Genomic DNA, 113,667 nt, shown 5'->3' with positions numbered 1-113,667 from the left:
AAACGTATGAGCATAGAAGGATGATACAGGAATGCCCCGGCGGAGCACTGCTCCGCCGGGGCATTCGACTTGTTTGGGATAGGCCCGGTCCGGGGTGGAAAAAGGCTACTCTGTCTTGGGGGCCCGGCCGTAGACAGCCTCGGGGCGGCCCCGGCCGTAGACAGCCTCGGGGCGGCCCCGGCCGGCGGGCTTCCGTTCGCTGACGATCTGGAGCAGGCCGGCCTGCGTCATGGAGCGCAGGGCGTAGTTGGCGCTCCGCCGGGTGGTGGACAGGGCCTGAGACAGCTCCTGAGAGGTGATCCGTTGACTGGGAGCGGCCCGCAGGGCGGCGAACACCCGGTCGATCGTGCTCTGAGAGATCCCGGTGTGGCTGGGCACATAGGCATAGACGGAGTGGGAGGCCTTCCTCCAGCGGAGGTTGACATCAGGCGGAGGGGCCTGCCACAGCTCGATGAGCTGATCGTTCTCGTTGATCAGGAAGCTCCCGCCGGAGACCTCCGACTCACGGGTGGCGCTGATGGCGTTGAGCCGGGCCTGATAGACCCCTTTCCCGACCCCATAGCCCACGAAGATCTGGAAACTGAGCCGGGCGTTCAGGAAGGCGCTGATCTCACAGCAGGTGTAGTTACGGGTGCAGAGGGCCACTGTCTTGCGGTCGGTGAGGATATCGATGCCGAAGTGACTGCGGCGGAAGAGCAGGTCTTTCGCCTGGCCCCCGAAGTAGTCCATCAGGGTCTGCTGGAGCTGGAGGAGCTTCTGTTCATAGAGGGTCTCCGCCGTATAGGCGGGGTCCTGAGTCCACAGGTTCACATGGATCTCGGCGGCCTGGAAGTCTTGGAGCCGCCGCATCTCGATCTCCCGCAGGACATGGGTGCAGGCAGAGCGGATCCCATCTACGCTGTTGAAGGGGTAGTAGACGGTGACGCCCCGCTCCCGAAGCATGGGGATCAGGCCGCTGTACCGGGTGATGATCACCTGGAACTGGCCGGTCTCCCATACGGACAGGAGCTTTCGAAACTGCTCCTGTTCGCCCCGGAGGAAATCCTCCGGACCGCTCTCCCCCACCGCGTTCATGCTGACGGACAGAGGGATGCCGTGGTCCACGGTGAGGAAGCTGGGGATGTCCAGATGGAGCTCGTCCAAAAAATCGGCGTAGACCCGCTGGAAGTCCAGGTCCGGCCGGTCCCGCTTGAGCCGCCAGAAGAGCCGGTGGACCTCCGCGTCATTGATGCCCATGGGGAGCACGATTCGGGGATCGTCCGGATAGACGGCCTGGAAGGCGGAGCTGAACCGGCTGCCGCTGGTAATGATGCCGGCGGCGTCCGGAGGCACCTGCCGGAAGAAGGCGAAGATATCCTCGAAGGGGCGATAGGCCAGCACCTGGAACGACGCGTCCAGCCCAAGCCGGGGCAGGACACGCTCCAGATGGGGCTTGACGTATTCGGTAGAGAGGAACACCAGTTTTTCAGACACAGGATCCACATCCTTCCCGGAGACGTGATCGGGCCGGAGTCACATACCGGTCCAGCGGCGGACGTCATCGCCGGAGAGGCCGAACTGATCCAGGAGCCGGGCGGCGAAAAAGTCCGCCAGCTCGTCCAGAGAGTCGGGCGCATGATAGAACGAGGGGCAGGCGGGCATGATCGTGGCCCCGCACTGGGAGAGGGCGAGCATGTTTTGCAGATGGATCGTGCTCAGCGGGGTCTCCCGCACGGCCAGGACCAGACGGCGGCGCTCCTTGAGCACCACGTCGGCGGCCCGTTCCAGCAGGTTGTGGGAGGCGCCGTGGGCGATGGCGGACAGGGTGCCCATGGAGCAGGGCACCACCGCCATGCCGTCGGTGCGGAAGGAGCCGCTGGCGATGGAGGCACCCACAGCGTGGATGTCGTGGAACACCAGCTCTCCCCCACAGCCGAACCAGTCCCGCAGGGCGGCCTGGATCGCCTCCGGCGCGGCCCCATCGGGCCAGGACCAGGGCAGCTCCTCCCGGGTGACGAGCTGGCCGGCCTGGGTGATGCAGACGTGGACCTCGCATCCGGCGGTCAGGAGCCGCCGGATGACCTTCTCTCCGTACAGAGAGCCGCTGGCTCCTGTGATGCCGATGATATAGCGGCCGCCCATGGTGTCATCCCTCCCCTTCATTCGTTCCTGCCCAGTATATCACGCGGACGGCGGAGCGGGCAACGGCTCCGTCACTGATAGTCGTTCAGATCCACCTTGGGATAGCGGACGCGCTCCAGACAGCGGCTCTCGTCGCTGAGGGTGGCGTCGATGCCCATCTTGGTCTGGACGCCCCGCTCGTCGGAGCAGGGATCCAGCTCATGGCCCTGGGCGTTGGGCACATAGAAGATGTCCTTTTCGGGCACCACCCGGTTGGACAGGGCCCACATGACGTCGGCGGGGTCGTAGATGTCCACGTCCTCGTCCACCACGATCACGTTCTTGATGTTCACATAGGTCATCATGGCGGCCAGCGCCACGTTCTTGGGCTCACCGGGGTTTTTCTTGCGGATGCGGACCAGAGCCAGGAAGCCGGAGCCGTAGGGCGGGATGTGGACGTTGATGACGCCCGTGCTCACATAGGTGGTGAACTTCTTCAGCAGAGGCTCCCGGGGCAGGACATTGCCCAGATTGATATGCTCGAAGGAAGCGCCGTTGATGGTCTGATAGATCGCGCCGTTCCGGTGGGTGATGGCGGTCACATGAATCACAGGGCTGTTCCAGGGGGCGGAGTAGTGACCGGTGAACTCGCCCAGGGGACCCTCCAGCTCCCGCTGGCCCGGGAGGATCTCGCCCTCGATGATGAACTCGGCCTCAGCGGGGACGTGGATGTCGTTGGTGACGCACTTGACCACGTCCATGGGACGGCCCCGGATCGCGCCGGCGATCTCCATCTCGTCCCCGTCGTAGCGCAGGCCGCCGCCCACATAGACCACGGGGTCGGCGCCGATGGCCACGGCGATGGGCAGGGCCTTGCCCTGTGCCTCGGCGGCGTCATAGAATTCCTTCAGGTGCCGCCACTCGTTGATCATGATGCTCAGCTTGTTTTTGCCCTTCACATGCATCCGCTGGAAGGACAGGTTCTGCTTGGGGCCGTCCAGCTCCTTGGAGACGATCACGCCGCCGGTGATGATGGGGCCGCCGTCCTTGGGGGCGTGGATGGGCACAGGGAGCTTGGCCAGATCCACGTCGTCGCCCAGCAGGACGTTCTCCTGACAGGGGGCCTCCTCCCGGCGGACCAGACGGGGCTGGATGGGATGCTCCAGCCGGTCGGCCAGGAAGTCAGTGATCTCGCTCTTCTCACAGCCCAGAGCCACGGCGATGGAGTCCATGGACCCCAGCATATTGCCGCAGACGCCGAAGGGCTTGCCCTTCACCTGGGGGAACCAGCCGGCCCGGCCGCTGGGCTCCAGCGTGGCGATGAGCGAACCGATCTCGTGGTCCCAATCCACCTCTTTTTTGGCGGTGAACAGGAGGCCGCGTGCTTCCAGGGCGGCCATGAAGCTTCTCAGGTCGTGGATCTGATCCATATCAAAGGCTCCTTTCTTTCTTGGGGACGTGTCGTGTGTGGGGGATGAAGGGTCAGGGATGCATGGCGGCCATCAGGTCGGCAGCCATATCGGCGGCCCGCCGGAGGATGGCCTTCTCGTCTCCGCAGGTGAGGACGCCGCCTTCCAGCACGGCCCGTCCGGCGATGACTACGGTATCGACCGCACGGCAGTCGGAGGCGTATACCAGCGCGGCGGCGGCAGAGCCGCACACGGGGCAGGCCACGGCGCTGGCCATGGGATCGAAGAGGAAGAAGTCCGCCGCCTTGCCCGGCTCGATGGAGCCGATGGTGTCGGCCAGGCCCAAAGCCCGGGCGCCGTCGATGGTGGCCATGCGGAGCATCTCCTGGGCAGTCATGGCCTGAGGGTCCCGCGCGATGACTTTCTGGAGGAGCGCGCCGGACTTCATGGCCTCCAGCATATTGTTATTGTTGTTGGACCCGGCGCCATCGGTGCCGAGACCGACGGTGAGGCCCCGGTCCTTCAGCGCCCGGATGGGGGCCGCGCCGGAGGCTAGGTACATATTGGATACGGGATCGTAGGACACCATGACCTGGTTGGCCTCATAGCGCTCCAGCTCCTTCTCCCCCAAAGCCACCGAGTGGACGGCCAGCAGGTCGGGGCCCAGGAAGCGGTTCTCCTCCAGCCACTGGATGGCGGGCTTGCCGAAGCGCTTCTGGCTCCCGGACTCATCGGAGCCGGTCTCGAAGAGGTGCATCATGATGGGAGTGTGGGTGGCGTCTGCATAGCGGCGGGTCTCCCGCAGGAGGTCCTCGGTGACGCCCCAGCTGGCCGCCGGGGCCAGCCACACGGTCACCATACCGCCGGGGACTTCATAGCGGGACTTCAGGTCCTCCACATCGGCGAAGATCTGATCGGGGCCCTCGATGACCTCCCTGCGGCCGATGTCCCGGTAGCCGCGGCCATAGACCATGCGCACGCCCATCTGAGCGGCGATGTCCAGCTCCACCCGGCCCAGCCCGGGCACGGGCTGATGCTGCATATAGTCGGCCACGGTGGTGACGCCGCTGCGGATGGCTTCCACCAGGCCCAGAGCCACGCCGGCCTCCATGTGCCGGGGCCGGAGGGCAGCCCCCACAGGGGCCATGGCGGTGGGGAACCATTCCTCCAAGCTCAGGTCGCTGCCCAAGCCTTTGGTCAGCTCCTGATAGAGGTGGGTATGGGTGTTGACCAGTCCGGGGAAGAGGAATTTCCCCTGCCCGTCCCGGCAGTCCGCGCCCTGAGCCTGGGCCAGCGTCTCGATATCGGCGCTCTCTCCCACGGCCAGGATCCTACCGTCCTCATAGAGCAGGCCGCCGTCGGGGAATTCCCGGTCGTCGGCATCTACCGTGACGATGTGGACGTGGAGGTAGGCGGTCTTCATCGCGCCGGCTCCCGCTGGGCGAGGGCTTTTTTGCCAAGGTCATAGGTGAGGCAGACCTCGGCCAGCTTGCCGCCCAGATCCAGCGCGGTCTTCATACCGATCGTATCGGCGGCGGCGGCCTCCGGCCCTCCATCAGCGGTCCAGACTTTGGCACCGGTGTAGCCGCCGACTTCATTGCTGACCATGTTCATGGAACGGGTAGCGAAGAGATGACAGATGTCGTCGATCGTGACCTCCTGCCCGCCGTTGCGGGTGCCGCCCACAGCGATAGCGGCGAAGAACTTGTTGCGGAGCATCCCGGGATAGCAGTGCATGGCTGGACGCATCCGGGAGGCAATGGCGTGGATCTGGGGGGTGGCAGTCATCACATAGACCGGAGAGGCCACCAGAAGGCCGTCTGCGTGGGCGATCTTGTCGAAGATCTCCTGCATATCGTCCTTGATGCAGCACCAAGTCTTGTTCTTCTTGCAGTAGCCACAACCGACGCAGGGGGAGATCTTCTTGCCATGGACAGAGATCAGCTCGGTCTCGATCTCATCCGGGGCGAATGCCTTGGCGGCGGCGAGAGCCTGCTCCAGTACATATTCGGTAGAGCCCTTCAGAGGGCTGCCGCACAGTCCAACGATCTTGATCATATGCCGCTTGCTCCTTATCCTTTTTATTTATCGTAATACAATTTTTGGCGCGTATAGATGAAACCATCGTGCCAGCCGACGCTGAGCAGGGCTGCATGGGGATGCCGCTCTACGGTAAAGCCGCTGTGGACGCCGAGAGCAGTTGTCCCTCCGGCCATGACGCCGGAGTAGTTGAGCAGGTATTCGTCCAGCAGTCCGGCGCCGATCAGGTGCCAGATATAGCCGGGGGCCTCTACGGATACATAATCCAGCCCACAGGCTTTCAACAGGGCCATCAGGCCCGCCGTATCCGGCAGATCTGCCCCGGCCGCCAGGATCTGGAGCCGGTCCGTACCGGGACGCAGATCCCGGGGGGCCTCCACCAGCTCGGCAGGATGGGCCCATCGATCTATGATCCGGCGGGCCCCCGCCTTGGAGGTGAGGATCACGGGCAGTTCGTCCCGGGTGAACATGGGGTGCTCCAGAGGCACGTCCAAGCCGTCTGCCGAGACCACCAGCCCCAGAGGTCCACGGCCCTTCCGGCCCAGAGAGGGCCGGGCGGCGGCCAGATCCGGGTCGGATATCTCGGCGTACCACATCTTGTTCATGCGGGCTTTGAGCGTGCCGGCTCCCATGATGACGCCGTCGGCATAGGCCCGGCAGACGTTCATGATCCAAAAATCGGTCTTGCCCCCCACCGGGTCCAGCCGGTTCTCTTTGGAGATGAGGGTGCCCTCCGGATCGTCGGGGAAGCCCATCTTCCCATCGAAGGAGAGGACCATACAGCCATAAAGATAGGGGCGGTCCGCCGGAGGTGCTGGGAACACCAGCTCTCCCATGACGGCCCGGACTTTGTCCGGGGTAGTCATGGGGCTGTCAGCCGTCAGAGCGGCCAGCAGTTCCGGCTGGGGATAGACGACGGGGAAACGGAGGAACTCCGCATCGAAGGCCATATCAGCGTTCTCCCTTCACGAAGGGCTTGCCGATGGCCTTGGGGCCGACCGTCCTGCCGACTACGCCGGCCAGCACGACCATGGTCAGCACATAGGGCAGCATCTGGAAGAACTGCTGGGGGATCTCGATGCCCATGGCCTGGAGCCGGAGCTGGACGGCTTCGGCACCGCCGAAGAGGATCGAGGCACCCATGATGCCGATGGGGCTGTACTTGCCAACGGTGACAGCGGACCAAGCCACATAGCCGCGGCCGGAGGTCATGTTCTCGATGAAGCAGGAGACCTGCCCCAGAGAGAGGGCCGCGCCGCCCAGACCACCCAGCAGGCCGGCCAGGATGATGGCGATGTAGCGCATCCGGTCCACGTGGATGCCCAGGGAGTCAGCGGCGTGAGGCTGCTCGCCTACGGACCGGAGGCACAGGCCGAAGGTGGTCTTGTTCAGCAGGTACCAGATCACAGGGACCAGCAGGAAGGTGATATAGGTCAGCAGGTTCTGGCGGAAGAACACGCCGATCACGGGGATGGAAGACAGGCCGGGGACCACGACGCTCTGGAACGCGTTCACAGAGGAGGGCTGGCCGTTGGGATAGAGCACCGTGCAGAAATAGCTGGTCAAGCCAAGAAAGAGCACGTTGACGCCAGTGCCGGCCACCACCTGGTCCACCTTGACGGTGATGCTCATGATGCCAAGGATCAGAGAAGCGGCCAGGCCGCCTGCCATGCCAAGCAGAGCGCCGAGCCAGGGGCTTCCGGTGAGGTAAGAGCCGTATACGCCGAAGAAGGCGCCGGTGATCATGATGCCTTCCATGGCGAAGTTGATGATGCCGCTGCGGGCGGTGAAGAGCGCGCCCAAGCTGGCCAGCATGATGGGGCAGGCCATACGGAGCGTAGCCTCCAGAAAGCCGGTGATGATATCAAGCATGATGATCTTCCTCCTTCTTCCCGGCGTACCGCTGGATGACGCGGATAGTGAAGCGGCTGAGCAGAGCCTGGGTGAGCACGAAGAGGATCACCAGACCCTGGATCACGTTGACGAGCGATACAGGGACCTGCAGGGTACGCTGCATGGTGTTGGCTCCGGTGCGCAGAGCGCCGAAGAAAAGAGCCGCAATCGTCACGCCCACAGGATGCAGACCGCCCAGCAGGGCCACGGCCATGGAGTCGAAGCCATAGCTGGAGCTGAAGCCGTTCATGAGCCGGTGATGCAGGCCCATGATCTCGATGGAACCGGCCAGACCGGCGAATGCGCCGGAGAGGAACATGGCCAGCACCATGTTCTTGGCCACATTGATGCCGTTGGTCCGGGCGGCGATGGGATTGCTGCCCGCCGCCCGCATCTGATAGCCCAAGGGGAGCTTCCACAACAGGAACCAGACCAGGACCACGGAGACCGCCGCGATGATCACGCCGATGTGCATCCGGGTACCGGAGAGGATCGTGGGGAGCCAGGCGTTCTGGCCCAGCATATCGGATTGGGGATAGAAGCCAGCCGCCTCCTGGAGGGGGCCGTCGACCAGGTAGCCCACCAGATAGGTGGCCACATAGTTCAGCATGATGGTGTTGATGACCTCAGAGACGCCCAGCTTGGCCTTGAGCAGGCCGGCGATGCTGGCCCACAGGCCGCCGCCGATCGCGCCGACGATCATGCCCAGCGGGATCAGGGCGATACTGGGCAGGGCCGCCAGCTTCACGCCCACGATGGTGGCCATCAGACCGCCGATGATGATCTGTCCTTCAGAGCCGACGGAGGTCAGGCCAGTGCGGTAGCAGATGGTCAGACCCAGGGCGGAGAGGAGAAGGGGAACGGATTTGATCAGGGTCTCGGCTACGCTGTTCTTGGTGCCGAAGGCGCCTCGGATCATGCACTGCCCAGCCACCAGAGGGGACTTTCCGGACAGGGCGATGATGATCCCTGTCACCAGGATGACCAGGAGCAGGGCCAGTCCCAGGCCCAGGACCTTTTGGAACAGCGGGCTCTCGGTGCGCTTCTTGCGTGTCACCTGCACCTGTGCGCCGCCGATGTTCATTTGGATCACGCCAGCTCACCCTCCTTCTTGACTGTCCGCCGGGTACCGCCCATCATGAGACCGATCTCGGCGTAGTCGATCTCACCGGGCACGAACTCGCCCATGATCTCGCCCTCGTTGATGACGATCACCCGGTCCGAGACTGCCAGCACCTCGTCCAGGTCCGCGGAGATCAGCAGGACGCCGGCCCCCTTGGCTTTCTGGCCCAACAGCTTCTGATGGACGAAATCGCTGGCGCCGATGTCCAGACCGCGGGTGGGCTGGACCGCCACTACCAGCTGGGGATCCTGCGAGAACTCCCGGGCGATGATGACCTTCTGCTGATTGCCGCCGGAGAGAGACCGGGCCAGGGCCTCTGGGGTCCGGGGCCGCACATCATAATCCTCCACCAGTTTCTCACCATTGGCCTTCATCTTTTTGCTGTCGAAGAGATGGTGGACGGTAAAGGGAGGCTTGTCATAGCAGTTGAGGATCATGTTCTCGCTGAGTGTGAAGTTCATGACCAGGCCCTGCGTCATCCGCTCTTCGGGGATATGGGCGAAGCCGGACTCGATGCGCCTCCGGGTAGAGACCTGAGTGATGTCCTCCCCGCGGTAGCGGACGGAGCCGGACTGGATGGGCCGCAGACCCATGATGACCTCGGAGAGCTCCAGCTGCCCGTTGCCATCCACACCGGCCACGCCCAGCACTTCCCCTTCTCGGATATGGAGGGAGACGTTCTTGAGAGAGGAGGCGTTCTGCCCGCTCTTGGCAGAGACGTCCTTCAGCTCCAGGATGTCCTTCTGGCTGGTGACAGGGGCCTTATCGTATTCCAGTGTGACACGCTTGCCCACCATCATGGCGGCCAGGTCCTCCTGCTCCACGTCCTTAGTGAACACAGTGGATACCGCCTCGCCGCTGCGGAGGACGGTGACCCGGTCGGAGATCCGCTTGACCTCCCACAGCTTATGGGAGATGATGATGATCGACTTGCCCTGAGCCACGAACTGGTGAAGGATATCGAAAAGGCCTTCTACCTCCGGCGGGGTAAGGACGGCGGTGGGCTCGTCCAGGATCAGGATATCCGCGCCCCGGTACAGGGCTTTGATCAGCTCCACACGCTGCTGAGCGCCAACAGAAAGGTCGGCGACCTTCTCATCGAGGTCCAGCTGGAGGTGATAGCGCTCACAGAGGTCCTCCACCTTCGTCCGGGCCTTGCTCAGATCCATGGGCGTGATCTTGCACTCTTGCCCCAGAACGATGTTCTGGAGCACGGTCAGGGGCGGTACCAGCATGAAGTGCTGGTGGACCATGCCGATGTTGTGGGCGATGGCGTCCTTGGGGCCGGAGAGCTTCAAAGGCTCGCCGTTGAGGAGGATCTCCCCCTCCTCCGGGGCATAGATGCCATAGAGACAGTTCATCAGGGTGGTCTTGCCCGCTCCGTTCTCCCCCAGGAGCGCGTGGACCTCTCCCCGTTCCAGATCGAGATCGACGTTCCGGTTGGCTATCAGCTTGCCGAAACGCTTGGTGACGTGCCGCATTTCCAGGAGCTTCTCTCCCATGCTCATTTCCCTCCTGCTCATGTTCGCTGTTTACGCGACGCCCCCGACGGAATGTCCCGCCGGGGGCGAATATCTGCATGCGTCCTCTGGGAACTTACTGCTCGAAGGTGGACTTGGGCAGGATACCGGCCTCCCGCAGGGAACCGTCCTTGATGCCCTCGATGATCTCGTCGATCTTGGCTTTCTGCTCATCGGTGAGCTGGTCGTCATGGCCGTGATAGTCGCTCAGATACAGAGCGCCCTCGCTCATGCCGAACAGATGGAGCTCCGGGGTGAATTCGCCGTTGATGACGGACTCCACGATGGCACGGATCATGAACTGGTTGCTCTGGACCACGGAGACCATGACGGTGTCAGGCGCCACGTCATACTGATCGCTGATGTAGCCGATATGGCGGATGCCCTTCTCCTTAGCGGCGTCGATCACGCCCAGAGAGCAGGAGTTGGCGTTGGCGCAAAGGACGTCGGCGCCCTGCTCGATGAAGGCCATGCCCATCTCCTTGCCCTTGGCCACGTCGGTCATGGAGTCGGTGTAGCCGGTGAGAGCGGTGATGTCAGGATCGATGTACTTGGCGCCTTCCGCGAAGGCATCCACACAGTCCTTGATGTGAGGGGCGGTGGTGCCGCCGATCATGCCGACGGTGCCATCGGTAGAATACATGGCGGCGATGGCGCCGGCCAGGAAGCCGCTCTGGGGGGTGTTGAAGCGGTAAGCGCCCACATTGGGGGCCTGAGCGGAGTTGCCGTTCATGATGGCGAAGGTAGTGTCGGGGAAGGAGCCCGCCACGGCCAGGGTGGCATCGGAGAGCTCATTGCCAACGGCGATGATCAGGTCATAGCCCTGATCGGCATAATCCCGGAGGACGGTCTCGAAATCGGGCTGGGGGACAGCCTCGGTGTAGGCGCCCTCGATACCGAACTCCTCCTCAGCCATCTGAAGGCCCTCGTAAGCGGACTGGTTCCAGCCGGCGTCGTTGATATAGCCGGTCAGGAGCATGGCGACCTTGACGGGCTCACCATCGGAGCCGCCGGAAGAAGAGGGGGCAGGCGCGGAAGTCTGAGCGGAGCCGGAGCTGGAACCGCCGCAACCAGCGAGAAGAGACATGGACAGAACACCGGTGAGTGCCAGAGAAAGCATTTTCTTGGTTTTCATGATAAAGGATCCTCCTTCAATTTGAATCGATTGCCGGTCTTGCTCTGACGATCTGCCGATCTGCTCGGCAAAGGCAACTATCCCTCCTATCTTGGAAGTTCTTGATTTCCTTAATTTCCGATGGATGCGGCCCATTCCGCAACTTCGTTGTCAAAAGTATAGTGCCATGTCGGACATAAAGTCAATAACGGATGGATAAGTTTAGTGATTTTTGTAGCAAACATCAAAAACAGACTTGGGAGTATGTGGGCAGACAGCGGAAATGCGATTTTAGGAAAAATAAAAGAAGGATATTCTTTTAATCATAGAGAGACCTAAAGACTTCCTAAATAGCCTTATATCCTCGTTCGCCTCCCCCGCATGATCTCCACTCCCCTGACATATAGTCCCAGCGTAGACATGAGCGGGGAGTGTGGTCATATCGTGAAGGGAAACATGGAGGAGCGGGCCGTGGAGCTGGCCCTGTACATCATCGAGCACAAGGCCACGGTCCGGGCCGCCGCAGGGAAGTTCGGCGTCAGCAAGTCTACCGTCCACAAAGACCTGAGCGAGCGCCTGCCGCGGTTCGACCAGCCTTTGTACCGGCGGGTGAAACAGGTCCTGGAGGAGAACAAGGCTGAACGACATATCCGGGGCGGTATGGCCACCCGGGAGAAATACCGCCACCAGAAGCAAAAGGCGGGATGAACGAAACGGGAGCCGTCCTGCCATCAGGACGGCTCCCGCCAGTCTGTCAAAAAAGTGATCTCTCACGGGGAACGATGCAAGAGCCTCGCAGAGTTCCGTCACCCGCAGGTGACGGAATAAGATACAAGGCGTTTTTTCTGGGGACATGCGCCTCAGAAAAAACTCTTCTCAGGCCGCAAGTGTGCGAGCGCAGCGAGTGCGCGTGGCGGTCTGCATCTCCCTCGAAGAAATGCCAGTTCGTTCTTCACAAAGAACGAACTGGCATTTCTGAGAAGCGTGTCGAACTTTTTCGACACGCTGACGGGAGCCGTCCTGCCATCAGGACGGCTCCCGCTCTATCATCATCCAATATCATTTCATCCGATCCAGCCGAGGAAGCCGATCGCGGCCCCCGCGGTCATGCCGATGATCGCTGCCGTGGCCAGCAGGTCCAGGATCAGCCCCCAGCGCTCCCGCCTGGACAGGACAGGCCCCGCCTCACGGACGGCTTCCGGAGCGGCAGTCTCTTCTTCCGTGTCTGTCCGGTCCAGATAGGCGGTGAAGTCTACGATCTTCCCAGCCGGCGGGACGATTTGGGGGACCCGCGCCCGGGGCAGCCTGGTGAAGCAGACCCGGCTGCCGCCGCTGGCCTCCTCCCCCTCCATGGAGCGGAACACGGTCATATGATGCCCGGTGATGGTGAGATACGTGGTCTCCATAACAGACCCTCCCTTATGTCGAACTGGCAGGGACCTCTCTATTGCTTTAGACGTTGGAAAGGCCCGTTCCGTTTCATGATCGGAAGAAGAACTTTTGTTCGATTGAATGATACAACAAATGTTCGAGTTTTGCAAGAGGGAGCGGAGCAAAAATGGCCGGACGCGCTGTTGTGTCCGAAAAACAGGACATTGGCCCAGAGGGAGCTGTCCTGACTTGTCAGCTCCTTTGGTCTGGTCATATCATCTAGATTTGAACGAAAAAAATTTGATGATCCGTCATCTCCCACAAGCGGGGCTATAAGCCCACCCGCGCCAAGGGCGAGAAGCTCCCCGAGGGCGAGGCGGCCTCCATCATCAAGGCGGCCATCCTGCCCATGTGCCTGCCCATCATCATCGGCGGCGTGCGCGTCGGCGCGTTCACGGCCACCGAGGCTGGCGCGGTCGCCGTGGTCTATTCCGTGTTCCTGGGCCTGCTCTATCATGAGCTGGACGGGAAAAAGATCCTGGCCGGCCTCAAGGAGACGGCGCTCTCCACCGCCGGCATCATGCTGATCATCGGCGCGGCCTCCGCCCTGAGCTGGGTCCTGACCAAGGAGCGGATCCCCCAGACCCTGACGGACCTGATGCTCCAGATCAGCCCCAACAAGTACATCTTCCTCCTGCTGATGAACGTGTTCCTGCTGATCTGCGGCATGTTCCTGGAGGGCAACGCGATCATAATCATCCTGGTGCCCCTGCTCTTCCCCATCGCCATGCAGTACGGCATCAACGAGGTCCAGATCCTCATGGTCATCATCTTCAACGTCTCCATCGGCTGTATAACGCCGCCGATGGGCACCCTGATGTTCGTGGTGTGCAACGAGACGGGATGTAAGCTGAAGGACTTCATCAAGGAGAGCGTCCCGTTCTTCACGGTGCTGATCGTGGAGCTGCTCCTGCTCACCTTCGTGCCGCCGCTGACCACCGGACTCGTGACGCTTTTCGGCTGATACCTTCCCATATGCTGGCCTGACAGGACCAGACACGTCCGCCCCGGACGCAGAGTTCTCTCCTCTGTGTCCGGGGCGGACTATTTTGAGCGGGGACAGCCCTGCTTTGGGCCAGGATAGGCCTCGCGGTCGCGAAGATCGCATGTTCCGTGAACGAAGTTTAGATGTTCTGTGAACATTAGCACTCTCCTATTGACAGTGCTGATCGGGAGGACTATCCTATGGGCGTACCGAGGAGGGGGCCGAAAAGAGGTCCCCCCGGTGAGACTGTTTTTACCAGATACTGAATGGAGGAATGACTTATGGTGCCCAGTATCTTTGATCGTAACGTGTTCGGTGATCTGCTCGACGATTCCTTCGAGCGCAACTTTTTCGGTGGACTGAACCCCCTGTATGGCAAGCATGCCAAGGGCCTGATGCGGGCGGACGTGAAGGAGTTCTCCGATCGTTATGAGCTGTGCATCGACCTGCCCGGCTGTAAGAAGGACCAGATCGACCTGGAGCTGCAGGACGGCTACCTGACCGTCAGCGCCGCCAAGGGCCTGCACCGTCTGGACCAGTCCGGCGAGGGCCGCTACCTGCATCAGGAGTGCTACACCGGCGCCTGCTCCCGCACCTTCCACGTGGGCAGCGTGAAGGAGGAGGACGTGAAGGCCAAGTATGAGGACGGTGTCCTGACCGTCAGCATCCCCAAGTCCGACGGCGAAGCGGCCAAGAAGGAGAACAAGATCGCCATCGAGTGACCGGAACGTCCGAACGAAGCGGTAGCATGAGCCAGTCCCGCCCCTGTGGAGTTTTCCACAGGGGCGGGACTTAGTCTGTCATCCGGTCATTTTTTCGCCGGGAGATGCAAAAGCCTCGCAGAGTTCCGTCGCCCGCGGGCGATGGAACCAGATAAGAGACGTTTTTTCCGAGGACATGCGCCTCGGAAAAAACACTTCTCAGGCCGCAAGTGTGTGAGCACAGCGAGTGCGCGCGGCGGCCTGCATCCCCTCGAAGAAATGGCCCTGCCATTTCTGAGAAGCGTGTCGGACCCGTTCGACACGCTGAGTCCCGCCCCTGTGGAGTTTTCCACAGGGGCGGGACTTTTTGTGGAAGCTTCAAGCCCCGTTCCCCTTGAGCTGGAACTGGTTTTTATAAAAGTCCAGCAGGCCCTCCCGCTTCATGCGGCTCAGCTCCTGCGAGAGGGCGCTCCGGTCCACGGACAGGTAGTCCGCCATCCCCTGCCGGTCGAAGGGGATGGTGAAGCGGCTGTCCCCGACCTGCCGGGCCTGCCAGGACAGGTAGGAGAGGACCTTCCGCCGGATGCCACGCTGGGACAGGTGGTCGATCTTCCGGCTGAGCATCCGGTCCTTGGCGGCCAGCACGTCCACCAGATCCCGCACCAGCCGCAGGTGGAAGGGGCAGGCGGAGGAGCAGGTCCCCAGCACCCGCTCCGTGTCCAGAAAGAGGATCTGGCTGTCCTCCGCCGCCTGGACCGTCACCCCCAGAGGCTCGTCCCCGCAGGCATAGGCCTCCCCGAACAGGTCCCCCGGTCCGGCCTGGCCCTGGATGCTCCGGTCCCCCCAGAAGTCCTCCCGCAGGATCAGCACCCGGCCGGAGCAGATCACGCCCACCTGATGGACGGCCCGGCCCTCCTGCCAGATGGTCTGGCCCTTCCGATACCGGACGGACACCGCCCCGAGGCAGTCCAGCATGGTCCCCAGCTCCTCCGCCCGGATCCCCCGGAACAGGGGGCAGGACAGGAGCACCGGCTCCAGCGTTTTTTCCATGATCGTCTCCCCTTCCGTTGGTTTTCCAACTGACGTTCTCTCCCCAACATAGTATGATATCCCCGGAAAGTCAAGAGGAAACGGCTCCGGCCGTCTGGAGATACAAGGAGGACGACACCATGATCCGTAAGATCATCCACATCGACGAGGAGAAATGCAACGGCTGCGGGGCCTGCGCCCGGGCCTGCCACGAGGGGGCCATCGGCATGGTGGACGGCAAGGCCAGGCTCCTGCGGGACGACTACTGCGACGGTCTGGGCGACTGCCTGCCCGCCTGTCCCGCCGACGCGATCCATTTCGTGGAGCGGGAGGCCGCCGCCTATGATGCCGCCGCCGTGGAGGCCAACAAGGCCCTCATCGCGAAGCTCAGACCTCAGGGGAGCGCCGCGCCCAAGTTCGCCGGCTGTCCCGGGAGCGCCGCCCGGACCCTCCGGCGGGAGAATACCGCGCCCGCGGCCCCGGCGGCCCGGAGCGAGAGCCAGCTCATGCAGTGGCCCGTCCAGATCAAACTGGCGCCCACTCAGGCCCCCTATTTCGACGGGGCCGGACTGCTGGTGGCGGCGGACTGCACCGCCTACGCCTACGCGAGCTTCCATCAGGACTTGCTGCGGGGCAAGATCTGCCTGATCGGCTGTCCCAAGCTGGACAGCGTGGACTACGCGGAGAAGCTCACCGAGATCCTGGCCCGGAACGACATCCGGAGCGTCACCGTGGCGCGGATGGAGGTGCCCTGCTGTGGGGGCATCGAGATGGCGGTGAAGAACGCCCTCCGGGCCAGCGGCAAGCTCGTCCCCTGGCAGGTGGTCACGATCTCCACTCAGGGGGAGATCGTGGAGCAGTGAGGCCCAAGTCGAGCGGATGTGAGATGCCTCCGGCCATTCGGCCGGGGGCATCCTTCAGTTAAGCGAGATCGTATTTGCGAAAAAGGACCCACCTCGAAAAATAGAGGTGGGTCCTTTTTCGTTTCCGCTATGTAGTTTTATTCAGGCCGTTTCAATGAAAATACCTTTCTCGGCAGCCCAATCGACCTTGAAGCCCAGGGCAGATCCCAGGTCGCGGAGCTTGTAGTAGGTGTAGCCATTTCCGGAGTCATCCGTCAGGACAATGGCGGAGAGGTCAGCCGCCGTGCCGTTGATGCGGGTCTCTGCGGTGGCAGTCTCATAAGCCCGGTCGCCGGAGAAGGGCGTGGACATCTCAGAGCCGGTGGAGGTGTAGCTCTTGCCGGTTTCGATGTTCACCGCGCCGTCCCAGCCTACTTGGAACTGCACGGAAGTACCGTTGAGAACATTTGCCACATCACGCAGCTTGATGTAGTTGGTGTCGTTGCCGTTCTTGTCCTTCAGCGCATAGCACTGGAACTCCACACTCTTGCCGTTCACCAGAACATTTTGGGTAGAAGCATAGGCGGTGGGGGTGGTAGGCGCAGTGGGCTGCGGCTTTATAGCGGCGTTCTTCTCATCCAGCTTGAGCCAGCAGTTCGTCCAATAAGAATAATCCAATTCCGGATATACGATAGAGACATGCAACATAACCAGCTCATCACCATCATTCAAATCCGAATCGAAGGGAACGCTGAATGTAACCGACTGCCCGGCAGTCAGGTTTACAAGTCCGCCAAACTCCGGCACGTCAGGATCCAATGCGTGGTCAATAAAGTAGCCCGCGTTGACCAAATAAGCTCCGCCATCATAATAATAAAGATTCCTTGTGCCGTCCTCATCTACATAATTATCAAGGCTAACTTCGATAAAGGAGCCATCACCCGCCTTCCCGTTGTGACGAAGGGTGAATGTGCTGTTGCCACTCACGGCATGATAGCCATCCAAAGCATCGGCACCGCTTTCATCCATACCGACACGCATCGGTGACTCCACAAAAAAGGCATCTTTAGCGCCATAGGAAAAATCGTAAGAACCGCCGCCCTGATTCAGCGTGATCTGCACGGGAGCCAAGCCCTCGGCTACGGACGGAACCGCGCGTTCACTGGCAAAGGCCGGCACGGACAAGGCCACGCAGAGAAGCAGCGCAAGGGAAAGACTAATGATTCTTTTCATGTTTCGTACTCCATTTCGTAAGTTTTCTGTTGTGTCTCTTCTCCCTCTCCCTTTCCTTTGGGCGTTCTTTCGCGGCACAACACACAAAACGCGAAAGTCAGCCCATATATTTCCGACGAACGACCCGCCAGAAACATAAAAAGGCGGTGCTGAGCGTATAACTCAACACCGCCTGACTGCCATCGATCAAAGTGAAACACAATGCCCTCATTTCGACGGTCTGCTCTTAAAAAACGCGCAGTCTGCCGTTATAATGGAGATGCGGTGCGGAATAAACCGTGGTGTTGAGTGGCGCAATTGCTCGACATCGGCTTACAGGGTGTGCAAACACCCTGTAAGCTGCCGCTATTTATGTTTCTAAAATTATTCTACCTCTATTTTTCACAAAATACAAGACTGAAAGCGGGCGTTTGCCCGCTTTTTCCAACAGATTTTTGATACAGGCGCAGAACTTGCATATGGCATGGGTGCGGGTCGTATGTGGCAGATCAAAAAGTGATCATGACTATTCCACAAAAATTGTTTACAATAACTTCCTGCGGCCGATGCCTGCCGAAGTACAAAAGAAAGAGATCGAGCAGACCGCACAAGCTATTTTAGACGCTCGAAAACTCCACCCGGATCGCAGTCTGGCGGCCCACCAGCAGAACGATAGAGCCGTCATGCGGGCCTACGGGTTCGACATCAGGACCACCACCGAAAGCTCCTGTGTCGCGGAATCGATGAAGATGTATCAAAAGCGGACCGAACACAGATGAGAGGACCCTGCGGGGAGATCGGCCCCGCGGTCCCCTCTCATCCATGAAAAACGCCCCGGACCTCTGTATCCACAGAAGTCCGGGGCGTTCGTTCTGGCGGGGACAGGTAAGAATCGAACTCACCAAGGCGGGATCGCCGCCCTCTACGGTTTTGAAGACCGCGGGGCTCACCAGATACCCTTCTATCCCCATATCACAGCCGTGCTTTATCGGCAAATGTGATATTCACGGCTATGAGCATAGCATGATCCGATGATTTTGTCAATCGGCCGGAGCCGAAATGACGCATCGGTCAGACTTTTTTCAGCAGGGTGCGGACGTCGCCGGTCTTGCGGGTGATTCCCTCGCTGTCCCAGTGCTCCAGCAGGGCCAGAGCGTATTTCCGGGAGATGCCCAGAGCGTCCCGGAGCTCGGCCAGGATCACCTCCGGCTTCTGGGCGAAGAGGCCGTACAGGGCGTCCAGCGCCTTCTGGTAGAAGTCCTTCCGCAGGAGGATCTGTCCGTTCAGGGCCACCAGATCGCCGTCGTAGAGGAGCCGCTGGACCACCTGACGGGCGCCCTCCTCCTTCTTGCCGAAGGCGGCCAGGATGTCGTCGGCGTTCTCCGGGGCCAGACCGGCCTTGCCCCACTGGTCCAAGAGCCGGTCCTTGAGGCCGGTGTAGAAGGAGTTCCACACCACCTGGAAGTCGGGCAGGGCGATCGTGGGGCCCTCGATCCGCAGGCCCCGGTGCTGGGCGTAGTAGTCCACCAGAGCGTCGATCGCCGCCGGGGAGGCGGTGGGCAGGAGCTTGCCCCGGAACTCGCCCCGGTTCATGCCGGGCTGGAGGGGCTGGGCCTCATGATAGGCCCCCAGGAGCTTCACGGCCTTCTCCCACAGGGCCTCGATGGTGTCGTGGGAGACGTAGCGGCCGCCCAGCTCCACCACCTCGCCGTCGGCCATCAGGCGCTCCAGACACTCGTCCAGCTCGCTCTCGGTGAGCCCGGCGGCCTTGGCCAGATCCCGGTGCTTGGGCATGGCGGACCCCGCCTGCTTCAGGGCCTCTGTCACCTGCTTCTCGGAGGAGCCGGAGGCCCGGGCGGCCAGACCCTCCAGCACCTTGGGATCGCTGCGCTTGTGGCGGCCGGGCTCGGCGTTGAGGATCATGCCGCCGCCCACCGTCACCATGGGGGAGAAGAACCGGACCACGTAGTGGTCGCCGTTCTTCACGGCCACGTCCTCCTGGAACCGGAGCTGGGCGAAGCCGGTCTCCCCGGCCTCCAGCTTGTCCTTCCCCAGCAGGACGCACTTGCACACCAGCTCCCGGCTGCCGTGGTGGAAGTGGAGCTGGGAGTCGTTCTTGACGGGATAGGGGGCGTCCCGGAGCATGGTGAGCTGGACGTCCATCTGCCGGGAGAGGAGCATAGAGCCGGGCTTGGCCACGGTGTCGCCCCGCTTCACGTCGGCCTTGTCGATGCCGGACAGGTTCACGGCCACCCGCATGCCGGCGCTGGCGCGCTCCTCGGGGGTGTCGTGGTTCTGGAGGCCCCGGATCCGGGCCTTCTTCCCGTTGGGATAGAGGCAGACCTCCTCCCCCAGCTCCATGGAGCCCTCGATCAGGGTGCCGGTGACCACGGTGCCGAAGCCGTCCACCGAGAACACCCGGTCCACGGGCAGGCGGAAGGGCCGGTCCTGGTTCCGCTGTTCCGCGCCCTCCACCAGCTTGACGATGAGCTGCTTGAGCTCCTCGATGCCCTGGCCGGTGTAGGAGGACACGGCCACGATCGGGGCGTCCTGGAGGAAGGTGCCCTTCACGTCCTCCCGGGCCTCCTCCTCGATGGCCTCCAGCCACTCCTCGTCCACCATGTCGGCCTTGGTGATGACCAGGATGCCGTTCTGCACCCCAAGCAGGGAGAGGATGCCCAGATGCTCCCGGGTCTGGGGCATGAAGCCCTCGTCGGCGGCGATGACCATGAGGACCACGTCCATGCCGGCGGCGCCCACCAGCATATTGCGGATGAACTTCTCATGGCCGGGCACGTCGATGATGCTGGCGGTCTGTCCGTTGGGGAGGGTCAGCTGGGCGAAGCCGATCTCGATGGTGATGCCCCGCTTCTGCTCTTCCTTGAGCCGGTCGGTGTCCACGCCGGTGAGGGCGCGGGTGAGGCAGGTCTTTCCGTGGTCCACATGGCCCGCGGTGCCGATGATGATATGCTTCATGGGAAGCGCTCCTTCTTCATCATTATCATTGCGATATGGGTCCGCCCTCAGGGCAGGATGGCGTCCAGGGCGGCGGTGATGTCCGCCCAGTCGGCGGCGCTCAGGGTCCGGGGATCCAGGAGACAGCGGTCATGGCTGACCCGCCCCACGATGGGGACCTCCCAGCTCCGGAGGGCCTTCTCCAGAGCGGCCACGGACATCCGGGCGGGACGGAGCTCCACCACCCAGGTGGGAAGCTCCACGCCGGGGAGGCTCCCGCCACCCACCTCTCCCACGTCGGGGACGGCGGAGAGGACACAGCGGTCCCCCAGCCGGGCGGCGAGCTCCCCCGCCCGAAGGCGGGCCTGCCGCTCCAGCTCGGCGGGGCTGGCCCCCAGCATGGCCAGCACGGGGATGTGGGCGGCGGCGTAGGCGTGGTCCTGATAGGCCCGGAGCGTGGCCTCCAGAGCGGCCAGGCCCAGCTTGTCGATCCGGACCACCCGGGCGAACTGGTCCCGCTTCATGGCGCCGATCAGGTCCTTCCGGCCGATGGCGATGCCGGCCTGCGGCCCGCCCAGGAGCTTGTCTCCGGAAAAGCAGACCACGTCGGCCCCGGCCTTCACGCTGTCCTCCACGGTGGGGCCCTCGGGCACGCCCAGAGCGGGATCGGTGAAGAGGGCCCCGCTGCCCAGGTCGTGGAGCACGGGGACGCCCAGCTCCCGGCCCAGAGCGGTCAGGTCCGCCAGGGGGACCTCCTCAGTGAAGCCGATCAGCTTGAAGTTGCTGGTGTGGACCTTCAGCAGGATCTGGGCCCCCTGCTCCTCCACCGCCCGGCGGTAGTCGGAGAGGTGGGTCTTGTTGGTGGTGCCCACCTCCACCAGCTCGGCCCCGCTGCGGGCCATGATCTCCGGCACTCGGAAGGACCCGCCGATCTCCACCAGCTCCCCCCGGGAGATGGCCACCTTCTTCCCCGCGGCCAGGGCGGAGAGCATGAGGAACACGGCGGCGGCGTTGTTGTTCACCGCCAGAGCGGCCTCCGCCCCGGTGAGGGAGCGGAGCAGGGGCTCCACATGGTCGAAGCGGCTCCCCCGGCGTCCGGCGTCGATGTCGTACTCCAGATCGGAGTAGCCCAGGGCGGTCTCATACACGGCTTTGGCGGCGGCCTCGCCCATGGGGGCGCGGCCCAGATTGGTGTGGAGCACCACGCCGGTGCCGTTGATCACCCGGCGGAGATGGGGGCGGCAGGCGGTCCGGGCCCGGACCACGGCGGCGGCGGCCAGGGCGTCCGGCTCGGGCAGGGCCTCCACGGAGCCGTCCAGGATGCCCTGCCGCAGGGCGTCCAGCTCGGCCCGGGCGGCGTCCCTCAGGGCGAAGTAGGGCAGTTCCTCCCGGGCGGCGGTGAAGGCCGGACAGGCCAGGAGCGCGTCCATCTTGGGGAGCTGCCGGAGAAGCGGTCGATCCATCGAGGGTCCCTCCTGTTTCCATCTATTTCGATACGTGCCTATTATACATGACCGCCATGGAAGGCACAAGGCTTTTTCCGGGATGGATCCCGCCCTGTGTTCCACGCGCCACGAAAAAAGCGGACCGCCTCCAGGCGGTCCGCTCCGTCCATATGCCGTTATTTGCCCAGATAGGCCTTCTTGACGGCCTCGTCCTTCATCAGCTCCTGGCCGGGGCCGGAGAGGGTGATGTGGCCGGTCTCCATGACGTAGGCCAGGTCGGCCACCTTCAGGGCCATGTTGGCGTTCTGCTCGATCAGCAGGATCGTGACGCCCTGGCGGTTGACCTCCCGGATGATGTCGAAGATGCCCTTCACCACGATGGGGGCCAGGCCCAGAGAGGGCTCGTCCATCATCATGATCTTGGGGTGGGACATGAGGGCCCGGCCCACGGCCAGCATCTGCTGCTCGCCGCCGGACAGGGTGCCCGCCGCCTGCCAGGAGCGCTCCTTCAGGCGGGGGAACAGGTCGTAGATCCACTTCAGGTCCTCCTCCAGGCTGTCCTTGCGGAGGTAGGCACCGATCTTCAGGTTCTCCAGCACAGTCATGTCGGGGAACACATGGCGTCCCTCGGGCACCAGGGTGATGCCCTGGGTCACGATCTTGTCGGGGGCCAGGCCGGTGATGTCCTCCCCCTTGAGCTGGATGCGGCCCTCGGCGGGCTTCACCAGGCCGGCGATGGTCCGCAGAGTAGTAGACTTGCCCGCGCCGTTGGCGCCGATCAGGGTCACGATTTGGCCCTCAGGCACCTCCAGGCTGATGCCCTTGACGGCCTCGATGCCGCCGTAGCGGACTTTCAGGTCACTGATCTTCAGCATCGTCTGCCACCCCCAGATAAGCCTCGATGACACGAGGATCGTTTTGGATCTCCGCGGGAACGCCCTGGGCGATCAGCTTGCCGAAGTCCAGGACATAGATCCGGTCGGAGATCTGCATGACCAGATCCATATGGTGCTCGATCATGAAGATCGACAGGTGATACTCATCCCGGATCTGACGGATGAAGTCGGTGAGCTCCTGGGTCTCCTGAGGGTTCATACCGGCGGCCGGCTCGTCCAGGAGCAGGAGCTTGGGGCTGGTGGCCAGGGCCCGGGCGATCTCCAGACGGCGCTGGAGGCCGTAGGGCAGGCTCCCGGCGATCTCGTCCTTCAGATGGTCCAGGTGCTGTTCCTCCAGCAGGGCCATGGCCTCCTCCTGCATCCGCTTCTCCTCTCCGCGGCTCAGGCGGAAGGTGGCGGTGAAGAAATTGTGCTTGGCCCGCATATGCTTGGCGATCAGCACGTTCTCCAGCACGGTCAAATTGGAGAACAGCCGGATGTTCTGGAAGGTGCGGGCGATGCCCAGCTTGGTGATCTTGTCGGGGGTGGGGCTGATCTTATGGGTGAAGAGGCCCTTGTTCTCCCCCAGATAGTTCTTGTCCATCTTGCCCTGGGGGTAGTTCTCCAGCATGGTCTCCCCCAGGAAGGACACCCGGCCGTTGGTGGGCTCGTACACCCCGGTGATGCAGTTGAAGGCGGTGGTCTTTCCGGCGCCGTTGGGACCGATCAGAGCCACGATCTCGCCCTCGTCTACGGTGAGGCTCAGGTCGTTGACGGCGACCACGCCGCCGAACTGCATGGTCACGTGTTCTGCTTGCAGGACGTTCCGGCTCATTTCGCCGCCTCCTTCTGCTTCGACTTTTTTCTGGGCTTGAAGAGATTGGGGAGCTCCTTGTCTCCCATGATGCCCCGGCGGAAGAAGAGGACCACCACCATGATGATCACGGAGAACACCACCATCCGCAGGCCGGTGCGGAAGAATCCGGGGGCGCTGATGGCGATGTTGCCGATCACGAAGGGATCCTCATCCAGACCGCGGAGCCACCACTCGCTGGCGGCGATGTACAGGAAGGAGGCCAGACAGCTTCCGGTCACGGAGCCGATGCCGCCGATGACCACGATCAGCAGGAGCTCATAGCTCAGGGCGGAGGTGAAGAGCTTGGCCTGCACCTGATTGGAGTACATGGCCAGCAGAGCGCCGCCCACGCCGGAGAAGAAGGCGCTGATGCAGAAGGACAGCATCTTGTGCCGGGCCAGGTCGATGCCCATGGCCTCGGCGGCGATCTCGTCCTCCCGGATGGCCTTGAAGGCCCGGCCGTAGGAGGAGTGGATCAGCAGGACGATGATGCCGATGCAGATCACCGCCACCAGGAAGGGGAAGAAGGTGGACAGCCGCAGGACCACCTGGCCGCCGGCGTCCTTGATGTTGAAGTCGGTGAAGGTGGGGAAGCTCTTGATCATGTTGGCGCCGTTGGTGACGGGGCCCAGCTTGTCCCACTGGAACACGGCCCGGATGATCTCGGCGAAGCCCAGAGTGGCGATCGCCAGATAGTCGCTCTTGAGCCGCAGGACGGGCAGTCCGATCAGCCACGCGAAGAAGGCCGCCGCCAGGCCCGCCAGGATCAGGCCCAGCGTCACGCCGACGATCAGGCCCGCCGCGCCGCCGCCGAAGAGCTCCGGCAGAGAGAAGTTCACGGCGGAGCCGCCATAGAGGTAGTACACCGTGTCCCGGCTGGCGGTGGGCACAGTGAGGATCGCATAGGTGTACGCGCCCAGCAGCATGAAGCCGGCCTGACCCAGAGAGAAGAGGCCGGTGAAGCCGTTGAGCAGGTTCAGGGACACGGCCACCAGAGAGTACACCGCGCCCTTCTTCAGCACCGTGAAGAGCATGGAGGTGGGCTTGAGAGTGTTCTCCAGCACGATCACCACAGCCAGCAGGGCGGCGATGGCGATCAGGGCGATGACGAGGCCCTTCTTGCTTTTGTTCTGTTTCATGTCACGCCCTCCTTAGACCTTGTCGGTGGCCTTCTCACCGAAGAGGCCGGTGGGCTTGGCCACCAGCACCACGATGAGCAGAGCGAAGGTGAACGCGTCGGAAAAGACGGTCATCCCGGGTAGGCCCTTGATGATGTTCTCGCAGATGCCGATCAGGAAGGCGCCGATCACCGCGCCGGGGATGGAGCCGATGCCGCCGAACACCGCCGCCACGAAAGCCTTCAGGCCGGGCATGGCGCCGGACAGGGGCACGATGGAGGGGTAGTTGGTGAAGTACAGCATGGAGCCCACCGCCGCCAGGAAGGAGCCGATGATGAAGGTCATGGAGATGACCCGGTCGATCTTGATGCCCATGAGCTGGCTGGTCTCGAAGTCCTTGGCCACGGCCCGCATGGCCATGCCGATCTTGGTGTGGCCGATCAGCATGGTCAGACCGAACACCAGGACCGCCACCAGGAAGGGGGTCACCAGGACCACCACCTTGGGATTGCTGCCCAGCAGAGGCACGGAGTCGGACAGGATGGGGATCGTGGGGTACATCTGGGGCAGGCCGCCGGTCACATAGGTGGCCATGTTCTGGAGCAGATAGCTCACGCCGATGGCGGAGATCATGACGCTCATGCGGGGGGCGGAGCGCAGGGGCTTGTACGCCGCGCGCTCGATCACGAAGCCCAGCACCACCGTCAGCACCAGCACCGCCGGGATGGTCAGCAGCAGGGGCAGGCCGGCGGCGTTCAGGTACACCATCATCAGGCCCGCCACCATGAACACGTCGCCGTGGGCGAAGTTGATCAGGCGGAGGATGCCGTAGACCATGGTGTATCCGATGGCGATGAGGGCGTACTGCCCGCCCACGGCGATGCCGGAGAGCAGGATAGATACGATATATTCCATAGGGGTCCCTCTCTTTCTCAGTAAGGTCTCGGAGCGGTCGGGCCGTCTCCCGTGGGATCTCCTGTCCACGGGACGCGGCCCGGCGTCGGGTCATTATGGCAGGAATGGTCCGGCGGACTGTTTCAGCAGCCCGCCGGACCTTCCGGTCGAACATGGATTTCAGGGGTGCGGTCAGTCGGCCTTCTGGACGGTCTCCAGCACCCAGGCGTCGTTAGCGGTGTCGGCGGTCTTGATGAAGGCGGTGTCGCGGATGGCGTCGCCGTTCACATCGTCGAAGGCGATGTCGCCGGTCACGCCGGACCAGGTGACGTTGGGCAGAGCCTCGTACACGGCCTGGGGATCGGTGGATCCGGCGGCCTTCAGGGCTTCCAGAGCCATGTAGTAGGCGTCATAGCCCATGGCGGTCAGGCCGGAGATGGTGTCGTTGCCGCCGTTGTTGGTCTTGGCGGTGGAGTCGGAGTTGATCCAGGCCTTGATGCCGTCGTCGAACTCCTGAGAGCCGCCCTCCTGATAGAAGGTGGAGACGTAGACCTGCACGTCGGTGCCGGAGGCGGCCTCCAGGACCTTGTTGCTGTCCAGGGTGTCGGAGCCCAGCAGGGGGATGTCCAGGCCCATAGAAGCGGCCTGCTTGATGATCTGAGTGGAGTAGGCCAGAGACACGGGGCAGAAGATGACCTGAGCGCCCTCGTTCTTGGCCTTGTTCAGATAAGAGGTGAAGTCGGAGTTGTTGGTGGGGAAGGAGTCGGCCACCACGGTGCCGCCCTTGGCCTCGAAGCCCTTGGTGAAGTACTCGATCAGGCCCTGATCATACTCGTTGCCCAGCTCGCCCAGGCAGTAGGCCTTGGTGGCGGAGAACTTGTCAGCGGCGAAGTTGGCCAGCACGGTGCCCTGGAAGGAGTCCATGAAGCAGGCGCGGAAATAGTAGGGGTTGCCGGCGGTGACGTTGGGGTTGGTGCAGGTCACGCCGATGGCGGGGATGCCGGCATCGGCGAAGGTGGGGGCGGCGGCGATGGACACGCTGGAGCCATAGGAGCCCAGCACCAGAGAGACCTCCTCGTCCACCAGCTTGGAGGCGGCGGACACGGCCTTGTCGGTGGTGGAGCCGTTGTCGGCGTAGACCAGCTCGACCTGATAGGTCTCGCCGCCGATCTCCACGGTGGGGGTCTCGTAATTGCCGTACTGCATGCCCAGAGTCTCCTGCTTGCCGCCGGCGCCGGAGTCACCGGTGGAGGGCTCGAAGATGCCGATCTTCACGACCTTGTCGCCAGTGGAGCCGCCGCCGGTCTGCTGAGCATCCTGCTGGGCGCCGCCGGTGGAGCTGACGCTGCAGCCGGTGAGCATCCCGGCGGCCATGACGCCGGCCAGACCAAGAGAAAGTGCCTTGTTCCAATTCATTGTAGAGTCCTCCTCACGGTGGTTTTGATGTTCCTCTTTCGCGGACATCTGTATTCATGCGGTATATTATACCCGCACTCGGGAAGGTTTGCAAGGGGAGACGGCAGGACCGTCATATGGATCGGGCGACGTTTTGCGGGGATAACTGGGTTTTTTCGAGCGACAGGTTGGGATATCAGTGCTTTTTCGAAAGGATCGGACGAAGGGTAAAAAAAGCGGTGATATTTCGATGACTTTTTGTGGAATATTTTTGTCCGCGGGAGGCGATACAGAGCGAGGAAAGATGAAAAGCGGATCTTTTGGAAAATGAGCGGTACCAATCAAAAACAAGACGAAAAATGGGAGGGATGTGGGAAATATGAGATGAAATGAGTGTGAACGTCAAGACGGAGGAACGTCCACGGAAAACGGACGAATGGCCATATGAAGGGTGACGGACCAAAACTTGCAGGATCGCGGCATCCGCGGCGACGGAGCGGGCGTCCGTCCGGCATGGACGGGAGAAGGGCATGGACAGGACGGAGGGATCGTGCTATACTTCAACACATCAATATGCAAAAGTGTCCGGGCCGGAGGGGCCGGCACAGAAAGCGGTGACCGATTTGAAGGCATCTATGAACGAGGCCGTCGTGGGCATGGCCCCCTCGGCGATCCGGCGCTTCACGGCTCTGGCCCGGGCCACACCGGGGTGCATCTCCCTGGCGCTGGGGGAGCCGGAGCTCGACACTCCCGCCCCGATCAAAGCCGCGGCGGCCGCCGCTCTGGCCGCTGGACAGACGCACTACCCGCCCAATGTGGGCTTCGACTTCCTGCGGAAGGCCATCGTGAAAAAAGAGAGGGGCCGTGGGCTCCGCTATGACTATGACGAGACGATCGTGACGATCGGTGCCACCGAGGGCCTCTACGCCGCCATGATGGCGGTGCTGGAGCCGGGGGACGAGGTCCTCCTCCCCACTCCCGCCTTCGGACTCTATGCCTCCATCGCCGCGCTGTGCCGCGCCAAGGTGGTCACAGTGCCCACAGAGGGGGACGGCTTCCAGCTCCGCCGGGACAGGCTCCGGGCGGCGTGCGGTCCCCGGACCAAGCTGATGATCCTCACCTCCCCCAACAACCCCACCGGCTGTGTCTACACGCGGGAGAGCCTGGAGGCCGCCGCCGACGTGGCCCGGGAGACCGGGAGCTTCGTCCTCTGCGACGACGTGTATGCCGACATCGCCTTCGGGGACTGTCCCGGCTTCGCCGCCTCCTTCCCCCACCTGCGGGAGCAGGTCATCGTGGTGAACAGCTTCTCCAAGCCATACGCCATGACGGGCTGGCGCATGGGCTGGGTCATGGCCCAGCGGGAGGTCATGGCCCAGATCGCCAAGGTCCACCAGTTCACCGTGGTGTCCGCCCCCTCCTTCGCCCAGTGGGGCTGTGCCGAGGCGCTGGAGCAGGATGTGTCCGACGTCCGGGAGAGCTATCGCCGCCGCCGGGATCTGGTGTACCGCCGCCTCACCGAGGCCGGCCTGGAGGTCAAGCTGCCTCAGGGCGCCTTCTACGCGTTCCCCTCCATCGCCCGCTTCGGGATGAGCTCTGAGGAGTTCTGCCGCCGGCTGATCGAGGAGGGCGGCGTGGCGCTGGTGCCCGGCAGCTTCTTCTGGGCGGAGGGCTATGCCCGGCTCTCCTACTGCTGCTCCGAGGATCAGCTGGCCGAGGGCCTGGACCGGATCGGGCGGTTCGTGGAGCGGCTGTAAGGGGTCCCGCCCAACGAGCGAGGACAGCCCCCGTCCCGCCCCGTTGGGCGGCCAAAAACGCCCATCTGTGCCGCCGTGGACAAAAGGCCCCGCCTGCGGCGGGGGAAAATACCACGACTGGTTGAAACCCCGGTGAAACTATGATACGATAGCAACGGAAAACAAAATAAAGAGGAGGAATCTGACATGAAACTGCATCGGGCGCGCGATTTCGCGGCCGGAGCCCTCGTGATGGCTCTGACCATGGGCGTGGCCGTCCCCGCCGGGGCGGCGGTGCTGACCGGGAAGAAGATCGATGTTCTGCAAGGCATCGAGATCTTCGTGGACGGGGTCCGTCTGGACCCCAAGGACGCCAACGGCAAGAGCGTGGAGACCTTCGTCTACAACGGCACCACCTACATCCCCCTCCGGGCCGTGAGCCAGGCCCTGGGCAAGGCCGTCAGCTATGACGGCAATACCAAGCGGGCCTACATCGGTACCTCCCCCATGACCACCGGGAGCTACCGCATGGAGGATGTCTGCAAGCCGTATCGCACTTCATCCTATGTGAGAACCTATACGGGCACAGAGACCATGACGATGGGTGGCAAGGAGTACGGAAACGGAGTTGCTACGAGCTGGGGTGGTGAGCAGTATGCGCTATTCAATCTGAATGGTGCCTACAACAGCCTCACGTTGGACTTGGGTCCTATCGACAACTCTGGTACAGCTGATGCTGAAGTGACCTTCTATGTGGATGATGTGCGAGTGGCCAACTATACAGTGGGGGCGGGAGATCTTCCCCAGAAGGTCACGATCCCACTAAACCATGGCCTTCAGTTGAAGATCGCAACGGAGACGGACACTTTTGTATTTTCTAGTCTGTATGTCGGCCTCGGCAACATGATGTTCCAGTAGACGGAAAATGGCGGACCGTCCCGCCTGCCAGTGAGAAAAACACCGGGAGAGACTGCGGCGAAGCAGTCTCTCCCGGTGTTTTCATCGGTGTCAGTCCATGGACAGGAGCTTCTGCCCCGCCGCCACGCCGGCGGCCAGGATGGACTCGTCGAAATCGAAGGTGTCGGCGTGGAGGGGGATCCCGGTGCCGGTGCCCAGCAGGAGGAACAGTCCCGGCAGGATCTGTTGATAGAAGGCGAAGTCCTCCGCGATCAGCAGAGGCTCCGGCAGGATGCTCAGCCCCGGCAGGGCCGCCTCCGCCCGCCGGAGCAGATCCTCATCGTTCCGCACGGGGGGATATCCGGTGGAGAAGCCCACCCGGAAGGCGGTGCCCGTCTCCTCCCCCACGGTCCGGCCCAGACCTTCCAGCAGAGCCTTTGCCCGGTCGAAGGCGTCATCGGAGAACACCCGGAGACTGCCCAGGATCTGGCTGTGGGCGCTGATGGCGTTGCGGACGGTGCCGCTCTCCATGCGGCCGAACTTCAGGAGGCAGGGACCGGCCGTCCGGCGCAGGTCCTCCATAGCCCGGTCCGCTCCGCAGAGGAAGCGGGCGGCGGCCAGGAGGGCGTCGTCCCCCTCCCGCCATTTGGCGATGTGGGCGCTCTTGCCGGTGATGTCCACCGTCACCTCGCTGGCCCGGGCCAGGAGAGGGCCGGGACGACTGCTGATCTGTCCGGCAGGCAGGTCGGGCCACAGATGGAAGCCGAAGATCCGCTCCACCCGGTGTTCCGAAAAGACGCCGGACGCGCAGATGAGCCGCGCGCCGCCGGTGGTCTCCTCCGCCGGCTGGAACACGAAGAGCACGTTCCGGGGCAGCTCGGCCAGATGCTCGGCCGTCCAACCGGCCAGACCGAGCGCCATGGCCATGTGGCCGTCGTGGCCGCAGGCGTGCATCTTCCCCGGATGCCGGGAGGCATAGGGGGCTCCGGAGCGCTCCACGATGGGGAGGGCATCCATATCGGCCCGCCAGGCGGCGGTGCGCGCCTTTCCCCCGTCGAAGTAGGCGCACAGCCCGCGGTCGTCCGGAGAAAAGACCCGGCAGGGCAGGCCCTCCAGCACTCGGCGCAGGTAGGCGGTGGTCTCCGGCAGGTCCGTATCCAGCTCCGGGATCTGATGCAGGTCCCGGCGGTAGGTGGTCAGCAGTCCATCCATGGTATCGCCCTCTCTGTCATGGTGAAGTATCTGTTAGGGAGCATACATCATGGTGGGGACAGATGCAAGGAGAATCTATCAGGACCGGCGCTCCGCCGGGAGGACCTGGATTCCGCCGCCTCCGTCCCGCAGGAGATAGAGGGTGTAGTCCGTCCGCCGGGCCACGTCCAGACGGAGCGCGGCGAAGCTGTTGGTCAGCGGATCCGCCGCCCCCAGGAAGGCCGGGTCCATGGTCTCCACATCCATCCCCATCGGCATGGCCGGCAGGTCCGCGGCGGCGAACCAGAACTGATAGGAGCCCGGCCAGACCCGCCGGAAGCTGGTGACCTCTTTGAAGCGCACGTCGGCGAATACCACCCGGCCGTCCCCCAGCAGGACATCCAGAGGCGGGGCGTCATAGGCCAGGGCGCACACCCGCAGGCTGGACCAGCCGCCGCCGGACCGACAGCAGGCGTCGGAGATCTGCACCAGGTCCAGCCCCCGGGCCGTCGGGACCACCGCCACGGTGTAGACGCCGTCCGCCGGGAAGGGCAGGCCCCGCTGGAGCAGGACGGTGCCGTCCTGGGCCAGCACCGTGACGGTCCGGTAGCCGGGGATCGCCGGCCGCCAGGGCGTGAAGGCGGCGAAGCTCAGAGCCGACGCGATCCGGCTCCGGCCCAGCAGGATCCGCAGAGGCCGCCGTCCGGCGGCGGCGTTCAGGAACCGGATCTTAGCATAGCGCAGGGGCCGCTGGAGGCCGGGCCAGACAGGTCCGCCCTCTCCCGGCTCCGGCAGGGGGACCGACGGGATGCCGGCGTCGTCAGAGCCGCTGTCCCCCGGCCAGACGGGTCCCCCCTCACCGGGCCTGGGCAGAGGGATCTCAGGCGTATCGGCATCGTCGGGCCAGACGGGTCCCCCCTCGCCGGGTCTGGGCAGAGGGATCTCAGGCGTATCGGCATCGCCGGGCCAGACGGGTCCGCCCTCCCCCGGATCGGGCAGAGGGACCGCAGGGATATCATGGTCCATATGGGTCGGCGCGGGAGTCCGTCCCCCCGCGCGCCACCCCCTTTCCACAGGATGCTCCATCCTACGCCGGGACCGAGGGAGGAGTGCATGATCGGCCCGGCGGAAAAGTGCCCGAAACTAGGGAAGTTTTCCGCATCTTTTCCTTTACACACGGGAAAGATCATGGTATAGTAGGAAAGCACGTGAACTGTGCAGACCCGTGACCTAGTCCAGGGAGCATCCCTCGCTCATACGCAGGGGCCCACTGGCCCTCGACTCAGTCACCGGGGAATCATTTGAAAGGTGGAATTTCCCATGATCCGTAAGGACGAAAAGACGGCCGTCATCGAGGCCAACCGCACCCACGCGACCGATACTGGCTCCCCCGAGGTCCAGATCGCCATCCTGACCGCCCGCATCAAGGAGCTCACCGAGCATCTGAAGGTGCATATCCACGACAACCACAGCCGTCGCGGCCTGCTGAAGATGGTCGGCAAGCGCCGCAAGATGCTGGACTACCTGGCTGCCAAGGATATCGAGCGTTACCGCGCCATCATCGCCAAGCTGGGCATCCGTAAGTGATCTGTTGAAATGAGGGTGGTGTGGACTTCCGCACCACCCTTTTCTTCCAGCAGGACCAAAACAGCAGGACCAAAAACATCAAACGCCGCGCCTGTGGGCCGGAAGGCTTTTTTAGCAGTTGGATATGGAGAGGACGGGCCTCCCTTCCCCACCGTATCCAAGTGCTAAAGGGCTGACAGGCTCTGCGGGTGCCAAAAAAGGAGGATATCCAATGTCCACTATCATCAAGCACAGAGAGTTCCCCAACTTCAAGACCTGGACCATGGACGTGGCCGGCCGTCCCCTGACCATCGAGATCGGCAAGGTCGCCGAGCTGGCCAACGCCGCCTGCATGGTCAAGTACGGCGAGACCACCGTCATGGTGGCCGTCACCGCCTCCGCCCGTCCCCGGGACGGCGTGGACTTCTTCCCCCTGAGCGTGGACTTCGAGGAGAAGCTCTATGCCGTGGGCCGCATCCCCGGCTCCTTCATGCGCCGGGAAGGCCGCCCCTCCCTGCCCGCCGTGCTGGCCAGCCGCCTGATCGACCGGCCCATCCGTCCCCTGTTCCCCTATGACTTCCGCAACGACGTGTGCGTCACCTGCACCGTCATGAGCGTGGACTACGACTGCTCCCCCGAGGTGGCCGCCATGATCGGCACCTCCGTCTGCCTGTCCTACTCCGACATCCCCTGGGCCGGCCCCATCGGCTGCCTGGAGGTGGGCTACTGCGACGGCCAGATCGTCCTGAACCCCGATCAGGAGCAGCGCAAGACCTCCCAGATGGACGTGACCGTGGCCGCCACCGACGGCAAAGTCGTCATGATCGAGGCCGGCGCCAAGGAGATCCCCGACGAGATCATGTACGAGGGCATCGTGAAGGCCCATGAGGAGATCCGCAAGCAGGTGGCCTTCATCAACGGCATCGTGGCCGAGATCGGCAAGCCCAAGATGGAGTATGAGCACGCCGACTTCGATCAGGAGCTCTTCGACAAGATCGTGGCCGCCACCATGGACGAGGCCAAGGCCGCCATGGATACCGACGACAAGAACGTCCGCGAGACCCGCTGGAACGCCCTGATCGACCGCTGGCACGAGCTGTTCCTGGACGAGTATCCCGAGATGGACAAGTATCTGGATGAGATCACCTACAAATTCCAGAAGAAGATCGTCAAGGCCTGGCTGCTGGAGGGCCACCGCGTGGACGGCCGCGCCAAGAACGAGATCCGTCCCCTCTCCGCCGAGGTGGGCGTCCTGCCCCGTGTGCATGGCTCCGGCCTGTTCACCCGCGGCCAGACCCAGGTCCTGTCCGTGGCGACCCTGAACACCCTCTCCGCCGCCCAGAAGCTGGACACCATCTGGGAGGAGACCGAGAAGCGGTATATGCACCACTACAACTTCCCCTCCTACTCCGTGGGCGAGGCCCGGGGCGCCCGGTCCACCAACCGCCGCGAGTACGGCCACGGCGCGCTGGCCGAGCGGGCCCTGGAGCCCGTGATCCCCTCCGTGGAGGAGTTCCCCTACGCCATCCGCGTGGTCTCTGAGGTCCTGAGCTCCAACGGCTCCACCTCTCAGGGCTCCATCTGCGGCTCCACTCTGGCCCTCATGGACGCCGGCGTGCCCATCAAGGCCCCCGTGGCCGGCATCTCCTGCGGCCTGATCCAGGATGACGACGGCTCCTTCCAGACCTTCATCGACATCCAGGGCGTGGAGGACTTCCACGGCGAGATGGACTTCAAGGTCGCCGGTACCAAGAAGGGCATCACCGCCATCCAGATGGACCTGAAGAACGACGGCCTGTCCCATGAGATCATCAAGCAGGCGCTGGAGATCACCCGCGACGCCCGCTTCGCCATCCTGGACGAGATCATGCTGCCCTGCATCTCCGAGCCTCGTCCCGAGGTGGCTCCCACTGCGCCCAAGATGGTGAAGATGAAGATCGACGTGGATAAGATCCGCGAGGTCATCGGCTCCGGCGGCAAGGTCATCCAGAAGATCTGTGCCGACACCGGCGCCAAGATCGACATCGAGGACGACGGCACCATCTACATCGCCGGTGAGAACGCCGAGAGCTGTGACGCCGCCAAGAAGATCATCGAGACCATCGTGTTCGTGCCCGAGGTGGGCCAGCTGTACTACGGCAAGGTGGTCCGCATCCTGCAGTTCGGCGCCTTCGTGGAGCTGGCTCCCGGCAAGGACGGCATGGTCCACATCTCCAAGCTGGCGGACCGCCGCGTGGAGAAGGTGGAGGACGTGGTCAACATCGGCGACATGATCTGGGTCAAGGTCACCGACATCGACGAGAAGGGCCGCGTGAACCTGTCCTACAAGGATGCCCTCAAGGAGATCAAGGCCCGCAAGGCCGCTGGCGAGGCCGTGAAGTAAGCGCGCCCCCGGAACGATCGAATAGAACAGATGAGAGCCGCCGCCCGGCACCGGGCGGCGGCTCATGTTTCATCCGCCATAGCCTACGGGACGGCGGATGATATGATCCGGTCCCATCGAAGCTAGGGACTCAAATTTTATCGAGAGGTCTGCCCCGCCCTTGTCTTTTCCCGCGCCGTTCGGTATAATAGATAGGCTTATTTCGTATTTTCATGCCGAAAGGACGTTTTGATATGAAGCTCGGTATCGTGGGTCTCCCCAACGTGGGCAAATCGACCCTGTTCAACGCCATCACCAACGCCGGCGCGGAGAGCGCCAACTACCCCTTCTGCACCATCGACCCCAATGTGGGCGTGGTGGCCGTGCCCGACGCGCGGCTGGACTGGCTCAGCGAGTTCTACCAGCCCAAAAAGACCACCCCAGCCGTGATCGAGTTCGTGGACATCGCCGGTCTGGTCAAGGGCGCCAGCAAGGGCGCCGGTCTGGGCAACAAGTTCCTGGCCAACATCCGGGAGTGCTCCGCCATCGTCCATGTGGTCCGGTGCTTCGACGATGAGAACATCATGCACGTGGTGGAGAACACGAACCTGAACGTGCCCGTGGACCCCATGGGCGACATCGACGCCATCGACCTGGAGCTGATCATGGCCGACGTGGAGATGGTGGAGCGCCGCATCAAGAAGGCGGAGACCGCCGCCAAGGGCGACAAGAAGTTCCTCCAGGAGGTGGAGCTCTTCTCCCGCTTGCGGGATTGGCTGAACGATGGCAATTCCGCCCGTTCCTTCGAGTGTGACGAGGATGAGAAGGCAGTGATCGCCACCAGCGAGCTCCTGTCTCTGAAGCCCGTGATCTACGCCGCCAACCTGGACGAGGACGGCTTCGCCGCCCCCGACGGGGTGGAGTACTACCAGCAGGTGGCCCAGCGGGCCGCCAAGGAGGGGGCCCAAGTCATCCCTGTCTGCGCCAAGCTGGAGGCCGAGATCGCCGAGCTGGACGGCGACGAGAAGGCCATGTTCCTGGAGGATCTGGGCATCGCCGAGTCCGGTCTGGACCGGCTCATCAAGGCCAGCTACGCCCTGCTGGGTCTGATTTCCTTCCTCACCGCCGGTGAGGACGAGTGCCGGGCCTGGACCATCACCCGGGGCACCAAGGCCCCTCAGGCCGCCGGCAAGATCCACACCGACTTCGAGCGGGGCTTCATCCGCGCCGAGGTGGTGAACTTCGAGGACCTGAAGGCCACCGGCTCCATGAACGCCGCCAAGGAGAAGGGCCTGGTCCGCTCCGAGGGCAAGGACTACGTCATGAACGACGGCGACATCGTCCTCTTCCGGTTCAACGTGTAAGAACAGACGGCCGTGCGGCCGTCCCGCGGCGTGCCTGGAACACAAACACAAAAGACAAACGAGCCCGCCCGGCCCCCATCATGAGGCCGGGCGGGCTTCGCACTATTTTCTTATAGCTGGGCCAGCTTCCCGGCCACGGCGGTGAGGTAGTTGGGCTGGAAGGACTCGATCTCGCCCTTGTCGCAGGCCTCGGCCAGCTTGGGGTCGATCGGCAGACGGGCCAGGACCTCCAGACCGTGCTCGGCGGCCACGGAATCGATGTGGCTCTCACCGAAGATCGGATGCCGCTTGCCGCAGTCGGGGCACTGGAAATAGCTGTAGTTCTCCACCAGGCCCAGCACGGGGATGTGCATCAGCTCCGCCATCTTCACGGCCTTGGTCACGATCATGCTGACCAGATCCTGGGGGGCGGTGACCATCACGATCCCGTCCACGGGCAGGGACTGGAACACGGTCAGGGGCACGTCGCCCGTTCCCGGCGGCATATCCACGAACAGATAGTCCAGCTCGCCCCAGATCACGTCGGTCCAGAACTGCTTGACGGTGCCGGCGATCACGGGGCCGCGCCACACCACGGGGTCGGTCTCGTTCTCGGTCAGCAGGTTGAGGCTCATGACCTCGATGCCGCCCTTGGAGTCCACAGGGTAGATGCCCTGCTCACTGCCCAGGGCGTGGGTGTGGAGGCCGAAGGCCTTGGGGATGGAGGGGCCGGTGACGTCGGCGTCCAGGATGCCGACCTTCTTGCCCATCGCCGCCATGGCGCAGGCCAGAGAGGACGTGACGAGGCTCTTGCCGACGCCGCCCTTGCCGCTGACCACGGCGATGACCTTCTTGATGCTGGACAGGGGGTTGGCCGGAGCCTGGAAGCTCTGGGGACTGGTGCGCTCGCCGCAGCTCTCGCCGCAGGAGGAGCAGTCGTGGGTACATTCAGACATGGGTTCTCCTTCTTTCTTGTAGCATTCTCTTATCTTCTCCAGATGTCTGGGGGATCACTTATATTTGTATGTCCCGCCGCCGATGAACTCCCGGATCAGGGAGCTGGGCGGGACCAGGGCCGGGTCGATGGGCTGGAACCAGCGGAAGGAATCCGCCAGATCGTGGAGTTCCCGGAAGCGGGGATTGTCCTCCGGCAGGTCCTCCAGCGCCTTGGCCAGAGGAGCGGCGTAGTTAGCGAACACCGGCACCTCATAGGGCAGCGAGGAGTCCACGATGATCGTGGCCCGGCCCTTGAAGGGGGAGATGTACCGCTTCTCGCCCCGGCGGACGTTGTGCCACATGGCAAGGGTGGTGGTCAGGTCGGTGCCCCGGAAATTGTAGTCCCGGACGGCCCGGCGGGTGATGCGCATCCAGGTGCCCTTGAAGCGGACCTCCTTCCCGTCCAGAATGTTGGAGCGGGCGGAGACATAGAGGGTGGTGGCCTCCGGGTGCCGGCCGGCGATGTCGTCGTTCAGCGCGTGGATGCCCTCGAAGATCGCCACCTCGTTCTTAGCGAGCCGCAGGGGGCGGCCCCGGGCGTCGTTGCGCATCTGCCGGGCGAACTCGAACTTGGGGATGATGACCTCCTCGCCCTGAGAGAGCTTAGTGAAGGTCTCGTCCAGCAGGGGCATATCCAGCAGTTGTGGGGACTCGTAGTCGATGTCGCCCTCGGGGGTGCGGGGGGCCCGGCTCCGGTCCAGCGTGCGGAAGTAGTTGTCCATGGAGATGGTGTGGGTGTTCACGCCCCGGCGCTCCAGCTCCTCCTCCAGCTTGAGGGCGGTGGTGGTCTTGCCGGAGCCGGAGGGGCCGGAGAGGAGGACGATGGGGCTCTGGGCCATCCGGTCCAGGATGGTGTCCGCCGCCCGGCAGATCCGCTTCTGATATGCCTCGTCGCAGTGGGCCAGGAAGGCGGCGGGGTCCGCTTTGGTCTCGCGCAGGATGTCAGAGAGTTCGTAGGCCATGGTAGATCTCCTTTCCAGAAGCGGGGGTCAGCGCCCCTGCTGTATCGCGAGGAGGAAGTCCGCGGCCTGACGCTTGCCGGCCCGGAGCTTCTCCAGACTGTTCACATACTCGTGGGGATACTTGGGGTTGGAGATCCGGTCGATGTGACCGGTGCGGGGGTCGATCAGCTTGGTGATCCCGCCGCCGCCCAGAGACAGGATCGGATGGAGCTCCTCCATCATGCAGATGTTGTACAGGCTCTCCCAGCCGGGCAGGGACCAGCCCACGTTCTCGAAGGAGCCGGACATATACTTCTGGCGGTAGAGGTAGTAGGGCGTCTGCCCGTGGGCCCGCAGGGCGGACCAGGCGTAAGAGAGCATCTGGTCCACGTCCTCCGCCGTGGGGAGGACGGGCCCATGGCCGGCGCCGCCGCCCATGAGGCGGGAGCCCTTCTTCATGGCCAGAGTGTGGACGGTGATGTTCTCCGGCCCCAGGGCCAGCACCTGGTCCAGCGAGGACTGGAAGCCCTCCGGGTCGTCCTGGGGGAGCCCGGCGATCAGGTCCATGTTCACACAGGGGATGCCGGCGGCCCGGACCAGCTCATAGGAGCGGAGGATGTCCGCCGCCGTATGGGCCCGGCCCATGGCGGCGAGGACGCTGTCCCGCATGGTCTGGGGGTTGACAGAGACCCGCTGTGCCCCGTGGCGGCGCAGGACGGCGAGCTTCTCGGCGGTGATGGTGTCGGGCCGTCCGGCCTCCACCGTGTACTCCGTACAGCGGGACAGGTCGAACTTCTCGCCCACCCGGCCCAGCAGGCGGTCCAGCTGGGGGGCGCTGAGGGTGGTGGGAGTGCCGCCGCCTACATAGATGGAGCGGACGGAGCATCCGGCCCGGCGGAGCTCCTCCGCCGTCCAGTCCACTTCCTGCGTCAACACGTCCAGGAAGGCGGGCACCAGCTTCAGCGCCCGCCCCACATCGGCGGAGACGAAGGAGCAGTAGGCGCACCGGGTGGGACAGAAGGGGATGCCGATATAGAGGGACACCTCGTCCGGGGCCAGGCTCCGCTTGGCGGCCAGACTGGCTTTGGCGCAGTCCATGGCCAGCGCCGCCCGTCCGGGGGAGACCCGGTAGGTGCCGGTGAGCTCTGCCTCCGCCTGGGCGGGGCTCAGGCCCCGCTCCATGGCCTTGGTGGGGATCTTCACCGGGCGCACCCCGGTGAGGGCGCCCCAGGGGGGCTCCCTGCCCAGCAGAGCGGTGCCTGCCCGGTAGAAGGCCAGCTTCAGCACCCGCTGGCGCACCCGGTCCCGGACCAGCGGATCATCCTCCGGGGGGACGGGCGCGTCGGCCTCCCCCGCGGCAGAGCGGCCCTGCCAGCGGACCTGGGCCTCGGCGGTCAGCCTCTCCCCGTCCTGGGTCAGGCGGAGGAAAGCGTGGTCCGCCTCCGGCGGGACGGGACCGCCGGCGTATTGGGGGCGCTCCTCCGGGAAGAGAGTGAGGAGCATCTGCTCGGCGGCATACCGGCAGTCATGTCCTTGAAAGGTCAGGTACATAAGAGGGGGGACGGGCTGAGGGTCAGCCGTCCGCCATCGCCTCCTTCAGATAGTAGTTGTATTTCCGCTCATGGTCCAGCGTGGAGGGATCCATATGGCCGGGGAGGACGGTGTAGTCCCCCTCCAGCGTGCCCAGCCGGTGGAGAGAGGCGTGCATCTCCTCATAGCTCCCACCGGGCAGGTCGGTGCGGCCCATGGAGCCCTTGAAGAGCGTGTCGCCGGTGAAGAGGGTCCGGCCGGCCCGTAGGACCACGGAGCCCTTGGTGTGTCCGGGGGTGTGGAGCGCCTGGAAGGTCAGTCCGCCCACCGTCACCGTGTCCCCCTCCTCATAGGGGGTGATGGTCCCCATCTCATCGATGCGGAAGAAGGGCTTCGGCATCTCCAGGTCGCCGGGGTGGGCGTAGACCGGCACATCGGGCAGGGCCTCCCGCAGAGCGGGCACGCCCATGGTGTGGTCATAGTGGCAGTGGGTCAGCAGGATGCAGGCCACGGTCCAGCCGTTGTCCCGGACCGTCTGGAGGATCCGCTCGTCCGAATCGCCGGGGTCGATGACGGCGCACAGGCCGGTGCCCTCGTCCCCAACGATGTAGCAGTTGGTGGACACAGCGGGCAGGAGGACAGTCTCGATCTTCATATCAGTCACCTCAGAGCGCCTTTGCGCCTCACATATGGTCAGTATCCAGCAAAATGGTCACAGGTCCGTCGTTCTGGGAAAAGACCTGCATATCGGCGCCGAACTCGCCGTGCTCTACGTGGAAGCCCAGGGCCTCGCAGTCGGCCATGAAGGTCCGGTAGAGGGGCTCGGCCAGGTCAGGCTTGGCGGCCCCAGTGAAGCCGGGCCGGCGCTTTTTGGTGTCGGCGTACAGGGTGAACTGGGAGACCACCAGCAGGCTCCCGGCCACAGCCTCCAGGTTCCGGTTCATCTTGCCGGCCTCATCCTCGAAGACCCGCAGACCGCAGATCTTGTCGGCCAGCTTGGCCGCCTGCTCCTCTGTGTCCCCGGGACCGACGCCCAGCAGGACCAGGAAGCCCTGGCCGATGGAGCCGTTGACCTTCCCGCCGATCTCTACGGAGGCGTTCTTCACTCTCGTTACGACTGCGCGCATACCATCATCCTTCTCATCCTGCCCCGGCCGCCGGGCCGGGCACGTTCTTTGCCCCTGATTATACCTGTTTTTATGGCTATCGTCAACAAACTACGTCAGAGGATAGCGGGGCGGAACCTTGTGTTTTCGCGCGAAAAGTGGTATCATATCTCGATCACAAAAACAAGGAAACAGAGAGCGGAGGAACCGACTTGAAGCGAGAGACGACACAGATCGGACCGGCCCAGATCGCGGCCCAGATGGACTACTGCATGAAGGTCCACGCCATGAACGCCGGAATGGACCACACCCCCCTGGCCATGGTGGACACCTATGGCTGTCAGCAGAACGAGGCCGATTCAGAGCGTCTGCGGGGCTACCTGAGCGAGATGGGCTACGGCTTCACCGACGACGAGCATGAGGCGGACCTGGTGCTGGTGAACACCTGCGCCATCCGGGAGCACGCGGAACAGCGGGTGCTGGGCAACGTGGGCGCCCTGACCCACACCAAGAGGGCCAATCCAAACCAGATCGTCTGCCTCTGCGGCTGTATGGCCCAGGAGGAACACGTGGCCAAAAAGGTGAAGGAGTCCTATCGGCAGGTGGACCTGCTCTTCGGGCCCCACGCGCTCTGGCGCTTCCCGGAGCTGCTGTGGCGCTTCCGGGCCACTGGCAAGCGGGTGTTCGAGCGCACGGAGGAGCCCGGCTCCATCGCCGAGGGCATCCCCGTGGTGCGGCAGGACGGCGTGAAGGCCTGGGTCTCCATCATGTATGGATGCAACAATTTCTGCACCTACTGCATCGTGCCCTACGTCCGGGGCCGGGAGCGGAGCCGGAAGCCGGAGGACATCCTGGCTGAGATCCGGGGCCTGGCGGAGGAGGGCTATAAGGACATCACCCTGCTGGGCCAGAACGTGAACTCCTACGGCAAGGATCTGGATGAGCCCATGGACTTCGCCGACCTGCTGGCCCGGGCGGCCCAGATTCCCGGGGAGTTCCTCCTGCGCTTCATGACCAGCCACCCCAAGGACGCCTCCCAGAAGCTGTTCGACACGATGGCGGCTTGGCCGGAGAAGATCGCCCCCTGCTTCCACCTGCCCTTCCAGGCGGGCAGCGACCGGGTGCTCAAGGCCATGAACCGGGTCTATGACCGGGCGGGCTATCTGGACAAGGTCCGCCGTCTCCGGGCCGCGGTGCCCGATGCGGTCATCACCTCCGACGTGATCGTGGGCTTCCCCGGCGAGACTCCCGAGGAGTTCGAGGAGACCATGACGCTGATCGAGGAGGTGCGGTTCGACGCCCTCTTCACCTTCATCTACTCCCCCCGCGTGGGCACTCCGGCGGCCTCGCTCCCCGACCCGATGAGCCGGGAGGAGAAGCTCAAAGAGTTCCAGCGCCTGGTGGAGCGTCAGGACCAGATCTCGGAGGAGAAGCACGCGGCCTACATCGGACGGACCGTCCGCTGCCTGGTGGACGGGAAGGACGAGAAGGGCCTCACCGCCCGCACCCCCGGCAACCGCCTGGTCCGTTTGACCGGCGGCGAGAGCCTGATCGGCCGCTTCGTGCCCATCCACATCACCGGCGCCAACAAGTGGTCCCTCTTCGGCGAGCAGGCGTAAGGGCACACCTCTTCGACGGACCGATCGCATCCGATCCGGGGCGGGACTGGACCATCCTCCCCCACGACACCATATCGTATCCCGCAGGGGCTCCGACCTGCCCCTGCGGGGACCATCGACAGAAAAGGAGCCACCGCCATGCCAGCTGATACCACCCCTATGATGCGGCAGTACATCTCCATGAAGCAGGACCACCCGGACTGCATCCTCTTCTTCCGGCTGGGCGACTTCTATGAGATGTTCAATGAGGACGCGAAGCTGGTCTCCAAGGAGCTGGAGCTCACCCTCACCAGCCGGGACCGGGGCAAGCCGGAGGACCAGCGCACCCCCATGTGCGGCGTGCCCTACCACTCCGCCGACGCCTATATCTCCCGCCTCATCGCCAAGGGGTACAAGGTGGCCATCTGCGAGCAGATGGAGGACCCCGCCGCCGCCAAGGGGCTGGTGGACCGGGACATCATCCGCATCATCACCCCTGGTACGGTGATCTCCTCCTCCATGCTGGACGAGGGGAAGAACAACTTCATTTGCTCCGTCTATGAGGACTCTCTGGGCATGGGCCTGTGCTTCTGCGACATCTCCACCGGCGAGGTCTCCGCCACCTCCTTCCACGGGTCCGACGCCCGGACTCATCTGGAGAACGAGCTGGGCCGCTTCTCCCCCCGGGAGGCCATCCTCTCCGATGGGGCGTACAGCGACGCCGCCCTGCTGGAGTTCCTGACCGGACGGCTGGAGTGCCGCTGTGAGAACGGCGGCGAGGCCCGCTACCGCCCCGACGTGGCCGGCTCCGCCGTACAGAAGCAGTTCCGGGAGGACACGCTCCCGGAGGGGGACAGCCACGCAGTGCAGGCGGTGGGCGGGCTCCTCTCCTACCTGTATGAGACCCAAAAGACCGATCTCTCCCATCTGTCCACGCTGAACTGGTTCACCACCGGGCAGTATATGGAGCTGGATCTGACCGCCCGGCGGAACCTGGAGCTCACGGAGACCCTCCGGGCCAAGGAGAAGAAGGGCTCCCTCCTGTGGGTGCTGGACAAGACCCGCACCGCCATGGGCCGCCGCCTGATCCGGACCTGGATGGAGCGTCCCCTCCTCTCCCCTGCGGCGATCGGCCGCCGGCTGGGGGCGGTGGAGGCTCTGGTGAAGGACCCCATCGCCCGGCAGGAGCTGGCCCTCTGCCTTCGGGAGATCGGCGATCTGGAGCGGCTGATCGGCCGCATCGTCTACGGCACCGCCGGCGGCCGGGACCTGGCCGCGCTGGCGGCGGGCCTGGGGAAGCTCCCCGCTCTGCGGGAGCTGATCGCCCCTCTGTCCTCACCCCTGCTCCAGAGCCTGAGGGAGGAGCTGGACGATCTGCCGGAGCTCCGGGACCTGATCGGCCGGGGGATCCAGGACGATCCCCCGTTCTCCGTCCGGGAGGGCGGCTTCATCCGGGACGGCTATGACGCGGAGGTGGACCGCCTCCGGGACATCATGGTCAACGGCAAGGACATGGTGGCCGCCATCGAGGCCCGGGAGAAGGAAAAGACTGGGATCAAGGGCCTGAAGGTGGGCTACAACAAGGTGTTCGGCTACTACATCGAGGTCTCCAAGTCCTACTACGATCAGGTGCCGGACACCTACATCCGCAAGCAGACTCTGGTGAACTGCGAGCGCTACATCACCCAGGAGCTCAAGGACATGGAGCACACCATCCTGACGGCGCAGGACCGGATCTGCGCCCTGGAATACGAGCTCTTCTGCCAGATCCGGGAAAAGACCGCCGCTCAGGTGGGGGCCATCCAGCGCTCCGCCGCCGCCGCGGCCCAGGTGGACGTGCTGGTCTCCTTCGCCGCCGTGGCCGAGGAGGGGAACTACTGCCGCCCGGAGGTGGACCTGTCCGATACGATCGAGATCCGGGACGGCCGCCACCCGGTGGTGGAGAAGATGCTCACCGGGAGCCTCTTCGTCCCCAACGACACCCATATGGACGGCTCCGGCGAGGTGGCCGCGATCATCACCGGCCCCAACATGGCGGGCAAATCTACCTATATGCGGCAGGTGGCCCTGATCGTCCTCATGGCCCAGATGGGCTCCTTCGTCCCCGCTAAATACGCCCGGATCGGCGTGGTGGACCGGGTGTTCACCCGGATCGGCGCCAGCGACGACCTGTCCGCCGGACAGTCCACCTTCATGGTGGAGATGATGGAAGTGGCTGAGCTGTTGAAGAACGCCACCCGCCGGAGCCTGCTGATCCTGGACGAGATCGGACGGGGCACCAGCACCTATGACGGCATGGCCATCGCCCGGGCGGTGCTGGAGCACTGCGCCGACAAAAAGCGCCTGGGGGCCAAGACCCTCTTCGCCACCCACTACCACGAGCTGACCGTGCTGGAGGGGGAGCTCCCCGGCGTGAAGAATTACAGCATCGCCGCCAAAAAGAAAAAGGACGACATCCTCTTCCTGCGGAAGATCGTCCGGGGCGGCGCCGACCAGAGCTACGGCATCGAGGTGGCCAAGCTGGCCGGGGTCCCCGACCGGGTGATCCGCCGGGCCCGGACCATCCTGGCGGAGCTGGAGGCCGGCGGCGGCCCCGCCGCCCCTGCCCCGGTCGCCCCGCCGGCGGAGGATCAGGTCTCCCTCATGGACATGGGGGCGGCCCAGGTCCTGGACCGTCTGAGGCAGGTGGACGTGAACACCATGACCCCCATCGAGGCCATGGACCTGCTGTATGAGCTCAAGCAGAAGCTGTGAGTGACCGAAGGAGGCACGCATCGTGTATCCACGCCATGACTGGCAGGAGGAGCTGACCGGCCCGGAACGGATCCGGGGCGGGATCCTGCTGGTCCTCTACTTCATCCTGTTCCCTCTGCTCATGGCCCGGGTCCAGCGCTCCATCGGGGGCGAGGCCCCGGTGGCGGAGCTGAACGTGATCTACTATCTCCTGCTGGGCCTGACGGCCCTCCTCCTGCTCCGGGCTCCGCTCTTCCGGGACTTCAACGTCCTGCTGGACGGACTGCCCCGGAGCCTGGGGACCCTGGCGGCGGGCCTGTGCGTCTGGGAGGCGCTCGGCTTCCTCCTGGACCGGATCCCTCTGCCGGTGGAGGACCCCACTCCCTGGGGCTGGGCGGCGGAGTTCACCATGTCCCCCGCCGCCACGCTGATGCTCCTGCTGGTGCTGATCCCGCTGGTGGAGGAGACCGTGTTCCGGGGATTCCTGTTCCGCCTCGTCCGGCCTTGGAGCCCGGTCCTGGCCTATGTGGTCTCCGGCGGCGGCTTCGCCCTATACTGCGTGTGGCAGCTAGTGTTCTCCTACGGCCGGGTCGATCTGCGGTATCTCCTGCTGGCGATGCGCTGGCTCCCGGCGGGCCTGGCCCTCACCTGGTGCTGTGACCGGAGCCGCTCCGTATGGGCGGCGGTCCTGCTCCACGGGACGATCGACGGCGTGGTCCTGCTCCGGACCCTCTCCGCCGCCTGAGCGGCCCCTCTCTATCTATGTATCGAAAGTCTGGTGAAGCACGATGCCCCATATCCAAACGCTGGACGCCCATGTGGCGGATCTGATCGCCGCCGGCGAGGTGGTGGAACGCCCGGCCTCCGTGGTGAAGGAGCTGGTGGAGAACGCGATCGACGCGGGCGCCTCCAGCGTGACGGTGGAGATCCAGCACGGCGGCATGACCCTGATCCGGGTCACCGATGACGGCTGCGGCATCGCCGCCGACGAGGCTGAGACCGCCTTCCTCCGCCATGCCACCAGTAAGATCCGAAGCGAGTACGACCTGGAGGCCATCGGTACGCTGGGGTTCCGGGGCGAGGCCCTGGCGGCCATCTCGGCGGTGTCCAGAGTGGATCTGCTCACCCGCACGGCGGAGGAGACCACCGGCGTCTCTCTGGAACTGGCGGGAGGTGTGCCGATCTCACGGGAAGAGGCCGGCTGTCCCCAGGGCACCACGATGGTGGTCCGGGACCTGTTCTACAACACCCCCGCCCGGCTGAAGTTCATGAAGAAGGACTCTGCCGAGGGGGCGGCGGTGTTCGCCGCCGTCCAGCGGCAGGCCCTCTCCCACCCGGAAGTGAGCGTCCGCTTCCTGCGGGACGGGAAGCAGGAGCTCCTCACCCCAGGTGACGGTCAGCTCAAGAGCGCCGTCTACGCCGTACTGGGCCGGGATATGGCTCTGGGCCTCCTGCCCGTGAAGGGCTCCGGCGAGGAGATGTCGGTGAGCGGCTTCGCCTCCCTCCCCACCTGCTGCCGGGGCACCAGAGGCTATCAGCACTTCTTCGTCAACGGCCGGTATGTGAAGTCCCGGACCATGATGGCGGCGCTGGAGGAGGCCTATGCCAATCAGAAGATGGTGGGCAAGTTCCCCGGCTGCGTCCTCCACCTGACCACCCGGCTCAATGCTGTGGATGTGAACGTCCACCCCACCAAGCAGGAGGTCAAGTTCGGCAGTGAGCGCAAGGTGTTCGACGCGGTGTACTACGCCGTCAAGTCCGCCCTGGAGGGGGACCGGACCCGCCCGGCCGCGGTGTTGGAGAAGCCCCGCCCCCACGACTCCGTGACGCCGGACCAGACCAGATCCCAGACCATGACGGCGGAGCAGTACCGGACCATGGGGGCCCAGTCCGCCGCCTCCGCCGCGCCGAAGAAACAGCCGGTCCGGCCGGGGCTGTCGGCGCTGGATCGGATCCGCTCCGCCCCGGAGCGGATGGACCGTCTGCCCCTCCACGACTATACCGCTCCGCGGATGACTCCTGCCCCGGCGGCGCCGGAGCGGCCGTCCAAAGCGCGTTCCGGGCCAGGGCCGGAGCATGGGGAGGCCCATCCGCCGGAGCTGCTCCGCACCCCGTCTGCCCGTCCGACGCCGGAGGAGACGGCTGTCCCGGCCGTCCGGGAGCCCGCGCCGGCCCAGGAGTCGCCCAAAGCGGCGGAGACCCCGGCAGGACGGCCGCCCGTGCCCGCCCCGTCCCCCCAAGCCCCGGCGGAGCCGGAGCCGTCTGTGCCGGACTGGCGGATCGCGGGAGAGCTCTTCGACACCTACATCGTCGTAGAGCAGGAGGACCGGGTCCTGCTGATCGACAAGCACGCCGCCCACGAGCGGATGAACTTCGACCGGCTCAAGGCCACAGGCTATACGCCCATGCGGCAGGTCCTGCTGGCACCGGTGGTGTTCACGCCCCCTGCCGAGGAGGGGGCCGTCCTCCTTCAGAGCCTGGATGTGCTGGACCGCTTCGGCTTCGAGGCGGAGGACTTCGGCGGAGGGGCCCTGATCGTCCGGCAGTGCCCGGACTATTTGGACACCGGAGACATCGAGTCCACCCTGTCCGAGCTGGCGGGGAGGCTCCTCACTACCGGCCGGGCCGACCCGGAGGCCGCCCGGGACGAGCTGATGCACACCATGGCCTGCAAGGCCGCCATCAAGGGCGGCCAGAAGAACGACCAAAATGAGCTCCTCCGGGTGGCCGAGGCCGTCATGCGGGGCCAGGTCAAGTACTGCCCCCACGGCCGTCCGGTGGCCATCGAGCTGACCCGAGGCCAGCTGGAGAAGCAGTTCAAGCGGGCCTGACCGCCTCATTCGACCGATCTCACGGGGAAATTTGGGAAACATGGGATATCATAGTGCCATCCCGGGCCTGTCCCGCAGGCCCCTAGACAGAAAAGGAGCGCACTATGAAAAAGACCAACGACCTCCAGGAGCTCTTCCTCCTCCGTGCCCGGGCCAGCCGGGCCAACGTGACCCTGTTCCTCATGAACGGCTACCAGATCCGGGGGCAGATCGTGGGATACGACGCCTTCGTGGTGGTGGTGTCCAGTGAGGGACGCCAGCAGGTCATCTACAAACACGCGATCTCGACTATCATGCCGGAGCGGCCGGTGGACCTCCGCCCGGCGGCGGGCCAGGAGAGCTGACCCCGCCGCCCCCGCTCCGCCCGCATGGAAAGGAAGCCTATGAAACAGGGACCCGTCCTCAACCGGATCTTGATGCTGGTGCTCGCCGGAGCGCTGCTCATCTATCTGGGAGCGTACATCTGGGACAGCTTGAACGACCCGTTCGTCACCACCACGGCCTACGCCTGTACCGTGGATGACTCCATGAGCGCCACCGGACTGCTGGTCCGGCAGGAACAGGTCATCCAGGGCACCGGCGCAGTGGTGGACCAGCGTTACAGCGAGGGGGAGAAGGTGGCCAGAGGGGCCACGGTAGCGGTGCTGTACAGCAGTTCTGCCGCCGCCGACCGCCGGAGCCAGCTCCAGAGCCTCCAGACGGAGCGGGACCAGCTCCAGTACGCCCTGAGCCAGAGCGCGGACCTCAGCGACAACGCCCGCCTCAGCGGCGAGATCGTGGACGCCATCACCAGCCTGCGGGCTTCGGCCGCGTCGGAGGACCTGACCCGGCTGGAGGACCAGACGCTGAAGCTCAAGAGCCTCATCTATCAGCGGGCCGACGCCTTCGGACAGACGGACAGGTCGGGGACCTCCACCGAGGCCGAGATGCAGGCCCGGATCCAGGACCTGACGAGCCAGATCTCCGCCCTCCAGGCACAGGCGGGGGCGGACACCGCTTCCATCACCGTGGACCGGCCGGGGATCTTCTCCGGCGTCACCGACGGCTTCGAGTCCCTGGTGACGCCCGATATGCTGGAGAGCCTGACGCCCGCGGCTCTGGACCAGCTGCTCAGCCGGCCGCCCCAGAGCGATGGGACCGCCGTTGGCAAGCTCATCACCAACTCTACCTGGGAATTCGTCTGCGCCCTCTCGGAAGAGGAGGCCGGAGAGCTGACGGAGGGGAAAAAGGTCTCCGTCCAGTTCTCCCGGGACTGGTCCGGGACGGTGGAGATGCGGGTGGAGCGGATCGGCGCCCCCCAGGACGGCCGGGTGGTGGCGATCCTATCCTCCGACCGGTTCCTGTCCGACACGACCCTCCTGCGGAAGCAGACGGTGGACCTGGTGTTCAGCAGCACCAGCGGCATCCGGGTGCCGGTGGAGGCCATCCGTACGGAGCAGCGCGCCGAGACGGATCAGGAGACCGGCCGGAGCAGAGAGGTCCAGATCACCGGCGTCTATGCCGTGGTGGGCATCCAGGCTGAGTTCAAGCAGGTCGAGGTGCTGGACCAGCGGGACGGCTACTGCGTGGTGCGGGCCGTCACCACCGGCAGTGCCCGAAACGACAAGAAGGCTCTGCGCTCCGGCGATCAGGTGATCGTGAAGGGCAGAGACCTGTTCGATGGAAAAGTGATCCAGTGAAGGGGACGACCGGTCCCAGACAGATAGAGAAACAGAGGTGCTTCATCATGTCATTGGCAGAAAACATCCAGAAGGTGGAGGAGAACATCGCGGCGGCGGCCCGGGAAGCGGGCCGGGACCCCGGTGAGATCACGCTTGTGGCCGCCACCAAGGTCCAGACCTCGGACACCATCCGGGCGGCCATCGCCGCCGGTGTGTCCATCTGCGGCGAGAACCGGGTGCAGGAGATGACCGCCCATCTGGCCGACGACGCCTATGCCGGAGCCAAGCTCCATTTCATCGGCCACCTCCAGACCAACAAGCTCAAGTTCGTGGTTGGCAAGGTGGACCTGATCGAGTCTGTGGGCTCGGAGCATCTGCTGGACGCCATCGAGGCCCAGGCCGCTAAGACCGGCGTGGTCCAGGACATCCTGATCGAGGTCAACGTGGGCGGCGAGGAGAGCAAGAGCGGCATCGCCCCGGCGGAGGTCCCCACGCTGGCGGAGAAGGCCGTCTCCCTGCCCCATGTGCGTCTGCGCGGCCTGATGGCGATCCCTCCTGTTGCGGAGACAGAAGGCGCGAATCGCCCGTTTTTTGCCGAAATGCGTCAGCTTTTTGTTGACATAAAGGCAAAATTGGACGATAATAAGACCGACATCGACTGTCTCTCCATGGGCATGAGCCGTGACTATGAGGACGCGGTCCGGGAGGGCGCCACCCTGGTGCGGGTGGGCACCGCCCTGTTCGGCCCCCGGCCCCCTATGGGACAGCCCAAGGCATGAGCGGCAGCGGAGGCGATCTGCCTCCTGAGGGCCGGCCGGATCGACGGCGGGCCGTATACTGATACATCAAAGAGATCCAGGAGGTAGGATATCATGGGATTCATCGACGATCTCAAGCGTCTGGCCCGTCCCTATGAAGACGAAGAGGAGCTGGACGACGGTTATGACGACGGCTTCGGCGACGGCCAGAACGACGCCCCCAGTGACCGGGAGCGCGCCAGCAAGCCTGCCCGGAAGGAGAGCGGCTCGTTCAGTCTGGAGCCCGAGCGCCGGAGCAACAAGGTGGTCAACATCCATACCACCACCCAGCTCCAGGTGGTGCTGGTGAAGCCCGACCGCTTCGAGAACGCCGCCGAGATCGCGGACCACCTGCGGGAGAAGCGCACCGTGGTCCTCAATCTGGAGCAGACCAATAAGGATATCGCCCGCCGCCTGCTGGACTTCCTGTCCGGCGTGGCCTATGCCAACGAGGGCAAGATCAAGAAGGTGGCCCTGTCTACTTATATCATCACGCCCTACAACGTGGATATCCTGGGCGATCTGATCGACGAGCTGGAGAACAACGGGCTCTATTTCTGATCGTCGTCCCATCAATAACGAGAGAAATGGGGTTTTAGTATGCTGACTCCTCAGGAAGTCTCTGAGCACGCATTCGCCAAGGCATCCTTCGGCGGTTACAATATGGCCATGGTGGACGAGTTCCTGGACCAGCTCACCGAGGATTACACGGCCCTTTACAAGGAGAACGCCGTGCTCAAGAGCAAGATGAAGGTCCTGGTGGACAAGGTGGAGGAATACCGCTCTACTGAGGACGCCATGCGCAAGGCCCTTCTCACCGCCCAGCGGATGGCGGACGAGATCGTGGCCGAGGCGGAGGAGAAGAAGAAGTCGCTCCTCCAGGACGTTGAGAGCGGCCTCCAGACCCGCCGGAGCCAGATCCAGCAGGAGCTGGCCAATGAGGAGGCCCGCCTGAACGCCGCCCGCCAGTCTACTGCCGCCTATGTGGCCAAGCTCCAGGAGCTCTACCGCCATGAGATGGAATATCTCAGCGGCCTGAGCAGTCTGACGGCCGCCGCTCCCGCTCCGGACAAGGTGGAGGCCACCGCCGACGCTGTGGAGCACGGGGTGGAGGAGGCCGTCCAGAAGGAGAGCCTGGGGGCCGCCGCCGACGAGGGCGACACTGCCCGTCTGCCCGACACCAAGGGCGGGCTGTATGCCGAGCTGGTGGGCCCCGCCGGCCAGACGGCCGCTCCGGCCCAGACGCCGGCGCCGGCGCCCGCCGCCGAGGACGAGGACGACACCGCCCCCACCCGGCGGATCGACTTCTCCAACCTGCAATTCGGCAAGGATTACGAGCTGCGCTGACCGCGCCGCGGATCGGATACACACCTCTCGAAACGGATCGTTCGAGAGCGGGGGACGTTCTGCTTCAGAGCGTCCCCCCTTTTGCGCTCAAGATAGTACGAATAATAAATTTTATAAACTCTGCTCCCTATGCGGATCGGCGCTGGGAAGAAGGCCGCGGCCAGTTCCTGGACCGCCGATATCCCTCCCCTGCGGCCGCTTTTTCGATCGGCCTCTTGACAATGGAGGCGAAAGCGGATAAAATGCTTTCACATACAGGAAAACGCGCGGAAAAGGAAAAGTACCCTCTCCACACCTGCACAGAGAGCCGCCGGTCTGGTGCGAGGCGGTGGGAACGGAGTCGGGAAGATCACCTTGGAGCGGCCCGCTGAACCAACAGTAAGCGGGGACGGCTGGCGGCCGTTATCCGCCCTCCCATGGCATCGCCGTGGGGACGAGTGGCCGCGCCGCGCGGCAAGAAGAGTGGTACCGCAGAGGTCAGCGCCTTTGTCTCTTGTGTTTCACAGGAGACGGAGGCGCTGTTTTTATCGTGCGGAACGAACGACCCCCATATCACAAAAGGAGAAAATGACCCATGGACTATAACAAGACCGTGCATCTGCCCCAGACCGATTTCCCTATGCGGGCGGCCCTGCCCAAGCGGGAGCCCGATATGCTGAAGGCTTTCTATGACAAGGACCTGTACCACAAGATGGTGGACCGCAACGACGGAAAGCCCCGCTTCGTCCTCCATGACGGCCCTCCGTACGCCAATGGCAACATCCACATCGGCACCGCCCTCAACAAGATCCTGAAGGACATCATCGTCAAGTCCAAGAACATGACCGGCTTCCAGGCTCCCTATGTCCCTGGCTGGGACACCCACGGCCTGCCCATCGAGTCCGCCGTGCTGAAGGACAAGAAGGTCCATCGTGAGGAGATGACCACCGCCGAGTTCCGAAACAAGTGCCGGGAGTACGCCGAGGGCTATATCCAGAAGATGACGGGCCAGTTCCAGCGCCTGGGCGTGCTGGGCGAGTGGGAGGACCCCTATATCACCCTGAAGCCTGAGTTCGAGGCCCATCAGATCGAGGTGTTCGGCAAGATGGCCGAGAAGGGCCTCATCTACAAGGGCATGAAGCCCGTGTACTGGTGCCCCCATGACCAGACCGCTCTGGCTGAGGCCGAGATCGAGTATGCGGACGACCCCTGTACCACCATCTTCGTCAAGTTCCCCGTGAAGGACGACAAGGGCAAACTGGGTCAGTTCGCCAACCTGTCCCGGACCTACTTCGTGATCTGGACCACCACCCCCTGGACCATCCCCGGCAACTACGCCATCTGCCTGAACGCCGACTTCGACTATGTGCTCCTCCAGGAGCCCTGCGGCGATGTGTATATCCTGGCCAAGGACCTGGCGGAGGCCGTGTGCAAGGCCGCCCATATCGACTACGCTTCCTGCAAGGTGCTGGCCACCATGAAGGGCAGTGAGTTCGAGCTGATGACCGCCAAGCACCCCCTCTTTGACCGGGAGAGCGTCATCCTCAACGGCGAGCATGTCACTTTGGACGCCGGCTCCGGCTGCGTCCACACCGCCCCCGGCTTCGGCGCCGAGGACTTCCAGATCTGCCGCCAGTATGACAAGGCCGGCCTGACCAACATCGGCGTGCCCGTGCCCGTCAACGCCAAGGGCGTCATGACCGACGAGCGTTACAACGGTCAGTTCTACGCCAAGGGCAACGACATGGTGGTAGAGGATCTGGAGAAGGAGGGCTTCCTCCTGGCCAAGGAGCAGATCACCCACTCCTATCCCCACTGCTGGCGCTGTAAGCACCCCATCATCTTCCGGGCCACGGAGCAGTGGTTCTGCTCCGTGGACGCCATCAAGAAGGCCGCCGTGGACTCCTGCGACGGCATCCAGTGGCACCCCGCCTGGGGCAAGGAGCGCATGATCTCCATGATCAGCGAGCGCAGCGACTGGTGCATCAGCCGCCAGCGCGTCTGGGGCGTGCCCATCCCCATCTTCTACTGCGACGACTGCGGCGCGGACATCGTGACTCCTGAGACCATCGCCCATATCGCGGCGCTCTTCCGGGAGCACGGCTCCAACGTGTGGTTCGACCGGGAGCCCAAGGACCTCCTGCCGGAGGGCTTCGTGTGCCCCAAGTGCGGCCATGCGCACTTCTCCAAGGAGACCGACATCATGGACGTGTGGTTCGACTCCGGCTCCACCTGGGCGGCCGTGGCGGCCCAGCGCCCCTATCTGCACTATCCCGCCGACCTGTATCTGGAGGGCGGCGATCAGTACCGGGGCTGGTTCCAGTCCTCCATGCTGACCTCCATCGCCACCAACGGCGTGGCCCCCTACAAGCAGATCGTCACCCACGGCTGGACCGTGGACGGCGAGGGCAAGGCCATGCATAAGTCTCTGGGCAACGCCGTTTCCCCCGATGAGGTCATCAAGGACTACGGCGCCGATATGCTCCGCCTGTGGGTGTCCTCCGCCGACTACACTCAGGATATGCGCATCTCCCCTGAGATCCTGAAGCAGCTGAGCCAGGCCTATCTGAAGATCCGCAACACCGCCCGCTATATGCTGGGCAACCTGGCGGGCTTCGATCCCGACCGCCCCGTTGCGCGGGAGGACATGGCCGAGCTGGACCGCTGGGCCGTGGCCCAGCTCAACGAGCTGGCCAAGAACGTCCGGGCCGCCTATGACCGGTATGAGTTCCACGCCGCCTACCGGGCCATCTACAACTTCTGCGTGGTGGAGATGTCCAACTTCTATCTGGACGTGATCAAGGACCGGCTGTACTGCGGCACCGACCTCCAGCGCCGCTCCGCCCAGACCGCCCTGTATACGATCCTGGACGGCATGACCCGTCTGGTGGCCCCCATCCTGGCCTTCACCAGCGATGAGATCTGGGCCGCTATGCCCCACACTGCCGCGGATGACGCCGAGAGCGTGGTCCTGAACGATATGCCCGACTGGCAGGCCGACCGGGCCCTCTCCGACGAGGAGACCGCCAAGTGGGCCAAGGTCATGGCCCTGCGGGACGACGTGAACAAGGCGCTGGAGCTGGCCCGCGGCGAGCAGGGCATCAAGAAGAGCACCGACGCCGCCCTGACCCTGACCTTCTCCGCCGACGCCTGGAAGACCTTCCAGGGCATGGGTCTGGACGAGGCGGATCTGGCCGCCGTCTGCATCGTGTCCGCCGTGACCGTCCGTCAGGGCGAGGCTCAGGGCCATGCCGGCGAGGAGTTCGAGGGCCTGTCCGTGCAGGTCGCTCCTGCCGAGGGCCCCAAGTGCCCCCGCTGCTGGAACCATGACACCCATATCGGCACCGAGGGCCACCACGCGGAGCTGTGCGACCGCTGTGCCGCCGTGGTGGAGGACTGATCCTCCCTCTGCGCCCGCTCTGCCTCGTGCACAGACGTCCTCCGGCCTTCCGCCGAAGGGCGCCTGCCGATGACAGGTATATTTTTCTGATACCGTACACTAAGAAAATCTTTACACCCGGGCGGATGGATGTTAAAATATCCAGTGTCTAGAATCAGAAGTTTACTTTTGGTTCCGCGTCCCGGAAAAATATGATGAATCCTGCCGGGATGTCGTGATAGGGAGAATTGGAGGTCTACTTATGCAACTGAGTCAGGTCAAGGAAGTTCTCGACGCAGTCGTCCTGTGCGGCGAGGACCGGCTGGATGAAGAAGTCAGCTCCGCCTGCGGCAGCGACTTCCTGAGCGATGTTCTGGCCTATGTCCACAGCCAGAACCTGCTCTTGACCGGTATGGTCAATGTACAGGTAATCCGCACTGCGGAGATGACAGACATCAAGTGCATCGTCTTCGTGCGGGGCAAGCGCCCGGATGAGGACATCATCCAGCTGGCTTCCCAGTGCGGCATCGTCGTCATGACATCCAACGAACGGCTGTATACCGCCTGCGGCAAGCTCTATGCCAACGGCTTGAGGGGGTATTGATACATGGAGCCGATAAAACTCGTTTACCCGGTGGACGGGGGCGACTTCATCGAGGCCGGCGAGGCCTCCAGCAAGATGAAGATGACCCTGAAGAAGCTGGGCCTGCCTTCGGATGTGATCCGCAAGGCCGCGATCTGTATGTACGAGGGCGAGATCAACATGGTCATCCACGCTGACGGCGGTCAGGCCGAGGTGGAGGTCACTATGGACCAGATCACCCTGAAGATGGTGGACCATGGTCCCGGCATCCCCGACGTGGCCAAGGCCATGGAGGAGGGCTTCTCCACCGCTGGTCCTGACGTGCGGAGCCTGGGCTTCGGCGCGGGCATGGGTCTGCCCAACATGAAGCGCTATTCCGATGAGCTGGACATCCAGACTGAGCTGGGCAAGGGCACTACGGTCACGATGAAGCTCAAGATCGGATGATGGACCCAAGACCAACGTGGAGCTGATCAGATGAAGCACTCTGTCGTCCTGAGCCACGATCGCTGCCGGGGCTGTACGACCTGCATCAAGACCTGTCCGACCGAGGCCATCCGGGTCCGGCGGGGCAAAGCGACCATCCTGGATGACCGGTGTATCGACTGCGGACGCTGTATCCAGGTCTGTCCCCACCGGGCTATCCGGGCGGTGACGGATCCGATGGACCGGCTCCGGGACTTCCGCTACTGTGTGGCGATTCCAGAACCGGCCCTTTATGGGCAGTTCCACCACCTGTGGAACGTGGACCTAGTCCTGAACGGCCTGCTCAAGATCGGATTCGACCAGGTCTACGAATCGGCCCGGGCCTCCGAGCTCCTGGCCGCCTATATCAACAAGCGCGGGGCGCAGGCAGACCGGCCTGCGCCTATCATCGCGTCCAACTGTCCTGCCGTCCTACGGCTGATCCGGATCCGGTTCCCCCGGCTGATCGGCAACATCGATCCTCTGGTCCTGCCCATGGAGCTGGGGGCCTCGGTGGCCCGGCGGGAGGCGGCAGAGCGCACCGGCCTGAGGCCGGAGGAGATCGGCGTGTTCGCCATCGTCCCCTGCGCGGCCAAGGCCACCTCCTGCCAGCAGTCGGAGGGCCTGGAGGAGCCGGTGCTGGATGGAGCGTTCTCCATCCGGGACGTGTATATGCGCCTCCTCCCCGTCTTGAAGGAGCTGGGCGACGACCTCCTGCCCCTGAACCGGTCCGGCGCGGCCGGGCTCGGCACGGCGGTGGCCAGCGGAGAATGCCATGCCCGGGGGAGCAAGCGCTTCCTGGCGGTGGACGGCATCGACAACGTGATCCAGATGTTGGAGGAGATCGAGGACGGCCGCCAGAGCGATGTGGACCTCATCGAGCTCTCCTCTTGCACCCAGGGGTGCGTGGGGGGCTGTCTCAACGTGGAGAACCCCTACACCGCCCGGATGCGCATCCGGCGGATGATGCGGGATATGCTGGAGGCGGTACCCAGACGGGCGGCCTGCGCTGGCGCCAAGGACCTGAGCGCCGATGACGAGCGGGATCTGCGGTTCGACCGGACACTGGAGGTCTCTCCGGCCCTCCTGCTGGATGAGGACCGGGCAGTGGCCATGCAGAAGCACCTGAAGATCGAAGCGCTGGAGGGCCGCTTGCCGGGCCTCCACTGCGGGTCCTGCGGCGCGCCCAACTGCCACGCCTTTGCGGAGGATGTGATCCAGGGCCGGGCCTCGCTGGACGACTGCATCTTCCGGGTGCGGGAGCGGATGCGGGGCGTGGCCGGCCCGAACGGACCGGACGATTACCTCCCCCCTCCCTTCCGCCAGCAGGAGAAGCCCGACAAGGGACCCGGCGAATGACGAAAACGAACGCGGACTGCTCGGTTAGAGTGGTCCGCGTTTTGTTTTGCCTTTGCGGGCACGGTCCGGTATAATAAGAGAGGACTAGGGGCATGACAGGCCCCATCGGAGGAGGATATGACATGATCTTGCATATACTGGCCGTGGGCGATGTGGTGGGCGACGCCGGCCTGGACTACCTGAGCCGCCATCTGCGGTCCATCAAAAAGGAACACGACATCCAGTTCACCGTGGTCAACGGAGAGAACGCCTCCGGTGTGGGGATCCTCCCCCGGCAGGCGGACGCGATCTTCGATGCCGGGGCCGATGTGATCACGCTGGGCAACCACACCTGGAACCGGCTCCAGATCGCCGATTATCTGGAGGACAATGACTACATCCTCCGTCCCGCCAACTATACCGACCGGGTGCCTGGCCGGGGCTGGGGGGTCTATGAGGGGCCACGGGGCCTGCGGATCGGGGTGCTGAGTCTGATCGGCCGGTGCGAGATGGACTGCAATTTCGACAACCCCTTCACCGTGGCGGACCGGACGCTGAAGCAGAGCGACGCCGACGTGGTGCTGGTGGACTTCCACGCCGAGGCTACCAGCGAGAAGGGATGCATGGGCTGGCATCTGGACGGCCGGGTCCAGGCCCTGTGGGGCACCCATACCCACGTCCCTACGGCGGATGGGCAGATCCTGCCCAAGGGCACGGGCTTCATCACCGACCTGGGCATGACCGGTCCCGCCCAGAGCGTGCTGGGCATCAAGCCCAGTCAGGCCCTGAACCGCTTCCTGGGGGGCCTCCCCCAGCGCTTCGAGCCGGCGGACGGTCCCTGTAAGCTGGACGCCGTGTGTTTCTCCATCGATACGGGCACGAAGCAGTGCGTGGCCGTGGAACGGGTGACACGGATGGGATGAAAAAAACACGTCGGGCCGGCGCTCCCAAACGGGGAGGCGCCGGCCCGACGTGTTTCACATAGCGATCAGGCCCAGAGCGTTGGCCACGGAGCTGATCAGGATGATGACGGCGAAGATGGGGCACAGCCAGCGGATCATGAAGTTGAACACCGGCTTGCGGCGGAACTTCTGTCCGTTCAGCGTCACCTCCGCCTCGATCGACTCCACGCCCAATATCCGGGACACCAGCAGACAGGTGGTGATGGCCGCGATGGGCATCATGACGGAGTTGGTCAGGAAGTCGAACAGGTCCAGGAACTGCATCCCGAACACGGTGAAGCCGGACAGAGGACCGTAGCCCAGAGCGGACAGGCTGCCCAGGGCCAGCATGATGCCGCCGATGAGCAGAGTCGCCTTTTCCCGCGTCCAGCCAAGCTCGTCCTCGAAGGTGGACACCGCGCTCTCGGTCAGAGCGATGGAGCTGGTCACCGCCGCGAACAGCACCAGCAGGAAGAACAGGATGCCCACCAGCGTGCCCATGCCCATGCTGTCGAACACCTTGGGGATCGTGATGAACATCAGGGCCGGACCGGCCTGGAGCGTTTCCGGATCGCCGCCGGAGAAGGAGAACACCGCGGGGATGATCATCAGGCCGGCCATGATGGCGATGGCGGTATCGAAGATCTCCACGTTCTCGGTGGAGCCCTCGATGGAGACATCCTTCTTCATGTAGGAGCCGAAGGTGATCAGAATGCCCATGGCGATGGACAGGGAGTAGAACATCTGCCCCATGGCAGTGACCACGGTCATCCAGGAGAAATGCTCCAAATTTGGGATCAGGAAGTATTTGACGCCGGCCAGGGCCCCGGGCCGTGTCACGGAGTAGACTGCGATGATGACGGACAGCACCGCCAGCACGGGCATCATGAGCTTGGAGACACGCTCCACGCCGTTCTGCACCCCGGCGAAGATGATCGACAGAGTGAACACCGCGAATACGGCGAAGGACAGCTCAGCGGAGAGCCCGCTGGAGATGAAGGAGTTGAAATATCCGTCCGCCGCCAGATCGCTGCCGTGGCCCAGAAGATATTCGATCAGATATCGGATCACCCAGCCGCCGATGACGGAATAGTACGGGACGATCAGGATGGGGATCACCGCGTTGATCCAGCCGCCGAAGGCCAGCCACTTCCGGCCGCCATAGGCGCGGAACGCGCCCACAGGGCTTTTCCGGGTCATGCGGCCCAGAGCAGTTTCAGCCATGATCATGGTGTAGCCGAAGGTGAAGGCCAACAGGATGTAGATGAGCAGGAAGATGCCGCCGCCGTATTTCGCGGCCAGATAGGGGAAGCGCCAGATGTTGCCAAGACCGACAGAAGCGCCGGCCGCAGCCAGCACGAAGCCGATCTTGCCGGAAAACGCGCTGCGCTTGGGATGATCGTGTGTATCCATCAGCAGAGGACCTCCGAATATGAGTCGTTGTCAGGATATCCTTCCGTCCACTGCTTCGGTCGAAAAAGTGGAGGAAACAAGGAAAATAAATATTTTGTGGCTGAAAAAAGGAGAGAAAGACACAAGATCGGGAGAACCCGCGTTTGGATGCGGGCTCTCCCGATGTTCGTCACGTTCCGTTGTACGAAGACGTTACTTATGGTCCACGCTGTACATATGCTCGATCAGCTCCAGCACCTTGTTGGAGTAGCCGATCTCGTTGTCATACCAGGAGACCACCTTCACGAAGGTGTCGGTCAGAGCGATGCCGGCGGTGGCGTCGAAGATGGAGGTGTGGGTGTCGCCCAGGAAGTCGGAGGACACGACCGCCTCTTCGGTGTAGCCCAAGATGCCCTTCAGCTCACCCTCGGAGGCCTTCTTCATGGCGGCGCAGATCTCCTCATACTTGGCGGGCTTCTCCAGATTGACGGTCAGGTCCACCACGGACACGTCCAGAGTGGGGACGCGCATGGACATGCCGGTCAGCTTGCCGTTCAGGGAGGGGATGACCTTGCCCACGGCCTTGGCGGCGCCGGTGGAGGAGGGGATGATGTTGCCGGTGGCGGCACGGCCGCCGCGCCAATCCTTCAGAGAGGGACCGTCCACGGTCTTCTGGGTGGCGGTGACGGAGTGGACGGTGGTCATGAGGCCGTCCTTGATGCCCCAGTTGTCATGCAGGACCTTGGCGATGGGGGCCAGGCAGTTGGTGGTGCAGGAGGCGTTGGACACGAAGTCCATGCTGGAGTCGTACTTGTCCAGGTTCACGCCGCAGACGAACATGGGAGTGTCGTCCTTGGAGGGGGCGGACATGACGACCTTCTTGGCACCGGCGGCCAGATGGCCCTGGGCCTTCTCCTTGGTCAGGAACAGGCCGGTGGACTCGACCACATACTCGGCGCCCAGCTTGTCCCAGGGCAGGTCGGCGGGATCGCGCTCGGCGGAGACAGGGATCTCTCTGCCGTTGACGACGATCGCCTTGTCGGTGGAGCTGATCTCCGCCGCGCACTTGCCATGCATAGTATCATACTTCAGCATGTAGGCCAGATATTCGGCGGGACACAGGTCATTGATGCCTACGATCTCGATCTCAGGGTGGTCCAGACTGGCGCGGAAGACCATGCGGCCGATGCGGCCGAAACCATTGATGCCAACTTTGATGCTCATTGGGGATCTCTCCTTCACAATGTTTGTTGTGAGAATCTTCTTCGCACGTCTCTATTATAGACCAAAGCGTCCATATTGAAAAGAGCCAGATCGCAAAAACTGTCCGACAGGGACCGCCCGCTTCCGCTGAGGAAGGGAAAATAGCCAAGATGGACGTTCTGTCTTGTTGACGGGGCGGATATTTGATATACTATCAGGGAGGTGGGACCGGCGGATGAGAGGACGCCGGTCCGGACCACCGGACGATCGAATGGAATGGAGGAGGATCTCGATGCAGATCGATGATGTGGAGCTGGAGCTGGCCGTCACGGAACAGCTCCGCGGCCGGCTGGGAGACCTGATGGGGGCCGCCCAGATGCTGTCTCCGCTGGTCCTGGACCAGGAGAGCCGGGAATATGACCGCTATATGGCGATGATGGACCAGAGCATCTGCCGGATGCTCCGCCTGACGGAGCACCTGGAGCTGGCGGCTCAGCTTCGACGGGGGATCCTGCGGGAGCAGAAGGAAGTGATCGATGCGGCGGAGCTCTGCCGGGAGCTCTGCCTCCAGGTGGAGGGCGCAGCCCGGCCTCTGGGCACGGCATTCGGCTATGAGCAGGAGGGTCCCGACACCTTCCTGTACGGGGACCGGAGCATGATGAGCCGGATGCTCCTGTCTCTGGTGGGCAATGCCCTGCGTGCGGCGGGCCCGGAGGGGCACGCCGGAGTGCGGCTGTCCATGGACCGGAAGCAGGCAAAGATCACCGTCTGGGACGATGGCCCGGGGATGCCGGGCGGCGAGCCGGCGCCTAAGCGGGACCTGAAGGATCTGCTGACCGACGATGGCCGCGGCCTGGGCCTGAGCCTGGAGCTGGTCCGGCGGATGGCGGCCAACTGGGGCGGCCGCCTGATGATCGAGCAGGGCGAGGGCGTGCGCGGTCTGCGTGCGGTGCTGTCCCTGCCGGCGGGCGAGCCGGAGAGCGGTGTCCTGCGGACGCCAAAGAGCCGGTTCGACGCCAGCGCGGGCCTGTCCCCGGTGCTGGTGGAGCTGTCCGACATCCTGCCCAGCGAGAGCTATCTCCCTCAGGATCTGGAGGGCTGAGGCGGGCCCGGCGGCGCGTGTTGGGATATCGTTCTGTGTAAAAAACGACCGCAGTCCGAGCGTACGCTCCGGACTGCGGTATCTTTTTTGCCTCAGGGCGTCTGCCCCTGTCGGGCGAACCAGGCGCGGGTCTGGTCGGCGTTGCGCAGGACTTCGTCCCGCAGGGCCTCCAGCGAGGGGAAGCGCTGTTCCCCCCGGAGCCGCTTGTAGAACTCCATGCGCACGGTCTGGCCGTACAGATCCCCGTGGAAATCCAGGATGAAGCCCTCTACGTTCACCCGGTCCCCATCGTCTACGGTGGGGCGGGTGCCTACGTTGGTCACGGCCATGCGCTCCGTGCCGTCGGAGAAGCAGACCTTGCAGGCATAGACCCCGTGGGCGGGGATCAGCACTCCGGAGGGGATCTGGAGGTTCACCGTGGGGAAGCCAAGGGTGGTGCCCAGATGCTTCCCGTGGGCCACGGTGTTGCTCAGGGTATGGGGATGGCCCAGGAACTCGTTGGCCCGCTCCATCTCCCCCTGCGCCACCAGCGTGCGGATATAGGTAGACGAGATGGTGATCCCATCCTGCTCCACCTTGGGGATGATGTCACAACCCAGTCCGAGCTGGGCGCAGGCCGTCTGGAGCTTCTGGGGATCCCCCTCCCCCCGGTAGCCGAAGTGGAAGTCGTGGCCTGCCACCAGATAGACGGCCCCCAGCTCACCGATCAGATAGTCGGTGAGGAACTCCTGCCAGGGCATATGCATCATCCGGTCATCGAAGTGGGCGATGATCACATCCCGGATGCCGTAGTACCGCCGCATCAGGTCGGCCCGGTCGAAGGGGGAACTGAGGAGGGGCGTGGGCGTGTGCAGGATCAGATCGGAGGGATGGGTATCATAGGTCACGGCGGAGGGCACGGCCCCAAGCTCCCGCGCCTTCTCTCCCACCCGGCGCAGGAGCGCCCCGTGGCCCCGGTGGACCCCGTCGAAGAAGCCCAGGGCGATGACCCGTTTCGTCGTCATATCTTCCACTGTCTCACACCTCGTAAAAGCTCTTGATAGCCGTCATACGGCCCTCTTTCCGCTCCCCCAGCAGGAGGAACTCTCCGTCAGGACTATAGACCCGGTAGACGCCGTCCGCCCCATCCAGAGGGAAGGAGGCGCCGTTCTTGGCGGAGCGGGTCCGGCGTTCGTCCACCGTCAGGGCTGGATAGGTGGAAAAGTAGCGGTCCACCGGCCGCAGGAGGGACGCGGCTTCTCCCACCTCCGCGGCGGCGGCCAGGACCTCCATGGACACGGAGTCGGCCAGAGAGAAGCCGCAGGCCATGCTCCGCCGCAGGGAATACATGGTCCCGCCGCACCCCAGAGCCGCGCCGATGTCGTGGCAGAGGGTGCGCACATAGGTCCCCTTGGAACACCGGACCCGGAGGATGAAGTCGGCGGGCCCCTCCTGATGTTCCACCGTCAGGCGGTGGATGGTGACCGGACGGGGCTTCCGCTCCACCTCCACCCCCTTCCGGGCCAGCTCATAGAGCTTCTGGCCCTTGACCTTCAGGGCGGAGTACATGGGCGGCACCTGGAGGATATCTCCACGGAAGTCCTCCAGAGCGGCCTCCAGAGCGGCCCGGTCCACCTCCACGGGACGTTCCTCCAGCACACTGCCGGTGATGTCCTGGGTGTTGGTGACGACCCCCAGCCGCAGGCCGGCGATATACTCTTTCTCAGACTCGGAGGCGAACTCCACCGCCCGGGTGGCCCGGCCCACGAACACGGGCAGGACGCCGGTGGCCATGGGGTCCAGGGTCCCGGCATGGCCGATCCGCCGCTCGTGGAAGAAGCGGCGGCACTTGGCCACTACGTCGTGGCTGGTCCAGTCCTGGGGCTTGTCGATGATGATGATGCCGTTAGCCATGGGTCCGCACCTGCCGGATGGCGTCCAGGACGGCCTGCTCGGCCTGCTCCAGGCTGGCCCCGGCTAGGAAGCCGCCGGCGGCGGCGGCGTGTCCGCCGCCGCCCAGCAGGGCGCAGACGCGGCTGGCGTCCAGGCCGGGCGCGGTGCGGACGGAGAGCTTGCAGCCGTCCGGCTTCTCCCGGATGGTCACAGAGGTCTCTACCCCTTCGATCTGGCCCAGGAATGCGGCGATGTCCTCCATGTCCCGCTCCTGTGCGCCGGCCTCGGTCAGCAGGTCCTGGGAGATCGGGGCGACGGCGGTCTTGCCGTCGTCATACCGGTGCATCCGCTCCACGATGAGGCGCTCCACCTGGAGGCGGGGCCAGGTCTTGGTGCGGAAGTGGCGCTTGTTCAGGGCCGTGGCGTCGATGCCGGTCTCGAAGAGCTCAGCAGCGGCCCGGTGGGTGGCGGCGGTGGTGTTGCCGTACTGGAAGCACCCGCAGTCGGTGGAGATGGCCACATACAGAGGGACGGCTATCTCCTTCGTCACGGGCCCCAGCTCCTTGAGGATGTCCAGGACCAGCTCGCCGCAGGCGGCCCGTCCGGCATCCAGACAGGTCTCGGCGGCGAAGAACTCCTGAGATGGATGGTGGTCGATGGCCAGATCGATGCCCCGCTCCAGCCACTTCTTCCCATCAGGGGTGAAGAGGGACCGGGCGGCGATATCCACGGACACTACGGTCTCGGGGACATAGCCCTCCGGAGCCACACAGCCCTCCAGATAGGGCGTGAAGAGGGGCGTCTCCCCCGCCCCGGAGCAGATCCAGGCGGTCTTGCCCAGGGCCCGCAGACCCAGACACAGGGCGGCGGCGCAGCCGATGGTATCCCCGTCCGGGCTCTTATGGGTGAGGATGAGATACTGATCGTGCCCGCACAGCCAGCGGGCGGCTTCCTGATAGGTCATAGCGCTCACTCCTCATCGTCCTCTTCGTCCAGATGGATGTGGGCGTTGGCGGGGTTGGCGGGCTTGACCACAGAGGGGTCCCGGAGCATGGACAGGATGTGGGCGCCCTGGCCGATGGAGTCGTCCTCCACGAACTGGAGCTCCGGGGTATAGCGGAGCTTCAGGGCGGAGCCCAGCTCCCGACGCAGATAGCCGGCGGCAGACTTGAGGCCCTTGACGACCTCTTTCACATCGCTCCGGTCCAGCACGCTGACGTAGACCTTGGAAAAGCGCAGGTCCGGGGTGGTCTCCACCGCGGTGATGGACACCAGACCGTGGACCCGGGGGTCCTTGACGGTGCGGATCAGGGAGGCCAGCTCCCGCTGGATCTCCTCATTGATGCGACCGATCCGATTGCTTGCCATATCGTTCCTCCTTGAAAGGGATGGTGAAAGTTGGAATATGAGGGGAGTCCCCGTCCCCCGACGGCAAAGCAGGGCGGGCGAAAACGCCCGCCCTGCTCTTTGGGGTCTCAGGATATTCGGGATGCCGGAGGAGATCAGGCCTCGATCTGCTCCATGAGGAAGCACTCGATGATGTCGCCCTGCTTGATGTCCTGATACTTCTCGATGGTGATGCCGCACTCGTAGCCCTGGGGCACTTCTTTGGCGTCGTCCTTGAAGCGCTTCAGGGATGCGATCGCGCCCTCGTGGACCACGATGCCGTCGCGGACCAGACGGATCTGGGCCTTGCGCTCCACCTTGCCCTCGGTGACGTAGCAGCCGGCCACGATGCCCGCGCCGGTGATCTTGTAGACCTCGCGGACCTCGGCCTGGCCCAAGGACACTTCCTTGAACTTGGGGGCCAGCATGCCCTTCATGGCCGCCTCGATCTCGTCGATGGCGTCGTAGATCACGCGGTACATCCGCATATCCACACCGCTCCGGGCGGCGTTCTCCTTGGCGTTGGCGTCGGGACGCACGTTGAAGCCAACGATGATGGCGCCGGAGGTGGCGGCCAGCATGACGTCGCTCTCATTGATGGCGCCCACGGCGCAGTGGATGACCCGGACCCGGACCTCATCATTGGAGATCTTCTCCAGGCTGGCCTTCACGGCCTCGGCAGAGCCCTGGACGTCGGCCTTGACGATGATGGGCAGCTCCTTCATCTCGCCCTGCTTGATCTGGCTGAACAGATCCTCCAGGGAGACCTTATGGCCCACGGGGCCGGAAGCCGCCATCTTCTGCTCGTGCTTGCGCTGCTCCACCAGCTCGCGGGCCATGCGCTCGTCCGCCACGGCGTGGAAGTCGTCGCCGGCGCCGGGCACCTCGCCCATGCCGATGATCTCCACAGGCACGGAGGGACCGGCCTCGGTGAGCTTGCGGCCGCGGGCGTCGGTCATGGCGCGGACACGGCCCACGGCCGTGCCGGCGATGATCACGTCGCCCTGATGCAGGGTGCCGTTCTGGACCAGCAGGGTGGCCACGGGGCCGCGGCCCTTGTCCAGCCGGGCCTCGATGACGGCGCCGTGCGCAGAGCGGTTGGGGTTGGCCTTGAGCTCCTGCATCTCGGCGGTCAGGTTGACCATCTCCAGCAGGTTGTCGATGCCCTCGCCGGTCTTGGCGGAGATGGGGCAGATGATGGTCTCGCCGCCCCACTCCTCGGGCACCAGCTCATACTCGGTGAGCTGCTGCTTGATCCGGTCAGGGTTGGCCTCGGGCTTATCCATCTTGTTGATGGCCACGATGATGGGGATCTTGGCGGCCTTGGCGTGGTTGATGGACTCCACGGTCTGGGGCATGATGCCGTCGTCGGCGGCCACCACCAGGATGGCGATGTCGGTGATCATGGCGCCGCGGGCACGCATGGCGGTGAAGGCCTCATGGCCCGGAGTGTCCAGGAAGGTGATGGGCTTGCCGTTCACCTGGACCTGATAGGCGCCGATGTGCTGAGTGATGCCGCCGGCCTCGCCCGCCGCCACGTCGGAGTGGCGGATGTAGTCCAGCAGAGAGGTCTTGCCGTGATCGACGTGGCCCATGACCACCACCACAGGGGCGCGGGGGAGCAGATCCTCCTCCTTGTCCTCGGCGGTGTCGATCAGCTTCTCCTCGATGGTGACGATGACCTCCTTCTCCACCTTGCAACCCATCTCTTCCGCGATGATGGCGGCGGTGTCGAAGTCGATCACGTCGCTGAGGGAGGCCATGACGCCGTTCTTCATCAAAGTCTTGACCACCTCGGCGCCGGTCTTCTTCATGCGGGAGGCCAGCTCGCCCACGCCGATCTCATCGGGGATCTTGACGGTGAGGGGGGTCTTTTTGGCGATCTCCAGCTGGAGGCGGCGCATCTTCTCCTGCTCCTCCTGGCGGCGCTTGCTGCCGCCCTGGAAGCCGCCCTTGCGCTGGTTCCGGCCCTGGAACTTCTGCTTGCCGGCCTGCATCTGCTTGGCCTTGCCGGCGGCCAGGTCCTCCAGCCGCTCGTCATATTTCTCCAGGTTCACATCGCCGCCCTTGCGGGTGTCCACGATCTTCTTCTCGGGGACGCGGCTGGCGGGCTTGCTGGCGCCGGCATTGCCGCTGCCGCCGGCGGGGGCGCGGCCCTGCTCGGGACGGCGCTGGCCCTGCGGCTGGGAGTTGTTCCGGCCGCCCTGCTGCGGGCCCTTCTGGGCCTGGGGAGCGTTCTTCTGGCCGCCCTGAGGCGCGGCGGCCTTGGGCTCATGATAGACGTCCGCGTAGATGGACTCCACGCTCTCCACCTGATTGTGCTGGGTCAGGTAGTCGAAAATGACAGACAGCTCACCGTCTCCCAGAGGCTGCATATGGTTCTTGGGAGCGGAAGCATAATTGGTGAGGATGTCGGCGATCTCCTTGGAGTTCTTCCCGAAGTCCTTGGCCACCTCATGGACACGATACTTGTTGTTCAGCAAATAAGCCACCTCCACTATGGGACTTGAACCAACGAGAAAACACAGCGGCGCGGTGGAGTCTCCCGCTATGCTTTCTGATTGGAACAAGTCCGTCGTTGTCGTTGCGATATATCCTTCCGCCGCCTCTATGCTTCATGGCGGCGGGACGGCTTCCGGGAGCCGTTCTTCTTCCGGGACTTCCCGGGGACCGGAGGGCCGTTCTTGGGCGCGGCCAGAGGCCGGCGATGGGCGGCACGGCGCTTCTTCTCCTGAGTGCGCTCCGCCTTTTGACGGGCCAGAGCGGTGCGGGCCCGCTCCTTCAAGGCCTCAGCCACAGAGCCGTACCGCTCCGGGTCCTGCCCGGAGAGCTTCTCCGCCGCGGCGGAGGCCAGCCCCACGTCGGTGAAGGCCAGCATGGCGCAGGTCGGACGGCCCACAGCCCCGCCCAGCTCTGCCTTCGTGAAGGGGACGGGCAGGATGGGCGCGTCCCCGTTGGCGGCGAAGCGCTGGGCCCGGCGGAGGGTGTTCTCCGCCGCGTCAGCGGCCACCAGGATCAGTTTGGCGGTGCGGGAGCGGGCGGCCTCGCCCACCGGCTCCTCGCCCACCGCCAGGCGGCCGGCCTTCCGGGCCAGCCCGGTGAGACGCAGGACGTTATCCATGTTCCTTCGGCGCCTCCTGCATCTGCGCCTCCAGTCCGGCCCAGACCTCATCGGGGATCTGGGCGGAGAAGGCCCGCTCCAGGGCCCGGGACTTCCGGGCCCTGGCCAGACAGGCCGGATCGGGGCAGAGATAGGCGCCCCGGCCCGGCTTCTTTCCCTTGAAATCCAGCGAGATCTCCCCTTCCGGAGAGCGGACTGCCCGGATGAGCTCACGCTTGGGCTTCATCTCACGGCAGCCGAGGCACTGGCGCATGGGGATCTTCTTCGGCATGATGATGTCCCTCCCCTTCCGAATGATGGGACGGTCACTGGGCGTCGCTGTCGGCGGCCGCGGGGGCCTCCTCAGCGGCAGTCTCCTCCGCCTCTTCCGCGGGAGCGCACTCCGCCTCGGCGGCAGGGACCTCGGAGACCTCCTCCGTCTCGGCGGCGGGGGCCTCGGGCTCCTCCTCCACGGGGGCGCTCTCGGGCTTGATGTCGATCTTGCAGCCGGTGAGCTTGGCGGCAAGGCGAGCGTTCTGGCCTTCCTTGCCGATGGCCAGAGAGAGCTGGTCGTCGGGCACCACCACGCGGCAGCTCTTGCCGTCGTCCAGCGTAGTGACGCTGATCACGGTGGCGGGAGAGAGAGCCGCGGCGATGTACTCGGCGGTGTCGTCGCTGTACTTGACGATGTCCACCTTCTCGCCGCCCAGCTCCTCCACGATGTTGCCCACGCGCTGGCCGCGGGGACCCACGCAGGCGCCGATGGCGTCCACCTCGGGGTCGCCGGACCAGACCGCCAGCTTGGTGCGGGAGCCGGCCTCGCGGGCGATGGAGCGGATCTCCACGGTGCCGTCGTAGATCTCGGGGACCTCCATCTCGAACAGGCGCTTGACCAGACCGGGATGGGTGCGGGAGACCAGGACCTGGGGGCCCTTGGTGGAGCGGCGGACCTCCACCACATACACCCGCAGACGCATGCCCTCGGCGATCTCCTCGCCCTTGACCTGCTCGCTGGCGGCCAGATAGGCCTCGGTGCTCTCGTTGCCGGAGCCGATCCGCAGGGAAGCGGCTCCGGAGCGGGGGTCGATCCGGGTGACGAGACCGGTGAGGATCTCATGCTCCTTGGAGTTGAACTCGTCGTAGATCATGCCGCGCTCGGCTTCGCGCATGCCCTGGATGATCACCTGACGGGCGGTCTGGGCGGCGATGCGGCCAAAGTTTCGGGGCTTGATCTCGATGCGGAGCACGTCGCCCAGCTGGGCGCGGGGCAGGGCCGCCCGGGCCTCCTCGAGGCTCATCTCAGTGGAGGGATCGTCCACGACCTCCACGACATCCTTCTTGATGAACATCCGGACGGTGCCAAGCTCCTCATTGGCCTCCACCGTGATGTTGTCACCGGCACCCTCGTGGTCCCGCTTGTAGGCGGTGACCAGCGCCTGGCCGATCTTGTCGATCATATAGGAGCTGGGGATCCCCTTCTCCTCTTCGATCATATGGATCGCGGTGAAGAACTCCGCGGTATCCAGCTCGTTGCTCTTCTGGGCTTTGCCCTTTGCATTCTTTCTAGCGGCCATCCTCTTCGACTCCTTTAAAAACGCACATACAGGCGGACCTGCGCGATGTCTTTCTTTCCGAAGGTGACGGGGCCGGCGGGGCCCTCGATGGTCACGCCGCCGTCCTCATAGCGGACCAGGACGCCCACGTGCTCCTTGCGGCCGTCCTGCGGCCGGTAGAGCTTCACCTCGACCTCGCTGCCCACATAGGCGGCGAAGTGCTCCGGCTTGCGGAGTGCCCGGTCGATCCCGGCGGAGCCCACCTCCAGGGTGTAGCTACCCTCGATGGGGTCGGCCTCGTCCAGCGCGTCGGACAGGGGACGGGAGACCGCCTCGCAGTCATCGATGGAGACGCCGCCCTCCTTGTCGATATAGACCCGGAGATACCAGCTCCCGGCCTCCTTCACGTACTCCACGTCCCAAAGGGAGCACCCGTGCTCCGCCGCGATCGGGGCGGCCAGAGCGGCCGCCACTTCTGCTGCTTTTGCCATGCTTACGCCTCCTGTCCAGTCCCCTGGTCTGGGGATCTCCAGAAATTTACATACCTGATTTTTTTCAAAAAGAAGAGCGGGGCGGACCCCACTCTGACCATAACTTACTACTATCATGGCGATTATACCACACAAGGGGAGACGGCGCAAGGGCTTCTCCTTATCTTTTGCCCGCTTTTCCCCGCCTCATTCCAACTTTTTTCCCAGGATGAGGGAGGACCGAGCGAAAAAGCCCGGCCGCCCAAACAGGCGACCGGGCTGAGGCTGACCGTCCGAGGTTCAGCACATCTTCGCGCCGGCGGGGATCGCGTCGTCGATCATCAGCAGATGGAGCACTTCCTCGCCCTTCTCGGTGTGGACGGCGGAGATCAGCATGCCGCAGCTCTCCTGGCCCATCATCTTGCGGGGCGGCAGGTTCACGATGGCCACCAGAGTCTTGCCGATCAGGTCCTCGGGCTTGTACCACTTGGCGATGCCGGAGAGGATCTGACGGTCGGTGCCGGTGCCGTCGTCCAGCGTGAAGCGCAGGAGTTTGTTGGACTTCTTCACGGGCTGGCAGTCCTTGACCTTCACGGCGCGAAAGTCACTCTTGCAGAAGGTGTCGAAGTCCACCTCGTCCTCGGTGAAGGGCTCGAACTCCACGGCGGGGAGGGCGGCCTTCCGGGCCTCGGCCTCCGCAGCCTCCAGCTTCTCCAGCGCGGCCTGAGCGTCCACGCGGGGGAACAGGTTCTCGCCCTTGATGACGGCGGCGGTGTCGGACAGGACGCCCCACACGCCGGCGCTCTCCCAGGTCTGAGCGGCCTTGTCCACGCCGGCCTGGACGAAGAGCTTCTCCATGCTGCCGGGCATGAAGGGGGTCAGCAGGATGCCGCAGATCCGGGTGGCCTCCAGCAAGTCATAGAGGACGTGGGCCAGACGGGCGCCGTTGGCCTCCATGTCCTTGGCCAGCGCCCAGGGGGCGTTCTCGTCGATGTACTTGTTGGCCCGCTGGATGACCTTGAACACCTCGTCCAGCGCCTTGTGGGGGGCGAAGGCCTCCATGGCCTCCTCATACTTGCCCCGCAGGGCGGCGGCCGCGCCGATCAGCTCGCAGTCGTACTTGGTGGGATCCCCCTCGGGGAAGTCCATGGTCAGGCCCACCACATTGCCCTGAGCGATCATGCCGGCCAGGTCCTTCTCGTCGGCGGTGGCGCCGCAGCCGGCGGGCAGGCCGCCGCCGAAGTACTTGCCCACCATGGCGGTGGTGCGGGAGAGCAGGTTGCCCAGGTCGTTGGCCAGGTCGGTGTTGATGGTCTGGATCAGCAGCTCGTTGGAGAAGTTGCCGTCAGAGCCGAAGGGGAAGGTGCGCATCAGGAAGAAGCGCAGGGCGTCCACGCCGAACTGCTCGGCCAGGATGTAGGGGTCTACCACGTTGCCCTTGGACTTGGACATCTTGCCGCCGTCCAGCAGGAGCCAGCCGTGGCCGAACACATGCTTGGGCAGGGGCATGCCCAGGCTCATACAGAAGGCGGGCCAGATGATGGAGTGGAAGCGGACGATCTCCTTGCCTACGATGTTGATGCCGGGCCACCAGGCCTCATAGTCATCGTACCGGTCGTTCTCGAAGCCCAGGGCAGTGACGTAGTTGAACAGGGCGTCCAGCCACACATAGACCACGTGCTTGGGGTCGAAGTCCACAGGGATGCCCCAGGAGAAGCTGGTCCGGGAGACGCACAGGTCCTCCAGGCCGGGCTCGATGAAGTTCTTCACCATCTCGTTGACGCGGCTGCGGGGCTGGAGGAAGTCGGTGTTCTCCAGCAGGTCCTTCACCTTGTCCGCGTACTTGGACAGGCGGAAGAAGTAGGCCTCCTCCTCCGCGTCTACCACCGGGCGGCCGCAGTCGGGACAGCAGCCGTCCTTCAGCTGGCTCTCCGTCCAGAAGGACTCGCAGGGCGTGCAGTACTTGCCCTTGTAGGTGCCCTTGTAGATGTCGCCGTTGTCGTACATCCGGCGGAAGATCTTCTGGATGGCCTTCACATGGTAGTCGTCAGTGGTGCGGATGAAGCGGTCGTTGGAGATGTCCATCAGCTTCCACAGGTCCTTGACGCCCCGGGGGCCCTCCACGATCCGGTCCACGAACTCCTTGGGGGTGATGCCGGCCTCCTGGGCCTTGAGCTCGATCTTCTGGCCATGCTCGTCGGTGCCGGTCAGGAACATGACGTCATAGCCCTGGAGGCGCTTGTACCGGGCCAGGGTGTCGGTGGCCACGGTGCAGTAGGTGTGGCCGATGTGGAGCTTGTCCGAGGGGTAGTAGATGGGGGTGGTGATGTAATATTTCTGCTTATCGTTCATTGGGATCTCCCTCCGTTTTTTGTTCTTCCTCAGCAGGGGATGTATGGGCGGTCCGGGGCGATCCCTCCCGGGAGAGGAGCAGGACCGATACCGTCAGGGGATAGAGGATGCCGAAGCCGTAGAGGGCCATGGAGGCCCAGTCGTGGCCGTCGGCCAGAGTAGTGATGGAGAAGTACACCGCCAGCAGGGAAAAGCACAGGCACCGCCCGGCCTTCCCGTCCTCATAGGAGAAGCTGGCCAGATAGTAGCTGGAGAGCAGGACGCACATGATGGCCAGCAGTTCATAGAGATAGTCCTGGACCACCGGGTCTCCGGCCCGGCTCTGATAGGCGGCGATCAGCCACAGACATCCCAGGAAGCCGGGAGCCAGGAGCAGGCCGCTGTACGGCCCCACGCTCTGGCCTCTGGCCCGCTTCCGGGCAGCCAGCAGGATACCGATGCCGGACAGGAGGCTCAGGAGCGCCAGCACCGCCGGCAGGAAGGCGGCCAGGATGGGGCTGCCGGTGCCGTTGGCCATGAGGACGTCCACCGCGGTCCGGTAGGACACCGGGATCTGTGCCAGCTCCAGCGCGGCGCCCGCCAGCAGGAGGAAGGCGGACAGCACCAGCCCGCTCAGGAGCGCCGGACGACCCTCCAGCGCGAAGAGAGCGTCGAAGCGGCCCAGATCCTGCTTCCGCAGGGCGGAGCCGGCGGCGGCGCACAGGACGGCTGCCAGGACGGACAGGACGGTCAGCGCCATCGTGGCGGGCATCCCGGGGGTGACGAGGCCACTGGGCTCGAAGGCGGTGGAGAGCTCCCACCGGCGCAGGAGGAAGCCCGCGCCGCCCAGGACCACCGCGGCCGCCGGGAGGAAACGTCGTTTTTGCATATGGGACTCCTTTCTGAGGAGATATCGGTTTAGAGTATAGCATATCTTTCGGAAAAAAACACCCATCCGGACGGATCTTTTCACAGGAACGCACCGGGGATCATCCGGGATACGGCTCTACCTGGATGCCGGTGTAGTACCACTTCAGAATCTCGTCATAGGTCCGGCCATCTCTGGCCAGAGCGTTGGCGCCGTATTGGCTCATGCCCACCCCGTGGCCGTAGCCGGTGACGGAGAAAACGATGCGCTCTCCTTCCACGGACACCGTGAAGCTGGCGGAGCGCAGGCCGAACAGGCTCCGCAGTTCGGTGCCCCGGACGGTCACGCCGCCCACGGTCATGGAGGATACCGTGCCGGAGCTGCTCCGCTGAGGCGCGCTGAACCACCCGGAGGGAGCTCCGGTCAGGTCCGCCTGGGGATATGCCTCCAAGAATTTGGCTCTGAAGTCGTCGGCGGAGAGCTCCACCGTGGACCGATAGTTGGGGACTTCATCTCCCTCCGGGGAGTCCACGCCGGTGAGATAGGGCACGGAGCTGCCCCAGACTTCCACCGCGTCCACCGTTTTCCCGGCGGCGGAGGAGAAGAACACCGCGTCGATCAGCTGGCCGTCATAGAGGGCGGCCATGCCGTCGGTCTGAGCCACCGCCGCTTCGATCTTATTGGTATAGCCCGCGGCGTCGCCGCCCCAGTTGGCGGCGGCCTGTTCCGGGGCGATGTACGCCTGACAGCAGGTGTGGTCGGTGCAGACGTCGGCCTCCGGATGGGCCTGGGTGGTGTGGGACATCTTCCGCAGAGCATAGGTCCGGGCGGCCACGGCCTGGGCCTTCAGAGCCTCCGGCTGGAAGGAGGCGGGCATCTCCGCCGCCACGACGCCCCAGAGATAGTCCCCCATGGACATGGTCTCCACCGTGCCGTCCTCCATCCGGACCCGGATCTGGCGCTCCGAGTCCAGCGGGCCGGAGGGCACCGGGGTGGGCTCCGGCGTGGCCGTGGGGGACGCTCCGCCGCTCAGGGAGACGAGCGGGTCCCCACGCAGGAACAGGAAGGGGATCAGAAAAAAGAGAAGGAGCAGGATCAGGGCCGTGGCCGCCGTACGTTTCATCAGTAGGACCTCCAAACGGATGTTCCGCGGCGGGATACGGGCATCCCGCCGCCGGATATGCAGGAAAAAAGTCTTTGACCGTCTCGCTTTAGTGTGGTAAAATATCCGTTATACGATATCCACGGGAAAAGGAGTGGTCGAAGATGGACGAGAAGAAGGGACAGAGCTCTGCCCTTATCGAGAGTCTATGTGAAGAGTACCGCGCCCATAACTACATCGACCCCGAGTATTACGAGCGCTGGGGCGTGAAGCGCGGCCTCCGCAATGCCGACGGCACCGGCGTGCTGGCCGGCGTGACCCAGATCGGCAACGTGCTGGGCTACTATGTGCGGGACGGCGAGCGCTTCCCCGCCGAGGGCGAGCTGATCTACCGCGGCATCAATGTGGAGGAGCTGATCGACGGCTTCACCCGGGAGGACCGCTTCGGTTTCGAGGAGACCGCCTATCTCCTGCTGTTCGGCGCCCTGCCCGACCGGGCCCGGCTGGAGGAGTTCCATCAGGCCATCTCCACCCATCAGGACCTGCCCCGGATGTTCACCGAGGACATGATCCTCAAGGCCCCCAGTCCCGACGTGATGAACAAGCTGGCCCGCTCCGTGCTGGCCCTGTACTCCTACGATTCGGACCCCGATAACTTGGCATTGGGCAACCAGCTCCGGCAGGCGGTCCAGCTCATCGCCCAGGTGCCTGTGATCGTGGCCCACGCCTTTGCCGTGAAGCGGCACTACTATGACAACGAGAGCCTGTATATCCACCGGCCTCAGCCCGGCCTGAGCCTGGCAGAGAACTTCCTCTATTCGGTGCGCCACGACAATAAGTACACCGATCAGGAGGCCAAGCTCCTGGATCTGTGCATGGTCCTCCACGCGGAGCACGGCGGCGGCAACAACTCCGCCTTCGCCTGCCGCGTGCTGTCCTCCTCCGGCACCGACATCTACTCCGCTATCGCGGCGGCCGTGGGTTCTCTGAAGGGCCCCCGCCACGGCGGCGCCAACAAGAAGGTCATGCAGATGTTCGGCTACATCGAGGACGGCGTCAAGGACTGGAAGGACGACGACGAGGTCAAGAGCTTCCTGGGCAAGATCCTCAAGAAGGAGGCGGGCGACCGCTCCGGTCTGATCTACGGCATGGGCCACGCGATCTACACCCTGTCCGACCCCCGCGCGGTCCTGCTGAAGCGGTTCGCCCGGAAGCTGGCGGAGACCAAAGGCATGCTGGACGAGTTCCAGCTCTTCGAATCGGTGGAGCGCCTGACACCCTCCGCTCTGGTGGACGTGAAGCATGAGAAAAAGGTGGTCTGCGCCAACGTGGACCTGTACTCCGGCTTCGTCTACAAGATGATGGGCATCCCCGAGGAGCTGTACACCCCCCTCTTCGCCATGGCCCGTATGGTGGGCTGGTGTGCCCACCGGCTGGAGGAGGTCAGCGGCACCGCCAACCGGATCATCCGCCCGGCCTACAAGGCCGTGGCCCCCAAGCGCACGTTCGTGCCGCTGGACCAGCGCTGACATATCGATATGAGGACGATGGAACGCCCGGACCGATCGGTCCGGGCGTTTTTCTGCCTATGCGGGGTGGCCTGAAGATGATGATAGCATATTTTCCCCCTGAGGACAAGGCTGGCCTCTGGTGATATATCAAAGATGCAAATATAGAAAATAGGAATTTGAATTATTTTATTCGGTAGTGTATGATGATATGGCCAAAAAGTCATAAGATGACTATGACATCGAACAACGATATGCGATACGCCATAGGAAGGAACGTGGAACATGATGAAGAACGCGGCCCCCGTCCCCTCCGGACAGGATGGGATGACCCGCCAGCAGCTCCTGGAGCTGGAGAGCGCCCCCAAGACCCGCCGGCAGATCCTGCTGGGCCGGCTGATCCTGGTGCTCCCCCTCGTCACCGGCGGAGCCGCCCTGGCGGAGTACTGGTATCTCCCCAACTACAAGAGCTTCACCGCCACGCTGTGCTGGCCGGTCTTTTTAGGCGTCCTGCTGGCCCTGTATGGGATCGGGCTGATCGTCTCCCTCTCCCGGCGGGAGGCGCGGGACAAGCTTCGATCCCACGCCCCCTTCTACGCGTTCCTGTTCGTCCTGCTGATGGTCTATGATATCCTGACGCTCAAGACGAACACCCTGCTCAGCCCCTATTTCGCCTACCCCAATCTGATCCTCAACGCCTTCCTCAGCGACGCGGGCTATCTGGCGGTGAGCACGAAAAGCTCGATGATCCTGCTGATGACGGGCTATCTGTGGGGCGTGGGCCTGGGCCTCGTCACCGGCATCGCCTGCGGATACAGCAGACATGTGGACTACTGGATCGCCCCCTTCCTGAAGCTGTTGGGCGCGATCCCCTCTGTCACCTGGATCCCCATCAGCATGATCCTCATGAAGAGCCTGTTCCATGCCTCCGTGTTCGTGATCGCGCTGGGCGTGTGGTTCTCCGTGACCATCGCCTGCATCACCGGCATCCAGGGCATCGACAAGGCTGATTTCGAGGCCGCCCGTACGCTGGGCGCCAGTGAGCGCCAGCTGATCTTCCACATCGCGATCCCCTCTGCGGTGCCCAACATCTTCCAGGGCATGACCCAGGGCATGAGCACCGCCTGCATGGCGCTGATCACGGCGGAGATGATCGGCTCTGACGCCGGTCTGGGCTGGTACATCACCTGGCAGCGGAGTTGGGCCCAGTACGCCAAGATGTACGCCGCCATCATCCTGCTGTGCGTCATCTTCATAGGCATCAACTTCCTCATGGACACGATCCGGCGGCACGTCCTCCGGTGGAAGGAAACGGAGGTGGACGCATGAGCGGAAAGGTCTGTCTCAAGCTGGAGGGCGTCTCCAAGAGCTTCCTGGCCGCCGACCACAGCGGCCTCACCCATGCCCTGTCCAACATCGACCTGGAGGTCAACGACGGCGAGTACATCAGCATCGTGGGCCCCTCCGGGTGCGGTAAGTCTACGATCCTCCGGCTGGTGGCCGGACTGATCGTCCCCACCACCGGGACCCTGTCTCTGAACGGAGCGACCATCCGCGGCACCGACCCGGACCGGGGCATGGTGTTCCAGAAGCCCACCCTCTTCCCCTGGCTGACGGTGGAGCAGAACGTGGCCTTCAGCCTGCGGATGCAGAAGAAGCTCCGGGGCCGGGAGGGCGATGTGGCCCGGCTGATCGACATGGCGGGGCTCCGCGAGTTCCGCACGGCGTATCCCTATCAGCTCTCCGGCGGCATGGCCCAGCGGGTGGCCCTGATCCGGACCATGATCAACGAACCCCGGGTGTTCCTGCTGGATGAGCCTCTGGGCGCGCTGGACGCTTTCACCCGCATGAATATGCAGGACGAGCTCCTGAAGCTCTGGGGGCAAAACAGACACATCATGATGATGGTCACCCACGATGTGGACGAGGCCCTTTATATGGGCACCCGCGTGCTGGTCATGGCCCCCCGCCCCGGGCGGGTGCGGGCCGACCTGAAGGTGGACATGGAATACCCCCGCAGCCGCACCAGCCGCCGCTTCCTGGACTACCGGGCCCATGTGATGGAACTGCTGGATCTGGGACGGTCGGACGACGAATGCTGATCTGCCCCCGCTCCGGCGGGTACAGATAGACCGGACACGAACCGAGAAGAAGAGGGCTATCGACATCAGGAGGTAACGAAGAACATGAAGAAACTGCTCTGCGGCGCGCTCTGTGCCGCCATGCTCACCGGCCTGGCCGCCTGCGGCGCGCCGGCCGCCGTCCAGCCCAGCTCCGCCCCCATGCCCTCCGCCACCGTGGACCCTGAGGCCCAGAAGAAGGCCGACGAGATGCTGGCCGAGGCCTCCAGCTACTATACTCCGATCGAGAACATCCCCGAGATCACGCCGGAGGAGGAAGAGGCCTGGAAGAACGAGCCCGCCTACGGGCAGACCATCCGCATCGGCTACAATGGCGGCCTGTGCCTGGGCGCCTTCGGCATCGCCCAGATAAAGGGCTTCTATGAGGCGGAGGGCCTCCAGACCGAGATCACCAAGATGACCAACCAGACCGACGCCCTGGGCACCAAGGCGGTGGACGTGGCCGGCGACCACATCGCCACCCTGCTGGTCCCGACGGTCAACGGCGTGGAGATGACCTTCGTCACCGGCATCCACACCGGCTGTAAGACGCTGTACGCGCTGACGGACAGCGATATCAGCGCCACCTCCGACCTGGTGGGCCAGACCATCGGCCTGCCCGACGGCATCGGCGCCTCCGACCAGAACATCGCGTTCCGGTTCCTGAACCACGATGACATCGACCCCAACGCCGTGAAGTACAAGGTGGTGGAGAGCAGTGCCTGCGTCCTGGCCATGCAGAACGGCGAGATCCAGGCCGCGGTCCTGTCCGACCAGTTCGCCAAGCCCTTCCTGGACGAGGGCACCCTGAAGCCCATCCGCTCCCTCACCTTCGACGAGGACTTCCGGCAGGAGGCCTGCTGCGTCCACGCTGTGACCAACGATTTCCTGAAGAAGAACCCCATCACTGTGAAGAAGCTGGTCATCGCCTTCGAGAAGGCCAGCGAGTGGATGCTGGAGGGCCGTCCAGGTCCTGCTGGACAACGAGTGGGCCTCCGGCGATTTCGACAAGGTGCTGGAGATCTTCAAGACCTATAACTTCGGCATCAGCGATGAGAACACCGAGAACACCCTGCGCAGCATCATCGATGACTACAAGCAGTTCGGCATCATCACCGATGCCCGCGACACCGAGGAGATCCTGGATTAGGTCTGGGACCACGTCCTGGCGGAGTGATCCACCGAACGAGAGCGGAAAAAGAGGAACGGAACGCCCGGACCAGTCGGTCCGGGCGTTCGCTGCATCGATGCTGCGCTGGATGAGCCATGAAGAGGCCCGCCGCGGGATATCCGATCCCTGCGGCGGGCTTCGTCGTCCACATATCGTCTCAGTTCCCCATGAACCGGGAGAGGAACTCCCGGGTGCGCTCCTGCTGGGGGCGCTCGAAGAGCGCCTTGGGCTCGCCCTCCTCGCAGATCACGCCGTCGGCCATGAACACCACATGGTTGCTCACGTCCCGGGCGAAGGCCATCTCATGGGTCACCACCAGCATGGTCATGCCCTCGGCGGCCAGATCCCGCATGACGGCCAGGACCTCGCCCACCATCTCCGGGTCCAGGGCGGAGGTGGGCTCGTCGAAGAGCAGGACCTCCGGCTGCATGGCCAGCGCCCGGGCGATGGCCACCCGCTGTTTCTGACCGCCGGAGAGCTGCCGGGGCCGGGCGTTGATGTAGGGGTCCATGCCCACCTTCTTCAGGTACTTCATGGCGTTCTCGTGGGCCTCGGCCTTGGAGCGCTTGAGGACCTTGGTCTGGCCCACCACACAGTTCTGGAGCACGGTCATGTTGTTGAACAGGTTGAAGGACTGGAACACCATGCCCACCTTGGTCCGGTAGGCGGCGGCCTTCACGCCGCCGATGTCCTGTCCGTGGAACACGATCTCGCCGGCGCTGGGAGTCTCCAGCAGGTTGATGCACCGCAGGAGGGTGGATTTGCCGGAGCCGGAGGCGCCGATGATGCTGGTCACATCGCCGGGACGGACGGTGAAGTCGATGTCCCGCAGGACCTGATGGTCGCCGAAGGATTTGGAGAGGTGCCGGACCTCCAGGATCGTATCTGCCATGTCAACGCTCTCCTCTCGTACTGCCGTTTCGATTCTTCAGGGACTCCCGCGCCTGGTCCCGGTACTCCTTGCTCTGCTCGTCGAAGGGGGTGCCGTGGCCGGGGTGGCTGTAAGTGCCGGCGGCCATCACCAGCTGATCCTCCTGGGCCAGCTCGTAGCTGTCGTCGCCGTCCATGTACTTCTCCAGTAGGCGCAGGAGGAAGGAGGCCACCAGCGTCATGCACAGATAGCCGATCATCTCGATGGCGGCGGAGGGGAAGTACATATTGTTCACGCCCACGATGTACCGGTGGGCGGCGAAGAATTCGGTGAAGCTGACGATGAACATGACCGAGGTGTCCTTCACGTTGATGATGAAGTTGTTGCCGATCTGGGGGATGATATTGCGGATGGCCTGGGGCAGGATCACGTTGGTCATGGTCTGTACATGGGTCATGCCGATGGCCTTGGCGCCCTCGGTCTGACCGGGGTCGATGGAGATGATGCCGCCCCGGACGGATTCCGCCATATACGCGCCGGTGTTGATCGACACGATCAGGATCGCGGCGGCCCAGATGTTGTCGAACCGCAGGGCGTTGTCAGTGAAGTAGGGCAGTCCGTAGACGATGAACACCGCCTGGAGCACCATGGGGGTGCCGCGGAAGACCTCCACATAGATCCGGACCAGCACCCGGATCAGCTTCAGCACGAAGCGCTTGGGCAGTGGGTCCTGCTTGGAGTAGGGGATGGTGTTCAGGATGCCGCAGATCAGGCCGATGACACAGCCGATGACGGTAGCCACCAGCGCCAGGATCAGAGTGTTCTTGATGCCGTTGAGATACATGGGATGGTACTTGGACCAGAGCAGGACGACATCCTGACACAGCTTGGCCAGCTTATCCATGGGGCACGCTCCTTTTCATGTAGGATAGAGTTGGGACGGATATGCGGAAACTCCCCCCGACGCAGGGACGGGGGGAGTCATGGGACGATGGGATCTTACACCTCGGGCTGGATCTGGATGGCCTCGTCCATGAGGGCGTTGAAGTCATCCTCGCTCATAGTGGAGAGGACGGAGTCGATGGCGTCCTTCAGCTCGGTGTTGCCCTTCTTCACGGCGATGCCGATGTTCACGTTCTCGGCCCGCTCCTCCTCGGAAGCGAACTGGAAGTCGCCGTCAGTGCCGGAGAAGTTCAGGATCACCAGGTCGTCGTTCTTGGCCACGGCGCCCATGGCGGTGGGCATATCGGTGCAGACATAGTCCACGGTGCCAGTCTCCAGCTGCATGAGCATGGCAGGGGCGGTGTCGGCGGGGGCCAGGACATCGGCGTCGGGGATCTGGGGCAGGCAGGAGTCATACCAGATGGTACCGGACTGCGCGGTACACTTGCCGCCGGCCAGATCCTGGATGGAGGAGGCGGTGGCGTACGGACTCTCCTTGGTGGTGACGCAGACGATGGTGGCGTAGTAGTAAGGGCCGGCCATATCCACTTCTTGCATACGCTCGGCGGTCATGGACTGGCCGGCGATGTTGGCGTCCATGGTGCCGGCTTGGACGGCGGGGGTCAGGGAGTCCCAGGCGCTGGAGACGATCTGCAGCTCCCAGCCATTGGCCTCGGCGATCTTCTTGGCGATCATCACGTCATAGCCATTGGCGTAGCCGGAGCCGTCCGCCAGAGGAACGGCACCGTTGGAGTCGTCCATCTGGAGCCAGTTATAGGGGGCGTAGGCGCACTCCATGCCGACGGTGAAGACGCCGTCCTCCCCCGCGCCGCCGGAGACGGCGCCGGAGTTGGTCGCAGCGGGGGCGGAGGTGTCCGCGGGCGCGCTGGCAGAGGGCTGGGCGGCGGAGCCGCCGCAGGCGGTGAGGGACAGGGCCATGGCGGCGGTGAGGCCCAGAGCAGAGAGAGTCTTGTTCATTGTTGTTTCCTCCAGTCAGTTTTATCGCGCTCCTCCCGGAAAAAGAGAAACGCCATGAACCTTCCTGGTGGAAGCGGTTCATGGCGACAAAGTGCATCACAGTGGACCTATACGGCCCATGCTCTCATGTCTCGATGATAGCGCTCCACACAGACGATGTGGCAGTCCGTGAGATGTTCTCCCACGCCCCAGGCACCGGTCCCTCAGGCGAAAGTCCGGCCCTTCGGCGGGATGCCCTTTCTCCGACGGGCCGCTCTGCCCCATACTGCCGGATACTCATGCGCTCCCGCGCCTCTATCATTGCCGCAGACCTGAGGACCGCGGCGATCGGTTCTTGAAGGGTATTCTACACCCCATATGGAGGCCTGTCAAGCGGTTTCCTGAACTTTTCGTTTCCGATTTTGGAATGACGGAAAAGGAGGGCATCCGAAAGGTCGGATGCCCTCCGATGGGAGCGTTCGGGATCAGTTGAAGTACTGAGTGATGCCGGTCTTGCCGATGTCGTACTCGTTAGGGATGTCGATATTGCCGGCCTTGATATCCTCGATGGTCTGCTCCACCTGAGCGACCACGTCCTCGGGCAGGGTGTCCTTGACCTGGTCGTTCCACTGGAAGGAGATGATGCCTTCCTTCATGCCGAGATACTGGATCTCGCCCTTGGCCTCGCCGTTGACGATGGACTCGAAAGCGGCCACATAGGCGCCCGGAGCGTCCACCATCATGTTGCCGGCCACCTGCTCGGGAGCGCCGGAGATGTAGTCGCCGAACACGCCGAACGCATGGACGCTGGGATTCTCGCTGACGGCCTTGATGGCGCCGGAGTTGCCCTCGTCGGCATTGGGGAAGATCACATCAGCGCCGGACTGGATCTGGCTCTGGATGGTCTCGTAGGCCTCATTGGAGTTGGCGGCGCTGAGGACGGAGAACTTTACGACGTTGCTCTCGTCCACGCTCTTGGCGCCCAGAGCGAAGCCGACGCCAGGCTTGGTGAAGGAGGGATAGTCACCGCTGACGATGGTGCCCATGGTATGGGTCTCGGTCAACAGACCGGCCAGGACACCGCAGACATAACCGCCCTCCTCCGTGCTCATGCACATGGGAAACTGGTTGTCACCGGTGACCGCGCCGCCGTTGGTGATGAACCAGGTGTCGGGATAGTCCGGAGCCACCTGAGAGAAGTACTCGGCGAACTGGCCGCCCTGGCCGAAGATGACCTTATAGCCGTCATCTGCCATGTTCTCGGCCTCGGCACGGGCGTCATCAGCGGTGGTGACAGAGTCGATGATCGAGATCTGACAGCCGTACTTCTCTTCGATGGCGCGGATGCCGTCGGCACCCTGCTGGCAATAACCGCCGTCGGTGGGAGAGCCGGAGAGCATGACGCCGATCTTCCAGCTGGAAAGGTCCTCGGCACCGGAGCTGCTGGGCTGTCCGGCAGGCTCATCCCCGCCGGAAGCGGAGCCGGAGCCGCCGCAGGCGGCAAGGCCGAACACCATCGTGCCGGCAAGGATCATGGGGAGCAGCTTTTTCATTTCCATATCCTCCTGATTCGGTCATCATATCATTAGATGACTGCTTTGTTTCGTATATTTTAACAAATGAAAGCGCCATAGTCAAGAGAAAAGTAAGACAAAGTGCTGTGATGTACGACATATGACAAAAAAGCACTGCCGCAGAGCATATGCTCCGCGGCGGTGCTGGATGCTGCTGTTATTTTTGGCTCATCGATCAGTCGAAGTACATTTCGAAACTGTTCTCACCGATCTCATACTCATTGGGGAAAAATGAGAAAGAAAACGAAACGATATAGGATATTCGAAGAAATGATCCGGCAGCATGATCATTTCTGCTCGGCCTTGCTGGATGCATTTGCGGCACAGGCTTAGTAGAACGTAGTACTATATATTCAACAAAGAAGAAATATTCGCAAAATAATAATATATGGGCAGTACGGTCGAACGTTCGACGCATACGGCCCACATATCCTATTTTCCCTTCCAAACGCTCATCCAAGCTTCCCCTGCTCCATCCCCTTCCACCGCCGCATGACCCGCAGGTAGAGGACCAGGCCGATGCCTCCAGCTACGGTCTCGGAGAAGGGGAAGGCGCACCAGGCGAGGTCCAGCCCCAGCCGGGAGAACAGCCAGAAGGAGGGCATCAGGCAGAAGATCTGCCGGGTCGTGGACAGGAGCAGACTGGTCCGGCCGTCACCGATGGACTGGAAGAACACAGGGAGCATCAGCGAGAACACCGCTGAGAGGAAGCTGGTGCCGATGATCGGGAAGGCCACATCGCCGATGGCATGGACCTCCGCCTCTTGAGAGAAGAGCCCGATGATCGGGTCCGGGAAAAAGAGGAAGCACACGATGCCAAGGGCCATGAAGGCCAGCGAGATCCCGATACAGGCCCGCATGACCGCCCGGCACCGGTCATAGCTCTGACGGGCATAGTTATAGCTGATCACCGGGACGATACAGGTCTCGAGGCCCAGCAGAGGGATGAAGAAGAAGCTCTGCATCTTGTAGTACAGCCCCAGCACCGTCACCGCCGCGTCGGAGAACGTGCCCAGGATGATGTTGAGCACGATGATATAGACGGTACACAGCATCTGCATCAGGATGGCGGAATAGCCGTAGAAGTAGATCCGTCCCGCATAATAGCGGAGTTCTCGAAAGGCTGGGGGATGCCGCCAGCCGGCGGGGCCCACGATCAGCGCGGACAGCCACTGCCCCGCCACCGTGGCCAGAGCGGCCCCGGCCACGCCCAGAGATGGGAAGGGGCCCAGACCGAAGATCAGCAGGGGGTCCAGCACGATGTTGGCCACAGCGCCCGCCACCTGCGCGGCCATGGGGAGGCGCATATTGCCCTGAGCCTGATGGACCTTGCTCCAGCACCCCTCCAGGAAGGCGCCGACGCTGCCCACGCAGACGATGGCGCCATAGATCGTGCCATCCCGCAGAGTCTCCGGCGAGTGGGTGGAGATGGCCACATAGGGCCGCAGGGCCCAAAGGGACAGCAAAGCGAAGACTGCCCAGGTCAGCAGGGCCAGCACCATACCGGCGCCGCCGGCCTTGTCGGCCTTGTCCGGACGCTCCAGAGCGTATTCCCGGGCCATGAAGGTGTTGACGCCTACGCCGGTGCCCACTGCCAGAGCGGTGATCACGAACTGGATCGGGAAGACGATCGACAGGGCGGCCAGACCGCTGGAGGAATACTGCCCCACGAAAAAGCTGTCCACGATATTGTACAGAGCCTGGATCAGCTGGGCCAGCATCACCGGCGGAGCGGTCTTCCACAGGATCCGGCCGATCGGTCCCGTCCCGAAAAAGCTGCCCGTGTCACGCGCCTCTGCCATCCTGTCCACGCTCCCCGCTCATCGATCGTCTAAGCGCATTATAGGGGGGACGGTGGGGAAACGTCAAGAGGGGCGTGAGCATGACCTCACGCCCGCAGTACGCGCTCCAGATAGGCCGCGATCTCCTGCGCGGCGGAGCGTTCCAGCGCCTCCCGCGCCACTTGGCGGGCCTCCTCCATGGTCCAGACGGCCAGTCGGCGGCGGAGGGGCAGGATGCTTGGCGGGCTGACGCTGAACTCCTCCAGTCCAAAGGCCAGCAGGAGCGGTGTCAGACGGGGGTCCGCCGCCGCCTCGCCGCACAGGCAGACCGGGATCCCCGCCGCCCGTCCGGCGGACAGGATGTCCCGGAGGAGCCGAAGGACTGCCGGGTGGCAGGGGGTATAGAGCTTCGCCACCCGGGCGTTGCCGCGGTCCACGGCCAGCGTGTACTGGATCAGGTCGTTGGTGCCGATGGAGAAGAAATCGGCCTCCCGGGCCAGCTGGTCTGCGGTGAGGGCCGCCGCCGGAGTCTCCACCATGATCCCCACCGGCAGGTCCCGGGGGACGGGGATGCCCTCCGTCTCCAGCTCCGTCCGGCACTCCGCCAACAGGTCCTTCGCGGCCCGGAGCTCCTCCAGACCGTCCACCAGCGGGAACATGAGCCGCAGGCCGGGGCGCTCGGCCGCCGCCCGGAGGACGGCCCGGAGCTGGGTCCGGAACACGTCCGGGTGGTCCAGACACCAGCGGATCCCCCGATGGCCCAGGAAGGAGTCGGCCTCCGGCTCCAGTCCCAGACAGGAAGCCGATTTGTCCCCGCCGATGTCCAGAGTCCGCAGGACCAGCTTCCGGCCGGGGAGTTGGTCCGCCGCCTGGCAGAAGGCCCGGTACTGCTCCTCCTCCGCAGGCGGGACGGCCCGGTCCAAAAAGAGGAACTCGGTGCGGAAGAGCCCCGCGCCCTGAGCACAGGCACGGGCGGCGGCCTCCGCGTCCGCCGGACGGCTGAGATTGGCCAGGACCGCGATCGGCCGGCCGTCGGCGGTATGAGACTCCTCCCGGCGGTAGGCCTCCAGGCCAGCCCGGTCGGCCATCCAGTGTTCCCGGCGGGCCTGGAAGTCCGCCTGCTGTCTCCCGTCCGGATCCAGCAGGACGGTCCCGCTCCCGCCATCCACGGCCAGAGGCGTCCCGTCCGGGATATGATCCAGAGCGCCCGGGATGCCAAGGACCGCTGGGACCTCCAGCGCCCGGGCCAGGATCGCGGCATGTCCCGCCGCCCCGCCGGTCTCGGCCACCAGAGCGGCGATGTGGTCCCGGTCCAGCCCCGCCGTCATGGAGGGCGTCAGCTCATGGAGGACCAGCACCGTGTCCGGCGGGAGGGCGGTCAGGTCGGTCTCCTCCTGCCCCAGCAGGAGGGCCAGCATCCGGCGGCGCAGGTCCTCGATGTCCGCGGCCCGCTGGCGGAGGTAGGGGTCCTCCAGTCCGGCGAAGCGGTCCCGGAAGAGCCCGCAGGCCCGGTCCACGGCCGCTTCGGCGCAGGCCCCCTCTTGGATGGCCCTCCGGAGCGCGTCCCGGAGGGCCGGGTCCTCCAGCATCATCCGCTGGGCGGTGAGGATCCCGACGGCCTCCCCGCCCAGCTCCTCCCCCAGTGCCTGTGCCATATCCTCCGTCCGAAGGAGGAAGAGCCGGACGGCCTCCTCCAGCCGCGTCTGCTCTGCCGTCTCCCCCCGGAAGGGGACGGCGCTGAAGTCCAGGTCCGGCATTCGGACCGTCCGGGCCGTCCCAAGACCGATCCCGGGAGAGGCGGCTGTGCCCCGCAGTTCTATGCCCATCCGGCGCTCCTCCCTACTATCGATCCATGCCGGACTCGACCAGAGCCACGGCGGCCTGGAGGCATTCCGCCTCCCGGCGGCCCTCACAGCGGATCTCGATCTCCATCCCCTGCTTCAGACAGGCCGACATCAGGTCCATGATGCTCCGGCCATCGACCTCCCGGCCGTTGGCCAAGACGGTCACATCACAGGCGAAGGGCATGACCGTCTGGACGAAGCGCTGGGCCGGACGCATATGCATCCCCATGGGGTCGACGATCCGAGTTTTTGCGGATACCATAAGCATTCCTCCTCATCATGTGTGCGTGGTCTGGGGGCGGCTCCGCTTCAGCAGGGCCAGCAGGAGCGCCCCCGCCGCCGTACCGGCGGCCACCGCGCCGAAAAAGGCCAGCCGCCGCGCCATGACCGGCAGGACGAAGATCCCGCCATGGGGCGCGGGAGAGGCACAGCCGAACAGCATGGACAGAGCCCCCGCCGCTCCGGCGCCCACGGCGCAGGCGGGGATCGTCCGGAGAGGATCGGCGGCGGCGAAGGGGATCGCCCCCTCGGTGATGAAGCACAGGCCCATCAGGTAGTTCACCGGTCCGGAGCGGCGCTCCGCCGGGGAGAAGCGGTCCGGGAACAGGGACACGGCCAGGGCGATGGCCAGCGGCGGCACCATGCCGCCCGCCATGACCGCCGCCATGACGCCGGAGCCTCCGGCGGAGAGGTCCGCCATCGCCAGCGTAGAGGTCCCGAAGAGATAGGCGGCCTTGTTGAAGGGCCCGCCCATGTCGATAGCCATCATGGCCGCCGCGGTGAAGCCCAGCAGGATCCGGCTCCCCCGGCCCATGGCCGACAGGGCCGCGTAGAGCCCGTCGTTCAGCATCCCCATCACCGGGTCGACGGCGCAGAGGACCAGACCGGTCAGCAGGAGGCCCGCCACCGGATAGATGAGCACCGGCTTGATCCCCTCCAGCGCCTTGGGGAGCCGGCCACAGAGTCGCTGGAGGAGCCGGACCAGCCACCCGGCGGCGAAGCCGGCGATCAGCGCCCCCAGGAACCCGGCGGAGACGCCGCTCCCGTCCGGCTGGGCGAAGGTGGCTCCGGACATGGCCAGCGCCCCACCCACGAAGCCGGGCATCAGGGCGGGCCGGTCCCCGATGGCCAGAGCGATATAGCCCGCCAGCACCGGGAGCATGAAGGCGAAGGCGGTCCCGCCGACCGCCTTGCACCAGGCGGCGATGGGACGGTTGGTGCCGAAGGTCTCATACCCTAGTGCCGGGTCGTCCAGCAGGAAGGCCAGCGCGATCAGGATCCCGCCGCCGATCACGAAGGGGAGCATATGGCTGACGCCGTTCATGAGCTGCTGGTAGAAGCGCCGTCCCGCCGTTTCATCCGGGGGCGGCGCGGCGGGGCCGCCCCCCTGCCATACCGGGGCGGAAGGGGCCTGCCGGAGCAGATCCTCCGGGCGGCGGATGCCCTCCCCCACCGGCACACGCAGGAGGGGCTTGCCCCGGAAGCGGGACAGGTCCACCTCCCGGTCGGCGGCGATGAGGACGGCCTCTGCCCCGGCGATTTCCTCCGGCGTCAGGACGTGCTTGGCGCCGCCGGAGCCCTGAGTCTCCACCTTCACCGAGATGGACAGGGCCTGCCCCGCCCGCTCCAGGGCCTCAGCGGCCAGATAGGTGTGGGCGATGCCGGTGGGGCAGGCCGTCACCGCCACGATCCGGGGGGCTCCATCGGAACGGCCGGACCCGGGGGCCGGGGCGGCGCGGCCGTCCTCCTCTTTCCCGTCGATGACGGACCGGAAGGCGGCGGGGCGCTCAGCGTCCCGGAGCCGTTGGGTGAAGGCCGGATCCAGGAGCATCCCCATGAGCTGGGCCAACAGCTCCAGATGGGTCTCTCCCCCATCCGCCGGGGCGGCGATCAGGAAGATCAGGTCCGTCGGGGCCCCGTCCGGGGCGCCCCACCCCACCCCGCCGGGGACGGTCAGGGCGGCCAGCGCGGGGGCATCCACGGCGGCGCTCTTCACATGAGGCACGGCGATGCCGCCCCCGATGGCGGTGGAGCCCTGCTCCTCCCGGGCCAGGATCCCGGCCCTGAGGGCCGCGCGGTCCTTCGTCCCACCGGTCTGAGCCAGCAGGTCCGTGAGCAGGTCGATGGCCGCGTCCCGGTCCCGGACCGGGACGCGGAGCCGGATGCGCTCCTCCGGCAGGAGTTCGGTGATATGCATACGGTTCATCCTTTCCACAGGTCTGTGAGCACGGTCTCCGCCAGCAGGGCCTCCACCTGTGCCTTGGCGGGGGGCGCACCGGCATAGGCGGCGGCGCTCCCGGCGGCCACGCCCCAGCGGAGGGCATGGGGATAGTCTCCGGTGCGGAGCCAGCCGGCCAGGAAGCCCGCCACCATGGCGTCCCCCGCTCCCACGGAGCTTTGTAGGGCCCCCGGAGGCACCTGGGCCCGCCGCCGGCCCCCGTCCTCATCCAGCAGGAGGGCCCCCTCCCGCCCCAGAGAGACCAGCACGTTCCGGGCCCCGGCGGTCTGGAGGGCGGCGGCCCGGGCGCACAGGTCGGCCTCGTCCCGGACCGGTCCGCCGGTGAGGGCCTCCAGCTCCGGCTGGTTGGGCTTGATCAGGAAGGGATGGCGGCACAGGGCCAGCCGCAGGGCCTCTCCGGAGGTGTCCACCACGGCGCGGATGCCCCGGTCCTCCAGCCGCTCCAGGATCCGCTGGTAGATGTCCGGCGGGAGCGAGGGCGGGACCGAGCCGGACAGGACCAGCACGTCCCCCTCCCCCAGCCGGTCCAGCTCCGCCAGCAGGACCGCCAGCGCCTCCGGCGGGATCGGGGGGCCGGCGGCGTCCAGCGCGGTCTCCTCCCTGCCCCGGATCTTCACGTTGATCCGGGTCGCTCCGCTGTCCAGAGGCAGGAGCCGGGTCCGGAGCCCGGCGGCGGTCAGAGCTTCGTCCAGCATCCGCCCGGATGCGCCTGCCCGAAAGCCCAGGGCGGTGTTTGCTATGCCCAGAGCTGTCAGGACGGCGGAGACGTTGATCCCCTTCCCGCCGGGGCGGAGCTTGGCCTCCCGGACCCGCCGGACGGTGCCGGGGATCAGGGCATCCACCTGGATCAGATAGTCCAGGGCGGGGTCGAGGGTGACGGTGCAGACCATGACATCCACTCCTTCCGATGCGCGGATCGGCGCTTCTCCGTCCTATCATCCCCGGATGGACGGCAGATCATCCGGGACGTTTCGGCCGATGAAAACGAAACGGATAAGCATGCCCGTGAGGGCCGCTTATCCGTTCCATCCATTTTTCCTGATTTCTTTTTCTATCTCTATCTCTATCACGATCGGACTCATAGGCAGACCCAAAGCATGGCGGATCCGATACAGCGTTTCCAAAGTCGGTTTGCGTTCCCCACGCTCGATGGCGCTCAGATGCGTCCTCCCTATGTCGGAAAGGCCGCTCACCGCAGGATCAGCCACCCGGCCGCCGCGATCTGGGCGGCCAGGATCGCCGGGAGGCCCCACTGGAAATACCAGTGCTTCGTCTTGTGCCGGAAGGTCCGCATCCCCAGGATCGCGCCGGGAGCGCCGCCGGCCAGAGCCCAGAGGAAGAACGTGCGCTCCCGCACCCGCCAGCCGCCCCGTTTGGCCTGCCGCTTGTCCCAGCCCATCAGGGCGAAGTCGACCGCGTTCACCGCCGCCAGCCAGACCGCCAGCGCCTTCCAAAGAAGCTCGTGCTCCATCGTCCCTCTGCCTCCATCCTTCTATAAGCTATAAGCGTGAAAAAACGAGCGGGACGGCCGTCGATAAGGCTGTCCCGCTCGTGTGGGGTCATCACCGGGCCTTGGCGGCCAGCGCCACCCAGCCCTTTTTCTCCCAACGGTCGGTGATGGTCAGGCCGTTCTTCTCCAGCGCGGCGGCCACCTCGTCCGCCCGGCTGTCGATGACGCCGGAGCAGAGGAACCGTCCGCCGGGGACCAGGAACCGGTCCACCTTGGCAGAGAGCGGGATGATCACGTCGGCCACGATGTTGGCCAGCACCACCTCATACCGCTGGGCGGCCAGCTCGTCCACCAGGCCCTCGTCGCTGAGCACGTCGCCGGCCAGGACCCGATAGCGGCCCCTCCCGATGTCGTTCATGGCGGCGTTCTCGTAGGCCACGTCCACCGCCTTGGGGTCGATGTCCACGCCCACGGCGGAAGAGGCTCCCAGCCGCATGGCGGCGATGGAGAGGATGCCGCTGCCGCAGCCCAGGTCCAGGACCTTGTCCCCCGGAGCCACATACTGCTCCACGCCTCCCAGGCAGAGCTGGGTGGAGGCGTGGGAGCCGGTGCCGAAGGTGAGGCCGGGGTTCAGATACAGGGCGGTGCGGCCGGCGGGGACGGGCTCCTCCCGCATCCACTCGGGGACCACATAGAGCCGCTGTCCGACCTCCATGGGCTTATAATACTTCTGCCAGCTGTGGGCCCAGTCGTTCTCGCCCAGCGCCGCGGTGGTATAGGGCGCGTCGATGCCGGAGAGCCATTTCTCCAGCTGGGCCTTCCCGTCGGCGTCGTCAGAGACGTAGAACTTCACCCGGCAGACGCCCTTCATCTTCTGCTGGAGCTCCTCGTCCACGTAGTCCCAGTATTGGCGGTTATTCTCCAGGAACCGCTGGAAATCCGTCTCGTCCTCGATGACGAGGCCGGTGACGCCGTTCATGGTCAGCTGGGCGGTCAGGTCGTCCAGCGCGTCATGGGAGGTGTCGACCGCCACCTCCAGCCATTTGATATCTTCCATCTGTCGTTATCGCTCCGTTCCAAGGAAAAAGAGTGCCACCGTGCCAGGACCGGTATGGGCGCCGATCACGGGGCCGATGTAGCCGTAGACCACGTCCTTCACGCCGAAGCGGGCCTTGGCGCCCTCGCCCACCACCTTGGCGTCCTCCAGACAGTCGCTGTGGCTGATGAAGATCGTCTGGTCCTCCGGGTGCTCGATCCGCTTCCCCAGCTCGTCCACCAGACGCTCCAGCGAGGCCCGGCGGCCCCGGACTTTGCCCACGTTGATGAGATGGCCCTCGTCATCCACATGGATGATGGGCTTGATGCTCAGCATCCCGCCCACGAAGGCGGTGGTGGCGGAGATCCGTCCACCCCGCTTCAGATGCGCCAGATCGTCCACCGCCACCCAATGGCAGAGCTGGAGCTTGTTGGCCTCAGCCCAGTCCCGGACCTCCTCGATGGTCTTCCCCTCCCGCTGGAGCCGGACCGCGTGCCAGACCAGCAGAGCCTGCCCCATGGAGGCGCAGAGGGTGTCCACCGTGAACACCTTCCGCTCCGGATATCTCTCCCGCAGCTCCTCCACGGCGATGGCGGAGGAGTTGTAGGTGGTGGAGAGGCCGGAGGAGAAGGCCAGCACCAGCACGTCCTTCCCCGCCTGGAGCAGAGGCTCGATGGCGTCGGTGAACTGGGCCACGTTCACAGCGGAGGTGGTGGCCATCTTCCCGGCCCTCAGCTTCGCGTAGAACGTCTCGATTGGCATATCCCGGCGGTCGGGGTGGTCCTCATAGGTGTGGTCCTCGATCGTAAAGGACAGGGGCAGGACCGTGACGCCCAGCTCCTGGGCCATCGCCGCGTCCATATCCGCGGCGGAATCTGTGACGATAGCGTATTCGCTCATGGGAGACCCTCCTGTTTCGGTCCGGTCTGCCCGCCGGGGCTTACTTCCCGCCGCGTTCCCGCTTCCGGCCAGAGCGCTCCGGTTCCGGGGAACGCTGGGCCAGGATGTCCAGCACCCGCTGACAGGCCAGCCGGTCGGCATAGCTCCGCAGGGCCAGGTCCAGGGCCAGACGGGGGAGGTCCGTGTCCTCCCCCTCGGTGGGGATGTGCTCCGCCGTCTCCGTGAGGGCGGCGTCCAGCTTGCGGCAGAAATAGGCGTAGAGCTCTTCGTCGGAGCTCTTCCGCTTCCGGCCGGCCGTGAGGAGGCGGCTGATCTCCTTTACCGACAGGACCTGCTTGAGCACGCAGATCGCCGTCAGATAGCCCAGATGGGGCTTGGAGTACCGCTTCCCCTCCGCCCGGGGGAGCAGACCGTCCTTGATATAGTTGTTCACCATGGCGGAGGTGAGCAGGTCGCCCTCGCCGTAGTGGACCAGCTGCCGGGGCAGGTAGGAGATGACCTGATCCATGTAGAGCCCGATGTCGGGGAAGCTCTCCCACGCCACAGGACGCTGGCGCTCCATCCGGTCCCTGAGTTCTTCGAGTTCTTCCATGCCGATCCCTCCAAAACGGCGCGCCCGGCGGCCGTCGGTCTCATTCTATCACATATCACCGGGAGAAGCAAACCCCATAAAGGCCCTTCTCCCGGCTGGTCTGGTCACATAACGATGTTATGCGGTCACGCGTCGGCGTTCTGGCTGGCCAGATAGTCGTCGTAGGAGCACTTCCGGTCGATCAGTCTGCCGTCGTTGGTGAAGTCGAAGATGCGGTTGGCCACGGTCTGGACCATCTGGTGGTCATGGGAGGAGAAGAGCACATTGCACTTCACCGCCTCCAGGCCGTTGTTCACCGCGGTGATGGACTCCAGGTCCAGATGGTTGGTGGGCTGGTCCAGCAGGAGCACGTTGGCGCCGGAGAGCATCATCCGGGAGAGCATACAGCGGACCTTCTCGCCGCCGGAGAGGACCTTCACGCTCTTATACACGTCGTCACCGGAGAAGAGCATCCGGCCCAGGAAGCCCCGGAGATAGCTCTCGTGGGGGTCGGGGGAGAACTCGCGGAGCCACTCCACCAGGTTCTCGTCGTGGCCCTCGAAATAGGCGGTGTTGTCCTTGGGGAAATAGGAGAAGGAGGCGGTCTGGCCCCACTTCACGGTGCCCTCGTCGGGCTCCAGCTCGCCGGTGAGGATCTTGAAGAGGGCGGTGTGGGCGTTCTCATTGTCGCCCACGAAGGCGATCTTGTCGTCCCGGCCCACGATGAAGGACACCTTGTCCAGCACCTTCACGCCGTCGACGGTCTTGCTCACGTCGGTGACGAAGAGGATGTCCTTGCCCACCTCCCGCTCGGGAGAGAAGGACACCCAGGGATAGCGGCGGGAGGAGGCGGGCATCTCCTCCACGGTCAGCTTGTCCAGCAGCTTCCGGCGGGCGGTGGCCTGCTTGGACTTGGACTTGTTGGCGGAGAACCGGGCGATGAAGTCCTGGAGCTCCTTGATCTTCTCCTCGTTGCGCTTGTTCTGGTTCTTGATCAGGGACTGCATGAGCTGAGAGGACTCGTACCAGAAGTCATAGTTGCCCACATAGAGCTTGATCTTGTTGTAGTCGATGTCCACGATATGGGTGCAGATGGTGTTGAGGAAGTGGCGGTCATGGGATACCACGATCACGGTGCCCTCGAAATCCAGCAGGAAGTCCTCCAGCCAGTTCACGGCGTTGATGTCCAGGTTGTTGGTGGGCTCGTCCAGCAGGAGGATGTCAGGGTTGCCGAACAGAGCCTGGGCCAGCAGGACCTTCACCTTCAGGCGGGAGTCCAGGGTGGCCATGTCGTTGTAGTGGAACTCGGTGCCGATGCCCAGGCCCTGGAGGATCCGGGAGGCGTCGCTCTCGGCCTCCCAGCCGCCCAGCTCAGCGTACTCCTCCTCCAGCTCGCAGGCCTTGATGCCGTCCTCCTCGGTCATCTCCTCCTTGGCGTAGAGGGCCTCCTTCTCCTTGCCGATGTCGTAGAGACGCTGGTTGCCCATGATGACCGTGTCCATCACGTTGAAGGCGTCATAGGCGTTCTGGTCCTGCTTCAGGATGGACATCCGCACGTTGGGCAGGATGGAGACCTCGCCCTTGGTGGGCTCCAGCTGCCCGGAGAGGATCTTCAGGAAGGTGGACTTGCCGGCGCCGTTGGCGCCGATGATGCCATAGCAGTTCCCGCGGGTGAACTGCAGGTCCACGTGAGAGAACAGGGGCTGCCCGCTGTACTGGAGGGTCAGGTCGGAAACGGTTATCATCGTCGATCTCCTTTATCTGTTAAAAAAGTGTTCAAAATCTTTTCTATGATACCATATCCACCGGGGAAATGATAGAGAAAAATGGACGAAAAGAAGCGGGGAGACGTTCCGGGACGGAACGCCTCCCCGCGGAGGGCGGACATGGCTCAGCCCGGCCCCTGGAATAGCCCCTGGAAGAGGCGGCAGTCCTGCTCCAGCTTCTCGGACAGAGAGTAGCTCCCCTGGTGGAGGATCCAGTCGATCACGGCCCCCCGGAAATGGCGGAACAGGAAGTCCGCCGCCCATTCCGGCGTGATGCCGCCGGCCAGCATCCCGGCCGCGTCGGCCTCACGCAGACAGGCCAGCATAGCTCGGAGGGCGAAGCGGCTCTCATCCATCGAGCGGCTGTCCGGGGCGGAGAGCCGCTGCTGGTAGTACTGGGCCAACAGCTCCCAGCCCATGTGCTCCATGAATGCGGTGTAGCTGGTCAGCAGGACCTGGAGCCGCCGGACCGGCGGCTCCCCCTCATGGGGGACCAGGGCCTCCTCCATATAGGAATCCAGAGGGGAGAATCCCCGGCGGAGCAGCTCATCCTTGGATCTGAAGTGGTGATAGAACGCGCCAGTGGTGATCCCGGCCGCCCGGCAGATGTCCCGCACGGACACCCGGTCGAAGCGCTCCTGCCGGAGCAGATCCACTGCCGCCCGCAGGATGGCCTCCTCGGTATGGCGGGCCTGCTCCTTCCGCCGCTGACTGTACTCCATCATACCGCTCCTTTTTGCTTGACACCGACCCTTCCTGGCCGTATAATCGTTACAGAACGATCACATAACGATGTTATGTGACTTTATGACGCTATTATAGGGTAGGATGATGAACTTGTCAATGGAGCACACCTGTTTTGAGCATGATCCCCAGAAGATCGCTCTCCTGACCGATTCCTGCGCCGACCTGTCGGCGGCACAGCGGGCGGGCACGCCTATCTTCGTGGTGCCCCTGAAGATCCGCTGTCAGGACGGCGCGGAGTATGGGGACGGCGTGGATATCTTCGCCCAGGACATCTATGCCCGCCAGAGGGCGGGAGAGCTGCCTCAGACCTCCCTTCCCGACGGAGGCGAGGTGAAGGAGACCCTGGATCAGATCGCCGCGCTGGGATATGAGCGGGTCATCGCGATCCATCTGTCCTCCGGCCTGTCGGGCACCTACAATATGGTGCGCCTCCACTGCGCGGAGCGGGAGGACTTGACCACCGCCGTGTTCGACTCCCTGAGCGGCAGTCTCGGCATCGGCATCACCCTCCTCCAGCTGTGGGAGGATATCCAGTCCGGCATGGATTGGGACACGCTGGTAGGCGAGCGGGTGCCCTTCCTGCTGAAGAACACCTTCCCCTACTTCACGGTGGACACACTGGAATACCTCCAGAAAGGCGGCCGCATCGGCAAGATGACGGCCTTTGCCGGCACGATGCTGAACATCAAGCCGATCGTGGGCTTCGCCGCTGACGGCCAGCTCACCAGCGTGGCCAAGGTCCGGGGACGGAAGGCGGTCCAGGGCAAGCTGCTGGAGATGCTCCAGGCCCGGATGGCCGAGCATGGCCCGGGACATCGGTACAATCTGGCGGTGGCCAACGGCGGCGCTCCGGAGGAGATGGCGGAGCTCAAGGGCAAGGTGGATGCGGCATTCCCGGCGTCCGCCCACTTCTGGGACGGTGAGATCGACGCCACCCTCAGCGTCTACATCGGCGCGGGCGTGCTGGGCGCGGCCATCCAGTTCCTGGACTGACCGGCCGGATCCGACAGGATCCGATGGAATTCGGGTCCGGGATCATCGGATAATAAAAATACAGAATGGCCGCGGGTCTGCAGAACGATCTCCTGCGGACATCTCCGCGGCCATATGCATGGGATGGGCGGTCACACGCCCAGAGTATCCATGATCACATCCATCAAGTGGACCGGAGAGAGCTGGAGCGCATTGATCTGCTCGACAAAGGCATCAGCCTGTTCCTCCTGAAGAAAGATATCTGGTATGTACTGGCTTGGGTGCCCGGAGTCCTGGACAAGGATCCCGAAGGCAGAGTAATGCCCCACTGCCTCAGAATACAACTCTTCTTTGATCGTGTGATACCGGACCATGACGGTCTCCTCCTCGTTCCAAATTCTCGCTTCCCCTCATCCAGTCCAGAAATGAGGAGGAAGCCAATGTGGAGAGGATAGCATGAGCGAAGAGGATGGGGTCCGATTTGATGAAAATGGAAAAAGAACCGGTGAAAATGACACCGCATTTTGCATAATGCAGAGTTCGAGAACGAAACGGAAAGGAATGCGATACCTGTGCTGCGGATCGCGATATGTGATGATTCGGAGATCGAAAGGGAGTTCCTGTCGGACTATCTAAAAGAATACTGCGGCCTGCGGGCGATCTCCTACCAGTGCGTCCCTTTCGAGAGTGGAGAGGCCCTCTGGTATGAGGTCTGCGACGGCGAGTGGTACGATATCGTCGTGCTGGACATCTATATGGAGTTCTCGCTGGGGATCGATGTGGCCCGGAGACTGCGGGACCGGGCCTATCCGGGCACGATCCTGTTCTGCACCGGGACGCTGGACTTCGCGCCCAAGAGCTTCGAGGTGGGGGCGGCGGGCTACCTGCTCAAGCCTTACAGCTGGGCCACCTTCGTCCGCACGATGGACCGGGTGACGGCGGCCATCCTGGATGGGACCTATCCGGTCAAGTGCCGGACCCGGGTGATCCGGGTGCCGTATCGGGAGATCCTCTATGTGGAGAGCCGGAATTCCCAGTGCATCCTCCACCGGACCGGAGGCGAGATCCATACGATCTACAAGAAGCTTGGGGAGATCGAGCGGGAGCTGGACGCCCCCTGCTTCCTGCGGTGCCACCGGAGCTATCTGGTGAACATGAACTACATCCGGTCCGTCGGGACGGACTTCACCCTCTCCAACGGAGATACGGTGCTGATCCGCAAGCGGGACCTGCGGGCCATCCGCCAAGCCTATCACGATTACATCAGCGGCATCGCCAGCCGCTCCCGCCGCCCGCCGGAGCCGGAGAAAGACGCGGATGGATGAGCGGCTGAACAAACAAAACTGCCCAGGCCGACCAACGGCCTGGGCAGTTTTTATGCCATCCTTGTTTGGGGACCCTCCTCCTTGGACAGGATAGAGGCACACGACTGACATAGGGGGGCAACGGGATGGAAGGAGAACGACTGACATATGGAAGGAAACGGGACCGGCTCCGCCGGTGGGAGCTGGCGCTCCTGCTGGCGGCGGCGGTGAGCGCCCTCTGGGGAACCCGGCTGGATGCGGAGCAGGCCGCTCTGGCAGATCGAGTGGTGCGGCTCCATGTGCTGGCCAACTCGGACGATCCGGCGGACCAGGCCCTGAAGCGGGAGGTCCGGGACGCGGTCCTCTCCGCCGCCGACGGGCTGGTGCCGCCGGAGGCCGACCGGGAGCAGGCGGAGGCGCTCATGGGCGCCGCCCTCCCGGAGTTGGCCGCCGCCGGGGCGGAGGTGGTGGCCCGGGAGGGCTTCTCCTATCCGGTGACGGCCTCGCTGGAGCACGATGTCTGGTTCCCCACAAAGACCTATCAGGATTTCGCCCTGCCCGCCGGGACCTACACCGCCCTGCGGATCGAGATCGGCGAGGGGGACGGCCAGAACTGGTGGTGTGTGGTCTTCCCGCCCCTGTGTCTGGGCTCCGTCACGGAGTGCTCCGGTTCCGCCGGCCTGTCAGATGTGCTGAGCGAGCGGGAGGTGGCACTGGTCACCGGGGAGAGCGAGGGCTATGTGGTGAAGTTCAAAGCCATGGAACTGCTGGAAGAGGCTCGCCGCTGGTGGGAGGCCCGCGCCTAACGGCTCCGGCCCAGCCTGGCCAGTTCGGAAAGGGCCTCCAGGGTCCGGCCGATCTCATCGGCGGTGTTGAAGGGGCCAAGGCTCAGCCGGACGGCCCCCGCCGGACCAGAGCCCACGGTCTGATGGGCCAGCGGGGCGCAGTGGAGCCCGGAGCGGACGCAGATGCCGTAGTCCCGGTCCAGCCGGAAGGCGGCCTCGGAGCAGTCCATGCCGGGGACGTCCAGCAGGACCACCGCCGCCCGCTGGGCGGCGTCCCGGGGGCCGTAGACCCGGATGCCCCCGATATCCGCCAGGCCGTCCAGGAGCTGGGCGCAGAGGGCCTCCTCCCGCCGGCGGACGTGCTCAGGGCCCTGCGCGGTGAGCCACGCCAGTCCCGCGCCTAGGGAAGCGATGCCCACGGTGTTCAGAGTGCCGCTCTCGTAGCGGTCGGGCAGGGCGGCGGGCTGGTCCAGCTCCATGGAGAAGCTCCCGGTGCCGCCCTGCTTCAGCGGCGCGGGGGCGGTCCCAGGTCCCAGACAGAGGAGCCCGGTGCCGGGCAGGCCCAGCAGGCCCTTGTGTCCGGGGCAGGCCAGCAGGTCGATGCCCCACTCCTCCATGGGGATGGCATAGGTCCCTGCGCTCTGGGAGGCATCCACCAGGAAGGGGATGCCCCGGCGGCGGCAGACCTGGGCAATGGCCCGAATGGGCATGAGGGTGCCCGTGGTGTTGGCGGCGTGGGTGCAGACCACAAGGACGGTCTCCGACCGGAGGGCCGCTTCGATCTGTCCGGCGGTCACGGCCCCGGTGACGGGATCGCCCCACACCACGGTGTGGGACACGCCCCGGGCCTCCAGCGCCTCCACCGGCCGCAGGACCGAGTTGTGCTCCATGGAGGTCACGACTATATGCCCGCCGGGGCGGGCCATGCCCTGGACCGCCAGATTCAGTCCGTCGGTGGCGTTGGAGGTGAACACCACCCGGTCCGGGTCGGAGACCCCGAAGAAAGCCGCCGCCTGCTCCCGGACGGCATAGACCGCACGGCCGGCCTCCAGAGCGGGCCGGTGGCCGGAGCGGCCCGGATTGGCGCAGAGGGAGGCCATGGCCGCCCCGGCCCGGGCGTAGACCTCCGGCGGCTTCTGATAGCTGGTGGCGGCGGCATCCAGATAGATCATGGCCGCTCCTCCAGAAGGGTCAGGTCCCCGCCATCCTCCTGCCGGTAGAGGGCGCAGGGGGCGCCGACGCTCCGGCAGAAGGCCCGGCCGTCCCCTTCCGGGTCGGCCCCATCGAAGCGGAGGGACAGGGAACAGCTTCCCGCCACGCCCCGGGGCGTGGGGATCATGGTCACAGAGAGGCCCTGTTTCCTGGCCTCGGACTCGCCGCGCATGGAATGGGTGGTGGTGAAAAAGACCAGGAAGATCATCGGCGTCCCTTCTTTCCCCCGCGGGCGATCAGGGCGGCGCCCAGAGCGCCGGCGTATCGTCCCATGGGATGGGTGTGGACCTCCGCCCCCAGCTTGTCGGACAGGCGGGCGGCCAGATAGGCGCTGTCGCACAGGCCGCCGGTCAGGAGCAGGTCCCCTTTCATGGTGTGGCGGGAGCAGAGGCCCGCCACCTTGGTGACCACCGACTCCACCACACCGGCGGCGATGTCCTCCCGGCGCTCCCCGGCGCCGATGTGGCTGATGACCTCGCTCTCGGCGAAGACGGTACACATGGAGCTGATGGCCAGAGGGGTCCCCCGCTCCGCCAGTTGGAAGAGCTCGGTCAGCCCCACGCCCAGACGGTTGGCCATGATCTCCAGGAACTTGCCGGTGCCGGCGGAGCACTTGTCGTTCATGAGGAAGCTGGAGGGGAGCCCGCCCTCCACCGTGATGACCTTGGTGTCCTGGCCCCCGATGTCGATGATGGTGCCGTCATGGCCCAGCAGGGCACAGCCGCCCCGGCCGTGGCAGGTGATCTCGGTGACGGTCTTGGCGGCATAGTCCACCGCCACCCGGCCGTAGCCCGTGGCGATGACCCGGCTCTCCGCCACAGGGAAGCCGTCCTCTGCCAGCCGCTGAGCGGCCAGAGCGGCGGTGTCCTTGCTGCTCCAGCCCGTGGGGAGGACGAAGGAGTCCGCCAGCTCCGTGTCGGTCAGGACCACCACCTTGGTGGCGGTGGATCCGATGTCGATGCCTGTGAACACGCTCATTTGTCGATCGTCTCCAGGAAGGCGGCCAGACGGGTGCCGATCTGGCCCTTGTCGGACTGGGAGTAGTCGGTCTCGATGCCCAGATAGGGGATCCCCTTCTCCTCCGTCACATAGCGACGGATCAGGTGGGACTCCACGTCGAAGGTGTGGCAGGACTGGAGGATGATCTCGATCACGCCGTCCACCCGGTAGTCGTCGATCATCTGCCCCAGATAGGTCCGGCGGCTCTCGTTGGGGCTCATGACGGAGCAGTTGATGTTCAGGTACTTCCGGGCCAGGGCGGTGTACACGTCGGACTCGGACTCGTCCACCGGCTCCACCTTCTCCCGGATGCCGTTGCAGGTGTCGAAGGCCACTACGTCGGCCCCCAGCTCCTCCACGGTCTTGATGATCTTGTCCCGGACGCCGGCGTTGGGACAGCCCGTCACCAGCAGGCGGGGCCGGTCGGTGGGCCTGCCCTTGTAGTTGGCCTCCCAGTCGGCCATCACCTCGGCGGTGCGAGCTTCGATCTCGGCACAGCGCTGTTCCAGATCGAAGGAGAAGCTGCCCGCGTCCACCCGGGTGCCCATCTCATAGCCGCTGAGCGGGGCGGGATCCAGACGGCCCAGCTCCATATACTGCCGCATGACCTGGCGCTCCCGGTTCTTCCGGCGGATGGCGTCCCGGATGTCGGCCTCGGTGATGGTGATGCCGTAGAAGTCCTCCAGCTTGTGCTGGAGGGCGATGATCTCCTCCCGCCAGAAGGCCAGGGCGCGCTCATCCCGGCGGTGGGGGAGCTGCATCACATAGGTGTCCTTGATCTCATCCATGAGCTCGAACATCTTTTTCTTGCCGTCGCAGGTGGTCTCGCCGATCACCAGGTCGGAGAAGTAGAAATAGGGGCAAGTGTCGGTCAGGGCGAAGCCGTAGCTGGCCTTGATCAGAGGGCACAGGTTCCGGGGCAGGACGGCCTCGGCGGCGGGGATGGGCTCCTCCGTGAAGGCGCACAGGCCCACCGGAAGGGCTCCGGCGGCGTAGATCAGCTCCGTGGGCACGAAGCTGCAAAAGGTGCCCACCACACGGGCGCCCTTCTCCTTGAGCTCCTTCATGCGCAGGAAGCCGGCCTGACGGGCCTGGCCATAAGTCTCGAAATCAGCGGGGAGCTTCAGGGCATTCTGTTCCATAGTCGCAGTCCTCTCTTCTCTCATGTTTTCGGATGATGCAGGCCGCTTCCGCTCTTTGGGCGTCCGGCGGAAGCGGCGCGGGTCAGCGCAGATGGGCCTTCAAACGGCGGAGGCACTCCTCCACCATGGACCGGGGACAGGCCAGGTTCACCCGGACGAAGCCCGCGCCGTCGGGCCCGAAGTCCCGGCCGTCGGACAGGGCCAGACGGCACTCCTCCACGAGGAAGCGCTGGAGAGCGTCGGGCTCCAGCCCCAGACCGGAGCAGTCCACCCAGACCAGATAGGTGCCTTGAGGGGCCTGGACCCGGAGCTGGGGGAGCTCCCGCCGGATGGTGCCGCAGAAGAGGTCGATGTTCCCGGCCAGATAGGCCAGCAGGGCCTCCAGCCAGTCCTCGGACTGGTCATAGGCGGCGGTCACGGCGGCCTCGGCGAAGGCGCTGGGCATGGCGTGGGACTTGGCGGCGATGGCCTTGTACCGGCGGCGCAGAGCGGCGTCCGGGATGATGATGTTGGAGTCCTGGATCCCGGCCAGATTGAAGGTCTTGGTGGGAGCGGTGCAGAGGATGGTCCGGGCGTCCATCTCCGGATCCAGCCCCAAAAAGCTGGTGTGGGGACGGAACACCAGGTCGCTGTGGATCTCGTCGGCGATCACGGCCAGACCGTGGACCCGGCAGAAGCGGGCCAGCTCCTCCAGCTCCGGCCGTTCCCACACCCGGCCCACCGGGTTGTGGGGGGAACAGAGCATCAGGGCACGGGTCCGGGGGCCGACGGCCTCCTCCAGCGCGGCGAGATCGAAGCGGTAGTCCAGCCCATCCCGGGCCAGCGGGACGGAGACGGCCCGGCGGCCGAAGTCCTCCGCGGCCTTATAGAAGGGCCCGTACACCGGGCTGGGGATCAGGATGTCGTCCCCCGGCTCGGAGACGGCCTGGACGGCGATGCCCAGAGCGCTCACCACACCGGCGGCGAAGCAGATCCAGGACGGCTCCACATGGATGCGATGGCGGCGGTCCATCCAGCGGATTACCGCGTCGTAGTAGGCGGGGCTGAGCCGGCTGTAGCCATAGACCCCCTGTTCTACCCGGGCCGACAGGGCCTCCCGGACCCTGGGCGGCGCGGGGAAGTCCATGTCCGCGATCCACATGGGGAGCAGGTCCTGCCCGCCGAAGGATGCGTCCACGGCATCCCATTTGATGGCGCCGGTGCCCCGGCGCTCGACCACCCGGTCGAACTCTTCCGTCGTTCCCATCTTCTTCTCATCCTCCTTGGCCGATGTTGAACGCTATGGTCTTATCATACGTTTCCAGAGAAGGACTGTCAATGACTGGGAGAGGGATATTCGATAATGGGATATATCGGCCAGATCATACAGGATGTTTTCGATAAAGACGCAACAGACCGCCGCGGACGATCTCGATCCGCGGCGGTCTTGATATCGTGGAGTGGTGCGGTCATCCCTGCTGGTCCAGTTCCCGGAAGCGGTGGCAGAGGACGAAGTGGCCCTCGCTGTACTCCTCCCACTGGGGGACCTGGGAACAGCCCTCGGCGGCGTAAGGGCACCGGGTGCGGAACCGGCAGCCGGAAGGGGGATCGGCGGGGCTGGGGATGTCGCCCTCCAGCAGGATCCGGTCCCGGCGGCCGAACTGGCCCACCTGGGGAGCCGCCGACAGCAGAGCCTTGGTGTAGGGGTGCAGGGCGTGGCCGAAGATGTCCTCGTTGCTGCCCAGCTCCACCATATGGCCCAGATACATGATGGCCACCCGGTCGCACAGGTGCTCCACCACGCTCAGGTCGTGGCTGATGAAGAGGTAGGTGAGCCTCAGCTTCTCCTGGAGGTCCCGGAGCAGGTTGAGGATCTGGGCCCGGACCGACACGTCCAAGGCGGACACAGGCTCATCGCAGATGATGAGCTTGGGCTCGGTGGCCAGGGCCCGGGCGATCACGATGCGCTGGCGCTGACCGCCGGAGAACTCATGGGGGTAGCGGTCCATATGGCTGTCGTTCAGGCCCACCATCTTCAAGAGGTCGCTGACCCGGGCCTTTCTCTGGGCGGCGTCCGGGTAGAGGCCCTGGATCTTCATGGGCTCCTCGATGATCTGCCGGACGGTCATCCGGGGGTGCAGGGAGCTGTATGGATCCTGGAACACGATCTGCATGTCCTTCCGCAGGGCCCGCATCTGGCCCTTGCTCTGAGCCATCAGGTCCTTGCCGTCGAACAGGACCGAACCGGAGGTGGGCTCGATCAGCCGGAGGACGGTGCGGGCCAGAGTGGTCTTGCCGCAGCCGGACTCGCCCACCAGACCCAGGATCTCGCCCTGATAGAGGTCGAAGCTCACATGGTCCACGGCCTGCACATGGCGCTTGGGCCCGAAGGACAGGCCCTTGATCGGATACCACTTGCACACGTCTCTGGCCTGGAGGAGGATCTTGCGCTGCTCGGTCTGTTCCATCATTTGGACACCTCCTCATAGCGGAAGCAGCGGACGGTATGGCCGTTGCCCATGTCGTACAGGGGGGGCTTGGCCTGAGCGCAGCGCTCCGTGGCGTAGGGACAGCGGGGGGCGAACACGCACCCCTTGGGGAAGTCCAGCGCGGAGGGCACCGCGCCGGGGATGGTCTGGAGCCGGCCCCGGTCGCCCCGCTCCGGCAGAGAGGCCTTCAGACCCTCGGTGTAGGGGTGCAGGGGCTTGGTGAACAGGTCCTCCGTCGTGCCCTGCTCCATGATATCGCCGCAGTAGAGGACGATGGTGCGGGTACACAGCTCACTCACCACGCCCAGATCATGGGTGATGAAGGCGATGGCGGTGCCCAGCTCGTCCCGGAGCTTGCACATCAGGTCCAGCACCTGGGCCTGGATGGTCACGTCCAGGGCGGTGGTGGGCTCGTCGGCGATCAGGAGCTCGGGGCGGCAAGCCAGAGCCGTGGCGATCATGACCCGCTGACGCAGGCCGCCGGACAGCTCGAAGGGATAGCAGTCCACCCGCTTTTCCGGCATGGGCACGTTGACCATGCGGAGGGCCTCGATGGCCTTGGCCCGGGCCTCCTTCTTGTTCAGGCCCTGATGGAGCCGAAAGACCTCCATCAGCTGGTGGCCCACGGTGAACACCGGGTTCAGGGAGGTCATGGGCTCCTGGAAGATCATGGACATCCGGTTGCCCCGGATGGCGCGGAACTGCTTCATATCCATGTCCAGCAGGCTCTCGCCGCAGAGCTCGATCTTGCCGGAGACCTTCACGTTCTTCTGGGCCAGACGCATGATGGCCAGAGCCGTCATGCTCTTGCCGCAGCCGGACTCGCCCACGATGCCCAGGGTCTCGCCCCGCTTGATGTCGAAGCTGACGCCGTGGAGGATATCCAGGGTGGCGGTGTCCGTCTCGATCTGGACCCGCAGGTCCTCCACCCGCAGGACGGTGTTTTCGTCGTTCATGATGCCGCCTCCCTCACTTCATTTTCGGATCCAGCAGGTCCCGCAGACCGTCGCCCAGGATGCTGATGCTCAGCACCGTCACCACGATGGCCACACCGGGATAGATGGCCATGTAGGGGTGGGAGATGACGAAGGTCTTGGCGGCGCTGAGGATGCTGCCCCAGGTGGGCGTCGTGGGATCCACGCCCACGCCCAGGAAGCTCAGGGACGCCTCCGTCAGGATGGCGCTGGCCATGGTGGTGGTGAAGCGGATGATCAGGGGGGAGACGCACAGGGGCAGGATGTACTTGAACATGATCCGCAGGTCGGTGGCGCCCATGGCCCGGGCGCTCTCCACGTGCTCGCTCTCCTTGATGGAGAGGACCTGACTGCGGACGATCCGGGCCACGTTGGGGGTGCCCACGATGGCCAGGGCGATGATGACCTTGTCCACGCCGTTGCCGAAGATACAGGCCAGGGTCAGGGCCAGGAGCATCTCAGGGAAGGCGGAGATGCCCTCCAGGATGCGCATGACGATCTTGTCCACCAGCTTGTAATAGCCCATCAGCAGACCCAGCACGATGCCGGCAGCGGTGGAGACGATGGCCACCACCGCGCCCACCAGCAGAGAGATCCGGGCGCCGTAGAGCACCTGGGAGAAGATGTCCCGGCCGAAGCGGTCCGTGCCCATCAGATGGAGGGCGCTGGGGAAGGCCTTCTGGCTGTACGGGTCGATGGCGGTGGGGTCATAGGGGGCCAGCAGAGGGGCCGCGACGGCCACGATCAGGATCAGGGCCAGCACACCGCCGCCCAGCATGATCCGGCCGTATTTCCGCAGGAAGACGGCGGGCTTCATTTTATGCTGCATACCGTACCTCCTCAGTTCAGTTCCACTCTGGGGTCGAAGAGCTTGTAGAGCAGATCGACCAGCAGGTTGATGACGATGTAGACCAGAGCCACCACCAGGATGATGGCCTGGACCTGGGTGTAGTCCCGGCGGATCAGGGAGTCATAGGCCAGCTTGCCCATGCCGTTGATGCTGAACACCGTCTCGATCACACAGGCGCCGCCCATCAGGCTGGCCATATTGGTGCCGATGTGGGTGATGACCGGGGACATGGCGTTCTTCAGGGCGTGCTGGTAGAGCACGACCCGCTCCGGAAGGCCCTTGGCCCGGGCCGTGCGGATATAGTCGTCGCCCAGCACGTCCAGCATGGTGGAGCGGGTGTAGCGGGCGATGGAGGCGATGCTCTGGAAGCCCAGGGCCACCGAGGGCAGGATCACGCACCGGACTGCCCCGGCCAGGCCCACCTGGGCGATGGACTGGTAATACATATTAGGCAGGATGCCGGCCACGGTGCCGATGTAGTAGGCCAGCATGATGCCGCTCCAGAACACGGGGATGGACAGGCCCAGCACCGAGACGCTCATCAGCAGATAGTCCAGCACGGAGTTGCGCTTCACGGCGCTGATGATGCCCACGGGGATGCCGATCACCACGGAGATCAGGATGCTCAGGATCATGATCAGCACGGTGGGCTCCAGGCTGCTGCGGATGTTGTCGAATACGGGCACGTTGTTGTACAGAGACACGCCCCAGTCGCCCCGGAGCAGGTCGCCGATATAGTCCACGAACTGGACCAGATAGGGCTTGTTGAGGCCCAAAGTCTCCCGCAGGATCGCCAGATCGCCGGGGGACGCGTCGCGGCCCAGGATGAGGACAGCCACATCGCCGGGGAGCATCCGCATCATGAAAAAGGTGATGAACACCACGATCAAGAGCACCGGGATGGCAGAGAGGATGCGCTTGACGATGTATTTCAACACAGGTAGATGACCTCCTTTTGGAATATATGGGCCCGACTGGATATCGGGCGAAACAAGATGATCCCCCGCGGCCCGGAGACCGCGGGGAACGCCACAGGAAGCGGACGCCGGTCCGGCGCCCGCTTCCATTGCAGATGATGTCGGTCAGCGGCCTGAGATCAGGCGGCCTTGAAGTAGCTGTTCCACCAGTAGACATCCACGCCCTGACGGTCGGGGATCACGTTGGCGGAGTACCAGCAGACAGTGCCGAAGTCGCCCAGGATGATGTAGGGGACCTGATCGTCCAGCAGGGTGCAGAAGTCGGAGAAGGCCTGGATGCTCTCCTCACTGCCGGCGGCGGTGCTGCCCAGCCGGTCCAGGATGGCGGTGCGGTCCGCGCTGTCCCAGAGCTGATAGCCGGAGACGAACTGGGTCATCAGAGGATGGACATAGGACTTCTGGGTCTCGCGGCAGCAGATGTCGAAGTCGCCGCAGGCGGGGTCGTTATAGCTGGACTCGTAGGTGGTCACGTCCTTGACCTGCAGGTCCACGTTCACGCCGATCGCCTTGAGCATCTCAGAGGCGGGGAGGGCGGTGGTGTAGTAGGAGTCAGAGTCGGCGCACCACCAGCGGATGGTCTCACCGTTGTAGCCGGAGGCCGCCAGATACTCCTTAGCCTTGTCCAGATCCTGGGTCATGTTCTGGTCCAGGATGTCATTGTAGTAGGGGCTGGAGGGCATCATGGGACAGCCGCCCACCTGGAACTGGCTGGGATCGGTCTTGGTAGAGAGCAGGATGGCCTGGGGATCCAGGCAGGCCCGGACGGCCCGGCGGAAGTCCGCGTTCTGCACGATGCTGGAGGAGTTGGCGTCGGTCAGGTTGAACACGATGGTGGGGGACCAGCCGTTCCAGTTCTTGTCGCTCCAGCAGTTGGCGGTCTCCAACTGGGGGGCCATGTCGGTGAGGATGGAGGTGGAGTAGTCGAAGTTGCCGCCGATCATGCCGTTGGTGCGGGCGGTCTGGTCGCTGGCCACGCTGCAGTAGATCTCATCGAAGTAGGCCTTCTTGGTGGCGGCGGGGCCGGTGCCCTCGGTCTCATAGGCGGTGTAGTCGTCGAAGCGCTCCAGGGTCAGGTCGGCATCCCGGTTCCAGCTCTTGAGCTTGTAGGGGCCGGTGCCCACGATCTCGCTGTCATCAGTGATGTAGGAGTCCATATGGGCCTGGGCGATCTCGGCGGGCATGACCTTGCATCCGCCCTTCAGCTCGCCGATGGTGAGCAGGGCGATGGGAGCCACGTCGGAGAAGGTGTAGACCACGGTCCTGTCGTCCTTCACCTCGGTGTTGGCGATGTAGTCGCCGAAGTTGGTCTGGCCGGCGGTAGAGTAGACCAGGAACCGGTCGATAGAGGCCACTACGTCGTTGATGTCCACGGTGTCGCCGTTGTGGAACTTCACGCCGTCCCGGACGGTCAGGGTGAGCTGGAGGGAGTCGTCGCTCATGGAGTACTCGCAGACGCCGGGCCACACGGAGCCGTCATCGGCCACGGAGACGGGGGACTCGTAGATGTGATAGCCGGGGGTGTAGTTCTGGTTGGTGAAGAACTGGGCGGGGTCCAGGGAGTTGGTGGCGCCGTTGAAGTTGAGCTTCATGGTGCCGCCGAACTTGGCGTCCTCGGCGGTGGTGTCGGCGGCCAGACGCTCGGCGCCGGTGCCCTCGGTGAACTCACCGGAGGCAGAGCCCTGACCGGCGCTCTGTTGGGGCTGCTGGGCCTGCTGTCCGCCGCAGGCGGTCAGGGACAGGAAGAGAGCAGCCGCGGCTGCGGCGCTCAGGACACGCTCGTAGGTGGGTCTCATATTCGTTCCTCCTCATTGGTACGGTGCGATATCATGCCGAAAACAAAAAGACCATGGACGTTCCCGCGTCGTTTTGAGGAACATCCATGGCACTATACAGGCGGCCCGCCCGCCTTATAAAGTCAATGATAACGCTCCACAGGTGTGGCAGTCCGGGAGGTGTTCCCCCACGGCCCAGGTGCCCGCCCCCAGACAGATGGACGGCCCTTCGGCGGCTTCGCCTTTCTCCGGGGGACCCGTCCGTCCCATGGCTCCGGGTACTGATCTCAGCCGCGCCTCTACCATTGATCTACAGCTCCGGGAACGGAACTGCAAAACGTTTACCGAAAGTTTATCAGTTCTTGCCGTACCTGTCAATAGAGCGGCTCATATATTTTCATTCAGAGTGTGTAGAAATGCAGATCGATGACGCTCTGCCCGCCATTTCCGCGCGGGAGGATACCTATTAAAAGACGAAAATGACAGATCTGATGCATCCGGCCATTTGGCGTTGCAATTCTATGCTATAAGTGCTATCCTTTATCTGCTTGAAAACGACTGTCCGGCGGGCGTGCCCCCGGACAGATGCAGAAAGGAACAGAGCATCATGATTTTTGGTATCCTCAAAGACATCAAAGAGGGCGAGTACCGGGTCATCTGCACCCCCATGGAGGTGCGGAGCATCGTGGCCGCCGGCCATGAGGTGTGGGCCCAGCACGACTGCGGCCTGGCCGCCGGCTTCACTGACGAGAAGTATGCGGAGGCGGGCGCCCGCATCGTGGACAGCGCCGCTGAGATCTGGGCCGGCTGTGACATGGTGGCCAAGGTGAAGGAGTTCGTCGCCAGCGAGTATGATATGATCCGCAAGGACCAGATCCTGCTGGGCTGTATCCATCCCGCCGGCCATCCCGCGGAGGTGGACGCCCTGCTGAAGAGCGGCTGCATCGCCTTCACTGCGGAGGACGCGCACCGCTACGGCTCCCCCAACTGCGAGGCCGCCGGCAAGGTGGGCGCTCTGCTGGGCCTGGAGTCCATGATGACCATCAACGGCGGCAAGGGCAAGTTCGTGGGCGGCTTCGCCGGCGCCCCCGGCATGAACGTGCTGATCATGGGCGCGGGCACCGTGGGCCAGGCGGCCCTGCAGGTCCTCCACTCCCTGGGCGCCAAGTGTACTGTCATGGACATCAACGTGGGCATCCTGCGCACCCTGATGAACCAGTACAAGGGCGACATCGACACCATGTTCTGCAACAAGGAGACCATCGCCTCCGTCCTGCCCCAGACCGACATGGTCCTGAACTGTGTCAAGTGGCCCAAGGAGCGCACCGACTTCCTGATCGACAAGGAGATGCTGAAGCTCATGGAGCCCGGCTCCGTGCTGGTGGACATCTCCAACGACGATCCCGGCGCCATCGAGAGCAGCCACGAGACCCACTTCGACGATCCCCGCTATGTGGTCAACGGCGTGGTCCACTACTGCGTGAGCAATATGCCCAGCGCCGTGGCCAACACCACCTCTGTGGCCTATGCCGCCGAGATGCTGCCCATGATCCTGTCCATCCTGAACGACGGCGTGGCCGGCTGCTGTGTGAAGGACGGCTTCTACCGCCGGAGCCTGACCGCCTACAAGGGCTGGCTGACCCATGAGGAGACCAGCGCCATCCAGTCCCGTCCCTGGATCCGTCCCGAGGACATCCTGGGCATCGCGGACCAGCGCCTGGACCCTGCGCCTCCCGCCACCGTCACCCGCTCCAGCAACTTCTACGAGAAGAAGTAAGAGGGGCATATCCTCAAAAAGCGATACCGCGGACCGGTACAGGATCGGTCCGCGGTATTTTTCTGCCTGTATATGTAGTCACCTTCTAAAATATATGGTATAATTTCTCCAATATTCCCGCAAATGTGTTTAATTATATCATTATGCTGTCGGCACATAGTGAAAGCGATGGAGTACATACCTGAGGAAATAATATCTAAGAGGGTGGTGGGTCTATATTATGGGCAGCAAAATCACAGGGAAAGAATATTCACTACACAAAATATTCGGCCAAGATTTTGAGTATCATATTCCTGCTTATCAACGGCCATATGCATGGTCGACAGAAGAGACAGGTGTTCTTTTTGATGATCTTTATGAGTTTTATCAGTCAGAGCATTCTGGCAACTATTTTCTCGGTACTATCGTTCTCATCAAGGAAGAAGATAAACCAGAGTGTGATGTCATCGATGGGCAGCAACGTTTGACAACTTTGACGATTTTGTTCTCGACCTTGGCGAATCAGTTTAAATTTCATAATGATGCACGTAATTCCTGCAACAATCTTCTGCAAGAAAGCGGAGATATATTAGCAGGGATCCCGGCAAAACCTCGTATGCATCTTCGGGACCGCGATCAGGCGTTTTTCCAACAGTATATTCAGGAGGTAAAAATCGATGCACTTTTGCAACTTGATACGGCTTCTCTAACAGAGGTGCAAAGGCATATTCAGGAGAATTGCAAAACTTTGCTTGAACGTTTCGAGACCGCGTTTAATCAAGACGAGGATCGGCTGATTGAGTTTAGTCAATTTTTGCTGAAGCAGTGCTTTCTCGTTGCAGTTACCACGGATAGCCAGGAATCTGCATTCCGTGTGTTCTCTGTCATGAACAGCCGGGGATTGGATTTGTTGCCCATCGATATCATCAAATCGAAGGTCATTGGTGAGGTCCCACAAAATGAGCAGGATATCTATACCCAAAAATGGGAAGATCTTGAAAATATGGCTGGACGTGATGGCTTTAATGAAGTATTTACACACACTAGGACTATATTTGCAAAAGAGCGTCCAAAGAAAAATCTTTTGGAAGAATTTCAGGAGCATGTTTTAAAAGGGAAGAAGCCCGAGGAACTGATCGATACATTTTTAGCACCTTATGCGGAAGCGTATGTCATATTAAAAAATTCCGAATATATTGCATCTTCTCATGCCGAAGAAGTCAATGATACTCTGTACTGGCTAAATAAGATCGAAGACAATGATTGGATGCCTTCGGCGATCAAATTTATGGCAGAACACAAAGATGAACCTGAATATATCCTGTGGTTTATCAAAAAATTGGAGCGCTTATCATCCTATCTATATATCACAAAGCAGGATATCAACCACCGTATCGAGCGCTATAAACGAGTCCTTGCTGAAATGGAGAGTAGGCCAGACCATGATCTTTCTGGTCCGCTTACGTCTGTTGAGTTGACTATAGAAGAAAAGAAGCGTTTCTACCAGGCTCTAGATGACAAAATTTATACAAAGACACCTCGGCGACGCAATTATATTGTCCAGCGTTTGGACTCCTTTGTCTCCGATGGAGGCGCCAGATATGATAAAAAACAGTTTACTATTGAGCATGTTCTTCCCCAGCATCCTGCAAAAGATGGAGAGTGGGACAGACTGTGGCCTGAACAGGAGACACGAGACTATTGGTGTGACCGGATCGCGAATCTCGTACCTTTGACAAAAGGAAACAATTCCTCTGCACAGAATTATGATTTTGCAGTCAAAAAAAGAAACTATTTTCAAGCGAAAAACGGAACTACATCTTATAGCTTGACTGCTCAAATCATTAATATCGATTCATGGACACCCGAAGTCGTAAAAAAACGGCAAGAAGAACTCCTTAAAATATTCTCCGTAAATTGGGAACTTGCTTCATCAGCGTTAAACAGTAACACGGCCAATTCTTCCGATACGTTTTATCTTGCTACTCCGCGTGGCTGCAACGCATATGGTCATACTGGGGATGATTCTACCTTCATAGTTGAAAAGGGCAGCCATATCTCGCCGGATACTACCCCGTCTTGCCCACCTACTTATATTAATCTTCGTGATGATCTTATTAAACAATGTATCATCATTGATAATATTTTTAGACAGGACTATCCATTTACTAGCCCTAGTGCGGCGGCAAGCGTTGTGACCGGGAGTTCTAGTAATGGCCCTCAAAAGTGGAAAACTGTAGATGGTCGAACCTATAGTGAGGTGTCATCTACTCATTGACATCTTTGATGGGTTTTAACGCAGTTTGGTTTTTGCTGTTTTACGGAGGTATCTATCTATGAACA

Annotated in this window: 104 protein-coding genes, 1 tRNA gene, 2 riboswitches and 1 other annotated feature (1 of these 108 running past the window's edge); of the genes, 36 read left to right on the top strand and 69 right to left on the bottom strand. The window is 63.9% G+C overall.

Annotated elements, in window-relative coordinates; all coding sequences use genetic code 11:
• Window positions 1-105 precede the first annotated feature (105 nt).
• From KQI12_RS06640 to KQI12_RS06595, 10 genes are all read right to left on the bottom strand, one after another.
• Entirely contained in the window at window positions 106-1,473 is a 1,368-nt protein-coding gene (locus KQI12_RS06640) for a hypothetical protein (protein ID WP_216571898.1), read from the bottom strand.
• Window positions 1,474-1,512: 39 nt separating this feature from the next.
• Complete coding sequence (locus KQI12_RS06635) at window positions 1,513-2,121, bottom strand: UbiX family flavin prenyltransferase (protein ID WP_216571896.1); 609 nt, start codon at window positions 2,119-2,121, stop codon at window positions 1,513-1,515.
• Between the two features lie 71 nt (window positions 2,122-2,192).
• Window positions 2,193-3,530, bottom strand: a complete 1,338-nt coding sequence (locus tag KQI12_RS06630; RefSeq protein WP_216571894.1) for a UbiD family decarboxylase — start codon at window positions 3,528-3,530, stop codon at window positions 2,193-2,195.
• A gap of 52 nt (window positions 3,531-3,582) precedes the next feature.
• A complete protein-coding gene (locus tag KQI12_RS06625; RefSeq protein ID WP_216571891.1) occupies window positions 3,583-4,932 on the bottom strand; it encodes an amidohydrolase family protein in 1,350 nt (449 codons plus the stop codon).
• Window positions 4,929-5,567 carry a flavodoxin family protein gene (locus KQI12_RS06620; protein ID WP_216571889.1) on the bottom strand — a complete coding sequence of 213 codons (639 nt, stop codon included), beginning with the start codon at window positions 5,565-5,567 and terminating at the stop codon, window positions 4,929-4,931. The genes KQI12_RS06625 and KQI12_RS06620 overlap by 4 nt, the downstream gene beginning before the upstream one ends.
• Before the next feature lie 23 nt (window positions 5,568-5,590).
• A complete protein-coding gene (locus tag KQI12_RS06615) occupies window positions 5,591-6,499 on the bottom strand; it encodes a dihydrofolate reductase family protein (RefSeq protein ID WP_216571887.1) in 909 nt (302 codons plus the stop codon).
• Window position 6,500: 1 nt separating this feature from the next.
• A complete protein-coding gene (locus KQI12_RS06610) occupies window positions 6,501-7,421 on the bottom strand; it encodes an ABC transporter permease (RefSeq protein ID WP_216571885.1) in 921 nt (306 codons plus the stop codon).
• Window positions 7,414-8,526: an ABC transporter permease gene (locus KQI12_RS06605; RefSeq protein WP_253290900.1), complete on the bottom strand. Its 1,113-nt coding sequence runs from the start codon at window positions 8,524-8,526 to the stop codon at window positions 7,414-7,416. The genes KQI12_RS06610 and KQI12_RS06605 overlap by 8 nt, the downstream gene beginning before the upstream one ends.
• Before the next feature lie 5 nt (window positions 8,527-8,531).
• Window positions 8,532-10,067 (bottom strand): ABC transporter ATP-binding protein, encoded by a 1,536-nt coding sequence (locus tag KQI12_RS06600; RefSeq protein ID WP_216571881.1) that lies wholly within the window; start codon window positions 10,065-10,067, stop codon window positions 8,532-8,534.
• Window positions 10,068-10,161: 94 nt separating this feature from the next.
• Entirely contained in the window at window positions 10,162-11,220 is a 1,059-nt protein-coding gene (locus KQI12_RS06595; protein ID WP_216571879.1) for a BMP family protein, read from the bottom strand.
• Window positions 11,221-11,643: 423 nt separating this feature from the next.
• Between KQI12_RS06595 and spoIIID the strand changes: the two genes are divergently transcribed.
• A complete protein-coding gene (gene spoIIID / locus KQI12_RS06590; RefSeq protein WP_216571877.1) occupies window positions 11,644-11,907 on the top strand; it encodes a sporulation transcriptional regulator SpoIIID in 264 nt (87 codons plus the stop codon).
• 356 nt (window positions 11,908-12,263) lie between these two features.
• Here spoIIID and KQI12_RS06585 read toward each other — a convergent pair whose 3' ends face one another.
• Window positions 12,264-12,605 carry a hypothetical protein gene (locus KQI12_RS06585; RefSeq protein WP_216571876.1) on the bottom strand — a complete coding sequence of 114 codons (342 nt, stop codon included), beginning with the start codon at window positions 12,603-12,605 and terminating at the stop codon, window positions 12,264-12,266.
• A gap of 278 nt (window positions 12,606-12,883) precedes the next feature.
• Here KQI12_RS06585 and KQI12_RS06580 point away from each other — a divergent pair, with 278 nt between their 5' ends.
• Window positions 12,884-13,594: a TRAP transporter large permease gene (locus KQI12_RS06580; protein ID WP_216572352.1), complete on the top strand. Its 711-nt coding sequence runs from the start codon at window positions 12,884-12,886 to the stop codon at window positions 13,592-13,594.
• A gap of 302 nt (window positions 13,595-13,896) precedes the next feature.
• Window positions 13,897-14,337, top strand: a complete 441-nt coding sequence (locus tag KQI12_RS06575; RefSeq protein ID WP_216571875.1) for an Hsp20/alpha crystallin family protein — start codon at window positions 13,897-13,899, stop codon at window positions 14,335-14,337.
• A gap of 357 nt (window positions 14,338-14,694) precedes the next feature.
• Here the strand turns inward: KQI12_RS06575 and KQI12_RS06570 are convergent, their stop codons facing one another.
• Window positions 14,695-15,366, bottom strand: a complete 672-nt coding sequence (locus KQI12_RS06570; RefSeq protein ID WP_216571873.1) for a Crp/Fnr family transcriptional regulator — start codon at window positions 15,364-15,366, stop codon at window positions 14,695-14,697.
• Between the two features lie 119 nt (window positions 15,367-15,485).
• Between KQI12_RS06570 and KQI12_RS06565 the strand changes: the two genes are divergently transcribed.
• Window positions 15,486-16,208: a 4Fe-4S binding protein gene (locus tag KQI12_RS06565; RefSeq protein ID WP_216571870.1), complete on the top strand. Its 723-nt coding sequence runs from the start codon at window positions 15,486-15,488 to the stop codon at window positions 16,206-16,208.
• A 141-nt stretch (window positions 16,209-16,349) separates the two neighbouring features.
• On the opposite strand, the gene KQI12_RS06560 is transcribed toward KQI12_RS06565, so the two are convergent.
• Window positions 16,350-17,420, bottom strand: a complete 1,071-nt coding sequence (locus KQI12_RS06560) for a copper amine oxidase N-terminal domain-containing protein (RefSeq protein WP_216571868.1) — start codon at window positions 17,418-17,420, stop codon at window positions 16,350-16,352.
• 434 nt (window positions 17,421-17,854) lie between these two features.
• Between KQI12_RS06560 and KQI12_RS06555 the strand changes: the two genes are divergently transcribed.
• A complete protein-coding gene (locus KQI12_RS06555) occupies window positions 17,855-18,178 on the top strand; it encodes a type IIL restriction-modification enzyme MmeI (protein ID WP_216571867.1) in 324 nt (107 codons plus the stop codon).
• Between the two features lie 94 nt (window positions 18,179-18,272).
• On the opposite strand, the gene KQI12_RS06550 is transcribed toward KQI12_RS06555, so the two are convergent.
• From KQI12_RS06550 to KQI12_RS06515, 8 genes are all read right to left on the bottom strand, one after another.
• Window positions 18,273-18,368, bottom strand: a tRNA-Sec gene (locus KQI12_RS06550).
• 102 nt (window positions 18,369-18,470) lie between these two features.
• Window positions 18,471-20,375 (bottom strand): selenocysteine-specific translation elongation factor, encoded by a 1,905-nt coding sequence (selB, locus tag KQI12_RS06545; RefSeq protein ID WP_216571865.1) that lies wholly within the window; start codon window positions 20,373-20,375, stop codon window positions 18,471-18,473.
• A 47-nt stretch (window positions 20,376-20,422) separates the two neighbouring features.
• Entirely contained in the window at window positions 20,423-21,817 is a 1,395-nt protein-coding gene (selA, locus tag KQI12_RS06540) for an L-seryl-tRNA(Sec) selenium transferase (RefSeq protein ID WP_216571863.1), read from the bottom strand.
• Window positions 21,818-21,975: 158 nt separating this feature from the next.
• On the bottom strand, window positions 21,976-22,674 hold the full coding sequence (locus KQI12_RS06535) for an ABC transporter ATP-binding protein (protein ID WP_216571861.1): 699 nt from the start codon (window positions 22,672-22,674) through the stop codon (window positions 21,976-21,978).
• Window positions 22,658-23,509, bottom strand: a complete 852-nt coding sequence (locus KQI12_RS06530; protein ID WP_216571859.1) for an ABC transporter ATP-binding protein — start codon at window positions 23,507-23,509, stop codon at window positions 22,658-22,660. Before KQI12_RS06530 ends, KQI12_RS06535 begins: the two co-directional genes overlap by 17 nt.
• Window positions 23,506-24,669, bottom strand: a complete 1,164-nt coding sequence (locus tag KQI12_RS06525; RefSeq protein ID WP_216571856.1) for a branched-chain amino acid ABC transporter permease — start codon at window positions 24,667-24,669, stop codon at window positions 23,506-23,508. Before KQI12_RS06525 ends, KQI12_RS06530 begins: the two co-directional genes overlap by 4 nt.
• Before the next feature lie 12 nt (window positions 24,670-24,681).
• Complete coding sequence (locus KQI12_RS06520; protein ID WP_216571853.1) at window positions 24,682-25,563, bottom strand: branched-chain amino acid ABC transporter permease; 882 nt, start codon at window positions 25,561-25,563, stop codon at window positions 24,682-24,684.
• 171 nt (window positions 25,564-25,734) lie between these two features.
• Window positions 25,735-26,958: an ABC transporter substrate-binding protein gene (locus KQI12_RS06515; RefSeq protein ID WP_253290875.1), complete on the bottom strand. Its 1,224-nt coding sequence runs from the start codon at window positions 26,956-26,958 to the stop codon at window positions 25,735-25,737.
• 602 nt (window positions 26,959-27,560) lie between these two features.
• Here KQI12_RS06515 and KQI12_RS06510 point away from each other — a divergent pair.
• Entirely contained in the window at window positions 27,561-28,694 is a 1,134-nt protein-coding gene (locus KQI12_RS06510) for a pyridoxal phosphate-dependent aminotransferase (protein ID WP_216571850.1), read from the top strand.
• A gap of 186 nt (window positions 28,695-28,880) precedes the next feature.
• The gene (locus tag KQI12_RS06505; RefSeq protein ID WP_253290874.1) at window positions 28,881-29,591 is read left to right on the top strand and encodes a stalk domain-containing protein; all 711 of its coding nucleotides are present in this window, start codon (window positions 28,881-28,883) and stop codon (window positions 29,589-29,591) included.
• 90 nt (window positions 29,592-29,681) lie between these two features.
• Here the strand turns inward: KQI12_RS06505 and KQI12_RS06500 are convergent, their stop codons facing one another.
• A complete protein-coding gene (locus tag KQI12_RS06500) occupies window positions 29,682-30,782 on the bottom strand; it encodes an amidohydrolase (RefSeq protein ID WP_216571847.1) in 1,101 nt (366 codons plus the stop codon).
• 78 nt (window positions 30,783-30,860) lie between these two features.
• Window positions 30,861-31,787, bottom strand: a complete 927-nt coding sequence (locus KQI12_RS06495) for a DUF4397 domain-containing protein (RefSeq protein WP_216571844.1) — start codon at window positions 31,785-31,787, stop codon at window positions 30,861-30,863.
• 294 nt (window positions 31,788-32,081) lie between these two features.
• Here KQI12_RS06495 and rpsO point away from each other — a divergent pair, with 294 nt between their 5' ends.
• From rpsO to ychF, 3 genes are all read left to right on the top strand, one after another.
• Complete coding sequence (gene rpsO / locus KQI12_RS06490) at window positions 32,082-32,348, top strand: 30S ribosomal protein S15 (RefSeq protein ID WP_216571842.1); 267 nt, start codon at window positions 32,082-32,084, stop codon at window positions 32,346-32,348.
• 211 nt (window positions 32,349-32,559) lie between these two features.
• Window positions 32,560-34,710 carry a polyribonucleotide nucleotidyltransferase gene (locus tag KQI12_RS06485; RefSeq protein ID WP_216571840.1) on the top strand — a complete coding sequence of 717 codons (2,151 nt, stop codon included), beginning with the start codon at window positions 32,560-32,562 and terminating at the stop codon, window positions 34,708-34,710.
• Between the two features lie 233 nt (window positions 34,711-34,943).
• Complete coding sequence (gene ychF, locus KQI12_RS06480; RefSeq protein ID WP_216571838.1) at window positions 34,944-36,053, top strand: redox-regulated ATPase YchF; 1,110 nt, start codon at window positions 34,944-34,946, stop codon at window positions 36,051-36,053.
• Window positions 36,054-36,163: 110 nt separating this feature from the next.
• On the opposite strand, the gene KQI12_RS06475 is transcribed toward ychF, so the two are convergent.
• The 5 genes from KQI12_RS06475 to dtd are packed head-to-tail and all read right to left on the bottom strand — an operon-like array spanning window position 36,164 to window position 40,626.
• Window positions 36,164-36,988 carry an Mrp/NBP35 family ATP-binding protein gene (locus KQI12_RS06475; RefSeq protein ID WP_216571836.1) on the bottom strand — a complete coding sequence of 275 codons (825 nt, stop codon included), beginning with the start codon at window positions 36,986-36,988 and terminating at the stop codon, window positions 36,164-36,166.
• Window positions 36,989-37,042: 54 nt separating this feature from the next.
• Window positions 37,043-37,990 (bottom strand): uridine kinase, encoded by a 948-nt coding sequence (locus KQI12_RS06470; RefSeq protein ID WP_216571834.1) that lies wholly within the window; start codon window positions 37,988-37,990, stop codon window positions 37,043-37,045.
• Window positions 37,991-38,017: 27 nt separating this feature from the next.
• Window positions 38,018-39,520: a coproporphyrinogen dehydrogenase HemZ gene (gene hemZ / locus KQI12_RS06465; RefSeq protein WP_216571832.1), complete on the bottom strand. Its 1,503-nt coding sequence runs from the start codon at window positions 39,518-39,520 to the stop codon at window positions 38,018-38,020.
• A gap of 22 nt (window positions 39,521-39,542) precedes the next feature.
• A complete protein-coding gene (locus tag KQI12_RS06460) occupies window positions 39,543-40,154 on the bottom strand; it encodes an MBL fold metallo-hydrolase (protein ID WP_216571830.1) in 612 nt (203 codons plus the stop codon).
• 28 nt (window positions 40,155-40,182) lie between these two features.
• On the bottom strand, window positions 40,183-40,626 hold the full coding sequence (dtd, locus tag KQI12_RS06455; RefSeq protein WP_216571828.1) for a D-aminoacyl-tRNA deacylase: 444 nt from the start codon (window positions 40,624-40,626) through the stop codon (window positions 40,183-40,185).
• A gap of 191 nt (window positions 40,627-40,817) precedes the next feature.
• On the opposite strand from dtd, the gene miaB reads away from it, so the two are divergent.
• From miaB to KQI12_RS06385, 14 genes are all read left to right on the top strand, one after another.
• Entirely contained in the window at window positions 40,818-42,224 is a 1,407-nt protein-coding gene (gene miaB, locus KQI12_RS06450) for a tRNA (N6-isopentenyl adenosine(37)-C2)-methylthiotransferase MiaB (protein WP_216571826.1), read from the top strand.
• A gap of 138 nt (window positions 42,225-42,362) precedes the next feature.
• On the top strand, window positions 42,363-44,957 hold the full coding sequence (gene mutS / locus KQI12_RS06445; protein ID WP_216571824.1) for a DNA mismatch repair protein MutS: 2,595 nt from the start codon (window positions 42,363-42,365) through the stop codon (window positions 44,955-44,957).
• A gap of 22 nt (window positions 44,958-44,979) precedes the next feature.
• Window positions 44,980-45,681: a CPBP family intramembrane glutamic endopeptidase gene (locus KQI12_RS12790; RefSeq protein ID WP_216571822.1), complete on the top strand. Its 702-nt coding sequence runs from the start codon at window positions 44,980-44,982 to the stop codon at window positions 45,679-45,681.
• A 43-nt stretch (window positions 45,682-45,724) separates the two neighbouring features.
• A complete protein-coding gene (mutL, locus tag KQI12_RS06435; protein WP_216571820.1) occupies window positions 45,725-47,767 on the top strand; it encodes a DNA mismatch repair endonuclease MutL in 2,043 nt (680 codons plus the stop codon).
• Between the two features lie 104 nt (window positions 47,768-47,871).
• Window positions 47,872-48,111 carry an RNA chaperone Hfq gene (hfq, locus tag KQI12_RS06430; RefSeq protein WP_216571816.1) on the top strand — a complete coding sequence of 80 codons (240 nt, stop codon included), beginning with the start codon at window positions 47,872-47,874 and terminating at the stop codon, window positions 48,109-48,111.
• Between the two features lie 39 nt (window positions 48,112-48,150).
• Entirely contained in the window at window positions 48,151-49,446 is a 1,296-nt protein-coding gene (locus KQI12_RS06425) for an HlyD family efflux transporter periplasmic adaptor subunit (protein WP_216571815.1), read from the top strand.
• Window positions 49,447-49,493: 47 nt separating this feature from the next.
• Window positions 49,494-50,207, top strand: a complete 714-nt coding sequence (locus KQI12_RS06420) for a YggS family pyridoxal phosphate-dependent enzyme (protein WP_216571813.1) — start codon at window positions 49,494-49,496, stop codon at window positions 50,205-50,207.
• Window positions 50,208-50,300: 93 nt separating this feature from the next.
• On the top strand, window positions 50,301-50,786 hold the full coding sequence (locus KQI12_RS06415) for a cell division protein SepF (RefSeq protein WP_216571810.1): 486 nt from the start codon (window positions 50,301-50,303) through the stop codon (window positions 50,784-50,786).
• Window positions 50,787-50,825: 39 nt separating this feature from the next.
• The gene (locus tag KQI12_RS06410) at window positions 50,826-51,572 is read left to right on the top strand and encodes a DivIVA domain-containing protein (RefSeq protein ID WP_216571808.1); all 747 of its coding nucleotides are present in this window, start codon (window positions 50,826-50,828) and stop codon (window positions 51,570-51,572) included.
• A gap of 258 nt (window positions 51,573-51,830) precedes the next feature.
• Window positions 51,831-52,069 (top strand) — a binding site (T-box leader).
• Between the two features lie 77 nt (window positions 52,070-52,146).
• Window positions 52,147-54,951 (top strand): isoleucine--tRNA ligase, encoded by a 2,805-nt coding sequence (gene ileS, locus KQI12_RS06405; protein WP_216571806.1) that lies wholly within the window; start codon window positions 52,147-52,149, stop codon window positions 54,949-54,951.
• 241 nt (window positions 54,952-55,192) lie between these two features.
• A complete protein-coding gene (locus KQI12_RS06400; RefSeq protein ID WP_216571804.1) occupies window positions 55,193-55,534 on the top strand; it encodes a DRTGG domain-containing protein in 342 nt (113 codons plus the stop codon).
• Window positions 55,535-55,537: 3 nt separating this feature from the next.
• A complete protein-coding gene (locus tag KQI12_RS06395) occupies window positions 55,538-55,960 on the top strand; it encodes an ATP-binding protein (protein WP_216571802.1) in 423 nt (140 codons plus the stop codon).
• Window positions 55,961-55,990: 30 nt separating this feature from the next.
• On the top strand, window positions 55,991-57,337 hold the full coding sequence (locus tag KQI12_RS06390; RefSeq protein ID WP_216571800.1) for a [Fe-Fe] hydrogenase large subunit C-terminal domain-containing protein: 1,347 nt from the start codon (window positions 55,991-55,993) through the stop codon (window positions 57,335-57,337).
• Between the two features lie 122 nt (window positions 57,338-57,459).
• Window positions 57,460-58,239, top strand: a complete 780-nt coding sequence (locus tag KQI12_RS06385) for a TIGR00282 family metallophosphoesterase (RefSeq protein ID WP_216571797.1) — start codon at window positions 57,460-57,462, stop codon at window positions 58,237-58,239.
• A 54-nt stretch (window positions 58,240-58,293) separates the two neighbouring features.
• On the opposite strand, the gene KQI12_RS06380 is transcribed toward KQI12_RS06385, so the two are convergent.
• Both KQI12_RS06380 and gap read right to left on the bottom strand, forming a co-directional pair.
• Window positions 58,294-59,670, bottom strand: coding sequence for a sodium-dependent transporter (locus KQI12_RS06380; RefSeq protein ID WP_216571795.1), 1,377 nt, complete (start codon window positions 59,668-59,670; stop codon window positions 58,294-58,296).
• 192 nt (window positions 59,671-59,862) lie between these two features.
• Window positions 59,863-60,873 carry a type I glyceraldehyde-3-phosphate dehydrogenase gene (gene gap / locus KQI12_RS06375; RefSeq protein ID WP_216571792.1) on the bottom strand — a complete coding sequence of 337 codons (1,011 nt, stop codon included), beginning with the start codon at window positions 60,871-60,873 and terminating at the stop codon, window positions 59,863-59,865.
• A gap of 271 nt (window positions 60,874-61,144) precedes the next feature.
• On the opposite strand from gap, the gene KQI12_RS06370 reads away from it, so the two are divergent.
• Entirely contained in the window at window positions 61,145-61,954 is an 810-nt protein-coding gene (locus tag KQI12_RS06370; protein ID WP_216571789.1) for a sensor histidine kinase KdpD, read from the top strand.
• A gap of 92 nt (window positions 61,955-62,046) precedes the next feature.
• Here KQI12_RS06370 and ribF read toward each other — a convergent pair whose 3' ends face one another.
• From ribF to spoIID, 12 genes are all read right to left on the bottom strand, one after another.
• The gene (gene ribF / locus KQI12_RS06365) at window positions 62,047-62,958 is read right to left on the bottom strand and encodes a riboflavin biosynthesis protein RibF (RefSeq protein ID WP_216571786.1); all 912 of its coding nucleotides are present in this window, start codon (window positions 62,956-62,958) and stop codon (window positions 62,047-62,049) included.
• A 13-nt stretch (window positions 62,959-62,971) separates the two neighbouring features.
• A complete protein-coding gene (gene truB / locus KQI12_RS06360; protein ID WP_216571783.1) occupies window positions 62,972-63,847 on the bottom strand; it encodes a tRNA pseudouridine(55) synthase TruB in 876 nt (291 codons plus the stop codon).
• Window positions 63,840-64,790: a bifunctional oligoribonuclease/PAP phosphatase NrnA gene (locus tag KQI12_RS06355; RefSeq protein ID WP_216571780.1), complete on the bottom strand. Its 951-nt coding sequence runs from the start codon at window positions 64,788-64,790 to the stop codon at window positions 63,840-63,842. The genes truB and KQI12_RS06355 overlap by 8 nt, the downstream gene beginning before the upstream one ends.
• 5 nt (window positions 64,791-64,795) lie before the next feature.
• Window positions 64,796-65,194 carry a 30S ribosome-binding factor RbfA gene (gene rbfA / locus KQI12_RS06350; protein ID WP_216571777.1) on the bottom strand — a complete coding sequence of 133 codons (399 nt, stop codon included), beginning with the start codon at window positions 65,192-65,194 and terminating at the stop codon, window positions 64,796-64,798.
• Between the two features lie 134 nt (window positions 65,195-65,328).
• Complete coding sequence (infB, locus tag KQI12_RS06345; protein WP_253290897.1) at window positions 65,329-67,692, bottom strand: translation initiation factor IF-2; 2,364 nt, start codon at window positions 67,690-67,692, stop codon at window positions 65,329-65,331.
• 128 nt (window positions 67,693-67,820) lie between these two features.
• Window positions 67,821-68,333 (bottom strand): ribosomal L7Ae/L30e/S12e/Gadd45 family protein, encoded by a 513-nt coding sequence (locus KQI12_RS06340; protein ID WP_216571756.1) that lies wholly within the window; start codon window positions 68,331-68,333, stop codon window positions 67,821-67,823.
• Window positions 68,326-68,604, bottom strand: coding sequence for an RNase P modulator RnpM (gene rnpM, locus KQI12_RS06335; RefSeq protein WP_253290873.1), 279 nt, complete (start codon window positions 68,602-68,604; stop codon window positions 68,326-68,328). Before rnpM ends, KQI12_RS06340 begins: the two co-directional genes overlap by 8 nt.
• A gap of 34 nt (window positions 68,605-68,638) precedes the next feature.
• Window positions 68,639-69,886 (bottom strand): transcription termination factor NusA, encoded by a 1,248-nt coding sequence (gene nusA / locus KQI12_RS06330; RefSeq protein WP_216571753.1) that lies wholly within the window; start codon window positions 69,884-69,886, stop codon window positions 68,639-68,641.
• Between the two features lie 14 nt (window positions 69,887-69,900).
• Window positions 69,901-70,356: a ribosome maturation factor RimP gene (gene rimP / locus KQI12_RS06325; RefSeq protein WP_216571751.1), complete on the bottom strand. Its 456-nt coding sequence runs from the start codon at window positions 70,354-70,356 to the stop codon at window positions 69,901-69,903.
• Between the two features lie 279 nt (window positions 70,357-70,635).
• Complete coding sequence (gene metG / locus KQI12_RS06320; protein ID WP_216571749.1) at window positions 70,636-72,687, bottom strand: methionine--tRNA ligase; 2,052 nt, start codon at window positions 72,685-72,687, stop codon at window positions 70,636-70,638.
• Window positions 72,677-73,555, bottom strand: coding sequence for a hypothetical protein (locus tag KQI12_RS06315; RefSeq protein WP_216571745.1), 879 nt, complete (start codon window positions 73,553-73,555; stop codon window positions 72,677-72,679). The genes metG and KQI12_RS06315 overlap by 11 nt, the downstream gene beginning before the upstream one ends.
• Window positions 73,556-73,655: 100 nt before the next feature.
• Window positions 73,656-74,657 (bottom strand): stage II sporulation protein D, encoded by a 1,002-nt coding sequence (gene spoIID / locus KQI12_RS06310; RefSeq protein ID WP_216571741.1) that lies wholly within the window; start codon window positions 74,655-74,657, stop codon window positions 73,656-73,658.
• Window positions 74,658-74,800: 143 nt separating this feature from the next.
• Between spoIID and KQI12_RS06305 the strand changes: the two genes are divergently transcribed.
• From KQI12_RS06305 to KQI12_RS06285, 5 genes are all read left to right on the top strand, one after another.
• Complete coding sequence (locus tag KQI12_RS06305) at window positions 74,801-76,165, top strand: citrate/2-methylcitrate synthase (RefSeq protein ID WP_216571740.1); 1,365 nt, start codon at window positions 74,801-74,803, stop codon at window positions 76,163-76,165.
• 264 nt (window positions 76,166-76,429) lie between these two features.
• On the top strand, window positions 76,430-77,473 hold the full coding sequence (locus KQI12_RS06300) for an ABC transporter permease (protein ID WP_253290872.1): 1,044 nt from the start codon (window positions 76,430-76,432) through the stop codon (window positions 77,471-77,473).
• Window positions 77,470-78,246 (top strand): ABC transporter ATP-binding protein, encoded by a 777-nt coding sequence (locus tag KQI12_RS06295; protein WP_216571737.1) that lies wholly within the window; start codon window positions 77,470-77,472, stop codon window positions 78,244-78,246. Before KQI12_RS06300 ends, KQI12_RS06295 begins: the two co-directional genes overlap by 4 nt.
• Window positions 78,247-78,330: 84 nt before the next feature.
• On the top strand, window positions 78,331-79,302 hold the full coding sequence (locus KQI12_RS06290) for an ABC transporter substrate-binding protein (protein WP_216571735.1): 972 nt from the start codon (window positions 78,331-78,333) through the stop codon (window positions 79,300-79,302).
• On the top strand, window positions 79,277-79,414 hold the full coding sequence (locus KQI12_RS06285; protein ID WP_216571733.1) for a hypothetical protein: 138 nt from the start codon (window positions 79,277-79,279) through the stop codon (window positions 79,412-79,414). The genes KQI12_RS06290 and KQI12_RS06285 overlap by 26 nt, the downstream gene beginning before the upstream one ends.
• A 178-nt stretch (window positions 79,415-79,592) precedes the next feature.
• Here the strand turns inward: KQI12_RS06285 and KQI12_RS06280 are convergent, their stop codons facing one another.
• The 16 genes from KQI12_RS06280 to KQI12_RS06205 form a co-directional block, all read right to left on the bottom strand.
• Window positions 79,593-80,327 carry an amino acid ABC transporter ATP-binding protein gene (locus tag KQI12_RS06280; protein ID WP_253290871.1) on the bottom strand — a complete coding sequence of 245 codons (735 nt, stop codon included), beginning with the start codon at window positions 80,325-80,327 and terminating at the stop codon, window positions 79,593-79,595.
• A 1-nt stretch (window position 80,328) separates the two neighbouring features.
• Entirely contained in the window at window positions 80,329-81,210 is an 882-nt protein-coding gene (locus KQI12_RS06275; RefSeq protein WP_216571731.1) for an amino acid ABC transporter permease, read from the bottom strand.
• Window positions 81,211-81,305: 95 nt separating this feature from the next.
• Window positions 81,306-82,226, bottom strand: coding sequence for a transporter substrate-binding domain-containing protein (locus KQI12_RS06270; protein ID WP_216571729.1), 921 nt, complete (start codon window positions 82,224-82,226; stop codon window positions 81,306-81,308).
• 130 nt (window positions 82,227-82,356) lie between these two features.
• Window positions 82,357-82,531: riboswitch (Lysine riboswitch) on the bottom strand.
• Window positions 82,532-82,690: 159 nt separating this feature from the next.
• Window positions 82,691-83,758 carry a BMP family protein gene (locus KQI12_RS06265; RefSeq protein WP_216571727.1) on the bottom strand — a complete coding sequence of 356 codons (1,068 nt, stop codon included), beginning with the start codon at window positions 83,756-83,758 and terminating at the stop codon, window positions 82,691-82,693.
• Between the two features lie 473 nt (window positions 83,759-84,231).
• On the bottom strand, window positions 84,232-85,581 hold the full coding sequence (locus tag KQI12_RS06260; RefSeq protein ID WP_216571725.1) for an MATE family efflux transporter: 1,350 nt from the start codon (window positions 85,579-85,581) through the stop codon (window positions 84,232-84,234).
• An 86-nt stretch (window positions 85,582-85,667) separates the two neighbouring features.
• Window positions 85,668-87,386: a phosphoenolpyruvate--protein phosphotransferase gene (gene ptsP / locus KQI12_RS06255; protein ID WP_253290870.1), complete on the bottom strand. Its 1,719-nt coding sequence runs from the start codon at window positions 87,384-87,386 to the stop codon at window positions 85,668-85,670.
• Between the two features lie 16 nt (window positions 87,387-87,402).
• The gene (locus KQI12_RS06250; protein ID WP_216571723.1) at window positions 87,403-87,666 is read right to left on the bottom strand and encodes an HPr family phosphocarrier protein; all 264 of its coding nucleotides are present in this window, start codon (window positions 87,664-87,666) and stop codon (window positions 87,403-87,405) included.
• Between the two features lie 15 nt (window positions 87,667-87,681).
• A complete protein-coding gene (locus tag KQI12_RS06245; RefSeq protein ID WP_216571721.1) occupies window positions 87,682-89,601 on the bottom strand; it encodes a fructose-specific PTS transporter subunit EIIC in 1,920 nt (639 codons plus the stop codon).
• A 5-nt stretch (window positions 89,602-89,606) separates the two neighbouring features.
• Complete coding sequence (locus KQI12_RS06240) at window positions 89,607-90,533, bottom strand: 1-phosphofructokinase family hexose kinase (protein WP_216571719.1); 927 nt, start codon at window positions 90,531-90,533, stop codon at window positions 89,607-89,609.
• A 126-nt stretch (window positions 90,534-90,659) separates the two neighbouring features.
• The gene (locus tag KQI12_RS12785; protein WP_371817984.1) at window positions 90,660-90,836 is read right to left on the bottom strand and encodes a helix-turn-helix domain-containing protein; all 177 of its coding nucleotides are present in this window, start codon (window positions 90,834-90,836) and stop codon (window positions 90,660-90,662) included.
• The gene (locus KQI12_RS06230; protein ID WP_216571717.1) at window positions 90,833-91,114 is read right to left on the bottom strand and encodes a DUF1294 domain-containing protein; all 282 of its coding nucleotides are present in this window, start codon (window positions 91,112-91,114) and stop codon (window positions 90,833-90,835) included. The genes KQI12_RS12785 and KQI12_RS06230 overlap by 4 nt, the downstream gene beginning before the upstream one ends.
• 91 nt (window positions 91,115-91,205) lie before the next feature.
• Window positions 91,206-92,150 carry a 50S ribosomal protein L11 methyltransferase gene (gene prmA / locus KQI12_RS06225; protein WP_216571715.1) on the bottom strand — a complete coding sequence of 315 codons (945 nt, stop codon included), beginning with the start codon at window positions 92,148-92,150 and terminating at the stop codon, window positions 91,206-91,208.
• A 6-nt stretch (window positions 92,151-92,156) separates the two neighbouring features.
• Entirely contained in the window at window positions 92,157-93,029 is an 873-nt protein-coding gene (locus KQI12_RS06220; RefSeq protein WP_216571713.1) for a DegV family protein, read from the bottom strand.
• Window positions 93,030-93,069: 40 nt separating this feature from the next.
• Window positions 93,070-93,621, bottom strand: a complete 552-nt coding sequence (locus KQI12_RS06215) for a DUF1836 domain-containing protein (protein ID WP_216571710.1) — start codon at window positions 93,619-93,621, stop codon at window positions 93,070-93,072.
• Window positions 93,622-93,746: 125 nt separating this feature from the next.
• Complete coding sequence (locus KQI12_RS06210) at window positions 93,747-95,345, bottom strand: ABC-F family ATP-binding cassette domain-containing protein (RefSeq protein WP_216571707.1); 1,599 nt, start codon at window positions 95,343-95,345, stop codon at window positions 93,747-93,749.
• Window positions 95,346-95,491: 146 nt separating this feature from the next.
• A complete protein-coding gene (locus KQI12_RS06205) occupies window positions 95,492-96,091 on the bottom strand; it encodes a TetR/AcrR family transcriptional regulator (protein ID WP_253290869.1) in 600 nt (199 codons plus the stop codon).
• A gap of 118 nt (window positions 96,092-96,209) precedes the next feature.
• Between KQI12_RS06205 and KQI12_RS06200 the strand changes: the two genes are divergently transcribed.
• Window positions 96,210-97,106 carry a DegV family protein gene (locus KQI12_RS06200; RefSeq protein WP_216571704.1) on the top strand — a complete coding sequence of 299 codons (897 nt, stop codon included), beginning with the start codon at window positions 96,210-96,212 and terminating at the stop codon, window positions 97,104-97,106.
• Window positions 97,107-97,237: 131 nt separating this feature from the next.
• On the opposite strand, the gene KQI12_RS06195 is transcribed toward KQI12_RS06200, so the two are convergent.
• Window positions 97,238-97,483, bottom strand: coding sequence for a DUF6514 family protein (locus tag KQI12_RS06195; RefSeq protein ID WP_371817983.1), 246 nt, complete (start codon window positions 97,481-97,483; stop codon window positions 97,238-97,240).
• Window positions 97,484-97,657: 174 nt separating this feature from the next.
• On the opposite strand from KQI12_RS06195, the gene KQI12_RS06190 reads away from it, so the two are divergent.
• A complete protein-coding gene (locus KQI12_RS06190; protein WP_216571699.1) occupies window positions 97,658-98,410 on the top strand; it encodes a LytTR family DNA-binding domain-containing protein in 753 nt (250 codons plus the stop codon).
• A gap of 125 nt (window positions 98,411-98,535) precedes the next feature.
• Window positions 98,536-99,195 (top strand): stage II sporulation protein R, encoded by a 660-nt coding sequence (locus KQI12_RS06185; RefSeq protein WP_216571696.1) that lies wholly within the window; start codon window positions 98,536-98,538, stop codon window positions 99,193-99,195.
• Here the strand turns inward: KQI12_RS06185 and KQI12_RS06180 are convergent.
• The 10 genes from KQI12_RS06180 to KQI12_RS06135 form a co-directional block, all read right to left on the bottom strand.
• Window positions 99,192-100,346, bottom strand: a complete 1,155-nt coding sequence (locus KQI12_RS06180) for an aminotransferase class V-fold PLP-dependent enzyme (RefSeq protein ID WP_216571695.1) — start codon at window positions 100,344-100,346, stop codon at window positions 99,192-99,194. The two genes, KQI12_RS06185 and KQI12_RS06180, sit on opposite strands and share 4 nt — an antisense overlap.
• Window positions 100,343-100,594 (bottom strand): DUF3343 domain-containing protein, encoded by a 252-nt coding sequence (locus KQI12_RS06175; RefSeq protein ID WP_216571692.1) that lies wholly within the window; start codon window positions 100,592-100,594, stop codon window positions 100,343-100,345. Before KQI12_RS06175 ends, KQI12_RS06180 begins: the two co-directional genes overlap by 4 nt.
• Window positions 100,591-101,364: an acyl-CoA dehydratase activase gene (locus KQI12_RS06170; RefSeq protein WP_216571689.1), complete on the bottom strand. Its 774-nt coding sequence runs from the start codon at window positions 101,362-101,364 to the stop codon at window positions 100,591-100,593. Before KQI12_RS06170 ends, KQI12_RS06175 begins: the two co-directional genes overlap by 4 nt.
• Window positions 101,361-102,527: a double-cubane-cluster-containing anaerobic reductase gene (locus KQI12_RS06165; RefSeq protein WP_216571686.1), complete on the bottom strand. Its 1,167-nt coding sequence runs from the start codon at window positions 102,525-102,527 to the stop codon at window positions 101,361-101,363. The genes KQI12_RS06170 and KQI12_RS06165 overlap by 4 nt, the downstream gene beginning before the upstream one ends.
• A gap of 82 nt (window positions 102,528-102,609) precedes the next feature.
• Entirely contained in the window at window positions 102,610-103,773 is a 1,164-nt protein-coding gene (locus KQI12_RS06160) for a MalY/PatB family protein (protein WP_216571683.1), read from the bottom strand.
• Window positions 103,774-103,975: 202 nt separating this feature from the next.
• The gene (locus KQI12_RS06155) at window positions 103,976-104,977 is read right to left on the bottom strand and encodes an ABC transporter ATP-binding protein (protein ID WP_216571680.1); all 1,002 of its coding nucleotides are present in this window, start codon (window positions 104,975-104,977) and stop codon (window positions 103,976-103,978) included.
• On the bottom strand, window positions 104,974-105,951 hold the full coding sequence (locus KQI12_RS06150) for an ABC transporter ATP-binding protein (RefSeq protein WP_216571678.1): 978 nt from the start codon (window positions 105,949-105,951) through the stop codon (window positions 104,974-104,976). The genes KQI12_RS06155 and KQI12_RS06150 overlap by 4 nt, the downstream gene beginning before the upstream one ends.
• Before the next feature lie 13 nt (window positions 105,952-105,964).
• Window positions 105,965-106,798 (bottom strand): ABC transporter permease, encoded by an 834-nt coding sequence (locus KQI12_RS06145; protein WP_216571675.1) that lies wholly within the window; start codon window positions 106,796-106,798, stop codon window positions 105,965-105,967.
• A gap of 11 nt (window positions 106,799-106,809) precedes the next feature.
• Window positions 106,810-107,757, bottom strand: coding sequence for an ABC transporter permease (locus KQI12_RS06140; RefSeq protein ID WP_216571673.1), 948 nt, complete (start codon window positions 107,755-107,757; stop codon window positions 106,810-106,812).
• 158 nt (window positions 107,758-107,915) lie between these two features.
• Window positions 107,916-109,589: an ABC transporter substrate-binding protein gene (locus KQI12_RS06135; RefSeq protein WP_216571670.1), complete on the bottom strand. Its 1,674-nt coding sequence runs from the start codon at window positions 109,587-109,589 to the stop codon at window positions 107,916-107,918.
• Between the two features lie 121 nt (window positions 109,590-109,710).
• Window positions 109,711-109,878, bottom strand: a riboswitch (Lysine riboswitch).
• A gap of 297 nt (window positions 109,879-110,175) precedes the next feature.
• On the opposite strand from KQI12_RS06135, the gene KQI12_RS06130 reads away from it, so the two are divergent.
• The 3 genes from KQI12_RS06130 to KQI12_RS06120 all read left to right on the top strand — a co-directional run.
• Window positions 110,176-111,345, top strand: coding sequence for an alanine dehydrogenase (locus tag KQI12_RS06130; RefSeq protein WP_216571667.1), 1,170 nt, complete (start codon window positions 110,176-110,178; stop codon window positions 111,343-111,345).
• Window positions 111,346-111,565: 220 nt separating this feature from the next.
• Window positions 111,566-113,602, top strand: a complete 2,037-nt coding sequence (locus tag KQI12_RS06125) for a DUF4357 domain-containing protein (protein WP_216571664.1) — start codon at window positions 111,566-111,568, stop codon at window positions 113,600-113,602.
• 58 nt (window positions 113,603-113,660) lie between these two features.
• On the top strand, window positions 113,661-113,667 hold the 5' end (the start) of the coding sequence (locus KQI12_RS06120) for a nitroreductase (protein WP_216571661.1). Its footprint extends 524 nt past the window's final position; only the first 7 of its 531 coding nucleotides appear in the window; it begins with the start codon at window positions 113,661-113,663; the stop codon falls past the right edge of the window.

The sequence above is a fragment of the Pseudoflavonifractor sp. MSJ-37 genome (assembly GCF_018917965.1).
Taxonomy (GTDB): domain Bacteria; phylum Bacillota; class Clostridia; order Oscillospirales; family Oscillospiraceae; genus Pseudoflavonifractor_A.
Note: the sequence above shows the minus strand (reverse complement) of the source record. Positions and strands in the feature narration are given on the sequence as shown.

Bases quoted from the DNA above. Each gene is read 5' to 3' on its own strand.
- KQI12_RS06525 (WP_216571856.1), bottom strand. From the start codon at position 24,669: ATGAAACAGAACAAAAGCAAGAAGGGCCTCGTCATCGCCCTGATCGCC.
- KQI12_RS06280 (WP_253290871.1), bottom strand. From the start codon at position 80,327: ATGGCAGATACGATCCTGGAGGTCCGGCACCTCTCCAAATCCTTCGGC.
- ribF (WP_216571786.1), bottom strand. From the start codon at position 62,958: ATGACGACGAAACGGGTCATCGCCCTGGGCTTCTTCGACGGGGTCCAC.
- KQI12_RS06260 (WP_216571725.1), bottom strand. From the start codon at position 85,581: ATGGCAGAGGCGCGTGACACGGGCAGCTTTTTCGGGACGGGACCGATC.
- KQI12_RS06270 (WP_216571729.1), bottom strand. From the start codon at position 82,226: ATGAACAAGACTCTCTCTGCTCTGGGCCTCACCGCCGCCATGGCCCTG.
- dtd (WP_216571828.1), bottom strand. From the start codon at position 40,626: ATGCGCGCAGTCGTAACGAGAGTGAAGAACGCCTCCGTAGAGATCGGC.
- KQI12_RS06530 (WP_216571859.1), bottom strand. From the start codon at position 23,509: ATGAGCCGGAACGTCCTGCAAGCAGAACACGTGACCATGCAGTTCGGC.
- metG (WP_216571749.1), bottom strand. From the start codon at position 72,687: ATGAACGATAAGCAGAAATATTACATCACCACCCCCATCTACTACCCC.
- KQI12_RS06615 (WP_216571887.1), bottom strand. From the start codon at position 6,499: ATGGCCTTCGATGCGGAGTTCCTCCGTTTCCCCGTCGTCTATCCCCAG.
- spoIID (WP_216571741.1), bottom strand. From the start codon at position 74,657: ATGAAACGTACGGCGGCCACGGCCCTGATCCTGCTCCTTCTCTTTTTT.
- KQI12_RS06205 (WP_253290869.1), bottom strand. From the start codon at position 96,091: ATGATGGAGTACAGTCAGCGGCGGAAGGAGCAGGCCCGCCATACCGAG.
- KQI12_RS06625 (WP_216571891.1), bottom strand. From the start codon at position 4,932: ATGAAGACCGCCTACCTCCACGTCCACATCGTCACGGTAGATGCCGAC.
- selA (WP_216571863.1), bottom strand. From the start codon at position 21,817: ATGGATCGACCGCTTCTCCGGCAGCTCCCCAAGATGGACGCGCTCCTG.
- KQI12_RS06635 (WP_216571896.1), bottom strand. From the start codon at position 2,121: ATGGGCGGCCGCTATATCATCGGCATCACAGGAGCCAGCGGCTCTCTG.
- selB (WP_216571865.1), bottom strand. From the start codon at position 20,375: ATGAAGCATATCATCATCGGCACCGCGGGCCATGTGGACCACGGAAAG.
- KQI12_RS06155 (WP_216571680.1), bottom strand. From the start codon at position 104,977: ATGATGGAACAGACCGAGCAGCGCAAGATCCTCCTCCAGGCCAGAGAC.
- rnpM (WP_253290873.1), bottom strand. From the start codon at position 68,604: ATGCCGAAGAAGATCCCCATGCGCCAGTGCCTCGGCTGCCGTGAGATG.
- mutL (WP_216571820.1), top strand. From the start codon at position 45,725: ATGCCCCATATCCAAACGCTGGACGCCCATGTGGCGGATCTGATCGCC.
- KQI12_RS06135 (WP_216571670.1), bottom strand. From the start codon at position 109,589: ATGAGACCCACCTACGAGCGTGTCCTGAGCGCCGCAGCCGCGGCTGCT.
- KQI12_RS06460 (WP_216571830.1), bottom strand. From the start codon at position 40,154: ATGAAGATCGAGACTGTCCTCCTGCCCGCTGTGTCCACCAACTGCTAC.
- KQI12_RS06230 (WP_216571717.1), bottom strand. From the start codon at position 91,114: ATGGAGCACGAGCTTCTTTGGAAGGCGCTGGCGGTCTGGCTGGCGGCG.
- hfq (WP_216571816.1), top strand. From the start codon at position 47,872: ATGAAAAAGACCAACGACCTCCAGGAGCTCTTCCTCCTCCGTGCCCGG.
- KQI12_RS06200 (WP_216571704.1), top strand. From the start codon at position 96,210: ATGGAGCACACCTGTTTTGAGCATGATCCCCAGAAGATCGCTCTCCTG.
- KQI12_RS06600 (WP_216571881.1), bottom strand. From the start codon at position 10,067: ATGGGAGAGAAGCTCCTGGAAATGCGGCACGTCACCAAGCGTTTCGGC.
- ychF (WP_216571838.1), top strand. From the start codon at position 34,944: ATGAAGCTCGGTATCGTGGGTCTCCCCAACGTGGGCAAATCGACCCTG.
- KQI12_RS06210 (WP_216571707.1), bottom strand. From the start codon at position 95,345: ATGATAACCGTTTCCGACCTGACCCTCCAGTACAGCGGGCAGCCCCTG.
- KQI12_RS06400 (WP_216571804.1), top strand. From the start codon at position 55,193: ATGCAACTGAGTCAGGTCAAGGAAGTTCTCGACGCAGTCGTCCTGTGC.
- KQI12_RS06385 (WP_216571797.1), top strand. From the start codon at position 57,460: ATGATCTTGCATATACTGGCCGTGGGCGATGTGGTGGGCGACGCCGGC.
- KQI12_RS06505 (WP_253290874.1), top strand. From the start codon at position 28,881: ATGAAACTGCATCGGGCGCGCGATTTCGCGGCCGGAGCCCTCGTGATG.
- KQI12_RS06340 (WP_216571756.1), bottom strand. From the start codon at position 68,333: ATGGATAACGTCCTGCGTCTCACCGGGCTGGCCCGGAAGGCCGGCCGC.
- KQI12_RS06180 (WP_216571695.1), bottom strand. From the start codon at position 100,346: ATGATCTATCTGGATGCCGCCGCCACCAGCTATCAGAAGCCGCCGGAG.
- KQI12_RS06515 (WP_253290875.1), bottom strand. From the start codon at position 26,958: ATGAATTGGAACAAGGCACTTTCTCTTGGTCTGGCCGGCGTCATGGCC.
- KQI12_RS06425 (WP_216571815.1), top strand. From the start codon at position 48,151: ATGAAACAGGGACCCGTCCTCAACCGGATCTTGATGCTGGTGCTCGCC.
- KQI12_RS06220 (WP_216571713.1), bottom strand. From the start codon at position 93,029: ATGAGCGAATACGCTATCGTCACAGATTCCGCCGCGGATATGGACGCG.
- KQI12_RS06160 (WP_216571683.1), bottom strand. From the start codon at position 103,773: ATGGGAACGACGGAAGAGTTCGACCGGGTGGTCGAGCGCCGGGGCACC.
- KQI12_RS06420 (WP_216571813.1), top strand. From the start codon at position 49,494: ATGTCATTGGCAGAAAACATCCAGAAGGTGGAGGAGAACATCGCGGCG.
- rbfA (WP_216571777.1), bottom strand. From the start codon at position 65,194: ATGGCAAGCAATCGGATCGGTCGCATCAATGAGGAGATCCAGCGGGAG.
- KQI12_RS06585 (WP_216571876.1), bottom strand. From the start codon at position 12,605: ATGGAGACCACGTATCTCACCATCACCGGGCATCATATGACCGTGTTC.
- KQI12_RS06475 (WP_216571836.1), bottom strand. From the start codon at position 36,988: ATGTCTGAATGTACCCACGACTGCTCCTCCTGCGGCGAGAGCTGCGGC.
- KQI12_RS06535 (WP_216571861.1), bottom strand. From the start codon at position 22,674: ATGCTGAAGATCAGTGACCTGAAAGTCCGCTACGGCGGCATCGAGGCC.
- KQI12_RS06290 (WP_216571735.1), top strand. From the start codon at position 78,331: ATGAAGAAACTGCTCTGCGGCGCGCTCTGTGCCGCCATGCTCACCGGC.
- rimP (WP_216571751.1), bottom strand. From the start codon at position 70,356: ATGGCAAAAGCAGCAGAAGTGGCGGCCGCTCTGGCCGCCCCGATCGCG.
- prmA (WP_216571715.1), bottom strand. From the start codon at position 92,150: ATGGAAGATATCAAATGGCTGGAGGTGGCGGTCGACACCTCCCATGAC.
- KQI12_RS06595 (WP_216571879.1), bottom strand. From the start codon at position 11,220: ATGAAAACCAAGAAAATGCTTTCTCTGGCACTCACCGGTGTTCTGTCC.
- gap (WP_216571792.1), bottom strand. From the start codon at position 60,873: ATGAGCATCAAAGTTGGCATCAATGGTTTCGGCCGCATCGGCCGCATG.
- KQI12_RS06370 (WP_216571789.1), top strand. From the start codon at position 61,145: ATGCAGATCGATGATGTGGAGCTGGAGCTGGCCGTCACGGAACAGCTC.
- truB (WP_216571783.1), bottom strand. From the start codon at position 63,847: ATGGCTAACGGCATCATCATCATCGACAAGCCCCAGGACTGGACCAGC.
- KQI12_RS06575 (WP_216571875.1), top strand. From the start codon at position 13,897: ATGGTGCCCAGTATCTTTGATCGTAACGTGTTCGGTGATCTGCTCGAC.
- KQI12_RS06620 (WP_216571889.1), bottom strand. From the start codon at position 5,567: ATGATCAAGATCGTTGGACTGTGCGGCAGCCCTCTGAAGGGCTCTACC.
- KQI12_RS06215 (WP_216571710.1), bottom strand. From the start codon at position 93,621: ATGGAAGAACTCGAAGAACTCAGGGACCGGATGGAGCGCCAGCGTCCT.
- nusA (WP_216571753.1), bottom strand. From the start codon at position 69,886: ATGGCCGCTAGAAAGAATGCAAAGGGCAAAGCCCAGAAGAGCAACGAG.
- KQI12_RS06500 (WP_216571847.1), bottom strand. From the start codon at position 30,782: ATGGATGGACTGCTGACCACCTACCGCCGGGACCTGCATCAGATCCCG.
- KQI12_RS06265 (WP_216571727.1), bottom strand. From the start codon at position 83,758: ATGAAAAAGCTGCTCCCCATGATCCTTGCCGGCACGATGGTGTTCGGC.
- KQI12_RS06170 (WP_216571689.1), bottom strand. From the start codon at position 101,364: ATGAGCGTGTTCACAGGCATCGACATCGGATCCACCGCCACCAAGGTG.
- KQI12_RS06165 (WP_216571686.1), bottom strand. From the start codon at position 102,527: ATGGAACAGAATGCCCTGAAGCTCCCCGCTGATTTCGAGACTTATGGC.
- KQI12_RS06610 (WP_216571885.1), bottom strand. From the start codon at position 7,421: ATGCTTGATATCATCACCGGCTTTCTGGAGGCTACGCTCCGTATGGCC.
- KQI12_RS06240 (WP_216571719.1), bottom strand. From the start codon at position 90,533: ATGGTCTGCACCGTCACCCTCGACCCCGCCCTGGACTATCTGATCCAG.
- KQI12_RS06470 (WP_216571834.1), bottom strand. From the start codon at position 37,990: ATGGCCTACGAACTCTCTGACATCCTGCGCGAGACCAAAGCGGACCCC.
- KQI12_RS06250 (WP_216571723.1), bottom strand. From the start codon at position 87,666: ATGGTATCCGCAAAAACTCGGATCGTCGACCCCATGGGGATGCATATG.
- KQI12_RS06295 (WP_216571737.1), top strand. From the start codon at position 77,470: ATGAGCGGAAAGGTCTGTCTCAAGCTGGAGGGCGTCTCCAAGAGCTTC.
- KQI12_RS06630 (WP_216571894.1), bottom strand. From the start codon at position 3,530: ATGGATCAGATCCACGACCTGAGAAGCTTCATGGCCGCCCTGGAAGCA.
- KQI12_RS06185 (WP_216571696.1), top strand. From the start codon at position 98,536: ATGGAAGGAGAACGACTGACATATGGAAGGAAACGGGACCGGCTCCGC.
- KQI12_RS06175 (WP_216571692.1), bottom strand. From the start codon at position 100,594: ATGATCTTCCTGGTCTTTTTCACCACCACCCATTCCATGCGCGGCGAG.
- KQI12_RS06395 (WP_216571802.1), top strand. From the start codon at position 55,538: ATGGAGCCGATAAAACTCGTTTACCCGGTGGACGGGGGCGACTTCATC.
- KQI12_RS06130 (WP_216571667.1), top strand. From the start codon at position 110,176: ATGATTTTTGGTATCCTCAAAGACATCAAAGAGGGCGAGTACCGGGTC.
- ptsP (WP_253290870.1), bottom strand. From the start codon at position 87,386: ATGGGCATAGAACTGCGGGGCACAGCCGCCTCTCCCGGGATCGGTCTT.
- mutS (WP_216571824.1), top strand. From the start codon at position 42,363: ATGCCAGCTGATACCACCCCTATGATGCGGCAGTACATCTCCATGAAG.
- KQI12_RS06410 (WP_216571808.1), top strand. From the start codon at position 50,826: ATGCTGACTCCTCAGGAAGTCTCTGAGCACGCATTCGCCAAGGCATCC.
- KQI12_RS06495 (WP_216571844.1), bottom strand. From the start codon at position 31,787: ATGGACCATGATATCCCTGCGGTCCCTCTGCCCGATCCGGGGGAGGGC.
- KQI12_RS06390 (WP_216571800.1), top strand. From the start codon at position 55,991: ATGAAGCACTCTGTCGTCCTGAGCCACGATCGCTGCCGGGGCTGTACG.
- KQI12_RS06520 (WP_216571853.1), bottom strand. From the start codon at position 25,563: ATGGAATATATCGTATCTATCCTGCTCTCCGGCATCGCCGTGGGCGGG.
- KQI12_RS06415 (WP_216571810.1), top strand. From the start codon at position 50,301: ATGGGATTCATCGACGATCTCAAGCGTCTGGCCCGTCCCTATGAAGAC.
- KQI12_RS06275 (WP_216571731.1), bottom strand. From the start codon at position 81,210: ATGGATAAGCTGGCCAAGCTGTGTCAGGATGTCGTCCTGCTCTGGTCC.
- KQI12_RS06485 (WP_216571840.1), top strand. From the start codon at position 32,560: ATGTCCACTATCATCAAGCACAGAGAGTTCCCCAACTTCAAGACCTGG.
- KQI12_RS06305 (WP_216571740.1), top strand. From the start codon at position 74,801: ATGGACGAGAAGAAGGGACAGAGCTCTGCCCTTATCGAGAGTCTATGT.
- KQI12_RS06565 (WP_216571870.1), top strand. From the start codon at position 15,486: ATGATCCGTAAGATCATCCACATCGACGAGGAGAAATGCAACGGCTGC.
- KQI12_RS06380 (WP_216571795.1), bottom strand. From the start codon at position 59,670: ATGGATACACACGATCATCCCAAGCGCAGCGCGTTTTCCGGCAAGATC.
- KQI12_RS06150 (WP_216571678.1), bottom strand. From the start codon at position 105,951: ATGAACGACGAAAACACCGTCCTGCGGGTGGAGGACCTGCGGGTCCAG.
- hemZ (WP_216571832.1), bottom strand. From the start codon at position 39,520: ATGTACCTGACCTTTCAAGGACATGACTGCCGGTATGCCGCCGAGCAG.
- KQI12_RS06570 (WP_216571873.1), bottom strand. From the start codon at position 15,366: ATGGAAAAAACGCTGGAGCCGGTGCTCCTGTCCTGCCCCCTGTTCCGG.
- KQI12_RS06125 (WP_216571664.1), top strand. From the start codon at position 111,566: ATGGGCAGCAAAATCACAGGGAAAGAATATTCACTACACAAAATATTC.
- KQI12_RS06245 (WP_216571721.1), bottom strand. From the start codon at position 89,601: ATGCATATCACCGAACTCCTGCCGGAGGAGCGCATCCGGCTCCGCGTC.
- KQI12_RS06300 (WP_253290872.1), top strand. From the start codon at position 76,430: ATGATGAAGAACGCGGCCCCCGTCCCCTCCGGACAGGATGGGATGACC.
- KQI12_RS06355 (WP_216571780.1), bottom strand. From the start codon at position 64,790: ATGACCTATCAGGAAGCCGCCCGCTGGCTGTGCGGGCACGATCAGTAT.
- KQI12_RS06145 (WP_216571675.1), bottom strand. From the start codon at position 106,798: ATGCAGCATAAAATGAAGCCCGCCGTCTTCCTGCGGAAATACGGCCGG.
- KQI12_RS06605 (WP_253290900.1), bottom strand. From the start codon at position 8,526: ATGAACATCGGCGGCGCACAGGTGCAGGTGACACGCAAGAAGCGCACC.
- KQI12_RS06560 (WP_216571868.1), bottom strand. From the start codon at position 17,420: ATGAAAAGAATCATTAGTCTTTCCCTTGCGCTGCTTCTCTGCGTGGCC.
- rpsO (WP_216571842.1), top strand. From the start codon at position 32,082: ATGATCCGTAAGGACGAAAAGACGGCCGTCATCGAGGCCAACCGCACC.
- ileS (WP_216571806.1), top strand. From the start codon at position 52,147: ATGGACTATAACAAGACCGTGCATCTGCCCCAGACCGATTTCCCTATG.
- KQI12_RS06315 (WP_216571745.1), bottom strand. From the start codon at position 73,555: ATGCAAAAACGACGTTTCCTCCCGGCGGCCGCGGTGGTCCTGGGCGGC.